Genomic DNA, 81,534 nt, shown 5'->3' with positions numbered 1-81,534 from the left:
ACAAATAAGGGAAACTGAGTCCGTCAATTTTCCAAAATACGGAATCATCAGCAAATAAACAGAGGGAGGTCTTCTGAGTCGGTGAGAAAGTCAAAGAGGAGGTCAATGTTGAGCTGCTTCAAAAGGCCTCCAAAGTTTGAAAAATTGAGACGGTGTTCAGGCAGGGAATGTTGCTGTAACATAGCGTTACGCACCTTTCTTGTTGGCATGGTTGGTCGCACTACCATGATCCCTAACAAGTGAGGTGTTTTTGTCGTCAATACACGTAAATCTATTGAATTTTTGCTGTGAAAGTTGAGTTAAGAAGAATAGCTGAAAAAGGTCCGCAGCTCTATTGTATTTCCATCCTCCATAACAGAAACCGCATGGATTCAAACCCTCTTTAATTTTGTCAATATTCAAAACTTTCTTTGACGGTTCTCTCCGCAAACTCCGTTATTGTTCAGAAAGGCCGGACTGGATGGCTTCCTCAGGCAGCAGCAAAACCCAGCAACCACGCGGCTTGTTTGCATACCCTCCCCTCATTTGTGGTATGCTTTCTTTAGAATGGATAGAACTGCTAAGCGAAATTGAACGGTAAATTGGGCGCTTGACAAATAATAATGACTAGATGATAATAATTATCAACAAAGAACTGCTACATAGTCATTATCTACCTGTTCCATTGACGCCGGCAGTTTCTAACAAATTCATACCACTTTTGAGGAGGAACCTTATTATGTCTCTGATTGGATCCGAAGTACTACCGTTTAAAGCAAACGCCTACCACAATGGCAAGTTCATCGAAGTTTCCGAAGCTGACTTCAAAGGCAAGTGGAGCGTAGTGTGCTTCTACCCGGCGGACTTCACCTTCGTATGCCCTACCGAGCTTGAGGATCTGCAAAATGAGTACGAAACGCTGAAGAGCCTGGGCGTTGAGGTTTACTCCGTTTCCACGGATACTCACTTTACACATAAAGCATGGCACGACACTTCCGAAGCGATCGGCAAAATCACGTACATCATGATCGGCGACCCTTCGCACACGATCTCCCGCAACTTCGAAGTGCTGAACGAAGAAGACGGTCTGGCAGACCGCGGTACGTTCATCATTGACCCGGACGGCGTAATTCAAACCGTTGAAATCAATGCCGGCGGTATCGGCCGTGACGCCAGTACGCTGGTGAACAAAATTAAAGCAGCTCAATACGTCCGCAAAAATCCGGGCGAAGTTTGCCCAGCTAAATGGCAAGAAGGCGGCGAGACACTGAAACCAAGTCTCGACCTCGTAGGTAAAATCTAAGGAGCGATTCGATATGGCACTGGATGCAGATATAAAAGCTCAGCTTAACCAATACCTCCAGATGATGGAGGGCAAGGTTGTGCTGAAAGTAAGTGCAGGAACGGATGCCGTATCAAAGGACATGCTGGCGCTGGTGGATGAACTCGCCAGCATGTCCCCCAACATTACGGTAGAACAGGCAGTCCTGCCTAGAACGCCGAGCTTTAGCGTAAATCGTGCGGATGAAGAAACCGGCGTCGTTTTTGCCGGCATTCCGCTTGGACATGAATTCACTTCGCTTGTCCTCGCGCTGCTGCAGGTCAGCGGGCGTGCTCCCAAAGTGGAGCAGAACGTCATCGACCAAATCAAGAGCATCAAAGGCGAATACCGCTTTGAAACGTACGTCAGCCTGACGTGCCATAACTGTCCGGACGTTGTGCAGGCGCTGAACACGATGAGTGTTCTGAACCCTGGCATTACACACACCATGATCGACGGTGCGGCGTTCAAAGACGAAGTCGAAAGCAAAGACATCATGGCTGTGCCTTCGGTTTATCTGAACGGCGAGTTCTTTAACAGCGGCCGAATGACGCTGGAAGAAATTTTGGCCAAGCTGGTTGATGCCCCCGATGCTTCGGCGTTCGCGGACAAAGAACCGTTTGACGTGCTTGTGGTCGGCGGCGGCCCGGCCGGAGCCAGTGCGGCGATTTATGCAGCGCGTAAAGGCATCCGTACCGGTATCGTAGCCGAACGTTTTGGCGGTCAAGTGTCGGACACCCTCGGGATTGAGAACTTCATCAGCGTGAAGTACACCGAAGGCCCCAAGCTGGTTGCCAGCCTTGAAGAGCACGTGAAAGAATACAACATCGATGTCATGAAGCTGCAGCGTGCAGCGCGGCTGGAGAAAAAAGACCTGATTGAGCTTGAGCTGGAGAACGGCGCGGTGCTGAAGAGCAAAACCGTTATCCTCTCGACAGGCGCACGCTGGCGTAATGTCGGCGTTCCTGGTGAAGCCGAGTTCAAGAACAAAGGTGTCGCCTACTGTCCGCACTGTGACGGCCCGCTGTTCGCAGGCCGCGATGTCGCGGTTATCGGCGGCGGCAACTCCGGAATCGAAGCGGCGATTGACCTGGCGGGAATCGTCCGGCACGTGACTGTGCTGGAATTCATGCCTGAGCTGAAAGCCGATGCCGTATTGCAGGACCGTCTCTACAGCCTTCCGAACGTCACCGTTTTGAAGAATGTACAGACCAAAGAAATTACCGGCACCGACAAGGTGGACGGAATCAGCTACATCGACCGTGCAACCGAAGAAGTTCATCATATTGAACTGCAAGGCGTATTCGTTCAAATCGGCCTTGTCCCCAACACCGACTGGTTAGGCGACACCGTTGAACGCACCCGTTTCGGCGAGATTGTGGTGGATAACCACGGTGCAACCAATGTTCCCGGCGTATTTGCGGCCGGCGACTGCACCAATAGTCCTTATAAGCAGATTATTATCTCGATGGGATCGGGCGCAAACGCCGCTTTGGGCGCCTTTGATTACCTGATTCGCAATTAACCGTTTAAGACGGTGACGCGGCTTCCCGCAACAAAAGCCGTCGGCTATCCTTCATGGACAGCCGGCGGTTTTTTTGCGTCTCCCTGCGCTCTTGAAAAAAATCTTCGCCAGCCCGATATATAAATAGCGGAAGCAGCTGCCTGCCAGCAATCCGATACATAAATGAAGGAGCGTTTACCCCAATGACCAAATCCAGCCGGAACACCAGACTCCTTACGCTGCTGCTCGCCGCGGTATTAGGAATAACTTCGCTTGCCCTGCCGACCGGAGCATCCGCGGCCAGCAAGTGGAACGTCTACAAAGAGGCGCAGCGCTTGGCTGCCAAAGGCAGCTACTCGGCGGCGATCGCCAAGTACCAATCCATCCTTCCCGAATTCGTCCGTGGGAAGGAATACGGTAATGCCGGACAGATCCACCGCCGCATCGGCGACGCTTACGTCAAACTGGGCAAATATGACGAGGCGGTCGAGAACTGGGATCAGGAAGCGTATTACTACGACAAGGCGGGCCAGACGCTGAGCAGCTATGCCGTCAAAGTCAAAGCGAATGCGCTGCGCAGTTCGGCCCAAATTTTTTACGAAAGCAAAGTCGTACCTGCCCCCAAACGTAAATTGTCCGTGCTCGAACCGGTTAACGGAGCATATATCGGCGCTTACGCCGAACGTGATCCTATCGCCCACCGGCCATTTTACACGGAAGGATTTCCGAAGCTGACCGGCAAAAAACACGCGGGTTACCTGGCTTATATGACGTATGGTACGCCGCTGTCTTCCCTCCGCACCTACATTCAGCGGGCCAAAGAAAGCGGCACGGCGCTTGAAATCGGGCTGCAGCCAAACGATATCAACAGCGTAAAAGACGACGCCTACCTCCAGCAGCTGGCCAAAGATGCCGGCGCGGCGGAAATTCCGATTTTTTTGCGGTTTGCTAATGAAATGAACGGCAAGTGGGTGCCTTGGTATACTACGCCTGAGCAGTTCATTCAGAAATTCCGTATCGTTGCAAATGCGTTCCACAAGTACGCTCCGGACAACGTTGCCATGGTCTGGGCACCAGGCAGTGAGCCGGAAAACACCATCCAATCTTATTACCCGGGCGATGCGTATGTGGATTGGGTGGGCGTGAGCCTGTATTCCATTTTTACGCCTACTGGAGATCCCCTTCAGCAGAACCAGGACCGCAGCAGCCATATCGGCAAGCTGGACAATATCTACAAGTGGTATGCGGACCGCAAGCCGATTATGATCACCGAAGGCGGCGTCTCCTACATGTATCCCGAGAAAATGCAGGACAAAACGGATTGGGCTGTCTACCGGACCCGTGAGCTGTACGCCAGCCTTCCGCTAATTTACCCGCAGGTCAAAGCGGTGTTCTGGTTTGACAGCAATTCCGCGAAGACGGAGCGGGTCAAATATTATCAGCTGTCCGCAAACGAAAAGCTCCTGAAGGCGTATAAGCAAGGAGTAGCCAGCGGCTATTATCTCAGCAATATCAGCGACAGCTCGAAGGTCAGCTACCGGAATGTCGCTGCCACGGCGGTGCCCGCCGAAAATGTCAGTCTGACCAGCTACGTGAAGTCATGGTCGCCTACGCTGTCCAAAGTGACTTACGAGATTGGCGGCAAAATCGTCGGCACCGCGTCGCAGGCCCCTTGGAAGGCGGACATCAACTTCGCTCCGTATCACGGCAAAACCTTGACGGTCACCCTTCGGGCTTACGGACCGGACGGCAAATTGGTTTTGACCCGCAAGCTGCCGGCCCGCGTCTCGAACTAATTTGCAGTTGCCTGCTTCGGGCATCCGGCACTTGCTCCAGGATCCCGGCATCCGCTCTGGGTATACGATGCCTGCACGGGAGCCCGGCATCTGCTCTGGTACTTGACGCCTGCCAGGGCCCCGCTCCTGCTCTAGGTACTTGGATGCCTGCCGGGGGCCCCGCTCCTGTCCTAGGTACTTGATGCCTGCCAAGGACATGCTCCTGCTTAAGGTACCGATCCCTTCACGGAACCCGGTCCCTGCTTTAAAACCCGCTGCCTGCACGAAAGGCAGCGGGTTTTGTTATATGCCTTGCTCGGAATTCCACTTTGTTTAGCGAATCCCCACTTTCTTTGTCGTCCGTGCAGGGAGATCCAATCGGATATCCAATACAGTAGGTAGACGAACCGAAACGGAGGAATCGAAATGGATATTTTGAAAACCAAAGATGCCGCAGAACTGTTGTCCGTGAGCCAAACGACCGTGAAACGCTGGGCCTCTGCTTTCCCTGATTTCTTCCCGAAAGACAAGTTCGGCCACTACATCTTCACCGAACAGGAGCTCGATTTGCTCCGCCATATCCAGAACCGGATCAATCAAGGCGATACGCTCGAGGGCATGGACCTACCCGTGGAGAAACCGGCGCAATCGAGCGAACCGGCTCTGTCTGCTCAAACGGCTCAAACGGGTCAGCCAGCTCAAGCGGGTCAACCTGCTCCCGGCGGCTTAGCTATGGATCACATCGCAGCCCGCATGGACCATCTCGAGCATGCACTGGAGCGCAAAGCCGACGAAGTCGTCTCGATTCAGCTGCTCCAGCAGCGCAAGGAACTGGAGGAGCTGCGGCAGCGGGTCGCCCAGCTGGCGGCGGCGCTTGAGACGGCAGCTCCGTTCGAAGCGGCGGCTGCATTCGAGTTGGGCGCTGCGGCTGACACAGTAGCTCCGTTCAAAACCGCGGCTGCCATGGCTGGGGCGCCTGCACCGGTGCGCGGACCGCGGGAAGCGATCCATCCGGCCGCTGCCTCCATGCTCCAAGCTGCACCGAAGCTCCAAGCTGCGCCGAAGAAACGCGGGCTATTGCGCTCTTTCTTTTCGTTTTTGTAGACGGGCTGTGCTTACACACCGATCCCGCCGCCACTTAAGGAGGACGGCTGTACACGGGGGTGATTATGGATTAGGGGCGATGAGACTTAGGCAGCTGGTACCGGATACTGAACGGATCCGGTAACTGCCACCGTGAGCCGTCTGTGTACAGACTTTATTACCAGACGGAAAATCGTAAGCCGCTGCCAAAGCAGCAAAGGGCATCAACGCCAGAAGATCCAGCGCGGATGCCCTTTTTGTTTTTTATTTTACCTGCGCCGACAGTTCTGTAAAAATAACGCCAAGCGCGTACGCCCCCGCATCCGGATAACCGATGCTTCTGTCGCCCACCGCACCTGCGCGTCCCATACGCGCGGCTATAGCTTCCGTCTTTTTGGCGCCGTTGGCGGCAGCCGCCGCGCCTTTGGCAAACGCGGTTTTGAAATCGTCACCGGCCCGGCCGCTTTCCACCCAGGAGTCCGCGCAAGGAACCAGCGCATCGATTAAGGTTTTGTCCCCAACTACGGCTCCCCGGCCAAAAGAACGCTCCCCGACGGATTGGATACCCGCCACAGCGGCCTGCATCATCTCGGCAAACTCTGGCACAGTGACCGCGGTTTTGTCCCCGGCCGCCCTGCCGGCCGACCGGAAGGCGGAACCCCAAATTGGTCCCGAAGCGCCGCCGCAGTGCTCCATAATCACCAGGGAGCAGGCATTCAGGAAGGTCCCAATATCCCCCGCACTGTGCGTGAGCAGCTCCTTCCATTCCCGTTTCAGCTGCCGGAAGCCCTTCGCAATGCTCATTCCAAAATCGCCGTCTCCGGCATGAGCGTCCAGCTCGCAAAACGGAACTTCATTTTTGATAATAATCTCGCTCATTTTGTCCAGCAGGTACACGACATTCTCTACCGTCAGCTTGCCGTCCTTGATTTCGGCATACGATTCAGGGGTTTCAGTTTCATAGGAGACATCTGCTCGGGCGGTTTCGTCCTCCGCGATCTCCGCATACGGGACGATTTCGTCCGGACCCGACACCTTAAAGGCGGGCGTGTCGCTTTCCCTGAACAGCAGCGTTTTTAATTCCTCGTCCAGTTTCATGAAGGTGACGGAAGCGCCGGCCATATCGATGCTGGTCATGTAATTTCCGACAAAGGTTTTGCAAATCGTAATGTTCCCTCTTGCCGCCAATTCCCGGGTCACCGCGTTGTTAAAAAGATACAGCTCCAGCAGCGGCGTTCCCCCAAACCCGTTGATGAGCACCGCAATTTCCGCCGACTGGGCGTCCCCTCCGCCGATGCCGAGGTCCGCGAGCAGCGCCTCCACCATCCGTGCCGCCAGCTGATCGGCCCTTGCAGCCGGTTCCCGGCTGATTCCCGGCTCGCCGTGGATGCCCACGCCATATTCCATCTCACCTTCGGCAATGTCGAAGGTTGGCGTTCCTTTGGCGGGAACTGTGCAGGACGTCAGCGCGAAGCCGATGCTGCGGACTTGGGACGCCGCTTTTTCGGCTGCCGCTTTTACCTCGGCCAGGCTCCGCCCTTCTTCCGCCGCCGCGCCGGCAATTTTGTGCACCAGCACGGTTCCCGCCACTCCCCGGCGTCCGACTGTATATAAGCTGTCTTTTACCGAAATATCGTCATCCACCCGGACATAATCGACTTCGATTCCGTCTTCCCCCGCCAAAAAAGCGGCATTCTTAAAATTCATCATATCCCCGCTGTAGTTCTTGATAATGAGGAGGGTTCCCTTGTTACTCGCAGTGGCCCGGATGGCCTGGTACACCTGGATTTGGGAGGGGGAAGCAAAAATATCCCCGCACACCGCCGCATCCAGCATCCCTTTCCCCACATAACCCGCATGCGCGGGTTCATGGCCGCTGCCGCCGCCGCTGATCAAGCTGACTTTGTCCGCGTTCAGCTCTTTTTTCTTGATGATCTTGTATTTGCTCACAAACTCAAGCTCCGGATGCGCCAAAACCATCCCTTTGCACATTTCAACAACCGCGGTTTCCGGCTGATTGATGATTTTTTTCATGCTTATGCCTCCCGTGCTGCTTTATATTGTTGACCGATCCGGTCTGCTGCCGCAATGGCGGCCGCCACCTGCTGTACAGTAACCGGGAACGGCATGGAGTGAATCGATTCCTCCGGAATGCAGGCTTTTTCCGCGACTTCAAGCAGTTCTTCTTCCGTAATCCGGTCTACTCCGATATCCGCCAGACAGACGGGCAGGCCCACCTCCAGGCAAAAATCCAGTACCTGATACAGCTCCTCCGCCGGCGCATTCTCCAGCACCAGCTGAGCGATCGTGCCAAAAGCAACTTTTTCCCCATGATAGTAGGAATGGGTGCCCTCCAGAATCGTTAATCCGTCGTGGATGGCGTGCGCTCCGGCCAAACCTGCGCTTTCAAAACCAAGACCGGATAACAAAATATTCGTCTCCACGATATTTTCCAGCGCCTGGGTTACCGCGTTGCAGTCGCAGGCAATTTTTGCTTGCAGGCCGTCTTTCAGCAGCATTTCATAACAAAGGGTGGCAAGCGCCAGCGCCGCATTTGTTCCCACCGCCGGAGCGCACATTCCTTCCCGGGTGCCCATAGGGAGACTTGCGTTGACTCTGGAATAAGATTTGGCGCTTGCTCTCGCTTCAAAATAAGTGGACAAAGCATCCCCCATCCCCGCCACAAGAAACCGGGTCGGCGCCTGGGCAATCACCGTCGTATCGACCAGCACCACGCTGGGGCTTTGCTTAAAATAGGCATAATCGTCAAACGCGCCTTCGGGGGTATACAGCACAGCCGAATGGCTGGTTGGCGCATCCGTGGCGGCAATTGTCGGGCAGATGATCAGCGCTTCTCCTTGGGCTACGCATTTGGCCGCGTCAATCGCCTTGCCGCCGCCGAGGCCGACCGTGCAGGTACAGCCTTTTTCCGCAGCAATGGCCTGCAGCCGGGCGACTTCCTGACGGGAACATTCCCCGGTAAAAGCGCTTTCTACAAAACTGATATTAAACTTCCGGGCAGTGGCATCCAGCTTCTCCTTCACCCGCTTCACGTCTTCCGGATGCGCAATCAACAAGGCGGAGGAACCAAATGAAGCGACAAAGTAACCGAGATTCAGCAGTTCGTCTTCCCCTTGAACATATTTTGTTGGACTGATGAACGCTTTTCGCATAACGTTAACGCCTCCCGTATATCACAAATTTTATTGAATTGCTTCAAGTATATAGCAGAAAACGGACCTTGAGAGTGGAAGATGATAGCCAATAATTATAATTTTGAATCGTAAATTTTTGCACTGTTGCTTGGAGAATGGTATCCTGATGCAGACAGGAAAAACAGGAAGGATACGGTCCAGCAGTACAATGCAAAGCTGACAATGGAGGTGTACGTCTGTTGATTCAGGAGTCCCTGCGTATCGGTAAGTTTTTGGATCTCAAGAAGTGGAAGCGTCTGCAAGATTCCTTGGCGACGGTGACGAAGCTGGCGATTCTAACGGTCGATTACAAAGGTATTCCCGTGACCAGCCACAGCAGCTGCCAGGCGTTTTGCCGGAGTGTACGAAAAGACCCGGAACTGCTGCCCTACTGCCAAAAATGCGATTCCCGCGGCGGCCTGGAAGCGGTTCGTTTAAACGCGCCTTACGTGTATTTATGCCATTTTAACATTATTGATATTGCGATACCGATCACGGTGGACGACAAGTACCTTGGTGCGGTGATGGCCGGCCAGGTCAAGCTGTCCGATCCCGAAAACGGCTCAGATCTGGAGCAGATCGTCCGCTCGAAGCACCCCTCGCTCCATTCGTTAAAGGAAAGCCAGCTGAAGGCCGCTTACGACGAAATTCCCACCATGACCTACGAGGAAGTCGTAAAAATCTCTAACATGCTTTTCCTTTTATGCAACTATATTATTGAAGAAGCGCTCAATAAAAATCTGCTTGTCGAAATGTTTGAGAAGGCCGCGGGTAAGGAGGAGGCATTACCTCTTTCCACTATTTTGCCCGGATATACCATTAAAAATATCGAGTCGATCAAAAAAGAAATGACCAACGCCATCGCGGATGCCTATCTGAAAAACACCGCAAACGACGACCCGGGCAGCCCTGCCCATCCGCTGTTTAAACCGGCTTTTGACTACATTCATCAACAAAAAAGTGAAGCTGTCACCTTGAAGCAGATGGCCGAGCTGTGCCACATCAGCCCCAGCTATTTCAGCCGGCGGTTCGCCCAAGAAACGGGCGAAAGCTTCACCGCTTACCTGGCCAAACTCAAGGTCAGATGGGCGAAGCAGCTGCTTGAAGTAACGGACATGCCCGTCTCCCAAATCAGCGATGAGCTTGGCTTCAACGAGCCGGGGTATTTTATCAAAACCTTCAAAAAATACGAAGGGCGGACCCCCGCGCTGTACCGGAAGATATATCGGGAGGGGGAATTTCCGGGGACGTAAGTAGGGAGCTTAAGTAGAGAAGCTTACGTAGAGAAGCTTACGTAGAGGGGCGTAAGTAGGGCTCTGTACGGCGTATTTCTGGCGGCTGCAATCATCACCGGCCAAAAGCGCTTGTCATTCCCTGTTCTTTTCCGGCAACCAAAAACTAGCATATTAGCATATAAGGAGAATACGAATGTCACTGGATCACTACATAATACGAGAACTATCTCATTTTGACCTGACTTCTGATTTATTACAGCATTTCAACCGGTACCAGGAGGTTCACCGCTGCTTAAGACAAGAAAACGGGGAATGGGTGCTTAAAGATATCGCTTTTACAGAACAATGGGATGAAGCGCTAAAAGAAGAAATTGTTCACGCAGACTTTACGGATTGCATAAACGCCGGCGGTGTAGTATGGGGGGTGTACGATAGTAACAATCATGTGATTGCGTTCGCCAGCCTCCTGCCTGAATTGTTTGGCAGCAGCAAGCAGTACTTGCAGTTGATGCAGATTCATGTCTCTTATGAGCATCGAAGCAAGGGGATCGGAAAAAAACTGTTTGAGCGATGCGCTGACAAAGCCAGAGCGATGGGAGCACGGAAACTGTATATCTCGGCACATTCGGCAGAGGAGTCCCAACTGTTTTATACAAAACTCGGATGTGTCGATGCCTTAGAGATTAATAAGAAGTTAGCCGAACACGAGCCTTGCGACCGTCAAATGGAATATATCCTTTAGTAGAGCAGGTGTCCGATACGATTTAAAAGTGGGTTAAAAGCACTGGTCGTCTCCTGCCCTTCTCGGCGGTGTGCAAAAACAAAGCATCCTGGCCCGGCAGAAACGGACCACATACAACAAGCGGCCTTAGTCCCATGGCATGTGGGATCAAGGCCGCTTTAATATTTTTACTAGGGGGACTGGTTTCTCGATGAGGCGTTATTCAGTCCCGCTTCACCAGAAGATTGTATTCGGGAGTACCTTTACTGCTTGATGTACCTGCTCTTCCTGCTTGCTCTTGGTTAATTTAATCCAAACCTTGGATACCGGAACCCCCGCCTTCATTAAGGTCTATAGCGTAGAATAATAGAGAAGATTTAGGCCGTTATACACGATATGCACCACGACTCCCGGCCAGATGGAACCTGTCTTGCGGAACAGGTATCCCACCAGGATGCCGACCATGAATGCGTCTAACAGGATAACGGTGAATCCATGAACAACGCCAAAGATTGCAGCGCTGCCGACCACCCCAGCCCATGGGCCATAACGGTTCAGTGCATTGGCAATGACGCCGCGGAATACAAATTCCTCGCTGAGCGGCGTGAGGATGGCCCCGGTGATAAGCAGAATAAACATGGAGAGCGGACCGCCTTGCGCTGCCGTCTGGAAGTCTGCCTGGGTATTGATCTCAGTAACAAAATGATAATAGATCCCTTCGATCACAAAACATCCCCCGAACGCAGCAATCCCGATGACGACCGCCACCAGCAGCCATTTCCGCTCCGTCCTCCGAAACCCGAAAGCACGTAAATTACGAATCCTCAGGGCGTAGGCTGCAAACAAAGCGATGAAGCCAATCAGACCATTGGCTGCACCTCCGATATTAATCCTCAAGATGGCCTGGTCATCAGGAATTTGAAGCATCCAGACACCAAGGAATACGACACCGATCATATAAAGGAACAGTGCAGTTAGGATCTCCGGCCAGCCGGGCCGGGTGTGAGGCATTTCAGATAGGGATGGGCTGCTCATTGCCAGTCCCCCGATCGTGACCAATTTTTACTCATGCTATTAACCTCCTGCTTTAATAGATTGAATGTAACCATTCTTTCCTCTTGCTCTCCTCTCATCGAAGCTCGAATGTGCTGCTCAGACCTATCCTACCAACCCCAGCGGAACGGAACTTAAACGAACCGATGAATTTTTGCTTAATTTTGTCCCCGCTGTTTAGGTTCTGTTAAGATAAATATGCTATTTTGAAAAAGGGTGAAAAAATGCCAAATCTATCCGCGATTAAAATCGCTATCGTTGACGACGAACCTTCCATAATCACCATGCTGCAAATGGTGCTTCGCCGCGAAGGCTTTCAACAACTGTACGGGGCTTCCACTTGTACCGAAGCTATCAGCCTGGTACAACGCGTGGTTCCCGATATTGTCCTGCTCGACATTATGCTTCCCGACGGCAGCGGACTGGAGCTCTGCTCCAAGATCCGCGAATACGGGAATCCTTATATACTGTTCCTGACAGCCAAGGCATCCGATCTCGATATTCTAAAAGGCTTCGCCATGGGCGGGGATGATTATATCACCAAGCCCTTCAACCCCCTGGAGGTAGCCGCAAGAATTCAGGCTCGCATACGCCGGTTGGAGCCGGAAACCCTGGCAGCCGGTTCTGCGAAGTATCCCGATGCGGGAATTTACCGGTTCGGCCGCTTCACCGTCAACGAGGCGGAGGGCGAACTGACCGTGGAGGGACAGCCTGTTCCTTGTCCTGCACAGGTTTTCCAGCTATTACTGCACTTCTGTAGGCATCCCGGAATCGTATTCTCCAAAACCCAGCTCTACGACAAGGTCTGGGGGATCAACGGACAGGGCGATGATTCGACCGTGATGGTGCATATCCGCCGCATACGGGAGCGGATCGAAATTGATCCCGGCGACCCGAAGCTGCTGCTTACGGTACGCGGACTCGGCTATAAGCTGGTGAAGGAGCCGGAGGAACGATGAAAATCCAGCAGCGCATGGCCTTCCATTTCACGTACCAGTTGATTTTCTATGCTCTGGCGATTGTGACCATTGCCTTGGCTGCCTGCATTATGTTCTTCCAGAACATGACCAGCAATGAGATCCGCCGGAACTTTCCTGTTGGCGTCCTGGAGCAGATTGCCCAAGAAGCCCAGTACAAAGACGGGAAGCTTCACATCTTTTCTCAGTGGAACAAGCTTATCCAAGAGAAAGGAATGTGGCTGCAGGTGGTTAGTGCGGAAGGAGACGTAGTCTACAGCATTAATACAACACCGTACCCTGCACTGCCTGCCTCCTACTCCACCGCTCAATTGCTCGATATCCAGGAGACACGGAGACTGGAGTCTTATGCTGTGCAGACGCAACTGAATTTTTCGTTCCAAGACCCGCTTCTATATGTACTCGGTTATCCAACACCTGACCTTGACCAGCTCACGGCGTGGTTCAACACTTACGGACAACAGGGCATGGTGAGGAGTGAAGCCGTTCCCCTCTTGGAACAGCAGCTTCGGGAGACTGGCAGTTATCTGCAAGTGATCGACCCTGAGAGTAACACCGTACAAGGCATTGGCGATCAAAAGTATGTACCAAAGGCATATCGGCCGCTGGATATTCTGGCCATTCAGCAATCTCCAGACAACTATGACGCGGGGATTGTGGCCCACCGGGACGAGCCGAGCGGAATGACCTGGATCGTCTATACGCCCCATGCAGCGGAACTCCCTCTAAAGCATCCTGTATTGGAAAATGTAACGCCGAGACTTATCTGGATTGCAGTGCTGACCCTGATCCTTGCGCTGTCGATCTCCATCTGGCATGGCTACCGCTACGGACGGCCCCTGATTCTGTTCGCAGGCTGGTTCGAACGCATGGGCGAAGGGCAATACGACGAGGTACTGACTGCCAAGGACAAACGTAAGGTATTCCGCCGCAATGGCACTATGCGAACCCGCAACAGGCTCTATCAGGAAGTCATTCAAGCCTTCTATCAAATGACTCATCAATTGGCTCAAATCGAGAGGGACCGCAAGAGGATGGAGAAGGAGCAGGCGGAGTGGATGTCAGGGATCTCTCATGATCTACGCACACCTCTGGCCACGATTCAAGGCTACGGATATATGCTGGAGAAGCTGCCTGAGCAATGGAGCCAAGAGGAAATGCGAATCATGGGCGCGACCATCCGGGAAAAAGGGGATTATATGCTTGAGCTGATCTCCGACTTCTCGCTGATCCATCAGCTCAAGCAGAGCGATTCTATCATGGTGCGCCGGGAGATCGATCTGACAGAGTTGGTACGCTGCTCCGTGTTAAAGTATGTCAATGACGCCACGATGTCTGAGTACCTGTTCCAATACACCGGAGAAGAGGATTCCCTGCTGATACAGGGAGATGTCACCTGGTTACAGCGGCTGATGGACAATTTGCTGTCTAATGCGGTCAAGCATAATCCCCCAGGCACAACCATTACCGTCACTCTTACCCAAGTCAACGGCCAAGCTTGCATACGGATACTTGATAATGGAAAAGGGATGGACGAGGAAACACTGCATCATTTGTTCAATCGCTACTACCGCGGAACCAATACCGAGGAATCCACAGACGGCTCCGGGCTCGGCATGAGCATCGCCAAGACCATCGTCGAAGCACACGGCGGCGACATCAAGGTCCAAGCGACAGTCGGGCAAGGCACGAAATTTGAGATTTTTTTGCCCTGCTGAGCAAACAAGGGTTCCAGTTCTGATGAGCTGGAGCCCTTGTTCCCGTTAAGGCTGAATACTAACCTTTGTCGCGTACCACTTTCCGGCTTTCAATACTAGCGTTAACTGGACTGGTTCTCTAAATCCAAAATCATCATTTTCGTATTTCTGAGTTACATATACTTTTGAACCTGTGAAGTAATGCAGTGGCAATACATAACCGATATGATGAGAGCTTGAATGATACTCAAAAGCATCTGTTGTCATTCTACGTTCGACAGGATTGATATGGTTGTACACTGAACGACTCATGTAATTCATATCAGGATTCTTCTGCATGGCTTGTTCTAATATGATTTTGGTATCATGCGATATCCATGCACCAAACGCGATGTAGGCTATAACAAATAAAAGAATGAATGAAAGGAGCAGATTTGACTGCTCTCCGGTGGAGTACCGGAAAGCAATCGCTGCATAAATGAAACCTCTTTTATTGTTGTCTAATGACGGGGGTAAGACCACTAAGAGGTTGAGTCGAAAAACAACGGCGCACCTAGACGTATTTGACCCAAAAGTTCGTCCCCAATCCGTCCTCTCGGAGGAAAAATCCACTCATTCCCTCTAAATTAGGCAGCCCATTACAAACAATAAAAAAAAGAAAATCCCTTATACAGCAAGGGATTTCAGGGTTTTGTATAATGCCGAGGACCGGGATCGAACCGGTACGGTAGTCACCTACCGCAGGATTTTAAGTCCTGTGCGTCTGCCAATTCCGCCACCCCGGCAGGAAATCGTTATTCACCGTGCTTTTCTCCGATTATACCTTTTCGTTACACTATACAGGATTCGGATCGGCAAGCACCATGTCTAACGCAGTCAGCTACGAAATATTCATAAATACCGACGAAGATGATAATAACATAAGACTTGTCCAAGAGTCAATAGCATTGCTGATTTCCCGGGCACTCGTACGGCACCGTTTTGTAGGCGGGTGCATATATTGATCGTGAAAACCAACGCTAACTGGGGGTCTAATCAATGAGTATTCAACCAATGGGATATAAGCATCAGATGCTGTATAAGGCGGACGCCAATACAACCGAAACAGTAAAGTCGATTCGAAACCGCTTGGAGCATGTTTGCATGCATCATCTCAATCAATATGTAAAAATCGAAACTTTGGACGGATATGTGGTTGTAGGCAGAATTGTAAGCTGCGACCATGGTCTGCTGTATGTTGCCGTTTCTAATCCTGGCGGTCAGCGGGGTTTTGGAAATCCGTATTCAAGTGATGAACTGATTTTAACCCTTGTTCTCTACGAACTCCTGGTGATTACGCTGCTTTATACTTAACTGCAACGCAACAGCACCGGAGCCTACGGTTTGTAGGCTCCGTTTTCTTATTCAAGTCCAGGCTTTTAGAACGTTTTAAGAACAATGACCAAGAGAATATAAAGCACCAAAATTACCGTAGTGGAAGTGTATCCGGCAAATCCGCAACCGCCGCTCATCCAAATCCCTCCTCTTCAATTTTCTAATGTATTTTATGCTGGGTTTTTATCTCTGCGTGTACTGACGCCTAGTGCGTTGTGTAAATATCCTGTTTTAGTCGCCCAAAAAGCATGACAAAAAGCGTCCCTGCTTCCGCATGAACGCAGCTTTTGCTCCTAATCATCTGCTTTCTATAGGTTCAACCGTTCAGCCAATGGCCGCCGTATCTTCTGTCTCCCGTATGTAAATCCGTTCTACCATTCAACACCGTATCTTCTGTCTCCCCTATGTAAATCCGTTCAGCCATTCAACACCGTATTTCTTTCTCCCCTATGTGAAGCGGTCTAGCCATTTCCGCCGCCGTATGATGCGCCTTCCGTATGTACAGCCGGGCATGATCCGCCTTCCATTGGTACGCCCGTTCAGCCAATGGCCGCCGTATGTACGCCGGTATGATCCGTGTTTCGTAGGTACGATCGGCCAAGCCATTTGTCCCTGGATCATTTGCCTTCCATATATACAACCGTTCAACCATTAGCCATCGTCCATCTTTTGCGGATGACCACCTAAAAATGCGGCAACCCAGGCAGGGTTACCGCATTTAAATAGGATGTGCTTGCTGCTGCGTTTAACGTTGCGGTTCTTTGTTGCGGTTTCTCATGCCGGCCAGACCGATCAGGCCAAGCAGACCCAGCCAGCCCCAGTCCATGTCGTTATCATTGTTGTTGTTCGCCGCGTTTGCACGGTAGTTGCCGTTGCGGGTCGTGCTAGTCGTGCGGTAGTTGCCGTTATTGCCATTGTTGGTGCCGTTATTGCCATAACCTGTCGTACCGTATGTTCCATTTGTTCCCGTTGTGTTCGTTGTACCGGTCATCCGGTTCATCGTGTTGTCACCGGCGCGGTTGATGGTATCAGCGCCACGGCCCAAGATCCCGCCGTCCTGATTCATCGTTCCCGTGTTGTTAGCTCCCATCCCGCCTGTGCTTGCTGCAAATCCGGCGCCCGCGATGCTCATCGACAGCAGGGTGCTGCACGCAAGACTAATCACCATTTTCTTCAAAACGTTTGGCCTCCCTTTTGTTTTGATTCCTGCGATGATAAGATTCCCCTGCGTCCTCCCTTTTATGCGGCAAAACTTCACGGCATACAAAAAAGCCGCCCAACCGGAGCGGCTCTAAATATGATCGATTACAAGCTGGTGATCAGAAAAACAATCAGTACAAAAATTCCTCCGGCAATGAGCCAGTCGCTGATTTCTCTCCAGATTCCCGGCATTTGTCCCGCCATCTGCTGCTTCTCTCTGTCCCTAAAGCGCATCCGGTCTGCTTCTTCGTCCATTACACTATAAAAAGGCTTCAAATCATACACAGAGCACCAACTCCCTCCATATGATAGCTACATTATATCACCAAAGAAAACGGTTACATATGAAAAACGGCACAGACATTCCTCTTCTCTTCCGTTCCAGTCAGGTGTATGCCGGAGCAAAAAAACGGGGACCCTACCTTCAAAGAAAGGTGGGGTATCATGGACATTCACAGCGACAGCTACGAGGTGGCCGGTCTGGACGAAGATGGGCGGGCGGTGGAAATTATCCGCAGCGCCGAAGCCCGGATTCGCGAGTTAACCGGCCAGCCCGTGACGCTAATCGCCTACGAGAAGACGGGCGAAGCTCAGCAGGGGTAAACGTCGACGATCTCGGACAGACCGATCCATCTCCATTCTTCCGCCCACTGCAGCTTAATTTCCCGCGAGTGGGCGTGAATGGAGGTCACGAACCCGCTTAAGCGTTCATCATCGAACGGGTCGAACAGCACTACCGTAATTTTGACGTGCTCCCTCAGCGACTGGGCCAGCAAACGTTCCATTTCTTCCAGCCTTTGCGGGTCCAGTACCGGCTTCACCCGGCGCGCTGTCTCCCGCTCGTCGCGGATAATCCGGCTTTTGTGTTCGGGCAGCATCATCCGGCTGCTTTCCCATAATCCGTTTCCCTCCAATTTTCTGCCCATTTGCTATTCTCCGTCCTTTCTTTGCATCTTGCGCGTCTGACACCTTACTGCTCCTGGGCTAGGTGCGGGTTCACTGGTCACTGCTCACTGAAAGCCCCGGTACCGTCCAGCCGGCCTTGTTCCATCCGGAGTCATCCAGTTGTATCATTCGGTTGGTATCATTCGGTTGGTATCATTCAGTTGGTATCATCCAGTTGAGTCACTCCAGCCAGTGTCCCTTGCCCCCGGATCGCCTGCTGACCGGCAGCTCTTCCGGCCGCTCCCAAGGTTCCAGCAGCGCCGCCCGTTCTACACGCATTCCCCGGCGCCAGGCGATGTACCGCCGCTCGGCCAGCTCCGACATCCCGGCAATCACATCCGGATACGTACGGCCCGACAGCCGCCGGAGTGTCTGCATATCCGGCATTCGCCGGTAATGCCCGGAATAGTGGTATAAAATGCGCAGCAGCTTGCGTGCCGTATCCCCCAGCATCTCCTTCTCCCCTTTCAGGAAAACAGGAACGTATGTTTGTATTATAACCACCTGTACAAGACATAATCAATGTCAATAATGCCCTGTTCCAGCACGGACTAGCACTCCTGCCAAGTCTATGCCGCCGGACCGGTGCTAGGCCAGCCCCCCTCTGCCGCACGACAAAAAGCCCCACCTGGGTGAGGCCCGTCTCCGCTCCGTATATGTAATTTTACGGCGTGGCGCTTGGTGCCAGCTCTTCTTCGTCAAGGCCAACGGCTGATCTTGCTTCTTTCAGCTTCGAAATGCCGTACAGCATGACAATATCGGCGTTTTTGTTCATTTCGTCAAACTGCTCGGCGGTTACATCCGCGGAGTCGACGCTGTCGGAAGCCTGGGCTTTCAGCTTGTAGGCCTCTTGAAAAGACGTTTTAGCCTCATCCATCAGCTGCTCCACATCGTCGGGCAGACCGCTGTCGACCTCCAGCTTGGCCGCTTTTTCCCGGATGTCGGCTGTAGCCGACTGGAAGCTGTCAATCGCTTTTTCCAGCTCCGTTTCATCGGCTTTGCCTTCCGTATAAGCTGCGATAGTGCCGTTAAACGACTCCAGCGCTTCCTTCCCGGCAACCTCCAATTCCGATACTTTATTGTAAAAATCCTGGACGCTCTCCTGTATCGCTTCCTGGGTATCCAGCTTCGCTCCGGAGTTTCCGCATCCCGCAAGCAGCACCGAAACAAGCAGCAGGGCCGCCGGCACTTTCATCTTCATCTCCATCCCTCCATAGTACAGAATAGAAGCGAATGGACAAAGATGCAACTGAAAAAAACAGGATTAGACAAGAAACGACAGCACCATTCCTATTTTTCTGCGGAAGCGTCATGATTTTGCACTGGGTGCTTACTTAAGTGTAAGATTCAGGGAATTTAGGGCATAACTTGAATCTGCCAAGTTACGCTTAAGGACTGCAGAAGCTGCCCCAAGATGTGCAGAAAAAAATTCGCATAAAGTAGGAACAAATGTTCTGTTTTGTGATATACTTAATTTATCCGCCCTCCTTGGGCTTTTCTTATGGAAACGTAATGCACAACGATCCGTAATGAGGTGATTGCCATGAATACATACTACCAAATGACAGAACTCGAACAATGGACAGAGGACTTGTTCCGGAGGCTGGGGGTCAGCGATCCTTCCCGGATTTCTATCGAGTATTTATCCGAACGCCTGAACATCTGGGTTCATTATCTGGATGTACCCAGCAAAGCCGTGGAAGCTGCAGCGGGAACATACAGCATGTTCCTGGACAGCCGTTTGTCTCCGGAGCGGCAGCGGCTTGATTTTTTGCATGAGCTGTGCCATCTGCTGCGGCATGCCGGGGACGGCACCCTGCTTCCCGGCCGGTATACCCCGGCGCAGGAGGACGAAGCGGACCGGTTTGTGCCGTACGCCGCCATTCCTTTTTCCTTGTTCTCGTCCCTGCCTGTTCCGGACAAGCGGACCGAAGCCATTGGCTATGTAGCGGAGACGTTTCAGGTGCCTGAAGAATTGGCGCTGCACCGGATCGACCAGATTCAGCGGCGGATTTTGCAGGGACAGCTGCTTGCCGTGGCGGAGTCTACCCGCGTAGCGGACAACCGGAACCTCTCTCCCCGAATGGCTTCCGGCGGCACCAGCTTCTACTCCTCCGTTCACAGAAAGGATTGATGCGAAAATGTGCGGACGTTATACCGTCACCGTAACGATGGAAGAACTCCTGCTGCGCTATATGACGGCAGATCCGTCGCTGCTTCCGTTTCTGCCGAAGTTCAATATCGCTCCCTCGCAGCAGGTGCCGGCGGTTATTCATGACGGGACGAAGAACCGGATCGGCCTTCTGAAATGGGGGCTTGTTCCTGCGTGGTCCAAAGACGAGCGTTCCGCTGCGGGAATGATTAACGCCCGCGCCGAGACCCTGATGACCAAGGCCGCCTTCAAGCGGCTGCTACCCACCCGGCGCTGCATCCTGCCGGCGGACGGTTTTTATGAATGGAAACAGGAGGAAGGCGGGAAACGGCCAATGCGGATCGTACTTCGGGAGGGCGGGATTTTTTCGTTGGCCGGCTTGTATGATATTTGGACAGACCCCGAAGGGCGCAAGATTTCCAGCTGCACCGTTATCACCACCTCCCCTAACGAGCTGATGTCCTCCATCCATCACCGGATGCCGGTCATTCTCCGTCCTGAGGACGAACAGTCCTGGCTGGACCGGACCAACCGCGACATTCCCCGGCTGCTGGAGATGCTGAAGCCGTTCGAGGACGGCAGACTGCGGGCTTACCCGGTTTCGCCTGCGGTAGGCAGTGTGAAAAACGATTCACCGGAGCTTATTCGAGAGATTGCCTTGTAAGCTCTGCGTTCTACAGACCCCGGCTCTGGCGCCTGAGGCCTCTACAGCCTTACGGTCCTACAGCCGTGCGGTCCTGCAGCTCATCAACCCTCCGATTCTGCGTGCTACGGCTCTCCAGTCCCGGAGCTCTACAACCCTGCGTTCTGCTGGATCTACAGCCATGCACCCCTGAGTCTCGGATTGCCGGGTTTGCAAAGAGCTAATAAGGATTAGTGAGCCGGACCTTTTAAATTCAGGAAAACTACGCCGGCAATAATCAGGATCAGGCCAACTACGGCCTGCCAGGACAGTACTTCCTTATATACCAGCACCCCGATCATCGCCGTCAGCGCCGTTCCCACTCCAGACCAGATCGCATAAGCGGTGCTGAGCGGCATCGCTTTGAGCGCATAGGACAGCGAATAGAAGGCGATGCCGTATCCGAGGATAACGCCCAGGCTCGGCCAGATCCGGGTGAAGCCATGAGTGCTTTTCAGCATCGTGCTGCCGAACACCTCCGATACAATTGATACCGCAAGAAACAAAAAACCTTTTAACATTTTTTCCTCTCCTATTCCTCATCTTTGATTCTATTTTCCTACTATTCGTTTTTTCTACTATTCGTTTTTTTCTATTATTCTATTCTTCTATTTCTCTATTTTTTCCGTCTCCCCACTTTCCATTTTTTCACTTCTCTAACTTTCTACTTTTCTGCACCCTCGCCTTCAGCTCTCTCCAGCCGGCGAAGTGTATCAAACAGCAGCCGGTAATACGGCTCGTTGTTTGGGGTGAAATCCTGAAGCGTCCAAATCTTCTGCGGATCTTCGAATCCGGGCGGCGCGCTTTCCAGAACCATACTTTCCACCGCGGTTATCCCTTCACGCTCCCCATGGAGCAAAGCCTGGATCTCCGTTAAATTAAACAGGAACAAACCCGACACCTCCGCCGTCTGAACCTCAAAGCTGCCCAGCTTCCGGTCGCACGGATACAAGTAGACATGGTTAAATTCTCGGTCTGTAATAGTCGCCGAGACCACCGTTTCATCCCGGGCAATGCCGCAGTAGATCAGCTCGTTCGGCGCTACCCGCAGTCCCAGCTCTTCCTCCAGCTCCCTGATTCCATCCGCCGGCGTTTCTCCCGCCAAGAGATGCCCGGCGCAGGACGTATCCAGCTTGCACGGGTACGTATCTTTATCCGGATGACGCAGCTGAAATACAATACTCCATTCTCCATGCTCCCCGTGAGTCACTACCCAGCAGTGGAACGTCTGGTGCAACCATCCTTCCGCATGCACCCGCTCCCTGCTTGCCGTCCCTACAACCTTCATCTGTTCATCCAGCACATCCAGCAGTTCTTCCTCTGCCATTCGCTCACTCCTTATCTAGGTCGGCTGATACGCTTATGCAGGTGTTTTTCTTACACACAACCTGGTACCTGTTCTGCTGTTGCTCAACAACGGACACTCCTATGTACTTCCTCCGTACTCTCGCTCTGGCTAAAGTTACGCTCCTATCGTAGCACAAAACGCCAAGTTCGGACCAACGGCCATAACCCATAAACCGCCTGCTGCCCGCGGCCTTCCATGCTTATCTCCTTCCGCACCTCAACCCTGAGTCCCCTACCCTACCCTAATCTACTCTACTCGGCTCTCTGCTCTCTACTCTCTACTCTCTACTCTCTATTCTACTCTCTCTCTACTCTGCTCTACTCTCCGAATATAACCTCCCTTCCAGTCCCGCTAAAAAAAGCCCCGCATCAGCGGGGCAACTTCAGCAATCACGAGGGATAAGATTAGCCTGCTACGGAACCAAACAATGCAGCTGCAGCCTCCCCGGCCGCTTTTGTTAACAAGTCTTCAAAATATCTCTTTAGCTGTACAGCTGACCCGGTTGGTGTTCAGGCACCGGCTGATAGATCTGCTGCATGGAACGCATCGCTGCATCGCTTGCTGGAATCACTGGGTAGAAGCCTTTGCGGGCCATGTACTGCCACACTTCAAAAGCCTGATGCGAGCACATCCGGAAGGCGTCCTCCAGGAAGGTGCGCAGCTGCGGAGTCGAGCATTCAAACGCTGCCCAGGCGTACTCCCGTCCGGCACGCTTCAGCGTCAGCAGGTAGGAGGTGGCAATCGAGCGGTCATCCAGCCGCTGGAGCTGGACCTCCGGCTGCAGCGGCGGATACTGCGGCATCGAAGGCATGGCCGCGGCGCCGGCTTGTGTCATGGAAGGAACGTTCAGCATATCGGGCGAATACTGGCGGTTCGCAAACTCGACTTTCATGTTATAGTCCTGCACATGCACAGCATAATGCCGGGCTACCATACTCCGCAGTTCGGGATCGGTTGCCTGGTTCAGAAACAGAGCCATACATTGGATGGAATTTGTACAGCTGAGCAGCAGTTCATTTAATTCGTGGGCTTCGTGCGATCCTAACATCATGTTGGTGCATCCCCTTTTCATCAATTAAATTACGGTCCATTTCTAACTTGCGCAGCCGTCCTGTTCTGTATTCTCCCTATCGTTGCGGCAACCGCTCTTGTGACATTTAACGTAAAAAAGGTTAATATACAGGGTAAATGCTGGAATAAAGGAGAGAGAACGCATGAAAAAAATGATTGCCGGTCTCGTAGCCGGCCTGTTTATCGGTTCAGCCGGGATGGCTGCCGCGGCAACCATCCCAAGCGTACAAGCCCAGCTCGTTAAATTCGCAATTTGGATCGACGGGGAAAAGCAAGTGCTCAAACACCAGCCGCTCCTGTATAACGGCACGACGTATCTGCCGGTTCGGGACATCAGCGAAATGCTTGGTCTCGGACTGACCTTCAATAACCAGGTCAAATCGATCTCACTGAAGACGCCAGGAGGTACGGCATCCCAGCCATCTACACCTGTCACCCCCCAGCCTCCAAGCAGCGGTACAGGCGGCGCTTCGTCGAATGACGGCGAATATGTGCAGGGCAAGGCTTTTACACTTGGCAGTTCCGTGCTGAAGCTCAACCGGGTTACGTACTCGACAGGCACCTATACTCCGGCAGGCTCTTTTGGCTTCCAGGCCCGCAGCGGCCAGAAATTTGCCATTATTAATTTTGATGTCCAGACACCGAACAAGCCTACGGGAAAAGCGTACTGGGGAGCAACCGATTTCATAACGGGAGTCTCCGTCAACGCGCAAAGCCTGACCGAATTAAACGCTTCAGGGGAAGCGCTGCGCATTCAGCCAGGCGTCAACAAAACCGTGGAAGCGTTTATCTCCATTCCGGAAGACATGGAGCTCACCTCCATCCAGTTCGGAGAGCCGGGCAGCGACCTTACCGCAGTAATTGACCTTCCTTAACGGGCTGAGGGCTGAGGCCTGATGCTTTAGGCTCTAGGCTTTTGGCTTTAGGCTCTAGGCTTTTGGCTTTTGGCTTTTGGCTTTTGGCTTTTGGCTTTTGGCTTTTGGCTTTTTTGCTTCATGCTTCATGCCTTTGCCTAATACCTAATGCTTCATTCCTGCGGCCAGCGCCTGCCAAGCAGTACAGCAAGCAGCCTGTCCGAGCCTCATCCTAAAAAAGCCGCCGGGCAAAATGCCCGGCGGCTCGATACTTCGGGGACTGTTCTTACACGAACAGCGAACGGGAAATGATAACCAGCAGAATGAACAGTACCAGAATCGCGCTTGTCGAAGTGAAGCCGTAGCCCGGGTAACCTCCGCCGTTTCCTCCGCCGTTTCCGCAACACTCACCCATGTGTAATTCCTCCTTCTGTTTTTGAATACATCATAGGGTATGCAGTCTTCGTGGCCCTGGATTGGGTGGATGCCCCAAATGGCGCCCGTATGGCGGAAAAGAAACCCATAATCCGCAGTTATCCCGACAATCAGATCTATCCTGTACTTACAAATTGGAGGACTCCAATTAAAACCATCAGCAGCATAACAACAGCTGCCGCTATCAGCAAAATCCTCACGGTCCTGCCGCCGCTTCCGGACACTTGACGTTCTTCCTCAAGCCGCTTGACCCGCTGCTCCAGCTCCTGAATCCGCTCTTCTTCGCGCATCGTCTCCCCCCTTTACCGGAAGCTTGCTTCACAAGCTCCGTATTTTAGGTTACCGCTGGCCCGCTTGTTATGGGAACCAAAGAATCAAAACGAACGAACACTGACCATTTCAGCCGAAAAAAAGTGCAAAATCTGCTCTTTGTGATGCAGGTCATGCTCCACGAACATTTCCTGCAAAAACCGCTCCAGCGTATACCCCCTGTCCCCTAATGGAACCTGAAACGTCTCTTCCGCAATCACGCGCAGCTTCGCGATGAGACGCCGGCGGACCGTCACCGCTTCGTCCAGAAGCTCTTGCGGAATCAAGGATCTGCCCCATGCCACCGAAGCTTCATTAAAAGCCTGCACATCCGGATGCTCTCCCAGCTGAACCGGTTCATGCTCCAGCAGCTGATGCACTACGTGTTCCTCCAGATGACGGTCCCAACCCGTAATGTGGCTGATTACATCGCATAAGGTCCATACCTCTGTAATCTTCCCGCACAGCACTTCATCCGGGCAGTCGCAAAGCGAGGAGGCGAAATCCGCGAAATCCTCCAGCTCTTCGAGCAAACGATGCTTGTTTCCCATTCCTTTTTCCTCCATTCAATCGAACATACGTTCCTTACATTCTACTTCAATCCAAGAAAAAGGAAAATATGCCGCTGTGCCTATATGCCTCTTACACAGCTGCGCGGGATGCAGCGGGTATAACAGATGCAGCCCTTCATTCCATATTATACAACGCCTGCATCCTAATTTGGAAATCACATCCATTGGCGCAAAAAACACCCCGCAAAACAGGCTGATCCAGCCTATCTGCGAGGTGCTTCTCTTGTTTGTTGCGTTATGTCCATTTTTTTCGAGAACCTATATCTTACTATTTGCCGTAACCGAGTTCTTTCAACTGTTCCAAAGCGGAATCCATATAATTTTTATAACTAAAGGTGCTTTCTAGGGTTTTGAGGAATTGATCGTACTGGTCCAAACCGCTTTTGCCGTATACGAATTTGATCATTTCCTCCTCCACGAAGCGGTTGGCATCCGCCGCATTGTACCCTGGCGGGCTTTGGACATAACCATCAAGCGTTTGAATTCTGGGCAAGTTTGCCTCAAATTCGATGTATTTGGCTTGAGCGGCAAACTTCGTTTTTAAATACTCCGTCTCCTCCCGCCCGGCAAATTGGTACAACCACGTAAACCCGGCCTCCTCTTTTCCTTTGTCCGTGATGACCACTTGTTCGCCGTTCAGCTTATAATGAACATCCTGCAGGCCGAATTGCACCAGGCGTCCGCCTTCCGGCGTTGCAAGGTAATTGATCAGCTCCAAAATCTTGTCGAGTTTCTCAGGCTCCTTCTCCAGCCGTTTCGGAATAGCCCACAAACCGCCGGTAGCCCCGATGTTGATGGAATTGGAATTCTGCGTTCCATCCGGTCCTTTTGGCGGATTCAGCTGAATCCATTCGGCTTTGGGATTGGCCCCTTTCCATACCGCCACCTGATCGTCTTTAACGATCTGCGCCCAGTCCAGGTTGATCATCCCCACTTTGCCTTGGAACGCCTTATCCTTCGCCATCGTCCCTTTGTTGCTCACGACCTCCGGATCAACCACTCCGGCATCCACAAACTTTTTAATCGCCGCCAGCGCCTCTTTCATTTTCGGGTGATACAGCGTATTCGTTACTTTACCGTCTTCCACAAACAGCTTGGAACCCTCAAAAATATTAGTAATGCCATAGGCGCCAAAAATAGGATCAAAGGTTTGAAAATTAGTACCCGTAATGCCGAAAGTGTCACTTTTTCCGTTTTGGTCCGGGTCCTGCTCCGTAAACGCCTTGGCTACGGCAAGCAATTCATCTACGGTTGCAGGCGGCTGAAGCTTTAAATTGTCGAGCCAGTCCTTGCGGATCCAATAAGTGTACGACACCGCCTGCCCCGCCTTCGGCAGCGCATATTGTTTTTCCGAAACGATCCCTTTCTTGATGACATCGTTGCCGGCAAATTTGGTGTAATCGGGCATTTTTTCAAGATATGGCGTCAAATCGAGCAGGCTGCCCGATTCCGCCAACTTCTGCAAATGAGGTTTACCTGTCACCATAAACAAGTCAGGCAGATTGTTGGAAGCGGCAAGCACATTGATTTTGTTTTCATAATCCGCCTGGTCCCCCACTAAGGTTTGCATCAAATCGATGCCCATTTTGGCATCAAGCTCTTTTTTTACAAAATCGTCGGCCGGCAAATTCGTTCCCCAGCTGACTTGGGATACTTTGATCTTAACGGAGCCGGACGCTTTAGCTCCTTCGGAGCCGTTGGCTTTTGTTTCCTCTTTTCCTCCACATGCACTTAGCAGCACTGTTGCCAAAACGACAACTAAAGATACGGACCAAATTCGGTTTCTTTTCATGGATCGTCCCACCTCTATAGTTATAAAATACCGCCACACGGTTTCAACCCACAGCGCTCGCTTAACCTTTCACTGCCCCCAGCAGCATGCCTTTTGTAAAATGCTTCTGGATGAAAGGATAAACGGCTATGATCGGGAGGCTGCCGGCAATGACCGCCGCCATCTGCATCGCGGCCGTAGGAACAGTAACTTCCGCCTGCAGTTCACTGGACTGCGTCAATAACAGCATATTTCGGATAACGACCTGAAGCGGATTCAAGTCCGTGTCCGTGATGTACAACACCGCTGAGAAAAACGAATTCCAGTGCCCGACCATATAAAACAAACCAACGGTCATCATAGAGGGCAGCGACAGCGGAACAGCCACCTGCCACAGGATGCGGAATTCCCTGGCTCCGTCCATCCGTGCGGATTCGAATAGTTCTTCCGGCAGCGTCTCAAGGAAACTTTTCAAAATGAGCACGTTAAACGTAGCGATCGCGCCCGGGATGATCAAGGCCCACAGCGTGTTGAGCATGCCCAGCGACTGGATGACAAGATAGGTTGGAATCAAACCGCCGCTGAACAGCATAGTGAATACCATGTACAGCAGAAAAAAAGTGCGTCCCGGCAAATTCCGACGGCTCAGCGGATAAGCGGCCAACGTGGTAAACAGCATATTGACGAGCGTACCGCCAACCGTAACGATTATAGTCACTACCATCGAGCGTCCCAATGCCGGGTCCGCAAAGATGCGTTCGTAAGCCTCAAAAGAAATTTTACGGGGCAATACGATAAAACCGCCGTTTTTAACCACCTCACTGTAGGGAGTCAGCGACATCGAGATCACATAAAGCAACGGAAATACTGCGGCTACGGCAACCAGCACCAAGATGACATATATAACGGCATTAAACCATTTATCCGACCGGCTGGTTACCATATGCTTCCCCCCCATTTTTTGGCCAGCTTGTTTGCCCCCAGCACCAGAACAAACCCGATGGCTGATTTAAACAGGCCGACGGTCGCGCCGAGGCTAAAATTCATTTGTTCCAGGCCGGTCCGGTACACCCAGGTATCGATAATATCGCCGACCTCATACACCCTCGGATGATAGAAAACAAAAACCTGTTCAAACCCCGCGTCCAAAATGCTCCCTATCCGAAGAATGAGCAGTAATATAATGACATTACGGATGCCGGGCAGCGTAATATGCCATATCATTTTTAGCCGGCTGGCTCCGTCCACTTTGGCGGCCTCAAACAGCGTCGGATCAATACCGCTGATTGCAGCCAGATAAATGATCGCCCCCCAACCGAGATCCTTCCAGATTTCCGTCAAAACCAGAATGCTGCGGAACCACTCCGTCCCGTTCAGAAACGGAATGGCGTTTCCTCCCGTCTCCGTAATCAATCGGTTAAGGAGGCCTGTAGTCTCCGACAAAAAGGCGATGGAGATGCCGTAAATGACGATCCAGGACAGAAAATGCGGCATGTAACTCAAGGTTTGAACCCAGCGTTTTAACCAGCCCACGCGGCATTCGAAAAAGACGATGGCCAAAATAATCGATGGCAATACCCCAAACACTAGCTTGTAAAGACTGATTAACAGCGTGTTGGTCAACAGTTGGGAGAAATAGGGGGATTCAAAGAACATCTTGAAGTGCTTGTTCCATGGATCCGCCCAAGGGCTTCCGAATATCCCCTCCGCAAAATTGTAATCCTTAAATGAAATCACAACCCCGTACATGGGCAGATATTTAAAAATAAAATACCAAATCAGACAGGGCAACAACATGAGATACAGCGCTCTCATTTTCCAAATCTCCGCCGATAGCCTGCGCAGCCGCAGTCCGGATAGGCCTCCGGCGGACTGGGGTGAATGTGCGGGCAAATTGACGTGCTGTTTCATACTCACCATCTTCCTCTCCGTTATATACTCCCATCATAACGAAGAGGGGTCAGGGCCGATATCGTCATTTCTCAGCAGTGTCATGCACATATTTCTGTTTTTAGCGGGATTCGCCTTCTATTGGTTTATCGCATGAGTTTCTCCATAAGGATCATGCACGGCTAGAGAGAACTTGACGGCATCTGCAATCGTCGTTTCGTCACCGGCGGTCCGGATCGTGACGGATCCGCCCGTCCCTTCTCCAAACCGGTATTTCCCGAGCCATACCCACTGGTTATCGTTTTTCATCTGGTTAACGGTCAAATCGGTTGCGCTTCCGTCTTGATGCGTAATTTCCACGGCTGCTTTGGAGGTCCGGTTCGGTGAAGCGTTCCAAAGCATGTAGACATTGTACTCCCCGGCCTGTGGCAGGTCAGGGGTCCATGTGGCCCGCTTTCCGGCCGCTTTTCCGTCATGCAAATAATCCTCTCCGTATCTGGAGGCCGAATACGTGCTGCTCTGCCAAAGACCGTCCACGGAAAAGCCGGGATCCCGGTTATCGACGATGATGTCAACCCGTTGATCCGCCGGTGTCTCCACCCGAACCTCCCCGGAAGGCGCCGATTCATTTCCGGACAAATCCACGGCGGTCAATTTATAGAAATAGGCTGTCTCGGCCTCCACCCCGTCCGTATCCAAATGACTGTCCCCCTGCAGCATATAAGCGATCTGGTTCGCTTGCCCGGGTACGAATGCGGGTTCGGTCGAGCGGTATAAATGATAACCCGCGATCGCTGTATCTCCCTGGGCATTCCAGGTCAGTTTTATTTTGGCGTAAGATAAGGCCTCTGCCTGAAAATCACGCGGCGTCTGCGGCGGGGTAACGTCCTTGGGCTCGGTCTTGGCAGTGATTTTGGAGGCTTTCGATAAATTACCGGCCAAATCTGCCGCCTGTACGAAATAGATATACTTAGTATTGGGCTCCAGGCCGGAAAAGCTGTAGGAAGTCCCATAAGTTTCAGCAAGGGTTTGACCCGCCGCATTGGTAATACGGTAACCGCGAATCCCTGATTCCGAGTCCACACCTGTGTCCCAGCTTAAATCCAGATACGTTGTTCCTTTGGCTTTAACCTCCAGACGCTTTGGCGGCTTTGGCGCCTTGTTGTCGTTAAATTCCGGAAGCTGAACAGGCTTGCCCGGTTCACCATACAAAATTCCGGTCCCGTTGGTACCGGCATACACCCGGCCGTGGACCTGCATGTCTCCCGCCATACTGTTCGGCTCATTGCCGGGGAAGGGATCGGAAACGCTCACCTTAACCCAAGTGGATCCCATATCATCGGACCGGTAAATGGCCTCGTCCGGAAAACCTGAGATTTTGCCGAATACAAATACCGCCGGATTTAACCGGCCTGGAGCCGCTTTCCCGAAGCTGAAAAGATAAGCCTGCTCCACATTGTTCACTCGCTCAAATCGGCCGCCGCCATCGCCCGACCGAAACAAGCCCAGGTCATTCAGGCTTATCCAAACCTCGCCCATAACTCCCGGAGCTGCCTGAACATTATGCCATGGGACTTGTTGGGCAGGTAAATTGGAAACCGGTTCAAAAGATCTCCCTCCATTTGCACTGCGAAAGAACTTCCCGTTTTTGTAGTCGTAAGCGTAGAAAACCCCATCCTTAACCTTGTCGGAAGCCAGCGGTTGATAATAACCGGCAAAAATATGATCTCCTGTGATCATGTCTGCCGGCAGTCCCGCGCTCTTGCTCCAGGAGTTGCCAAGGTCCTGCGTATAATATACCGAGCCTTTTTGCGGCATCCACACTACATTATTGGAGTAGGTAGCCGAAACCGCAGTTTTTCCACCCTGGACTCCCTTGAAGGGAAGGGTTGGAAACGCCGTATACGTGTTGCCGCCATCGGTTGAATACCCGCCGCCGCCCGGATCGCTCCTGCCGTCGCCGTTCCATCCATACGTGCCGACACGAACCACAAAACCAGGCCGGGATGCGGAAACGTCAATTCCCGTGCTGGTCAGCTCCTTGATGCCGCCGGACGACGTGAAGTAAGTGGACTCCGGAAAGCTCTCCAGCGAGCGATGGTCGAAGCCCCCGTTATCCGCAATCCCGCTGTGCAGGATCCGGTTACCGAGCGGAGGGCTCACGAGATTCGCCACATTGACTACCGTCTCAAGCCCCTTGGCGGGGTTGCTCCATTTGGAAGGGACTTCGTTGATGTCCTCCGTTCTCCACGCATAATACCAATCCGTCATCCAAACCCGGCCTGGATGAAAAGGGTCGAAAGCCAGAGCGGAGGTGGCCGACGACCAATGCCAGGAGGGCATCCATGGGACCAGCGAATTTCGGCTGACCGGCAATTTGGCCCAGTGGGCCCCGCCGTCGGTCGAGCGGTAAATCGGATTGCCGTGCGCGTCCTGCCGGCGGGCCGACAGCAGCGTGCCCGAATCCGCCGGGTCCACGGCGATCGAGCCGAACGGCTGGCCTTTGTCCTCTGTCGGCGTAATTTCCGACCATACTCCATTTTTAAATTTGTACAGTCCCTGTCCGTGCGCTACATATAAGGTTCCGTCCTTCGAAACGGCGGCGCGATTCGGTTTTTGGGGACTGCCGGGCAGCAGCGCCCAGGTTTCCCCCGCATCACGGCTAACATAGACACCGTAATTGTACGCACCCGCGTACAGGACGGAACTTCCCGTCCCCCCGCTGCCTGAAGACGGGTCAAACTGCACAAAACTGATTCCATAAGGCTGATTGTTCAGAGAAGGAAAGGATTCGACCCGTCCCCAGCTTCCATACTCAGCCGCCTTCCTGCTTCGGAACAAACCGTCATAACGGGAACCGAAATAAATGATGTCACTGTTATTCGGATCCACGGCCAACCTTTCTCCGGCCGCCCGGTTTTGTCCGTTGGACGACATTCTTACCCCTTTGCCTCTGGCATTCAGCCCGGTAGGAGACCAGGTTTCGCCCCGATCGGCCGACTTGTAAACGTCGCTGGGACTTGAGTAGTCGTACCTTCCCAAAGCGGCATAAACAACATCGGGGTTGGAAGGATCCAAGGCAAGGCTTTCTCCGCCGTACAAATTGGCATGTTGACGATCCGCTTCACCAATTAACTGCTTCCAGCTGCGGGTTTCTTCATTCCAACGAAAAATCCCGCCGACATCCGAACGTATGTAGACCAGATCCGGCTCCTGCGGATGAACTGCGATTCCGGTGATATAACCTCCTCCGCCGATCGGTACTTGCCCCCACGTATATTCCCCTTCTTCCGAATCCCCCTTGCCCGCCGCGGCGATAAGAGGCGGATCCATCAAACCGCCTGAACACCACATCAAAATCACCATAAACACCAGCAGCATCGTGATTCGTTTTGTTCCGTCGCTTCCCCGCATAAGCTGCGCCTCCTTTTCCTAAGGTGATGTAAAGCGCTTACAAAAAGCATGATATCAGACCCTATACCAGTCCATAATCAACAAATCTCTTTTACTGAATAAACGAATTACACTTTTAACCTGCCGATCGTGGTAAAGACGCAAAAACCGGGCTTATTGCCCGGCTTCCGCTCTTACGGTACCCCTAATTTCGGATTGCAGGGGAAGAATCCAACTTAATCAGGGGTTGTGGAGTTTATAGCTAAACGGTATTCACTCGGCCGCAGCCCCGTCCACCTTTTGAATATTTTAAAAAAATAACTGGGGTTGGCAAATCCGCATCTCTCGCCAATTTCGGCCACCGTCAGGTCCGTTTGCTCCAAATATCCTTTGGCCTCCTGAACCCGAACCTGCTGGAGGTAACCGATGAACGTCTGGCCGGTCTTCTTTTTAAACAGTCCGCTCAAATAATTCTCATCCATGTTCACTCTTTGGGCCATGGCCTGCAGCGAGATATCTTCGTCGAAATGCTCGATTACATAACGGATCACCCGGTTAATTTCTTTATGGTCCGTCTCCTCCAATGCCGGTCTGGTTTTTCCCTTGGAATACCGGATCATCCGCTCCGAGAGCAACTCGAGCATGGCTTGATGATTGGTACACAGCACCAGCTCCTCCCCCTCGGAAAGTAACGGCTTGCGGCTAATGCTGGCAAAAAGTCTGTCCAGCCGTTCAGCCGTTTTCTTTACTTGGACCATTGGCAGCAAATGGGTCTCCATGAAGGACCATAACTCATTGAGCTTTTCCGCGCATTCGTTGACCGCAGCCTTGGCAAACCGGTGCAGGATCTCTTGTTCCAGTTCCCAAGGAATGGCGGGGTATTCGTCCTGCCGGCCGATCTGATATCCGCTGTTGACCGTCGTACGGCACCCATAATAATAGCGGTCGAGCTCCCGCAGCATTTGGGCCCATTCCTCCGCGATATCGTCCGCCGTTTTATGCTCCAGATAGACCGTACGGCACAGCGCCGTAAATGTTGTCGTATCATTCAACCTTCGGGTTAAAGCGGAAGAAGCGGCGGCATCGCCGGGACAAATCAGCAAGGTGCTGACCCCCATCGCACTGTGGGCTATGACTCGGTATGAATCCGGCCTTTCGTCAGCCAGCATCTTCCCCGCTTGTTCGCAAGATAACCCCTTTTCACGCTCCAGCCAGGTCAGCAAGATAAGTTTGGACCCGATCTCATGCATGTTTAACTCGGCCAATTTCCCCGCTTCCATCGGGGATAGTTTTTTACCGCAGGCTTTCTTCCATAAGTAAGGGAGACGTTCCTCCAGATACTCCCACTTCAACTTCGCCTTTTCCTCGGCTTGCCGCTGAAGGCGGCCCTTCACCTTATTTAAAGCTTCCAGCAGCTTGTCGTCATCCATCGATAATTTCAAAATATAGCTGGAGGCCCCATACTCCAACGCCATTCTGGCATATTCAAACTCACCGGCACAGGTTAGCATAATAAATGCCGCTTCATTCCCCCGTTTTCTCGCCTGCTGAAGCAGCTGGATACCGTCCATATAGGGCATAAGCACATCGCTGATTACAATGTCCGGCGACAACGCCTCCATTTGCTCCAGAGCCTCCAAGCCATGGGCGGCTTCGGCCGCTATGGTGAAGCCGTGTTTTTCCCACGGAATCGTGTTTCGGATCGTTCTTCTCACAAATGGCTCATCTTCAACGAGCAGGATACTCCACATGTCGGGTTTCCTCCTTATCATAGGGTGAGGAGATCAGCAGCGGAATTTCCAGCACCGCAAGCATACCCGGGTTGGCGGGAGTCAGCTCCAGGCCAGCTTCTCCTTTGTACAGCAGGGCAAGGCGTTCCTTGAGATTGCTGATTCCGATTCCCCGCCGCCTTCCCGGGGGGTGTTCAGCTTCCGTTGCTGCGGGGCCTCGTCCATTGTCCAGAATTTCTACTCTCAATTTACTTGATTCCTTGGTGACCCGTATAAAAATGCGGCCGCCTTCGCGCATATGAATCAAACCGTGGTGCAGCGAGTTCTCCACCAGCGGCTGCAAGCTGAGCTTGGGAATTAACGCGTAATCCAGCCCTGCCTCCATCTCGATGTCCGACTGAAAGGTATGGTCATAACGGAAAGATTGGATATAAAGATAGGACTCCACCAGACGGATTTCCTCCTTCAAATGAACCAAATCCACCTCGGTATTCAGACCGCATTCCAGCAGCCTGCCGAGATTCTGGCAGATTTCGTAGGTTCCCGCATCCCCTTGGCTCCGCGCATTCCATTTGAGGGTGTTTAAGGTATTCAGCAAAAAGTGAGGATTCATTTGCGACATCAGGATTTGAAAGCGCAAAGCTTCTTTTTGGCGTTCCTCTGCCCGTAAAGTGGCAATCAGCTTGCGAATGTCGTCCGTCATCTGATTGAAGGATCTCGCCAGCTCCCGCGTCTCGCCTTTATATCTGGACTCCTGCAGATGAAGATGTGTATACTGATCCGCCATCTGCGTCATTTTGCGCTGTAACTGGCGCAGCGGCCGCAGAATAGAAGACACAATCGCATAGGTAACCAACATAAATACGATAACCGTCAACACGAAAGAAAAAATAACCTGCCGTTTCATGGGCCATACATTACCTGATAACGCTTCCAAGGGAAAGCGGTTTAACATGTACCAATTCATATTGGGCATATAAACCCCGTTATACATATATTGATCCTGAGAATCGGTGAAATACCGGCTCGGATTTTTTTTAAATGCGGGAAGCATCGTTTGCAAACGCTGCGCCTCTGATTCATCCGCTTCCAGCAGAATCGGCTTGCCCTGTCCGTCCAGCAAATAATAATTTTGCTTGATCAAAAATCCGCCCGTAATCGAATTCATCCAGGTTTTGATATCCAAGCTGATGCGGATATAACCGAAGGTATCCCCCTCAGGGGTTTGCAGTTTTCCGTAAAGGGAAAAAAGCTCGGAGGGCGGAACTGTACTCTCATACCTGTCTTCAGATGCATGGACCGTCCAGAAATAAGGTTCCTCCGCAGACAGAAGCCGCCGAAAGGCAGCTCCGTCAAAAAGCGAATCGGTTGCCTTTAAATTCCCGTTAGAATCTATCGCCGCACCCGTTCTTTCGGTCCCTTCCTCAAGGGAGGTATAAACATGCCCTGACGAATCGGCTAATGTAATATTAACCGGGATGACGGCATTCATGAGGCCTTGTTTAACGCTCAATAGGCGGTTTTGCAAAAAAAGCTGGCGGTCTTCCTCTTTCATATCTCCCTGCGTCCGAAGCATCCGGACTACCTCAGGGTCGCGTTCCAGTTGAAGCATCGATCCAAGAACACCAAGCCTGAGATTCTCCAGGCTATTTTTTAATGAATCCAGTTGCCCGATATTTTGCTCCGCAATATTGTCCTTCATCATCGTCTCCAGCCGGGCAATACTATGAATTTGCACGATGGTTGCCGGAATCAGCACGAAGAGCAAAATGGAGATAAACAAGCGATGTTTTAAACTGAGACGGTTAAATAAGGCCAAGTTCCAGTTCAAGTTCCAGTTCAAGCGCAACCCCCTCTCCCCTGTCTATATAGACTGAATTTAAGAAGGACAGGTGGAACGGAGCTGTCACTGCGGCCAATTTGGGACTTCCAGTTGCTGTTATTTTCGGAGTTCCTGAATGGTAGATGCGGTTAGCGGGAGAACTCCGAAGATAAAGGCGCTCGCGTTCACTCCTCCATCTCCAAATTGCCTCCGTACCGTCTCCTTTTTCCTGTCATTCAATAGTTCAGTCTATATAGTTATGACCTGCTGTGGTTAGCCCTAGTGTAGCACAGGCAGGGATTACGGGAGAAACGTATTTTTTATTTTACGGACGATAACAACGGATTTCATACACCCCTACGGCCGGATCCCCCCAGGTTGCCAGAATGTTAAGTCTTAATCTATCGGCGCAAACCGCCTCCTCCAATTTATGGCGGACTTTGCATTGAACATTCCCCTCCACGCGGACTACTTCCCTCCAGCCATCGCCTTCGCCATCGCCGTCGCCGTTCCAAACCTCGATACAGTAGTCCTTCGCCGTTTGAGGATCGCGGTAGAAAGGAGGATAGTTATGGTATTCACGCAACAGGTGGCCTGGAAAAGTCACCTCGATAATGCCGATGGTCTGCGCTTCTTTCCATTCCATCTCTATCCACGGTTGCTTGGAATCCGCAGGGTCGGAACGCCAAAGGTTCGTATAATCGTAGGGACGAGTGATTCCCGAAAGCACGTTTTCCGCCGGAAAGCAGCTTTGCGGCGGGGTTGCCCGGTAGCTGAGCGTGCCGCCGTCCCGATATCTTCGCATGCGGCCGCCGCCCATTTCGTAGGCGGAGGTATGCCCGGGAATAACGGTTCCCGCGATGTGCCACTCCACCGAAGGGCAGGACAGCAAATCAAGACGGATATACCCCCCCGGCCGCATAAGCATGGTTTCCTCAGGCGATAATTCCCACGGGATCCATTGTTTTTTCCCCGGCGGAACGACAAGCTCCGCTTGGGCGATCCTGGCCGATCCCCGGCTGCGATAATCCCATATATGTTCCACGTCTATAAGCTCTGCGGCTACGGTTTGTTCCTTGTCCGAGTTATTGGTTAAGCATACCGATAGGGAGCGGATTTTTTCCGGACCGACAGCAATCCATTGACCGCGCCGGTGATTCAGCGGTTCTTCCGTTCCCTGTCTTTCTTCCCTGCCACCCAGAATAAAACCCCCGGTCGTATCAAAACTGTCCGGCCCGGCCCCCTGCACCGGTTCCGAACTGCTGGCCGTCATGCGGGCCCGGCCTGCCAGATTCTCGGGATCACAGCCCCGGACATTCGGAAGAAAACATCCGTCCCGCAGTAATTGCTGCTGCACTTTGCCGATACAACGCTCCGTTACTTCCGCCACACCGATCCCTTGGCGCAGGGCAATGGCCGCTGCCGTCCCGGCAGCCTGCCCCATCAGAGCCGTGGTTGCCATAACCCGCACCGTTCCCAATGCGGCGTGGGTGACGCTAACGTTACGCCCTGCCATCATCAAATTGTCCACATCCTTGGCGAGCAAGATTCGCAGCGGTATGCCGTAAGGACCACAATAGCTTTTGACCGCGTATTCGGTCGTTTCTTTGTAGCCTTCCGCACTGGAAGGCTCCGCGCTCCCCGCTAACAGTCCCCCGGCCGTATGCAAGTCGATAAACCATCCGCCGTAAGCAATTTCATCCGGGAACACCGTTTTGCCGGCCGGATCGTGTTCGGTCATAAGATAACGTCCCATAACTCTCCGGCTTTCCCGTTTGCCCGGAACCTGGCCGATCCAGTCCAACGCCAGATGAGCGGCATGCTCCTTCAACAGCGGATCCCGATTCTTGATATAATCCCATATGCCCAGCGTATGACAAGTTAACTCATGCCTGATTTTTTCTTGGTCGTACACCGTATTCCAAGGCACGCCGATCTCGATCCACCAGTAACCCGATTCCAATTCATAAAAATGCCTTCCCTGACCGGCAAAAAAAGCGGGGTCTTCGTACCGCACCGCCCATTCCGGTGCTTTGAACGGAACCGGCCTGCCCATGTCCCGGGCCTTAAAATGAATAGAGCTGCCCATAGTGTCGCCGCTTGCGGCCAGCGGCGCGTGCGGTTCTTTAAATTCCTCTCTACTTTCGCTGCCCCATCTCCATTCACATCCGGCCGCATCGGCGACCACCCCATCTCCCGTGCAGTCCATGAAGATTTGGCCGCCGATCTTCAGTTCGGTCTCCGCTCCAGCCATCCTCGCCGTCAAGCTTCGAATCGTTTGCGATCCGTCCATATCCACCCCGGTTACCGAGGTGTTCAGATAAAACGTAAGATTTGGCGTGCTGACAGCCATATCATACAACGTCATATCCCAAACACTATTTGTCCATCCATTCTCCCGGATCGTCTCGTGATTGAGAGACCGTTCTGCGATCAACAGCTCGGAAATAATCCCCGTCTCCCGGGCATACGCATGGAAAGCCGCCGCACCATGCGGTGTGACGCGAATTTCAGATGAACTGTTGCCTCCGAACACGGGACGATCCCCAATCAGACATACCGTCGAACCCAGTCTTGCTGCCGCCACGGCCGCGCAAAATCCGGCCAAACCTCCGCCGCAAACCACAATATCGTAATGTTCCTGTTTGGTTTGTACCACAGATTTTCCTCCATCCTCACTTAAACGTCCATTCTTTCAATAAATTGTAGTCCATGAGGAAAAAAACATCCGTCAACAAATCTATTCAATCGAGTGAACAAATTTAGGTTAATCTTTGTATGACTTGCGTTACTCAGAGGGACGGATACCCTTTTGTTTCAAAAAACCCGGCCTTTCACTAGAGCCTGTACACAAACTTATGTCAGCCATAACCTAATCGAAATTAACGCCAAAAAAGCCTTGAACATGCTCGCTGTCTTGTCCATAGCGGGCTGCCAAGCGCTGATAATTCTTCATTTTATTAAAAAAGCATTCATACTTCAGATTTCATCCCAGATTCCCGCCTTTTGCAGCCGCCAGAGAAAGTAGGGGTACAAGTATACGGACACAGAATGCCTTATTTGCTGATTATTCCGTGTTTTGGCAAAGTGACGGACTCAGATGCACCTATTTACGCGGAGAAGCCATAGTTTGTATGTTTTCGGTTCGAATAACGGAACTGGAGTCCGCCAAGGCATGCCAAAGCCCCAGAATTTCAGAAATAACGGCCTCTGGGTCCGGAAAGCACCACGGTATCGCGTGCTGTGGTAATCCGCTGCGGGTGTGTCACAGGAGAGGATTCATTCCAAAGTGTTATGTATAATGGAGATCGATCTGACAATAAACAGGTGTAGATCCAGGGTTGATAGCATTTCGTAACCCATCACGGTATCGTTTGACTGACCCTGATTTCCTTAATTTATAGTTTGCATACACGCCCTAGCAAAAAGGGCAGTCCTGCTGTCATCTAAAATGACACAGGCTGCCCTTTTTCCATCAAATGTTCATGAATTTCCCGCCACCGGTGTAGACGGGTTTTGCTGCAATCGTTCCGCCGTTTACGGGCGGGGTGCTTTGCTCATTTCGACGCACATCAGCACAAAAGCTCCGGCGCCGTGCAGGTCGTTTTCGCTTGTGGGCCGGGCGATATAATGCGCATAATCGCCGATACCCGTCCCGATGCAAATGTTCCCGATAACGACGTGCCCGTTCTCGTCGAACTTCAGCGAATTGATTACGCCTTGGTATCCCTTCCAAGCTGCTTCTAGCGCTTCGGCGCCGAGGTAACCTTTCCGGACAGCCTTTGCGATCGCTTGGACATACAGCGCGGTACAGGAGGATTCGAGCCAATTGTCCGGCCGGTCTCCTTTGTCGACAACCTGATACCACTGCCCGCTGGCAGCATCCTGATATTTAGGCAGGGCGGTAAGCAGCTCCTGCAGAATGCGGACAAGCTCCGGTTTATCCCGGTGATCGTCCGGCAGATCATCCAGCATTTCCAGCAGCGCGACAGGATACCAGCCGATAGCCCGCCCCCAGAATTCCGGCGCAAGCCCCGTCTCCGGATCGGCCCACGTCGCTTGTTTGCTTTCATCCCAGCCGTGGTAGAACAGCCCGGTTGCTTCATCCTTACAGTGCCGTTCCATCAAAATCGCCTGACGGGCCAGCAGATCGTAATACTCGCTGTGCCCGAATTCCTTGGCGTAACGGACCGCAATCGGCCCGGCCATGTACAGTCCGTCCAGCCACATCTGATTCGGCAGATTGCCTTTGTGCCAGAAGCCGCCTTCCTTGTTGCTTTTCCAGGATAGAAACAGCGGAACTAGGCGGTCCAGTGCTTTTTTATACCGTTCGTCGCCCGACTGCTCGTAAAGGGTGTATAGCAGAATACCCGGCTGAATATCGTCTACTTCATCGGCCTTCATTTTTTCGATCGTGCCATCGGGCTGTACATGCGAATCCACCCAACGTTTGATGTATTGATAATATTTGTCCTTGCCGGTGACTCTCCAAAGCTTCTCCATCCCCGACAGAAATACGCCTTGATGATAGTGAAACCAGCCCGGCGGCAGCTGCTCCGGCTCGTATTTGGCCATCAGTGCTTCGCAGCCCGCTTCCGCCCAGTCGAGCGGCCCCCAGGTAGTGCTGTTTTCCTTAACTCTCGCCATTTCAGAAGATTGCATGATCAATTTTCTCCCTTCTGTGCGTTTCTTACGTTCATCGTAGCAGAGGAAGATGTACATTTTTTGCGCCAAACCCATTTTTCTTTGCATATCTTGCGCGAAACAGCTATCTTGTTGTTAAAGTGATCTGAGCAGCGGGAAGGGTGATCAGAGTGGCGGAGCTTTATTACGAAGACAGCCAAGGAAGCTTTATTGTGTCTTACCGGCGGGCGCTGCAGCATCATATGCCGGCAAGCCATTTTCATAATAACTACGAGATCTACTACCTCGTATCGGGCGGGCGGGAGTTTTTTATTCAGGACCGGACCATTGCGGTGCAGGAAGGCGACGTGATCATTATTCCGCCCAATATGCTGCACCGGACCACCAACGCGCCTTTGCCTGAGCATGAGCGGTTGATCGTCAATATCCATCAGCGGCATATCACGTCTTTAGACGAGCCGGAGCATGCCATTTGGGAACCGCTGCTGGAGCCGAAATACCGGATTATTAGAAGCTCTTTGCAGGAGCGGTTGTTGATCGAGGACATCGCCCGCCTTATGAAACAGGAAATGGAAGAACAAAAACCCGGGTTCGAGCTCTATGCCCGGACGCTGACGCTCCAGCTCCTGCTCCACTGCTGCCGCCATTTGCAGAACACACAAACGGAGCCCCCCGCATATCTCAGCCCGATGCATGAGCGCATTTCCGAGGTGGCCGGCTACATCAACCGGCACTACATGGAAGAGCTGTCGCTGCACCTTGTGGCGGAGCGGTTTTATATCAGCCCCTTTTATCTCAGCCGCTTTTTTAAGGAGGCGACAGGCTTTACCTTCGTGGAATATGTCAACAGCGTGCGGATCAAGGAAGCCAAAAAGCTGCTGGAGCATACCGGATTAAAAGTCGCGGCGATTGCGGCAAAAGTCGGTTTTGGCAGCGTCGCCCATTTTGGCAGAGTCTTTAAAGCCGTGACCGGCCATGCGCCGCTGCACTACCGGACAGGGAAATAGCTCTCTTTTGCATAATTATCTTAGAATCTTTAAGGCGATTAGCCCTTGCCCAGACAGACTGCACCCCTTCTATCTATCCTTCCCGGCGGGCCCGAGCCCAATATTCGCAAGCTGCATTCGTTGACATTCCTAGCAAATGCGGATATATTAAAACTCAAATGAGATTGATTATCAATATTAACTAGAAGGGGTCCGAACATGAAAAAAAAGGTCTTTTTACCCATCCTCCTTATGCTGGCAGTGCTGATGATCAGCGCCTGCGGCAACAACGCCGCAAGCTCAAATAAGGAAACCGCCGCTCCAGACAGCAGCCCGGCCGCAAGCACCAGTCCGGCAGCTAGTGAACCCGCAGCAAGCGAACCAGCGGCAGATGGAGCCCAAAATACAGCCGATTCCCGCACGATTACATACGAATCCGAATTGGGACCGGTCGAAGTGCCAGCTAATCCGCAGCGGATTGTCGCTTTGACCAATGCGCCAAACGTCCTCTCTCTCAATGGAACGCTGGTTGGCGTGGACGAGTGGACGAACAAAAACCCGCTTTTTACCGACAAGCTGTCCGGAGTTGAAGTGGTCTCCGAAGACAACCTTGAAAAGATCATCGAAGTTGAGCCTGACCTGATCATCGCCGACGCCAGCAGCAAAAACCTCGACAAACTGAAGGAAATCGCCCCGACCGTCGCCTACACCTGGGGGAAAAACGATTACCTTACCCAACAGATCGAAATCGGCAAGCTGCTGAACAAGGAACAGGAAGCAACAGCCTGGGTTGACGACTTCAAAAAACGTGCCGAGGAAGCCGGCAAAGAAATTAAAGCCAAAATCGGCGAAAACGCCACGGTATCGGTTATCGAAACCGACTCCAAAAACTTTTATGTCTTCGGCGACGCCTGGGCGCGCGGAACCGAAATTTTGTATCAGGGCATGGGACTGAATATGCCGGAAAAAGTAAAAGCCGACGCGCTGGGACCGGGATATTACACGCTTTCCCCTGAGGTGCTGAACGACTATGCAGGCGATTATATCGTTCTCAGCAGAAGCGCTTCGGGCGACAACTCTTTTATGCAGACGGACACCTGGAAGAAGATCCCTGCCGTCAAAAACGGTCACGTCATTGAAATCGATACGGAAGCTTCTTCGTACAGCGATCCAACAACCCTTGAGTATCTGCTGAAGATTTTTAAGGAACAACTGCTGAAGTAAACAACGATAATTTCGTGTAAAACGGGTGAAAAAGGCCGGGATGCCCCAGCGTGGAGGCTGCCCTGGTCTTTTTCGCGCCGTTTATGACCCAGAGAGGAGTCGCATTATGTACGAACGTCGGCGGCGCATTCCGTTAACCCTCAAAATCCTGTTTAGCCTGGCTGCGCTTGCGGCCATGTTCCTCCTCGCCATGCTGCTTGGCGCCAAAGATGTCACCTTCAGCGAGCTGTGGCTGGTCCTTACAAACAGCGGCACAAACGACAAAATCTTGATGCTGCGCGAGATTCGCTACCCGAGGGAGGTCGCTGCTGTTCTCGTGGGAGCGGCTTTGTCCGTCGCGGGGGCGATTATGCAGGGCTTGACCCGCAACCCGCTTGCGGATCCCGGGCTCCTGGGCCTTACCGCCGGTGCACGGGCAGCGCTTGCCGTTGCTGTCGCGATTCTTCCGGCAATGAATTATTTTGGCATTATGCTGGTCTGCTTTATCGGAGCCGCGCTGGGCATGCTGCTGGTTATCGGACTCGGAGCGATGAAAAAAGGCGGATTGTCTCCCCTGCGGATTGTACTTGCCGGTTCGGCGGTATCCGCGTTTTTGTATGCCGTGGCAGACGGTATCGGCCTGTTTACCAAAACGTCAAAAGACCTGACCATGTGGACGTCGGGTGGTTTGGTCGGCACAACTTGGGGGCAGGTTCAAGCCATCAGCCCGGTCGTAATTTTGGCGCTGCTGATTGCTGTCTTGATGTCCAAATCGCTGACGATTTTGAGTCTGAACGAGGAGGCGGCAGTTGGCCTCGGTCTTCGGAAGGAATATGTAAAAGCGCTGCTGTATCTCCTGATTGTCCTGCTTGCCGGCTCGGCCGTGGCGCTGATCGGGAATATGGCTTTTATCGGCCTGATGATTCCTCATATTGTCAGAGCAATGTTCGGCACGGATTACCGCTCTGTCATTCCAATGTCCGCGGTTTGGGGCGCCATCTTTATGCTGATGGCCGATACGCTTGGCAGAACGCTGAGCGCGCCGTATGAAACGCCGGTGGTGGCGATTATCGCGCTGCTGGGTCTTCCGTTTTTCCTGTTTGTTGTACGTAAAGGGGTGAGGGCATTATCATGACAGCTGCTAACCGGCAAAAAAACAAACTTGCCCTTGTCCTTACGGCCATTGTTCTGCTTACGCTGGCGACCATCATTGTCGGCATCAGCCTCGGTTCGAGCTCCCTTTCCTTGGGCCGGCTGGTCTCGACTTTGTTCGGGAATGGAACCAATAAGGAGAATCTTGTCCTGTTCTCCATCCGTCTCCCCCGCATTCTGGTGACACTGCTGGCCGGCATGGCGTTGGCGCTGTCCGGAGCGATTCTGCAGGGACTGACACGCAATGACCTGGCAGACCCCGGAATTATCGGCATAAACGCCGGCGCCGGGATGGCGATTTCCACGTTTTTTCTGTTTGTGCCGTTTGATCCAGAAACCTTTGCTTACGTGCTGCCGCTGGTTGCTTTTGGCGGAGCGATGCTGACCGCCCTGCTCATCTGTTTGTTCTCCTACTCCAGACAGTCCGGGCTGCAACCGGTCAAAATCCTGCTCGTCGGCATCGGCTTCGCCATGGCGCTGTCCGGCCTGATGATTGTGCTGATCTCTTCGGCCGACCGGCAAAAAGTCGATTTTATCTCCAAATGGCTGGCGGGAACGATTTGGGGTACGGATTGGCCGTTCATTCTGTCCCTGCTGCCTTGGCTCGTCATTTTGCTGCCCTATACGCTGTATAAATCGAATACGCTGAATCTGCTGGCTACGGACGAATCGGTTGCGATTGGCGCCGGCGTGTCGATTAACCGGGACCGGCTGCTGCTGCTCGCAGCGGCGGTTGCGCTTGCTGCGGCAGCGGTAGCCGTCACCGGAGGCATCGCGTTTGTCGGCCTGATGGCGCCTCATATCGCGAAGGCGATGGTCGGACGCCGGCACCAGCATTTTGTGCCTGTCGCCGTGCTGATGGGCGGCTGGCTGCTCTTGTTCGCCGATACGGCCGGCCGGCATCTGGTCGAGCCTGCCGGTATTCCGGCGGGGATTATGGTCGCGTTGATTGGCGGACCGTACTTTTTGTATCTTTTGTTGAAGAAATAGAGGTCAACACCCTTCAGAACGAAGATCGTCATAACTTTGGTTATGCGATGGTTCTGAGGGGTGTTTTTTTTGAGAGCAGGAATTGGAATTTAAAAATTTATCCAGTATTATAACTTGTGAGGGAGGCGGGAATTTGAAAAATAAGCTGAAGATTATTGTTAATTTATTATTAGCAGGGTCCATTGTTTTTGCTGCGGTTTGGATCGGTGAGAGCATCAAACAATCTAAGGAATCTTTATTGGCAGCGTCCAATTCTTTGAACCAAAAGGGATTATTGAACCGAGAAGAAGCAGCAAAATATATGAGTATGGACGAGGGTCAATTTTATATTTTATTAAATAATATTGAGATTGAAAACCAACGCGGAAATGAAAACTGGGATGAGCAAAAAAGAATCCGAACCATTACCATTCATGGTATAGATTACTTTGGCAGGGTAGAGCTGGATCGCTGGATTGATTATATGACCCGTTCGGGTTCGGAAATTTAACAAGTTTTTATAAAAATATAATATTAAAACAGCAAAAAACCCTCGCTGCGCAAGGGTTTTCGTCAAGTGGGCCCTACAGGACTCGAACCTGTGACCAATCGGTTATGAGCCGACCGCTCTAACCAACTGAGCTAAGGGCCCGGATAAAGAATATCCATTGTATGCATAACTGCTGCTTGAAGAATTGGTTGCGGGGGCAGGATTTGAACCTGCGGCCTTCGGGTTATGAGCCCGACGAGCTACCGGACTGCTCCACCCCGCGTCAGCATCTAAATGAAACAGCGACAATAAATAATATACATGATATCGTTGCCTAAAGTCAACGTTTTTAACCCTGGTAATCCTAATTTCCCCATCGGTCAAGGAAGAAACCGGACACCATACCGTCCTTTGCGCGAACGAAAGATCTCCACGAACTGCGGCTCCTGATAGCCGTAAATCCATCCGTCCTGCTCCAGCCGCCGGGCCAGGCAGCTTGCCTGAAATTTCGTCCGGAACAGCTTGGCAAAATAAATCCAATGCATGCCGCATTCTTCTCCTTTCCACAGCCTATGTCCTGCCCAGAGTTATCATACCCAGTTTCCCGCAAATTAGCCGAATACCGGCCCTTTGACTACAACTTAGCCATATGCGACTATTTTGAATCCGGACGGCTGAACGGTCTACACTAACGATTTTGTCATCATAATCTCCAGCGGCTCATTTTCGAGCAACAGGCATCCTACGTCCCAGTACCCCAACTTTCTATAAAAATGCTGGGCTTCTTCATTCGCCTGCGTCGAGGTCATTACCCGGCTAAAGCCCTTTTGCTGCATATGCCCCTCCCATAAATGGACCACCTGCCTGCCAGTCCCCTTGCCCCGATAAGGCTCATCAATCCAGAGCAAATTCATAAAAGGGGTATTGTCCCAAAAATAACCGTACCTCATCCAGCCCACCGCCGCTTCCTGCTCGTTTCTAAGGAGGTAGATTTCCTTTGCTTTAATTTTAGGCAGGATCAACTGCTCCGGTAGATGACGGTCCCGGCCTTTGAGATATCCGTAATCCGTCTCCGTGGCAAAATCAACTTTAAGTTGTGACATGCTCATCTCTCCCCTTCTCTCTCGTAAGTCCAATTCACTCATCTTCATGCCGTTGTTTCTACTATGACAACCATTGTACCAGCACCCTTAAAAAAAAGCCGCCAAAACGGCGGCTCTACTCTCCATCTATCCCAACAATCGCGTGACACCCATACGTCCTAAGACCGGATCGGCTCCTTCATGGCTTTCGGATCGTTCAGATCGAAGACCTTGTCTGGGTCGGTCTTCATCTCGAGCAGCATGTGGTTGCCCTGCTTCTCCCACGCCGCCAGCGCTTCCTCAACAGTCATGCGGCCTGCGCAGACCTCATTGAACAGCAGCCGGCCCGCATCGGAAATTTGCCCGATTCCCGGCATGGTGAGAAGCAGCCGGTTCAGCTCGGGATCGGCCGGCGGCACCGGCTTCATCGTATAAAACGGCTCCATCGACAGCCCCGGCTCCGCGGAAGAAATCGAGGAGGTACGGGAAGTCAGCTCATACCGGTTATGCGCTTTAATCCGGGCCACCTCGCGGCTGTTGACGAATTTGATCAGGTCCCAAGCGCCTTCCGGATTGCTGGCGTTTGCGCTGACCGACATCAAATTACCAATCCACGTGCCCTGTCCAACACCCGGCTGCTCGGGGAAAGACGGCATCGTGACAACATCCCACTCGAATGGCTTATAACCTTTAATATTACTGGCGTGGCGGTTTGCCTCAACCAGCTCATTAATATAATAGGATTCCGCCGTAACCATGGCCGCCCGGCCCTGCAGGAACAGGTCTCCTGCAATCGGACCCGAAGCGGCTGCCTGGGGGGTAATGGACGTCGAGGTTTGGGGAACGACGCCGTCCCGAACCAGCTTCGAATACGTGGTCCACACCTTTTTCCAGCTGTCGTTATTAACGGTCATAGCCGAAGCTTCTGAATCATACATGGCAAGCTGGAGCGGCATCATCCAGGACGACATATCCCAATACGGGTCGTTGGCATAGCGGCTCACCGATAAACCGTAGATCCGTTTGCTTTCGTCTTTGGCGGGTTTCGATACTTGTGCCGCCAAGGCAAGCACTTCATCCCAGGTCATGCCGCTGCGCGGGTACTCCACTCCGGCATCGTCAAACAGGCTTTGGTTGTAGTACAACGCGGAGGAGGAAAACGTTGGTGCAAGCGCGTAGAGACTGCCCTTCCCCAATTCCTTCACACCTTCCAGCATAGAAGGAGCCATGTCGCTCAAATCGTATCCATCCCGGTCAATCAGCGGCTGGAGCGGCCGGACGAGCTGCTGCTCTGTCAAATAGCCCAGCAGCGACGCATCGCCGACAATTACGTCGACCGGGCGGTCTCCTTCAATCAATTTCCGCATCCCCTCAAGCGGATCGGATGCGGCAGCCGCATCAGCGGATTGATAGCGAAGCTCGTTCTGGTCGACCGCCGGAACAATCTCCAGCTTCACATCCGGATGCTGAAGCTCGTACAGGTCGGTAAACTGCTGGCGGAAATACGTATCGTCTTCCCCGCTGTACAGCGTGCCGATCCGCAGCACCTGCGGTCCCTTGGCGGCCGGAGCGTTCTCCGCCCAGGCTGTGCTCAGCTGTTCGGCATGAAGCGGCAGCAGCAGCGAAATACACAGAACAGCGCCGAAACACCGCCCGAGCGTCCGCCGTATTTTGGCATAAGTAGTCATATGATCATAATCCTCCCGGAAAAAAGACATAATGGCAAAGGTTTCTTCTTCTCTAGCATTATAGACGTTTTTACGGGATGGCAGGTTACAGCCTGTTAAACTTCAGCAGACAATTTGTTTACCGGGAGGCATTCGGTTCTTCCGGATCTCCCTCCGATGGGATCGAACCAGGCTTGGCAGAAGGGGCGACAATGCCGTAATACAGAATCGTCGTCAGCTGCTCGGTCACTGCGTTCATGCTGCCCAGGCCTTGATATAAATCCGGACGGGAAACGAACTGCTTCATAAAATTCAGAAACGCCATGAGCAGATGAGGAGAAACGTCTTTGCGGATCTGTCCCATCTGCTGTCCCTTAAATATCATTTGTTCAAACTCCGGCATAATTTCCGTCCGCGTCAGACTAACAAACTTCTCCAGCAGGCCGGGAAAAAACAGCATCAAATCCTGCATAAACGCATCGGAAATTTCCAGCTCGAACGCACTTTTTGCATGACTGAACCGCTCCAGCGCATCCAGCGGATCCCGGGCATTGTCCATGACTTCCCGAAAGATCCGGAAGGTCTCTTCGATCAACGAATTGACTACCGCCTCGAGCAGTCCTTCTTTACTCTGAAAATAGTTATATATCGTCATTTTAGCAACGGGAACCTGCTCCGCGATTTGCTCCATACTCGTATTTACAATTCCCTGATTCAAAAACAGCTGGGTTCCCGTTTCGATAATCGCCTGCTTTTTGTTTCGCATCGGTTACATGAAATCCCTTCTCTTTAACGTCGCTACACCGCACGCAATGCCGGCGAGATATAGACCTAATGTAACGACGAGGCTGAGCGCTGTCAAGCCGCCTCCCTGCACGATATCGGCTGCATCAAACAGCCTGAACGGCGACAAATCCGCCAGCCGGTTCACCCACTCCCCGCCGGTGACCATATTTAAAATAAATGCGGCAAGCACAACGCCAAGCGAGGTAGACCAGGCCGCTCTTTCGGAACCAAACCAGGCCGTAAGAGCGTAACCGATACCGCTGAACGCAAGGCTGAGCAGATAGCCGGCCAGCAGCATCAGCCCTGTCCGCACCGGGCTCTCCAGGCCCATTGTTGTTAATCCCAGCACAATCACAATGGCGCTGCACACAAGAAACAGCAGTGTAGTCATTACCAAATGGGCAGCCGCCTTGGACAAAAAAATGTCGCTTCTGCGGTACGGCAGTGAAAACAGCAGCTCCCCGCTTCCGCGTTCCTTTTCTTTGACAATGGTTCCCGACGCCCAGGCGGCGGCAAAACACGAAAGCAGCAGCGTATAATACGGAAAAACCTGGCTGGCCGCGTATCCTTCATAGGTGGCGAAGCTGTTGGCGGTAAGGCCAAAGGCTTCGGTCATCAGAGGCGGTAGACTCTCAATCAGCTTGACGATTTCCGGGTTCCCGACAAAAGCGTCCGCTTTCCCAAGAAGAAGCCCAATCAACACCGCCAGCGACGTGAGCCCGATCCAAAATCCCTTGGCGTTCTGGCGCCATTCCTGCCTGATCAAATTGGCTTTCATTTCTGTTCTCCTCCGTCCTTGCGGTAATCATCCATAAACAGCTCTTCAATGGTAGGACGCCGGATCGTCAGATCGCGTACGGGAAGTCCGGCTAGCCGCTCCAGGACAGCTGGCAGACGGTCGCCAGTCCTTAGGTGATGCTGCATCCCGTCGAACGTGACCTGAGGATCCAAAGCAGCGAGGCCGTAAGCCTCGGTGCAGTCACCCTCCCGCTGGAATCTCACCGTGACGAGATGATCGCCTCCGGAGGACAGCTCGTCGATTTTTGACACCCGGTTCAGGCGGCCTTCCTTGATGAAGGCTACCCGGCCGCACACTTTTTCCACTTCGGACAGGACATGGGTTGAGAAAAAAACCGTCATCCCCCGCTGCTCGTTCCGCTCCTTCAGCATGTGGAAAAATTCGTTTTGAATCAGCGGATCAAGCCCCGAAGTCGGTTCATCCAGCACCAGCAGATCGGGATTGTGCAGCAGGCTCAAAATAATACCCAGCTTCTTACGGTTGCCAAGCGAATACAACTTGATCTTCCGGTCCGGGTCCCAGCCAAGCCGCTCCGCATAGCCGTTCACTTCTTCCCTGCTCAATTTCATCCCGTGGGCCGCAGCCGCAAATTCCAGCATGTCTCTGCCACTCATTCCGGGATACACTGCCAGCTCCGAAGGCAAATAACCGATTCTCCGCCTTAGCTCCGGCCGTTCACGGTCCAGCGGAACCCCAAGCACACGGATTCCCCCTTCATCGGGCGACAGCAGCTGCATAATCATGCGAATCGTTGTAGACTTTCCTGCTCCATTGGGTCCAATAAAACCAAAGATCTCTCCCTGGTTCACCTCCAGCTGCAGAGCAGTTACTCCTCTTGTTTTCCCGTAGCTTTTGGTTACGCCGGCCATCTCGATCATGTTCATAGCAAGGCCACCTTTTATACTTTATTGTATGATGTAGTCCAATAATCCTCCTATATTATTATTTTGTCAATGATTTTATATTTGTATGTTACTGACGAGTATAATTTTAATTTCACATTCCTTTTAGTAAGCAGGCTTGTGTTTGAAAATTAGACTTTACACATATATAACAGTATAAAAGAGCATTAAGAGTCGGCGGCCCCCCCGTCCTCTCACTCCAATGCATAAACGTTATCTTTTTTGATACATCTGCTAAACAAGCAACTCAACTTTCGCAGAGCGAAAATCAGCTTAGCTCCAGTCCTGGCGTGGAGTTAACCGCAATAAAATAATCGTCTTGAAAAAATAGAAAAACACCGCTTCGCCCGCGGCGAATGCACGCTCGGCGGGATTTACGGTGCGATGAAGTTAGCACCCTAGACTGGGTAGTTGCCTTGGCGCAACTCATAGATCGGCTGAACGATATTGCGCGACTCAGGTTGGGAAGCAAATGCCCCACCCTGATTCAAAGTCAACTCCAGCACTGGATCTCCGGTTTGCCCAGTGATCTCAAACCGTATCTGCCGCTTTCAGGCTGCGCTGCCGAGCTCAGTTTACACTGCCGAGCTCAGTTTACACTGCCGAGCTCAGGTTGCGCTGCTGATTTCATGTTGCACTGCTGATTTCATGTTGCGCTGCCGCTCTCAGGCTGCGCTGCCGAGCTCAGACTGCGCTGCCGGTCTCAGGCTGCACTGCCGAGCTCAGACTGCGCTGCCGGTCTCAAGCTGCGAATGTTGAGTTAATAAAAGCAGCGGCGGACCAAGACTTGATAAACCATGTCTTCGACTGCCGCTGTTGTCGTTGAACGAACTGGAACGAACCCTCTCCTGTCACAGACCCGCAGCGGATTACCACCGAACACGCTACGAAGGTCTTTCCGGACCCAGAGGACGTTATTTCTGAAATTCTTGGGCTTTTGGGTTGCCTTGCGGACTCCAGATCCGTTATTCGTATCGAAAACATCCAAACGATGGATCCTCCACGTAAATAAGTGAATATGAGTCCGTCTCTTTGCCAAAATACGGAATCATCAGCAAATAAGGTCCCCTGAGTCCGGAAGAAAGTCATAGGGGAGGACAATGTTGAGCTGCTTCAAAAGGCCTCCAGAGTTTGGAAATTGCTCACTCCAGGGTCTAAGCCATTTTCTAGCTGCGAAAGTTGAGTTAGCAAATGAGCATTGGAGAAGTCAGATTTAAGCTAAGGTTTCAGAACAAAAAAAAGAGCCCTTCTTATAAAGGCTCTTTCATCATTGATTTGTCTATGACTAAACCGTTTCATTTTCCCATATGCTGACTAGATCATTAATTTGAAGTGAGACAACCTTTAGTTCTCCGCCAAGGGCATACAGTTCCATCCCTCTACTGTCCAAATCAGGGAAAATCATATCTGAGATGATTGTTTTTCCTTTATTGCCGAAGACCTCAACACTAGACCAGTCCACGTAAATGCTGAGCTGTATCCGTTGATGCTCCGGGTTCATTGGCGCCTTGTGTTTTGCAGCAAAATCGGGATGGAACTCAATCGCGTTCGACTTCGTCCGATCCACAACTAACTCCTCATTCAAGACATGGTAACCGATAACTGTCTCCTGACCGGAAGACTTTCGCACCTTGAACCCAAACTCAACAGCAGTACCGAGTTCAAATTCAGCAATAATTTCTGCTTTTGCAAGATCAATATCAGATAATACGTTGCTGCCTGGCTTAATCGTCAAGTCCTGCAGGGACAAAACCGGTCTTCTGAGTTGGCTTAGCTCTCTTATGGGTGTTTGAATTAAACGAAGTCCTTCCGGATACGTCCTAAGCCGGATCTCACGGGGGATCGACATATGGCCGCGCCATTCCTTGGAAGGAATAGTAGAAGCATAACGCCAATTGTTCATCCAGCCGACCCAAATCTTTCGCCCGTCCTCCTCCGGAAGGCCATACCAGGTCACCGCTGCATAAAAGTCAGAGCCGTAATCTACCCATCTGATATCATCTACAGATTGCAGCTCTTCATCTAATGTAAAAGCTTTGCCGTCAAAGTCCCCTATAAAATACATCATGCCTGAACCGCCAGCCGGCGGCTCTGGATCTTTAAGATTCACACCGTTTCGGTCCCCGACGCTAAGCATCAGAATCCACTTTGTGATCTCAGGATGCTCATCTGCTTGAATTTGAAATACGTCAGGACACTCAAATACCCCTTGATGAATACCTGGAATCCCGGAACCGAATTCGCTTGCAAATGACCATTCCTTAAGATTGGGTGACGTATAAAATTCGACACGGTCTTTTACAGCAAGAACCATTACCCAAACGGACGATTCATTATGCCAAAATACTTTTGGATCTCGAAAATCCAGTGTTTTCTTCGGGAATAAAACCGGGTTGCCTTCATACTTTGTCCAGGTTCGGCCTTTGTCCCTGCTATAGGCAATGCTTTGCACCTGCGGCTTTCCGGGTTGAGCACAATTTCCGTCGTTGGTATAAATCGCAACCAGCCCTGATCCGTCCTTGTCGAAAAAACCGCTTGTATTGTTGATGTCCACCACTGCACTTCCCGAAAAGATTGCTCCATCCTCCCCGGGATAAATCGCTGGCGGAAGTTCCTCCCAATGCACCAAATCCTTGCTTACCGCATGCCCCCAATGCATGTTGGCAAAGTCGGGCCGGGTATCGTGAGGTGTAAATTGGTAGAACAGGTGATATTCCCCTTCATAGTAAACCATGCCATTCGGATCATTCATCCAATTTTTTTTAGGCGAATAATGTAGTTGAGGCCTGTATTTATTTTTAGAAAAAATGCCCTCTGACTGCTCTCTGCTGTTTAACTCATCCGATAAATATAATTTTTTTATGATTCACACGCTCCTTCCTCACTAACAAAATAATCCACAACAATGCATTTGTCAATTTATAATTTTACTTTTGCACAAAATTATCAGTGCATACTCATCGACTTTAGTTTACATTTGATTATTTCCATCATTACATTTAAACATCGCCGCTGCTGCCTAAGCTTCTTTAATCATCCTTTTTATTTCTGCAATCTAAATGATGATGCCCCTTCTGGGCAAAACACAAAAAAGCTCCGCAGCCTAACGGCGCGAAGCTTGGGGTAAAGCCTATATTGTTGGAGACAGCGTCTTCCCTCCTCCTTTCACAGCATCCGCAATAAACTTGCACAAGCCTTAAGCCGAAGGAGAGGTACGGGCTGACGCTTATTTACCGAAAGACGACGGATCTTCCCGCCAGGATTGCAGCAGCTTCACGTCGGATTCGGCGATTTTCCCTTGGGACAAAGCCACGTCGATCAGCGCGCTGTAGTTGGACAAGCTCTGCAGCGGAATGCCGGCTTCGGTAAACGCCTGGACGGCCCGGTCCAGCTCATAGCTGAAAATCGCCAGCACGCCCAGCGGCTCGCCGCCCGCTTCCCGCACCGCCTGCGCCGCTTTCAGCGAGCTGCCGCCGGTGGAGATCAGGTCCTCGATGACAATCACTTTTTGACCGGGCGCAATCAGGCCTTCGATCTGGTTCTGTTTGCCGTGGCCCTTCGCTTTGTCGCGGATGTAGGCCATCGGCAGCTGCAGCTTGTCCGCCACCCAGGCGGCATGCGGAATTCCCGCGGTCGCCGTTCCCGCCACCACTTCGGTATCGGGATATTCCTGGGCGATCAGCTCCGCAAACGCGTCAGCGATATATCCCCGGATCTCAGGATACGCCATCGTCAGCCGGTTGTCGCAGTAAATCGGGGACTTAATCCCCGACGTCCAGGTGAACGGCTCCTGCGGACGCAGGGCAACGGCTCCGATCTGCAGCAAATAGGCGGCTACCTGTTCTTTTCGGTTTAAAAGTGGACTCATGCCTGATTCATCTCCTCAATAATGGTTTCCGCTGCGGCTCGCGGATCGGATGCCGCTGTAATCGGCCGGCCGATCACCAGATAATGGCTGCCCTGCCGGATGGCCTGCGCAGGCGTCATCACCCGCACCTGATCCCCCGCGTCGCCACCCGCCGGGCGGATGCCCGGAGTAACGGTCTTGAAACCGGGACCGCAGGCTTCGGAGATCAGCGCCGCTTCCTGCGGCGAAGCAACTACGCCGTGCAAACCGGCCGACTGCGCCAGCCGGGCATAACGCACCACGGTATCCGGGACGCTGCCCGGAATGCCGATCTCGCCGTTCATGACCTCCTGGCTTGTGCTGGTCAGCTGGGTTACGGCAATAATCGACGGCAGCGGAAGACCCGCCGCGGCTGCGGCTTCCTGCGCCCCTTCGCGTGCCGCTTCCATCATGCGCTGCCCGCCGGCCGCGTGGACGTTGAACATATCGACGCCCAGCCGTGCCAGACTGCCCGCTCCGCCTTTAACCGTATTCGGGATATCGTGCATTTTTAAATCAAGGAACACCGAGTATCCGCGCGCTTTCAGTTCCCGGACAAAATCGGCCCCTGCGGCGTAAAACAGCTGCATGCCCACTTTCATCCAGCAGGGGATACCCTCCAGCTGTTTCACCAGGCTGGCGGCTTTTTCTGCGTTCGGATAATCCAGCGCAACCATCAGCCGCTGCGCCATGGCGTCCGGTCCCGCTGCATGTTGGCCGTTTGCTGTTTGACCGCTGGATCCTCCGGCGTTTCTCAGGCTTTCATTCATTGTTTTATCTCCTTATTCTGTCCCTGTCTCTGTGCGGTTCCGGCTTGCTTCCGCGCAGCGAAAACGGTCTGCGCTCCTGGCGAGACCGTTTCGTTCGCTGCGGTTATTCAAAATCTGCTAAAGGGTTACGGCTGAGCCGGACCGTCCTTATTGTCCGGCGATAACCGGCATGGAGCGGGAGGAGAAATTGATCGTCTCCAGCATCCGCAAGAGCGCAGTGACCGTATCAAGCGAGGTCATGCAGACGACGCCGTTCTCCACCGCCTCACGGCGGATGCGGAACCCGTCGCGCTCCGGCGTTTTGCCCTTTGTCAGTGTATTGAAGACGAAGTTCGCCTGGCCGCTGCGGATCATATCCAGAATGTTTGGCTCGCCTTCGCCAAGCTTCTTGACGTTCATTACGTTCAGGCCCGCGTCTTCAAGCGCCGCGGCGGTGCCGCCGGTAGCGATAATTTTGTAGCCGAGCTTGTGGAAACCCTTCATCAGCTCCACCGCTTCCGCCTTGTCTTTATCCGCTACCGTCACGATAATCGCGCCGGAAGCCGGTATTTTCATGCCTGCGCCGATCAGTCCCTTGTACAAGGCTTTGGCGTACAGAGCGTCGCGGCCCATAACTTCCCCGGTCGATTTCATTTCCGGTCCAAGCGTCGGCTCCACCCGGCGCAGCTTCGCAAAGGAGAAGACCGGCACTTTGACGGAGACATATTCGCTTTCCGGCCAAAGTCCTTCGGTGTACCCTTCCTCGGCCAGCTTGCCGCCAAGAATAACCTTGGTCGCCAGATGCGCCATCGGGATGCCCGTTACTTTGCTCAGGAACGGTACAGTCCGTGAAGAACGCGGATTCACTTCGATTACATACACTTCATTATGGTAGATGACGAATTGGATGTTAACCAGACCAACCGTCTTCAGCTCTTTGGCGATTTTGATCGTGATGTCGCAGATTTTCGCTTTTAGCTCTTCACTTACATGCTGCGGCGGGTAGACGGCGATCGAGTCGCCGGAGTGTACGCCCGCGCGTTCCACATGCTCCATGATGCCCGGGATCACAACCGTGTCGCCGTCGCAAATCGCGTCGACTTCCACTTCCTTGCCCAGCATGTAGCGGTCGATCAGGACCGGATGCTCCGGATTGATTTTGACCGCCTGCTCCATGTAGTTCAGCAGCTCGGCGTCGGAGTAGACAATCTCCATCGCGCGGCCGCCCAGGACGTAGGAAGGACGGACGAGCACCGGATAGCCCAGCGACTGCGCCGTTCCAACCGCTTCATCCACGGAAGTGACCGTGCTGCCTTTTGGCTGCGCGATTTCCAGACGGGAGAGCAGGCGCTCGAATTTTTTGCGGTCTTCCGCTTCGTCAATGCTGTCCAGGCTGGTGCCCAGAATTTTGACGCCCGCTTTGCTGAGCGGAGCGGCCAGGTTGATGGCGGTTTGACCGCCGAACTGGACGATGACGCCTACCGGCTGCTCCTGTTCAATGACATTCATGACGTCTTCGAAGAACAGCGGCTCAAAGTACAGCCGGTCGGAGGTATTAAAGTCCGTGGAGACTGTCTCCGGATTATTGTTGATGATAACCGCTTCATAACCGGCTTTTTGGATTGCCCATACCGCATGTACGGTGGAGTAGTCGAATTCGATTCCCTGCCCGATCCGGATCGGTCCGGAGCCCAGCACAACCACCTTCGGCTTGTCGGACGGAATCACTTCGTTTTCCGTCTCATAGGTCGAGTAGTAGTATGGCGTTGTCGCTTCAAACTCGGCCGCGCAGGTATCGACCATTTTAAAGACCGGACGAAGGCCCTGCGACAGGCGCCATTCGCGGACATCGTTTTCCTTCGTATGGCTGCGGCCCGGCTGTCCCTCGGCGCGCAGCTCGGCGATGGCCCGGTCGGTGAAGCCAAGCCGCTTCGCCTGGTACAGCGTCTCCGGCGTCAGCTCCGCTTCTTCGCGGACGCGGTCCTCGAAGCCGACCAGCCCTTCGATTTTATCGAGGAACCACCAGTCGATGCTCGTGATATCCTGTACCTCCTGCAGCGCGTATCCGCGGCGGAACGCTTCCGCAATCAGGAACAGGCGCTCGTCGTCGGCTTTTTCCAGCCGCTCTTTCAGCACGCTGTCTGACAGCTGCTCCGCACCCGGCAGCTTGAAGCGGTGGACGCCGATCTCCAGCGAGCGGACCGCCTTGTGGATCGACTCCTCGAAGGTCCGGCCGATCGCCATCACTTCGCCGGTCGCTTTCATCTGCGTGCCGAGCTTCCGGTTCGCGGACGTGAACTTGTCGAACGGCCAGCGCGGGATTTTGCTGACGATGTAATCCAGCGTCGGCTCGAAGCAGGCGTAGGTCTGGCCTGTTACCGGGTTGACGAGTTCGTCGAGCGTGTAGCCAAGCGCAATTTTAGCCGCCATTTTGGCGATCGGATAGCCGGTCGCTTTCGACGCAAGCGCCGAGGAGCGGCTGACCCGCGGATTCACTTCAATGACGTAGTACTGGTAGCTCTGCGGATCAAGCGCAAACTGCACGTTGCAGCCGCCTTCGATGTTCAGCGCGCGGATAATTTTCAGGGACGCGGAACGAAGCATTTGGTATTCCCGGTCCGATAACGTCTGGCTTGGCGCTACAACGATACTGTCGCCGGTATGTACGCCTACCGGATCGAAGTTCTCCATGTTGCAGACAACGATACAGTTATCGTTGGCGTCGCGCATGACTTCGTATTCAACTTCCTTCATGCCCGCGATGCTTTTTTCGACCAGACACTGCCCGATCGGGCTGTAGCGGATACCGGCTTTCACCGTCTCCACCAGCTCGGCTTCGCTGCCGCAGATGCCGCCGCCCGTTCCGCCCAGCGTGTAGGCCGGACGCACGATCACCGGGTAGCCGATTTCATTCGCAAACGTGACCGCTTCTTGAACGGTGGTGATGATGGTGCTTTCCGGCACCGGCTGCTCCAGTTCACGCATCAGCTCGCGGAACAGGTCGCGGTCCTCGGCTTTCTCGATGGAATGCAGCTGCGTACCCAGCAGCTTCACGTTCTCTTGCTCCAGCACGCCGGCCCGCGCTAGCTCCACAGCCATGTTCAGCCCGGTCTGGCCGCCCAGCGTCGGCAGCAGGCCGTCGGGGCGCTCCTGCCGGATGATGCCGGTCACGAATTCCAGTGTAATCGGTTCGATATATACTTTATCCGCCATATTGGTGTCCGTCATGATGGTGGCGGGATTGCTGTTGATCAGAACGACCTCGACGCCTTCTTCCTTCAGCGCCTGGCAGGCCTGGGTTCCCGCGTAATCGAACTCGGCCGCTTGACCGATAACGATCGGACCGGAGCCGATTACGAGGATTTTTTTCATCTGTTCGTTCTTAGGCATGATTTAGAGAGCTCCTTTCACGGCTGCAAACTGCTGCTGCGGGGACTGCGGCGGCGCGGCGATTCTGGCGTTCATGGCCAGCTGCGCCTGACGGGACATCGCCGGCAGCTGTGCTTTGTGCTCCGCGATCATCTGCAGAAAGCGGTCGAACAAGTAGCTGCTGTCATGCGGTCCCGGCGCCGCTTCCGGGTGATATTGAACCGAGAAAGCGGGATAACGCTTATGCTTCAGACCTTCCACCGTCTTGTCGTTGTTGTTGATATGGGTAACCTCCAGCTCCGTTCCGGCAATGGAGGATTCAGTAACTGTATAGCCGTGGTTCTGGGAAGTAATGTAGCAGCGGCCGCTCTCCAGTTCCTTGACGGGATGGTTCCCGCCGCGATGGCCGAATTTCAGTTTTTCCGTGTCTGCGCCGCAGGCCAGCGCAAACAGCTGGTGTCCAAGGCAGATGCCAAAAATCGGATACTCGCCAAGCAGTTCGGCGATGGTGCTAACCGCGTAAGGAACGTCTTTAGGGTCCCCGGGTCCGTTCGACAGCTGAATGCCGTCCGGATTCAAGCGGCGGATTTCGTCAGCCGTCACATCATGCGGCACCACAACCACGTCGCAGCCCCGGTTGTTCAGCTCGCGCAAAATCCCTGTCTTCGCACCGTAGTCGATCAGCACGATCCGCTCTTTTGTCCCCGGGCTGGAATAGATGCTGCTGGTCGATGTCCGCGCCACCTGATTGCGCAGCTCGGCGATGGTCGTATCGCCCATCATTTCCATCAGCTCTTCAACACGTTTGTTCGAGGTGGTCAAAATCGCCTTCATCGTCCCGTGGTGACGGATGATCCGGGTGAGCATCCGGGTGTCGATGTCGCTGATTCCCGGAATACCGTATTCCTTCAGCAGGTCGTCGACGCTGTATTCAGCCCGCCAGTTGCTCGGCACTGACTCGTGACGGCGGACAACAAAGCCGTGAACGAACGGCCGGACCGATTCGAAGTCGTCCCGTGTAATGCCGTAGTTTCCGATCAGCGGGTAAGTCATCGTCACGATTTGTCCGCAGTAGGAAGGGTCCGACAAAACCTCCTGATATCCCGTAATCCCTGTGTTGAATACGACCTCTCCCGTCATCTCGGCTTCCGCGCCGAATGCGGTACCTGTAAACAGCGTACCGTCCTGCAGCAGCAATCTTGCCTGCATTCGTCCCCACTCCTTCTGGTTTCTATAGTATCCCAATGTATTCAGCAGCCCTGCCGGAGTGCCCAGTCCGTTGTAAAATGCTTGTGTGAAACTAGCGGACTTCCTCCGTCAAAACGTCTTTGTCCTGCCATACTTGGCGGCCGTCCACCCAGGTGGCGACCGGCCAGCCTTTCAGCTTCCAGCCGGTAAACGGCGTGTTGCGTCCCTTGCTTGCAAAAGTCTCCGGATCGACCGCCTTCTCCCGCTCCAGGTCGATCAGCGTAAGATCCGCCGGCGCGCCGGCTTCAAGTCTGCCGCTGTTCAGCCGGAATACCCGGGCCGGATCGGCCGTCATCCGCTGCACCAGCAGAGCCAGGTCCCATTTGCCCGCGGCCACGAACTTCGTGTAGAGCAGCGGGAACGCCGTCTCGAAGCCGACGATGCCAAACGGTGCAAGCTGCATGCCCTTCGCTTTTTCCTCTTCACTGTGCGGCGCATGGTCCGTTACGATCATATCGAGCGTGCCGTCGAGCAGCCCTTCAATGCAGGCTTCCACGTCGCGGCGCGAGCGCAGCGGCGGGTTCATTTTCCAGTTGGCGTCGAGTCCAGGGATATCTTCTTCCGAGAGCAGCAGGTGGTGCGGGCAGACCTCCGCGGTTACCTTGATGCCAAGCGCCTTGCCTTGACGGATCAGCCGTACCGACTGCTCGGTGCTGACATGGCATACATGGTAATGAACGCCTGTCGCTTCGGCGAGCAGAATATCCCGGCCGACATGAATCGCTTCGGACTCGTTCGGAATGCCTTTTAGGCCATGTTTTACGGCAAAAGAACCCTCCGCCACCGGCGCTCCCTCCACCAGCGAGTTGTCCTCGCAGTGGGCGATTACCGGCATATCCAGCGCGGCGGCGCGCGCCATGGCGTCCTTCATCATCTGTGCGCTCTGCACGCCTACGCCGTCGTCGGTGAAGCCGATTGCTCCTGCCGATTTCAGCGCTGCAAAATCGGTCAGCTCCTGGCCCAGCTCGTTTTTGGTGATCGCCGCATACGGCAGCACCTTCACCAATCCCGCGGCGCGGGCTTTCTCCTTGACCAGCTCCACGATTTCCGGGCTGTCCGTTACCGGCTTCGTGTTCGGCATGCAGGCGATCGTAGTGAAGCCGCCTTGTGCTGCCGAACGGGCTCCCGTCTCGATGGTCTCCTTATGCTCGAACCCCGGCTCGCGCAGATGCACGTGCATGTCGATCAATCCGGGAATCAGCAGCCGTCCCGCGGCGTCCATACCGCCTTCCTGCGGTCCTGCAGCCGGATCCAGCACCTGCCGGATCACTCCCTCTTCGATCACGACGGTCTTCCGCTCAAGCTTCCCGTTTTCGTTCAGTACACTGGCATTTCGGATGATCTGTGTCATGGCTCTCCTTTTCCCCGCCGGCCTTTCGCCCCGGGCTCTCTCGTTATTATATAATAAAAATTCATGTTTGTGTATAAATATTAATGTCAGGTTGAAGGAACATTCATTTCCTGTCCTACCGTGCTTGTCCGCCTGGCACGCGAAGGTATAAAACCGGCTTTGTTCCGGCGCAGGTTAGAGCAGCGCCCGCTCCATTACCGCCATACGTACAGGCACACCGTTCGCCATTTGCTGGAAAATCCGCGACTGGCTGCACTCCACTACCGAGTCGTCGATTTCCACGCCCCGGTTGACTGGAGCCGGATGCATAATGATTGTATGCGGATGAAGGCGGGAGGCGCGTTCCTCGGTCAGGCCGAAGCGGGCCCGGTATTCCTCCGCCGATTTGAGCTTGCCGTCCGCATGCCGTTCAAGCTGTACGCGCAGCATCATGACGACGTCCGCATGCAGCGCTTCTTCTATTGAAACGTAAGGCGCGTATTCCGCAAGCTCCGGTGCGGCCAGATTGTCCGGCGCGCAGAACTTGACTTCGGCGCCCATCGTCCGCAGCGCCCACAGATTCGAACGGGCGACCCGGCTGTGCATAATGTCGCCGATGATGGATACCTTCAGGCCGCTCAGTTCGCCGAAGACGTTCCGCATCGTATACAGGTCCAGCAGCGCCTGGGTCGGATGCTCGTTATTGCCATCCCCCGCATTAATCAGCGGAATCCGCACCTTCCCGGCCAGCTGCTCCAGCACGCCCGCCGGCTTCAGCCGGACGACACCCGCGTCGATTCCCATCGACTCCAGCGTCCGCACTGTATCATAAATCGACTCGCCTTTTTCCACGCTGGAAGCGGCGGCGGCAAAGTTCATCACCTGGGCGCCCAGCCGTTTCTCAGCCATTTCAAACGAAAAGCGGGTCCGGGTGCTGTTTTCGAAAAACATGTTGGCGACGAATTTGCCCTCAAGAGCGGGCGTCAGCTTCACGTCTTGTCCGTCCCAATAAGCCGCCCGGTTCAGCAGCGATTCGATTTCGGACCGCTGCATGCCTTTCAGGCCCAGCAGACTGCGTTCTTTTACCTTGGTTGCCGTCATCATGATTATCGTTCCTCCCGGTTCGCGGTAATGGTGACTTCATCCGTCTCGTCGATCTCTTTCAGCGCGACTTCGATTTCCTCAAGCTTTGAGGTGGGAACATTTTTGCCGATGTAGTCCGGCCGGATCGGCAGCTCGCGGTGTCCGCGGTCGGCCAGCACGGCAAGCTGGATCATTTTCGGCCGGCCGCAGTCCATCAGCGCGTCCATCGCGGCCCGGATCGTCCGACCGGTGTACAGCACGTCGTCGAACAAAATCACTTTACTGTCGTGGATCGGCAGATCGCCGGGCGTAATGATCGGCGCCGGCGCCGTATCCCCTTCCGCTGCGGCCGCGCCGCGATCATCCCTGTACCGGCTGATGTCGAGCTCGCCGTAAGGCACGTCCACGCCTTCAATCTCCCGGATCCGCTCCGCAATCCGGCGCGCCAGGTATATGCCCCGGGTGCGGATGCCGATCAGCAGCAGGTCGTCGACGCCTTTGTTTTTCTCGAGGATCTCGTGGGCAATCCGGGACAGCGCCCGGCGAATGGCTGTTTCGTCCATGATGACATGTTTTTCGGTAGTCACTATCAATGCACTCCTTTTGTTGTCGGCCCTCATTCATGTCCCACAATGACGACAAAAAAAACTCCTTAGCCGCAGACGCCAAGGAGTTGTGTGTTAAGAGTCAGAGAAGCGCGCGCAGGACAAAGAGATCCCTAACCTTACGGAACTCCCCTGCATTCTTCAACGCGAACCTCGATTCACGATACCTTGCCAGCCTCACGGGACTGAATTAAAGGTGCATATTCAATTACATGGAATTATGACAGATCACCGGACAAATGTCAAACGAAAAAGGGTCCGGCTGCTGCCGGACCCTGCATGCTTACAGCTTGCCGGTGATAAACTGCGCTTCCCCGCGGCCGAAACTCCAATCCTCCGGACCGTTCTCTACGATGGAGACCATCAAGTCGTCCGGCGAGATGCCGCAACGCTCCTGCAGCCGCTCGGCCAGCAGCGCGTACAGCCGTTCTTTTTGCGCCCTCGTCTTCTCTTTTGTTGTTACGCTGACAATAACGAGGCCGCTGCTTCTGGTAAAACCGAGGCCGGTATCTTCAATCACCAGTTCTTCGGCCGGGTGCTGATGCACAATCTGGTAACGGTCATCCTGCGGTACGCCAAACGCCTCCACCATTGCTTCGTGCGCCGTATCCAGCAGCAGACGCAGTTCCCCTGAATCCCGTCCTTTGATCAGATCAAATCGCATTAATGGCACAGCGGAACTCCTTTCCCTGTTCCGATTGTCTCCAAGGATGCGCTCAGCTCAGATATACGCTGATGCCGTGTTCCTCGCAGAACCGCCGGTAATCTTCCGGCAGCTCCGCATTGGTAATCAGCCCGTCCACATCCTCAAGAGGAGCGTAAGTAAGCAGGGTGGACTTGCCCAATTTCGAGGAATCGACAAGCAGATAAATCTCCTGCGCTTTCCCCGCAATCGTTTTTTTAATTTCATATTCCAAGATGTCCGAATTGGTCAGGCCGTTGGCAATCGAGACGCCGGTAGCGGCCATAAACGCCTTATTAATATTAAACTTGTCCAGAATGTCCAGATCGTCGATTCCGACAAAAGACTTGGTGCTGCGCTTGTAATGGTTGCCGATTGTAATCAGCTTGACAAATTCAAGCTCCGCCGCGGCATTGATGACATCCAGGCTGTTTGTGAGAATCGTCAGACTCTCCAGCTCCGGCAGAAATTGCATCATATTGCGCGCCGTCGTTCCCGAATCGATAAATATCAGGTCATGATCCTGGACCAGCCGGGCGGCGGTTCGGCCAAGAGCCACCTTTTCATCCAGATTGGTGGTGTCTCTTCTTTCAAACGGAACGAGCTGCTGCGATATGGAGGTAACGCCGCCGTACACCTTCTGCACTCTTCCCTTTTCGAGAATGGTATCCACATCGCGGCGGATCGTATTCTTGGATACCTGGAAGCGCTCGCAGAGCTCATCCAAAGATACCGTTCCGACAGAATGAATGTATTCTTCCATCTGCTGCAGGCGTTTCTCTTTCATCGCTCCTACTCCTGTCCCCTAATTACCTTCGCAGAAAATATAACATATCATCAACAGTTCATCAACTTATTCTATAAATCGCCTCATTTATTAACCGTGCCCTGCAGAATTTCAAGCGCCGCAGCATGGGCATGTGGTGCGCCAAACACCGCGCGCACCGGCTCCAGCCACCCGAGCGGCTCCCCTGCAAGGGTTGAGCTTACGAGCCCGCGGGTTTCGCATAAAATTTTGCCTGCCGCATAATCCCAGGGCGCAAGCTTCGATACATACAGGCTTGTCTTGCCAAGCAGCAGATGAAGAAATTCAGTGCCCGCACAGCTCTGGATCCGGACGCCGCAGCTGTTCCAGGCCAGCTCCTGGACGTTCGCCGTATTATTAGCGAACATCTGCCAATTGACCGCAACCAGCCCTTCCTTCAGCGCTTCATCCCGCAGCGGCGGCAGCGGCTCGCCGTTGTATAAAACGCCTTGTTCGGGACCACCCCAAATCAGACGGTCGCGCACCACGTCGTAGATGAATCCGTATTTTCCGGCGCCATCTTCCACTACGGCCAGCATGACCGCAAAATTTTCTTTTTGCTTAATGTAGTTCATCGTGCCGTCGATCGGATCGAGAATCCAGACTCTGCCCTGCACGTCCTCTACGGTATCCCCGGTTCCTTCCTCGCCCAAAATACGGTCCTCCGGATGGAACTGCCGGATCCGCCCGACCAAAAACTGCTCCACTTTACGGTCCATATCGGTGACCAGGTCGAGTGCACCCTGTTTTTCCGTAATTTCCCGCACTTCTTCCAGGGAGGCGCGCAGCATCTCCCCCGCTTCTCTGATCCAATCCAGCACCGCCTGCGTATGAATAGGCTGCATAGTTTGTCTCTCCTTTCCTGTCCCGCGTTACCGGACCGGACTTTAGAGGAACGCCCCCAAAGCCAGCACGCATGCCAGTCCTGTTACTGACAGCACCGTCGTCAGCGTCGTCCAGGTACCGAAGGTTTCTTTCATTGTAAGCCCAAAATACTCTTTTATCATCCAAAATCCGGCATCGTTAACGTGGCAGGCCACCACACTGCCCGCTCCGGTCGCCAGCACCATCAGCGCCGGGTTGACATCACTCATGCCCAGCATCGGAGTCACAAGACCCGCGGTTGTCAGCGCGGCGACGGTGGCGGAGCCAAGGCATAGCCGCAGAATCGCTGCAATCAGCCAGGCGACAAGCAGCGGGGACATGTTGGATTCGGAGAACAGCCGGGAGACATAGTCGCCGATGCCGCCGTCGACCAGCACCTGCTTGAAGGCGCCGCCGCCGCCGATAATCAGCAGCATCATCGAAATCTGCGAGATAGCGCTTACCATTGTGGCGCTGATTTGGTTCATTTTAATCCCTCTGGCCAATCCCATCGTATAAACGGCTACCAGAAGGGAGATCAGCATCGCCGTTCCCGGCGCGCCGATAAATTCCAATACTTTCAGGGCGGCGGAGCCGGACGGCAGCACCATTTTGGCGATCGCGCCGATGCCCATAAAGATGACAGGCAGCATGGAGGTCAGCACACTGATGCCGAAGCCCGGCGTTTCGCTCAGGACAAAACTCTGCTGGCCGCCGGTGATGACGGCTGCGTTTGTTTCTTTTTCATAAACGCGCGGATACACCTTCATCAGTACTTTGTTGAACAAAGGACCCGCCACAATCGTGGTCGGAATCGCAATGATCATCCCGTACAGCAGCACTTGGCCCAGATCCGCGCCGTAAGCGGCGGAAATGGCGGTTGGGGCGGGATGCGGCGGCAGGAAGCCATGCGTGACGTTTAGTGCCGCAGCCATTGGAATGCCGAGATAAAGGAAGGAGACCTTCAGTTCCTTGGCAATTACAAAGATAATCGGAATCAGCAACACAAGGCCAACTTCAAAGAACAGGGCAATACCGACGATAAAAGAAGCAACAACCACGGCCCATTGAATCCGCTTACGGCCAAAACGTTCGATCAAGGTGACGGCGATCCGGTAACCGCCGCCGGCGTCGGAGACGAGCCGGCCCAGCATGGCGCCGAAACCAAAGACCAGCGCCAAATGGCCCAGCTGGCCTCCGATTCCGCTTTCAATGGTGGTCACAATGGTGGCCGGGTCCATACCCAGCAGCAGGGCAACAACAAAAGCGGTGATGACAAGCGAAACAAATGTATTCATTTTGAAGTTCATAATCAGCACAAGCAGCAGTACAACGCCGAGGAATACGATTAATATTGGCACAAGGCTTCCCCCTTAAATAGGATCCCGATTTATACCGATTGGCTATGGGCGGCTATCAATTGTTCAATTTCGGATACCGTTGGCATGGCTTCAGAGGAGCTGTGCTTGCTGACGACGATCGCGGCAGAAGCGCTGGCATACCTCAGGGCTTCCCCGATTTCTTTTCCGGTCATCAGCGCGTACAGAAAGGCTGCCGCATACGAATCCCCGGCTCCAAACGTCTTAAGCACCTTCGAGCGGTAAGCCAGCCCCCGGTGAACCTGCCCGTCTTTGGTATACGCATAAGAACCGTCAACCCCGTGCTTGATCACAATCAGCTCCGGACGGTGGCCAAACAGATAGGACGTCGTTTTTTCATTGTCGCCGCCTTCCCTGCCTTCCAATACGTCAAATTCGTCCCGGGTTCCGATAACCACGTCGGCCTGTTCCGCCATCAGCGCGTAATACACAGACGTTTCCTGCGGCGATTTCCAGGTGTACCCCCGGTAATCCAGTTCAAAAATCACCTTCACGCCGTTGCGGCGGGCGTACGTTATCGCCTGGAATACGGCTTCACGGGAAGGGCTTGCAGCAAGGGCTGTTCCGGAAATCAGCAGCGCGGAAGCGCTTGCGATATACGCCTCGCTGACCTCCTCGGGACGCAGGAACAAATCGGCCACATTATCGCGGTACATGAGGATGCTGCATTCCTCGGGACTTTTGATCTCCGTAAACGCCAGGCCCGCTTTGTGGCCTTCCGTGTCATTGATCATTTGCGAAACGTCAATGCCGCTATTTTGCATATACTGGCGGATGAACCGGCCGTGCTGGTCATCCGGGATTTTGCCGATAAATCCGACCTTCAGCCCCAGTTTGGATGCGCCGATCGCAATGTTCGCCGGCGAACCTCCCACGTATTTGGAGAACGTAAGCGTCTCCTCCATCGGCCGGTTATACTCCACGGCGTTCAGATCAATACACGCTCTGCCGAGCGTAATCAGATCCAGCGCCCGTTGTTCCCCACTTTTTAACATGTCCATCGCTCCCTATTGGTTTAATGCCCGGACTCCATGAAAGCGGAGCCCGGACCTGTGTCTCCGATTATCTCTTATGCTTTGCCCGCGGAACCGAACTCCCGCAGCTTGCTCCGGACGCTTTGCCGGATCGCTTCAGTCCCCGGTTCCAGAACAGACCGCGGGTGATACAAGCCGGGGTCGGCATCCAGCGTCCGCCGGACGGCCGCAGCCCACGCCTGTACGCATTCCGTGTTCACATTGATTTTGGCATGCCCCAAAACGATGGCCCGCCGGATTTGAGGCTCCGGTATTCCCGAAGCACCGTGCAGCACTAGCGGGATGCCCACCAGTTTGGCGATCTGCTCCATCTCGGCAAATCCCAACACCGGTTCGCCTTTGTACGGCCCGTGTACCGAACCGAGGGCGGCTGCCAGTGCGTCGATTCCGGTGTCCCGGACGAGCAGAGCGCACTCCTCAGGGTTCGCGTACCGGATTCCGCCGATTTGCCCGTCCTCCATGCCGCCCACCGTGCCGACTTCGCCTTCGACGGAAACGCCGCGTGTTCTGGCGTATGCCGTCACTTCGGCCGTCATCGCCGCGTTCCGGGCAATCGGCTCATGCGAGCCGTCGATCATGACGGAGCTGAATCCGGCGTCGATCGCTTTTTTACAGTTATCCGCGCTGATGCCGTGATCCAGATGGAGGGCAAACGGGACGGTAATCTTCATTTCCCGCGCCAATTCTTTCACCATGGCGGCAATCGTCCGGTAGCCTCCAAGAAACGGAACCAGCCGGTCCGTGGCAGCCAAAATCACCGGGGAGCGCTCCTCCTCCGCCGCCTGCAGGATAGCCTGCGCCCATTGCAGTCCGTTTAGATTAAATTGTCCGACCGCATACCCTCCTGCTTGGGCAGCCGGCAGCATTTCTTTTAGCGATACCAGTTGCAAGAGCTCACCCCCTTATCAGCTAGCTGTGTCATGATGTCAACGGGTTACTCGTTAAATGCAGGTGCCGCGTACCGGGCGGTGACGACTTTCTTGCGTGTGTAGAAGTCCACGCTGTCCTTCCCGTTTGCATGGAGTGTTCCATAGAAAGAAGACTTCCAGCCGGAGAAGGGGAAAAACGCCATCGGTGCCGGTACCCCGAGGTTAACGCCGAGCATGCCTGCATCAATATTTTCGCGGAAATACCGGATACTCGAAGCATTGTTGGTAAATATGCACGCGCCGTTCGCGAATTCAGACTGATTGGCGATCTCCACGGCTTCTTTCAGGTTTTTCACCCGGATAATCGACAGCACCGGCGCAAAAATTTCTTCCCTCCAGATCGTCATGTCTGTCGTCACATTTTCAAAAATGGTTGGACCTACGAAATAACCTTCTTCGCGGGAAGCCGCCGCCGGACGTCCGTCGCAGACAAGCGATGCGCCTTCTTCCAGCCCTTTTTCGATATACTGCAGGGTTCTTTGTTTGTTGTCCTCGCGGATCACCGGTCCAAGAAACACGCCGTCATCCAGGCCGTTGCCCATTTTGATGCCAGCGGTTTTTTGCTTCAGCAGCTCCAGAAAATCGTCGGCGATGCCTTCCTCCACCGTGACGACGGAGCAGGCCATGCAGCGTTCGCCGGCGGAACCGAAGGCGGATGCGATCACATTGGTTACCGTTTCCTCCAGGTCGGCGTCATTCAGGACGATCGTGTGATTTTTGGCTCCGGTTAACGCCTGTACCCGCTTCAGGTTTTCGCTGCCCCGTTTGTAGACGTATTCCCCAACCGGCTTGGAGCCGACAAACGACACCGCCTTCACTTCGGGATGATCCAGAATACCGTTCACCACATCATGGGCGCCGTATACGACATTGAATACGCCCTTCGGCAGTCCGGCTTCCGCAAACAATTCCGCCAGACGTTTGGTCAGCAGCGGCGTCCGTTCCGACGGCTTCAGCACAAAGGTGTTGCCGACTGCAATCGCCATCGGGAACATCCAGCAGGGAACCATCATCGGGAAGTTAAACGGAGCGATTCCGCCGACCACGCCGATCGGATAACGATAGTTAACCGCTTCCACGTCGGTGGCGATGCTGGCAAGCGAGTCACCCATCATCAGGCTTGGCGCCCCTGCGGCAAATTCGACATTCTCAATGCCCCGGCCGACCTCCCCCAGCGCTTCCGTCAAATTTTTGCCGTTCTCCAGGGTAATCAGCCGCGCCAGCTCTTCTTTGTGCTGAGTCAGCAGCTGCTGAAAATTGAACAGTATGCGCGCCCGCCGCGGTACGGCTACCCGCTGCCATTTCTGGAACGCCTCCGCCGCTACACTCACCGCGTAGTCGATATCTTCTTTGGTCGACAGCGGAACACGGGCAATGATCTCGTTGGTCGCCGGGTTGTATACGTTCTCATAACGCTCCGTCTTGCTCTCTACCCATTCGCCGTTAATGTAGTTCTTCAGTGTCTCCACTTGGATGGTTTGTGTCATCTGTCTGCCTCCTGTTTGGTGGTAGTTGATCTTGCCGGTCCGGTAAAAACCTCAACCAGCTTTTGTCATATAATTATTATGTTTTTATTAAGTTATGGTTATATGTTAGTGGTTATTTGGGTTTAAGTCAATACAATATCCCAAAATATTATCTTAATATCCAATCAACATTACCATTATTTTGTACTACTACCCAATACTTTCTCTTCAACGGAAAGGAAAATGCAGCTAACAGCCACCCAAGCAAATAAAGCATCAGTAGGATATACACCAGCTTCAAGACCTACCCAAAAGATGTTCAATATGATTCAAAGTCTAACTACATTCTGATCTAGCTCGGCTCATTCGTTAGCAAAACCCGGTTCTGCTGCAGACCTCAAGCCCGCCTCTATATTTCCCAGGCAATCATGCTTGCCGGGTGCTTAACAAGTGAATCTTCCCTGTCCCGATCTTTCCAGGCCACCCTCCAATTCCGACGCATCTCCAGTCGCAGAACTCCAACGCAAAAAAGGCCCCTCCGGCCAATGTCGGCTCGGAGAGACCTTTACCAAATCAATATCGATTTTAGAATTCGAATTCCACGTCGCTCAGGCGGCGTTTAATTTCGGAAATTACACGCAGCTCGTCTTCTTCACCAGCGGCCACAAAAGTGACGGAGAACCGGACAAATGCGCCGGCATCATCCCACGGCACGGTGGAGATCAGCTTTTCGCGAATCAGATATTGCGAAAAATCTTCGCCGGTTTCAAAACGGCGTCCGCCCTTGATGCCTTTTGGCGCCTCCACGTAGAGGAAAAAAGAGCCTTTTGGTTTCACGGCGTTGAAGCCCAGCTCATTCAGCGCATCGACCAGCAGGTTGTGGCGGCGCGAATATTTGGCGGCTATCGCTTCGGTGAATTCCGGATGTGCCAGACCGTAAGCGGCCGCTTTCTGAATGGCGATGAACTGGCCGGAATCGTTGTTGTCCTTTACGTCGCTGAATGCTTTGACCACCAGCGGGTTGCCGGCCACAAATCCGATTCTCCAGCCGGTCATATTGTAAGACTTCGACAGCGAATGCAGCTCGACGCCGACGTCTTTCGCTCCCGGCACGGACAGGAAGCTCAGCGGCTTCACTCCGTCATAAGTCAGCGCAGCGTAAGGGGCGTCATGCACTACAACAACATTGTGTTTCTTCGCCCACTCGACAACCTCGGCAAAAAACTCCGGCGTTGCGCTGGCGCCGGTCGGGTTATTCGGGTAGTTCAGGTACAGCAGCTTCGCGCGGCGGGCAATCTCCTCGGGAATGGCGTTCAAATCCGGCAAAAAGCCGTTTTCTTTCTTCAGTTCAACCGGATAGACTTCTCCGCCCAGATACTTTGTGTGTGTTCCAATGACCGGATAACCCGGCACCGTCATCAGGGTAATGTCGCCCGGGTTGATGAAGCAGGAAGGCAGCATGGCAATCGCCGGTTTGGAGCCGATGGAATGGACCACTTCGGTTACCGGGTCGATGCCTGCTACGCCAAATACGTCATTCAGATATTTGGCTGCCGCTTCCTTAAATTCCGCAATTCCGTTATCCGCATAACCGCGGTTTTCGGGCTTGGCAGCTTCTTCCGCAAGCTTGGCCACAATGCCGGCCGGAGCCATTTCGTCCGGTTCGCCAACACCCATATCAATCAATTCGATATCGGGAAAATCCTGTTTCGCCGATGCTTTGGCGCGTTTGATTTTCTCGAATTTATAAATGTTGGTATCCTTGCCGTAGTTCGCGCCGCCGATACGGTCCGCGAAGCTCGTCTGAATATACGTGTTCTGATACTGTTCAATACTCATGCTTGATCACTCATCTCCCGGATTTCATCAGATTTCTAATCTAAATATGACGCAAACCGGGGGTTTGCGCCATGGACTAACTATCCGATCATTTGTATTTATCGGCTGCGGAGCCGGAACAGCAGGTCTTCCATATCTTCAGGCAGCGGGGCGCTGAATTCCAGATAACTGCCGGTCCTGGGGTGTTCAAAACCAAGCACCGCCGCATGCAGTGCTTGTCCGCCTGCCATCGTAATTCCTTTGCTGCGTCCATAAACCGGATCCCCCACCAGGGGATGTCCAATAAATTTCATATGAACGCGGATCTGATGCGTGCGCCCGGTTTCCAGCTTCAATTCGAGCAGCGTCGAATCCCCGAACCGTTCCAGCACCGTAAAATGGGTGACGGCCCTCTTGCTGTTTTTTTCCGTTACCGTGTACAGCTTCCGGTCATGCGGATCGCGGCCGATCGGCGCGTCCACCGTTCCCTGGTCATGCGCGATGTTCCCGTGAACCACCGCCAGATACCGGCGGGTAACGCTGTGCGCCTTCAGCTGCGCCGCAAGGGAGGCATGCGCCGCGTCATTTTTGGCCGCCATAATCAGGCCCGAGGTGTCCTTGTCGATCCGGTGGACAATCCCCGGACGAATCTCCCCGTTAATGCCGGACAGATCAGTACAGTGGTACATTAGCGCATTGACCAGCGTACCGGACGGATGGCCCGCCGCGGGATGCACCACCATCCCCCTGGGTTTGTTGACGACGATGACATCGGCGTCTTCATAGGCAACCTCGAGCGGGATGTTCTCCGCTGCAAGGTCCTTGATCTCCGGCTCCGGAACGGTGACGGCAATGGCGTCGCCTTCCGCCAGCTTATAATTGGCTTTGACGGTTTTGCCGTTAACGGTGACATGGCCGTCCGCAATCCACAGCTGCACCTGGGAACGGGAAATCTCGCCATCCCATGCTTCGGTAATAAATTTATCGATCCGCTCCCGGACATGCTCCTCCGCAACGGTCCACTCCGCAGTTTCGCCGCCGGTCTCTTCCGGCTCGTACGGATTCGCTTCCTCGTTCAAATCAGTCATTCCCTTCCTTTTGCTCCTTCACTTCGGCAAGTGCGCCCCCGTCTCCGTCCTTCAAATCCCGCAGCGAATCCAGAATAATCAGTCCGACGCCAATGACTATACAGGAATCGGCCACGTTAAAAATCGGAAACGTGTAGCTGCCGAAATTAAATTGCAGAAAATCCACGACTTCTCCGGTCAGCGCACGGTCCAGAAAATTGCCGACCGCTCCGCCAAGCACCAGTCCAAGCGCCGTCGGCAGCAGCTTGCGTGAGTCCTTTGACTTGTTCAGGTACCAGACAATTCCGCATACCACAATCACCGTGATGACGATAAAAAACCAGCGTTTGCCTTCCAGGATACCAAAGGCGGCACCCGTATTGCGGTGCGAGGTAATGAGAAAGAAATCGCCGATCACCGGGATTTGTTCGCCCAGTTCCAGCCGGGTGGCGATCAAATATTTGGTCCCCTGGTCAATCAAAAACACGATAAGAGCAATCAGATAGTACACCACGAAAGTTAGTCACTCCGTTCTTATTGTTCCCGCCCGCACGGCTTCGCCATACCAGCCGCATACCGGAAGGCAGCCTGCGCGAAAGCGGCGCATCTAGGGCTTTATTCACACGCTTGTTCCATTGTAGCACAGCCCTAAAGAACCCGTCTATTGCGGTTAAACCATCTAAGTGCAGCCGATAAACTATTTTCCAGCGCTAAAAAAAGCTCCTGCGGCGCACCCTACCAGAGAGGAAAGCCGGCACAAAGCCGGCCGGCTACGAACGAAAGGGGTAATGAGGCATGAACCATCTGAGTTCCACCCAGCTTGCGGAGCTCCGTGAAACCCTGCTGCAGCGGAGACAGGAGGTGACAGACCGGATCACGAACACCGACCACTACGGTATGGGCGAATCGCTGCGGGACAACACCGGCGAGCTGTCTCCGATCGATAATCATCCCGGCGACCTGGGCACGGAAATGTTCGAAAAAGGCAAGGACCTGGCTTTGATGGAACGTGACCGGCTGGAGCTGGACGACATCAGCGCCGCGCTGGAGGCGATGGATGCCGGCACCTACGGTCTCGACGTCATTACGGGCGAACCGATACCGTTTGAGCGCCTGCAGGCCGTTCCCTACACCCGTTTTACAAAAGAAAACTCGCCCCGCCAAGCCCGGCCGAAAACCCGTCCGGTTGAAGAGGAATTTCTTGATCCTCCCTTCGGCCGGACCAGCCTGGATGACCGGGGCGATCAAAACGGCTTTGACGGAGAGGATTCCTGGCAGGCCGTCGCCGTTTACGGGAACTCGAACACCCCCGCTCTGGCGGAAGGCCGGGAAATCGGCGATTATAACCAGATGGAGATCGAGGACTACGAAGAACAGGTTGGTTTTGTCGAGCCTTATGAGAACTTTATCGCTACGGATATAACCGGCACAGAGGTCACCGTTGTCCGCGGACCGCATTATAAGCAGTACATGGACTCCGGGGAGGGCAGCTATCTGCTTGATCCGCTGTATGACGCCGAAGACGAGGTTTAACACAGCAGCGTTCCGGTTCCCTTAAGCCTGCAGAGCACCCGCGGTTAAAATGTCTTCAGCTCCAGCTGATGCTGTACAATCCGGACGATATCGGCAATGTAATCCCCGATAATCGGCAGATTTAAGGCTCCGAGGCCTTGCAGCACATAAATGATCGTCGCCGCAAAAAAAGTAAAGCCAACCGCAATCCCGACACCCCGCGCCGCACCGGAGAGCACATTAAGCCAGATGAGCCGCCATGGCGAATGCAGCAGCTCCGTATATTGGGCGATTCTGGACTTCTCCATCTGCTGTGTCAGCTTCAGTGTCAGACTGTACACAGCATTTAGCTGCTCCGTCGGGTCCGGTCCCGGTGAGTTGAAGCCGGGGACCGGACCTGCGGTCCCGCGGCGGCCTTGATCCGGCGGCTCCGCCGCATTGTTCCAGCCTTTTTCCCGCTGCTCTTCTTCCGCCCTATTCTCCGGCGCTGGCGTTTCGGCGCGGCCAGGCGCAGATTCTGCCCTGCCGGCGTTCACCCGGACGGACAACCGCTGCTTTTGCCCCTGCTGATCCTTGTCTTCCTCCACGGATAAGGCCCTCCTTCGGACCCGCCCCGCAAAAACAGCAAACGAGCCCGGCTTCCCGGCAAAGGCGGCAGCGCGCCATCCCTTGCCAAAAGCCTGGGGCTCGTTTAATTTTGCGGCCGAAATAATAGGCGGGCCTATATTTCCCGCATAAACGGGACAACCCCGTCTATACTTGTGCCGCTAGTATATGCCGCCCGGCAAGAAGTCATTCGTGCCGTTTAGCCGCCGATATGGATGCCGATGCTGCGGCCGCCAAGGTCGACGTTCTCGAATTCCCGTTCTCCGCCAAAATCCAGCGTCTGAATCAGCACGTTATCCCGCAGCACATGCTCGAACGCCGTAACGGCCGCCCGCAGCTCTTCGTCCAGCTTAAGCGTAAGCTCCACGCGCTTTTCAATCGGCAGATCCAGACGTTTGCGGTAGTCCTGCACGGCCCGCACAATCTCGCGGACCCAGCCTTCCTGCTCCAGCTCCGGCGTGATTTCCGTGTTCAGCGCGACGGTGATCCCGTAACCCGAAGCGGAAGCAAAACCCGGTTTCGCCTGCTTTTCGATCAGCAGCTCCTCGGCTGTAACCTGCAGCTCCTCGCCTTCAGGAGACGTCACCTGCAGGACGCCTTCCTGCACAACCTTCCGGGTTGCGCCGCTGTCCATCCCTTTCAGCAGGCCTTGGAGGAAGCCGACGTTTTTGCCGTATTTTTTGCCGGCCACCTTCAGGTTCAGCTTCAATGTAAAATCAACAAATCCGCTGTCGCTTGTCTCCAGCACAATTGACTTGATGTTGATCTCGTCTTTGACGATGTCCTCGTACGCTTCCACATGGAAGGTGCGGTCCATCGATACGATCAGCTCGGACAGCGGCTGGCGCGTCTTGATGCCGGACTCGTTCCGGACGTTGCGGGCGAGCTCGACGATCTGGCGGGCGCTCTCCATATCCTGCTCCAGCTCTTTGTCGATCAGCGTTTCGTCCGCCTTCGGATAGTCGGCCAGATGGACGCTTTCCCCGCCGCCCAGGTTAACGAAGATGTCTTCGGCAAGCATCGGCATAAACGGCGCCACGATTTTGGCTGTATTCAGCAGCACATAAGTCAACGTGCGGTAAGCGTCGAGCTTCTCTTCGCCCAGCCCGCTGCCCCAGAACCGGTCGCGCGAACGGCGGATATACCAGTTGCTCAGCTCGTCGATAAAGTTTTCAATCGCTTTGGACGAGTTGACGAAGTCGTTAACCGCAAGCCCTTTCTCCACCACAAGGATCAGACTGTTCAGCCGGGACAAAATCCAGCGGTCCAGCTTATGCTCCGACAGCTTAAACGGATGTTCGGATGGCTCATAACCATCAATGCCCGCATACAGCGTCAGGAACGCGTGTGTGTTAACCAGCGTATCAACCACTTTGGACTTGGATTCGCCGACAAGCGAACGCGAAAACCGCTTGTTGTTCCACGGCGCGCTGTCGGACAAAATCGCCCAGCGGAACGCATCCGTGCCGTATTCGTTCATGATGTCCCAAGGGTTGATGACATTGCCTTTGGACTTGGACATCTTTTGGCCGTTTTCGTCGAGGATGTGGCCGGTCGCGATTACCGCCTTGTATGGGGCCACGCCTTTGAACAGCGTCGATACCGCCAGCAGGCTGTAGAACCAGCCGCGGGTCTGGTCAATCCCTTCGCAGATCATATCCGCCGGGAACTGGTCGCTCAGCCGGTCTTCGTTCTCAAACGGATAATGGCTCTGCGCAAACGGCATCGAGCCGCTGTCGAACCAGACGTCGATGACTTCCGGGGTGCGGACCATCACGGCGCCTTCCTTGAACGGGCTGCGAAGCTTGATTTCGTCCACAAAAGGCTTGTGCAGCTCGATGTCCTCCGGCACAAAATCCACCGCCATGTCCCGCAGCTCCTGAATGCTGTGCGGCGCATATTCTTTACCGGTCTCCTGGCAGACCCATACGTTAAGCGGCGTTCCCCAATAACGGTTGCGGCTGATGTTCCAGTCTACCAGCTCGTCAAGGAATTTACCGAACCGGCCTTCCCGGACATGCCCCGGGTACCAGTCAATGCCGTTGTTGTTTTGGATCAGCTGGTCTTTGATGTCCGTTGTTGCGATGAACCAGCTGTCCGTCGCATAGTACAGCAGCGGGGTGTCGCAGCGCCAGCAGAACGGATAGCTGTGCTCGTATTTTTCTTTGCCGTACAAGAGGCCGCGTTCGGACAATGCTTTTACGATATCCAGATCGCAGTCTTTTACGAACCGTCCGGCAAAATCAGTAACTGTATCCGTGTATTTGCCCGAACCGTCGACCACGTTAACAAAAGTGATGCCGTTCTCCCGGCATGTCTTGTAGTCGTCTTCGCCATGCGCCGGGGCCATATGGACGATCCCTGTACCGCTTGCGTCCGTAACGAAGGAGGCGCCAACAACGACGTTGCTTTTCTCCGCCTGGATGAAGTTAAACGGCGGTGTATACGTTTTGCCAACCAGCTCGGAGCCCTTCAGCTCCGACAGCACGGTGTAGTCGCCTTTCATGACTTCTTCGGCCAGGTTTTTGGCCACGATGTAGACCCCGTCCGCCTGCTGCGCCCGCACATACGTCATGTCCGGGTTCACCGCCAGCGCCATATGCGCCGGAAGCGTCCAAGGCGTCGTCGTCCAAGCCAGCACGTATTCGCCGCTGTCGTCCAGCTTAAACTTGGCGGTCGCACTCAGATCCTTCACCGTCTTGTAGCCCTGCGCCACTTCGTGGGAGCTGAGGGTGGTCTGGCAGCTTGGGCAATACGGGCTGACGCGGTGGCCGCGGTACAGCAGCCCTTTTTCATGGACCGTCGCCAGGATGTTCCATACGCTTTCGATGTAGCTGTTGTTCAGCGTGATGTACGGATTATCCAGATCGGTCCAGTAACCGATGGCTTCCGTGAATTCCCGCCACTGCTTTTCGTAACCAAATACGCTGTCCTTACATTTTTGCACGAATTTCTCTACGCCGTATTCTTCGATTTCATGTTTGCCGGAGATTCCCAGCTGCTTCTCGACGCCCAGCTCGACCGGGAGACCGTGCGTATCCCAGCCCGCCTTACGGATGACGCGGTACCCGCGCATCGTCTGATACCGGCCGATAAAATCCTTGATCACCCGGCCAAGCACGTGGCCGATATGCGGCGCGCCGTTTGCCGTAGGCGGTCCTTCGTAAAAGACGTAATTCGGGCGTCCCTCCCGGTTCTCCATGGATTTACGGAACGTATTTTCGTCGCTCCATTTTTTCAGGATACGGACGTCTCTCGCCCGCGCCTGTTCTCTGACATCAACTTTTTGCATGTCCTGCTCCTCCTTTATCTTTGCTGCATGCCTTGTTCCGCTAACTTTGGGCAGAACCCTTGGCCTAAACGCAAAAAACGCCCCGCCCCCAAGGGGCGAGACGAACGCTCGCGATACCACCCTAATTCACCGTATGCACCGCCCAACACAAAAGGGCGCCGGATACGGCAACTCATGTCCGCGCCTATAAGGACGCGGGACCGGAATAACGTCCGGCGGACGGCTCGGCTTACGCACGCATTCCGGCGCTTCGGCTTCGCTTCTCGGGGAAGATCTTCGGGCAAGGGTTGAACGCCGGCTTTCAGCGGGTGCCGGCTCTCTGGGGATCATCGCCTTGTCGTACTGGTCCCGTCATAGAATTTCAGATCTGTAAACAAATTCAGCTAGATATAGTTATAGCCTCTTTGCTTTCGAATGTCAACCGCATCCGGGCAGGCGTCTTACGGTAAAAATGCTTTGGCGTCCCCGCAAAACGGCAGCGGTCCGGACGTTAAGCCGGCAGCTTTACGCCTTTTGCTGCCTCGCGTCAGATGAATTTCAATAAACCTCTTCCGCGGTTTCCCGGCTCTCCAGCGCATCCCAGTCATCCTGGGAAAGCAGTTCCAGCTGCGCTTCCACCAAGGTGCGGAAACGGGTCCGGTAGATGGACGCCTGCTTGCGGAGCTCTTCGATTTCCACGGCAATTTTGCGGGATTTGGACAGCGCTTCGCCGATAATGCGGTCGGCGTTTTTCTCCGCTTCCTTGATAATCAGCTGGCCTTCCTTCTTGGCGTTGTTCTTGACTTCATCAGCCGCTTCCTGAGCCACAATGATGGTCTTGGACAACGTCTCTTCGATATTCGTGAAGTGGTCCAGACGCTCCTGGATGGCCTGCAGCTGGGCGTGAAGTTCTTTGTTTTCGCGGATGACGCTTTCGTAATCTTTGATGACCTGGTCCAGGAATTCATTGACTTCGTCCTCGTCATAACCGCGGATTCGCCGGGCGAACTCCTTGTTATGTATGTCGAGCGGCGTTAATGGCATGCTGTGCACCTCCTGAATATTTCGAACCTCTTCGCCTGGTACGCCTGCAGTACTGTTTCTGTGCTGCTACTTCTGTGCGGCTCGGAACGTCATCGGTCAGCGCAGAAGAGATGTGTCCCTTACAGGCGGGCGTGGAACACACACTATACAGCCGTTGGCCACAGGGTGAGTCTGGCTGCGCCGCCTCGGCGCCGGACTCTGCTTCCGCTTATGAATCCTGCTCATGCGGACCGCCTTGCCCTGTTATGGAACCTTCCAGCCCCTATAGCTTGACGCATCTTTAAAGTATGGGGCTTTCGCCCGGCATTTCATGCGCTCCGCGCAGCCGTTCTATTGTATTGTATCGGCGGCCGGCTGAAAAAATGTTTGCCATGTTTGCCGGCTCTTGAGAATATCCTTTTCGACAGCCGGATTCGAATTCCTGCAAACCGGATCAGACAAATTTGCCGACACTTACCCGGTACCTGCCTTTTTTCGTCAGATCGCCTGCCTCCAGCACGCGAAACCGCCCGAAGCCTTGGACGGAAACAACATCGCCGGCTTTGAGCCCGGCGGACGGGTCTTCCTCCACCTTCCAGTTCACACGGACGCGGCCCGCTTTGATCGGAGCGAGGATCTTGCTCCGGCTGACCCGGCACACCTCGGAGGCGATGCCGTCCAGTCGGAGCGAAGCGACGGTGAATTCCATTTGCTCCAGCCGGGTCTCGGCGACGCGCAGCCCGGAGACGGGTAGAATCTCCGTCCGGACCGCCACCCGGTGCACCTGGTTCAGATGCAGCGCCAAATAATCGGCGATATCCGCAGCTACGACGGTATGGCAGCCGTCCTCCAGCACGTGGATATCGCCGATTTTTCCGCGTTTGATGCCAAGACCTAGCAGTGATCCCATATAATCGCCGTGTTCCAGCGGATGGTGCTTTGCTTCGACCGGCTCAATCTGCAGCACCCTGACGTTCATATCCGCGCTCTCCAGATCGGCATAGTCGGGGGCGACCAGCGCCCGCTGCCGCTCCGCCGATTCATGCCCGCCTTCCCATCTGACCGCTACGTCGGGTTCGCGGTTTACAAGCGTTTGCAGAATAAAACCCTGTCTTGGATCAAGAAAGTCAGTCAGCTTCGTCTCATGATAGCTGGCGGCATTCGAGACCCACTCCCAGGCCCGGTCTACAAACTCCCGCTCGTCGGGATGGAAATGTCCGTAAATTTCATTTTTCATAAGCCGGCCCTAAAAGAAATAAAACAGAATGGACAGCAGACCTCTTTGGGCGAACTGCAGAACGAGCAGCGCGATAAAAGGACTGATATCCAGCATGCCGAACAGCGGCGGAATAAACCGGCGGAACGGAGACAAATAAGGCTCCACCAGCTTGGCGAGCAGCTCCCCGATAAAGCTGTCGCGGGCATTAGGCAGCCAGGACATCAGCACATAAATAAAGATCATCCAGAAGTAGATGTTGAACAGCATCATAATTATATTTGCAACTTGAACCAAAACCCGTTCACCTCATCCTATTGTTGTAGTCCGGATCGTCTGCCAAAATTTCCGAGATAGACCCTTGAATTTCCACGGTGTCCGGGGTACATAAAAAAATGTTGCCGCCGATCTTGGAAATGCCGCCTCCCAGCGCATATACCGTTCCGCTCAAAAAGTCGATAATCCGCATTGCCTGTTCGCTCCGGATCCGCTGCAGGTTCACAACAACCGTGCGGTGGGAACGCAGATGGTCCGCAATTTCCTGCGCTTCATCGTAAGAACGCGGTTCGTTCAGCACCACTTTGACGTTCTTCTGCGAATGGATGCTGACCACGTTGCCGCCTCTCGGATTCTTGCGGGTCTCCATCGGAATCGGTTCAACCTCTTCCTCTTCACGGGAAGCGATCCGTTCCCGTTCCACGACCTCTTCTTCCTCCTGTAAGCCCAAAAAGCTCATAAACCGGTTCATGACGCCCATCACGTTCCCTCCTCATGGCCTACTAATACGGAACCCAGACGCACCCATGTCGCGCCTTCCTCGACTGC

At 53.6% G+C, this 81,534-nt stretch carries 72 protein-coding genes, 3 tRNA genes and 2 pseudogenes (1 of these 77 cut by a window edge); 19 read left to right on the top strand and 58 right to left on the bottom strand.

Annotation, left to right across the window (positions count from 1 at the left end):
* The first annotated feature begins 718 nt into the window (after positions 1–718).
* From ahpC to ACE6ED_RS10100, 4 genes and pseudogenes are all read left to right on the top strand, one after another.
* Positions 719–1,282 carry an alkyl hydroperoxide reductase subunit C gene (ahpC, locus tag ACE6ED_RS10115; protein ID WP_410826985.1) on the top strand — a complete coding sequence of 188 codons (564 nt, stop codon included), beginning with the start codon at positions 719–721 and terminating at the stop codon, positions 1,280–1,282.
* A 13-nt stretch (positions 1,283–1,295) separates the two neighbouring features.
* Complete coding sequence (gene ahpF, locus ACE6ED_RS10110) at positions 1,296–2,825, top strand: alkyl hydroperoxide reductase subunit F (protein WP_410826984.1); 1,530 nt, start codon at positions 1,296–1,298, stop codon at positions 2,823–2,825.
* A 182-nt stretch (positions 2,826–3,007) separates the two neighbouring features.
* Positions 3,008–4,600 carry a glycosyl hydrolase gene (locus ACE6ED_RS10105; protein WP_410826983.1) on the top strand — a complete coding sequence of 531 codons (1,593 nt, stop codon included), beginning with the start codon at positions 3,008–3,010 and terminating at the stop codon, positions 4,598–4,600.
* Between the two features lie 405 nt (positions 4,601–5,005).
* Positions 5,006–5,443: pseudogene (locus tag ACE6ED_RS10100) on the top strand (MerR family transcriptional regulator); the annotation flags it as partial.
* Positions 5,444–5,926: 483 nt separating this feature from the next.
* Here the strand turns inward: ACE6ED_RS10100 and dhaK are convergent.
* Both dhaK and ACE6ED_RS10090 read right to left on the bottom strand, forming a co-directional pair.
* Positions 5,927–7,696, bottom strand: a complete 1,770-nt coding sequence (dhaK, locus tag ACE6ED_RS10095) for a dihydroxyacetone kinase subunit DhaK (RefSeq protein WP_410826982.1) — start codon at positions 7,694–7,696, stop codon at positions 5,927–5,929.
* Positions 7,697–7,698: 2 nt separating this feature from the next.
* Positions 7,699–8,835: a glycerol dehydrogenase gene (locus tag ACE6ED_RS10090; protein WP_410826981.1), complete on the bottom strand. Its 1,137-nt coding sequence runs from the start codon at positions 8,833–8,835 to the stop codon at positions 7,699–7,701.
* Between the two features lie 221 nt (positions 8,836–9,056).
* Between ACE6ED_RS10090 and ACE6ED_RS10085 the strand changes: the two genes are divergently transcribed.
* Together ACE6ED_RS10085 and ACE6ED_RS10080 are read left to right on the top strand one after the other, a co-directional pair.
* A complete protein-coding gene (locus ACE6ED_RS10085) occupies positions 9,057–10,109 on the top strand; it encodes a PocR ligand-binding domain-containing protein (RefSeq protein ID WP_410826980.1) in 1,053 nt (350 codons plus the stop codon).
* A gap of 175 nt (positions 10,110–10,284) precedes the next feature.
* The gene (locus ACE6ED_RS10080) at positions 10,285–10,833 is read left to right on the top strand and encodes a GNAT family N-acetyltransferase (protein WP_410826979.1); all 549 of its coding nucleotides are present in this window, start codon (positions 10,285–10,287) and stop codon (positions 10,831–10,833) included.
* 330 nt (positions 10,834–11,163) lie between these two features.
* Here ACE6ED_RS10080 and ACE6ED_RS10075 read toward each other — a convergent pair whose 3' ends face one another.
* Positions 11,164–11,847: a CPBP family intramembrane glutamic endopeptidase gene (locus ACE6ED_RS10075; protein WP_410826978.1), complete on the bottom strand. Its 684-nt coding sequence runs from the start codon at positions 11,845–11,847 to the stop codon at positions 11,164–11,166.
* Between the two features lie 242 nt (positions 11,848–12,089).
* Here ACE6ED_RS10075 and ACE6ED_RS10070 point away from each other — a divergent pair, with 242 nt between their 5' ends.
* Both ACE6ED_RS10070 and ACE6ED_RS10065 read left to right on the top strand, forming a co-directional pair.
* Complete coding sequence (locus ACE6ED_RS10070) at positions 12,090–12,824, top strand: response regulator transcription factor (RefSeq protein ID WP_410826977.1); 735 nt, start codon at positions 12,090–12,092, stop codon at positions 12,822–12,824.
* On the top strand, positions 12,821–14,560 hold the full coding sequence (locus ACE6ED_RS10065) for a sensor histidine kinase (RefSeq protein ID WP_410826976.1): 1,740 nt from the start codon (positions 12,821–12,823) through the stop codon (positions 14,558–14,560). The genes ACE6ED_RS10070 and ACE6ED_RS10065 overlap by 4 nt, the downstream gene beginning before the upstream one ends.
* A 45-nt stretch (positions 14,561–14,605) precedes the next feature.
* Here ACE6ED_RS10065 and ACE6ED_RS10060 read toward each other — a convergent pair whose 3' ends face one another.
* Both ACE6ED_RS10060 and ACE6ED_RS10055 read right to left on the bottom strand, forming a co-directional pair.
* Positions 14,606–14,860, bottom strand: a complete 255-nt coding sequence (locus tag ACE6ED_RS10060; RefSeq protein WP_410826975.1) for a hypothetical protein — start codon at positions 14,858–14,860, stop codon at positions 14,606–14,608.
* 378 nt (positions 14,861–15,238) lie between these two features.
* Positions 15,239–15,324: transfer RNA gene (locus ACE6ED_RS10055), tRNA-Leu, on the bottom strand.
* Positions 15,325–15,577: 253 nt separating this feature from the next.
* On the opposite strand from ACE6ED_RS10055, the gene ACE6ED_RS10050 reads away from it, so the two are divergent.
* Positions 15,578–15,892 (top strand): hypothetical protein, encoded by a 315-nt coding sequence (locus ACE6ED_RS10050; RefSeq protein ID WP_410826974.1) that lies wholly within the window; start codon positions 15,578–15,580, stop codon positions 15,890–15,892.
* Positions 15,893–15,957: 65 nt separating this feature from the next.
* Here the strand turns inward: ACE6ED_RS10050 and ACE6ED_RS10045 are convergent, their stop codons facing one another.
* The 3 genes from ACE6ED_RS10045 to ACE6ED_RS10035 all read right to left on the bottom strand — a co-directional run bounded on the left by ACE6ED_RS10045 (position 15,958) and on the right by ACE6ED_RS10035 (position 17,398).
* The gene (locus ACE6ED_RS10045) at positions 15,958–16,050 is read right to left on the bottom strand and encodes a YjcZ family sporulation protein (protein ID WP_410826973.1); all 93 of its coding nucleotides are present in this window, start codon (positions 16,048–16,050) and stop codon (positions 15,958–15,960) included.
* Positions 16,051–16,658: 608 nt separating this feature from the next.
* Positions 16,659–17,081, bottom strand: a complete 423-nt coding sequence (locus ACE6ED_RS10040) for a WGxxGxxG family protein (protein ID WP_410826997.1) — start codon at positions 17,079–17,081, stop codon at positions 16,659–16,661.
* A gap of 137 nt (positions 17,082–17,218) precedes the next feature.
* Complete coding sequence (locus ACE6ED_RS10035) at positions 17,219–17,398, bottom strand: hypothetical protein (protein WP_410826972.1); 180 nt, start codon at positions 17,396–17,398, stop codon at positions 17,219–17,221.
* A 159-nt stretch (positions 17,399–17,557) separates the two neighbouring features.
* Here ACE6ED_RS10035 and ACE6ED_RS10030 point away from each other — a divergent pair, with 159 nt between their 5' ends.
* Positions 17,558–17,716 (top strand): hypothetical protein, encoded by a 159-nt coding sequence (locus ACE6ED_RS10030; protein WP_410826971.1) that lies wholly within the window; start codon positions 17,558–17,560, stop codon positions 17,714–17,716.
* Here the strand turns inward: ACE6ED_RS10030 and ACE6ED_RS10025 are convergent.
* The 3 genes from ACE6ED_RS10025 to ACE6ED_RS10015 all read right to left on the bottom strand — a co-directional run bounded on the left by ACE6ED_RS10025 (position 17,704) and on the right by ACE6ED_RS10015 (position 19,259).
* Positions 17,704–18,039 carry a YolD-like family protein gene (locus tag ACE6ED_RS10025; protein WP_410826970.1) on the bottom strand — a complete coding sequence of 112 codons (336 nt, stop codon included), beginning with the start codon at positions 18,037–18,039 and terminating at the stop codon, positions 17,704–17,706. The two genes, ACE6ED_RS10030 and ACE6ED_RS10025, sit on opposite strands and share 13 nt — an antisense overlap.
* Positions 18,040–18,238: 199 nt before the next feature.
* Positions 18,239–18,511 (bottom strand): hypothetical protein, encoded by a 273-nt coding sequence (locus ACE6ED_RS10020; protein WP_410826969.1) that lies wholly within the window; start codon positions 18,509–18,511, stop codon positions 18,239–18,241.
* 211 nt (positions 18,512–18,722) lie between these two features.
* The gene (locus ACE6ED_RS10015) at positions 18,723–19,259 is read right to left on the bottom strand and encodes a hypothetical protein (RefSeq protein ID WP_410826968.1); all 537 of its coding nucleotides are present in this window, start codon (positions 19,257–19,259) and stop codon (positions 18,723–18,725) included.
* A gap of 342 nt (positions 19,260–19,601) precedes the next feature.
* Between ACE6ED_RS10015 and ACE6ED_RS10010 the strand changes: the two genes are divergently transcribed.
* Positions 19,602–20,192 carry an ImmA/IrrE family metallo-endopeptidase gene (locus tag ACE6ED_RS10010; RefSeq protein ID WP_410826967.1) on the top strand — a complete coding sequence of 197 codons (591 nt, stop codon included), beginning with the start codon at positions 19,602–19,604 and terminating at the stop codon, positions 20,190–20,192.
* Between the two features lie 7 nt (positions 20,193–20,199).
* Positions 20,200–20,874 (top strand): SOS response-associated peptidase, encoded by a 675-nt coding sequence (locus ACE6ED_RS10005; RefSeq protein ID WP_410826966.1) that lies wholly within the window; start codon positions 20,200–20,202, stop codon positions 20,872–20,874.
* Between the two features lie 209 nt (positions 20,875–21,083).
* On the opposite strand, the gene ACE6ED_RS10000 is transcribed toward ACE6ED_RS10005, so the two are convergent.
* From ACE6ED_RS10000 to ACE6ED_RS09990, 3 genes are all read right to left on the bottom strand, one after another.
* Entirely contained in the window at positions 21,084–21,413 is a 330-nt protein-coding gene (locus ACE6ED_RS10000; protein ID WP_410826965.1) for a DMT family transporter, read from the bottom strand.
* A 143-nt stretch (positions 21,414–21,556) separates the two neighbouring features.
* On the bottom strand, positions 21,557–22,219 hold the full coding sequence (locus tag ACE6ED_RS09995; protein WP_410826964.1) for an NUDIX hydrolase: 663 nt from the start codon (positions 22,217–22,219) through the stop codon (positions 21,557–21,559).
* Positions 22,220–22,721: 502 nt separating this feature from the next.
* The gene (locus ACE6ED_RS09990; protein WP_410826963.1) at positions 22,722–23,291 is read right to left on the bottom strand and encodes a spore coat protein; all 570 of its coding nucleotides are present in this window, start codon (positions 23,289–23,291) and stop codon (positions 22,722–22,724) included.
* Positions 23,292–23,454: 163 nt separating this feature from the next.
* Here ACE6ED_RS09990 and ACE6ED_RS09985 point away from each other — a divergent pair, with 163 nt between their 5' ends.
* Positions 23,455–24,186, top strand: a complete 732-nt coding sequence (locus ACE6ED_RS09985; RefSeq protein ID WP_410826962.1) for a stalk domain-containing protein — start codon at positions 23,455–23,457, stop codon at positions 24,184–24,186.
* 265 nt (positions 24,187–24,451) lie between these two features.
* Here the strand turns inward: ACE6ED_RS09985 and ACE6ED_RS09980 are convergent, their stop codons facing one another.
* From ACE6ED_RS09980 to ACE6ED_RS09930, 11 genes are all read right to left on the bottom strand, one after another.
* Positions 24,452–24,580 (bottom strand): hypothetical protein, encoded by a 129-nt coding sequence (locus ACE6ED_RS09980; RefSeq protein WP_410826961.1) that lies wholly within the window; start codon positions 24,578–24,580, stop codon positions 24,452–24,454.
* A 136-nt stretch (positions 24,581–24,716) separates the two neighbouring features.
* Positions 24,717–24,890, bottom strand: a complete 174-nt coding sequence (locus ACE6ED_RS09975) for a hypothetical protein (RefSeq protein ID WP_410826960.1) — start codon at positions 24,888–24,890, stop codon at positions 24,717–24,719.
* 84 nt (positions 24,891–24,974) lie between these two features.
* Positions 24,975–25,460 (bottom strand): DinB family protein, encoded by a 486-nt coding sequence (locus ACE6ED_RS09970; RefSeq protein WP_410826959.1) that lies wholly within the window; start codon positions 25,458–25,460, stop codon positions 24,975–24,977.
* A 289-nt stretch (positions 25,461–25,749) separates the two neighbouring features.
* A complete protein-coding gene (locus ACE6ED_RS09965) occupies positions 25,750–27,273 on the bottom strand; it encodes an extracellular solute-binding protein (protein ID WP_410826958.1) in 1,524 nt (507 codons plus the stop codon).
* A gap of 61 nt (positions 27,274–27,334) precedes the next feature.
* Entirely contained in the window at positions 27,335–28,195 is an 861-nt protein-coding gene (locus ACE6ED_RS09960) for a carbohydrate ABC transporter permease (protein ID WP_410826957.1), read from the bottom strand.
* The gene (locus ACE6ED_RS09955) at positions 28,189–29,163 is read right to left on the bottom strand and encodes an ABC transporter permease (protein WP_410826956.1); all 975 of its coding nucleotides are present in this window, start codon (positions 29,161–29,163) and stop codon (positions 28,189–28,191) included. Before ACE6ED_RS09955 ends, ACE6ED_RS09960 begins: the two co-directional genes overlap by 7 nt.
* A gap of 117 nt (positions 29,164–29,280) precedes the next feature.
* Positions 29,281–32,556 (bottom strand): golvesin C-terminal-like domain-containing protein, encoded by a 3,276-nt coding sequence (locus ACE6ED_RS09950; protein WP_410826955.1) that lies wholly within the window; start codon positions 32,554–32,556, stop codon positions 29,281–29,283.
* A 215-nt stretch (positions 32,557–32,771) separates the two neighbouring features.
* On the bottom strand, positions 32,772–34,286 hold the full coding sequence (locus tag ACE6ED_RS09945; RefSeq protein ID WP_410826954.1) for a helix-turn-helix domain-containing protein: 1,515 nt from the start codon (positions 34,284–34,286) through the stop codon (positions 32,772–32,774).
* Positions 34,264–36,108, bottom strand: coding sequence for a sensor histidine kinase (locus ACE6ED_RS09940; RefSeq protein WP_410826953.1), 1,845 nt, complete (start codon positions 36,106–36,108; stop codon positions 34,264–34,266). Before ACE6ED_RS09940 ends, ACE6ED_RS09945 begins: the two co-directional genes overlap by 23 nt.
* Positions 36,109–36,412: 304 nt before the next feature.
* Entirely contained in the window at positions 36,413–38,746 is a 2,334-nt protein-coding gene (locus ACE6ED_RS09935; RefSeq protein WP_410826952.1) for an FAD-dependent oxidoreductase, read from the bottom strand.
* An 878-nt stretch (positions 38,747–39,624) separates the two neighbouring features.
* Positions 39,625–40,749, bottom strand: coding sequence for a glycoside hydrolase family 88/105 protein (locus ACE6ED_RS09930; RefSeq protein ID WP_410826951.1), 1,125 nt, complete (start codon positions 40,747–40,749; stop codon positions 39,625–39,627).
* Positions 40,750–40,892: 143 nt separating this feature from the next.
* On the opposite strand from ACE6ED_RS09930, the gene ACE6ED_RS09925 reads away from it, so the two are divergent.
* The 5 genes from ACE6ED_RS09925 to ACE6ED_RS09905 all read left to right on the top strand — a co-directional run bounded on the left by ACE6ED_RS09925 (position 40,893) and on the right by ACE6ED_RS09905 (position 45,552).
* Positions 40,893–41,738, top strand: coding sequence for an AraC family transcriptional regulator (locus ACE6ED_RS09925; RefSeq protein ID WP_410826950.1), 846 nt, complete (start codon positions 40,893–40,895; stop codon positions 41,736–41,738).
* A gap of 198 nt (positions 41,739–41,936) precedes the next feature.
* Positions 41,937–42,941: an ABC transporter substrate-binding protein gene (locus ACE6ED_RS09920; RefSeq protein ID WP_410826949.1), complete on the top strand. Its 1,005-nt coding sequence runs from the start codon at positions 41,937–41,939 to the stop codon at positions 42,939–42,941.
* Between the two features lie 106 nt (positions 42,942–43,047).
* The gene (locus ACE6ED_RS09915; RefSeq protein ID WP_410826948.1) at positions 43,048–44,055 is read left to right on the top strand and encodes a FecCD family ABC transporter permease; all 1,008 of its coding nucleotides are present in this window, start codon (positions 43,048–43,050) and stop codon (positions 44,053–44,055) included.
* Positions 44,052–45,062, top strand: a complete 1,011-nt coding sequence (locus ACE6ED_RS09910) for a FecCD family ABC transporter permease (protein WP_410826947.1) — start codon at positions 44,052–44,054, stop codon at positions 45,060–45,062. Before ACE6ED_RS09915 ends, ACE6ED_RS09910 begins: the two co-directional genes overlap by 4 nt.
* Before the next feature lie 133 nt (positions 45,063–45,195).
* Entirely contained in the window at positions 45,196–45,552 is a 357-nt protein-coding gene (locus ACE6ED_RS09905; RefSeq protein ID WP_410826946.1) for a hypothetical protein, read from the top strand.
* A gap of 67 nt (positions 45,553–45,619) precedes the next feature.
* Here the strand turns inward: ACE6ED_RS09905 and ACE6ED_RS09900 are convergent.
* From ACE6ED_RS09900 to lspA, 26 genes are all read right to left on the bottom strand, one after another.
* Positions 45,620–45,693 (bottom strand) — tRNA-Ile (locus ACE6ED_RS09900).
* A 44-nt stretch (positions 45,694–45,737) separates the two neighbouring features.
* A tRNA-Met gene (locus ACE6ED_RS09895) sits at positions 45,738–45,814 on the bottom strand.
* 97 nt (positions 45,815–45,911) lie between these two features.
* Positions 45,912–46,076 (bottom strand): hypothetical protein, encoded by a 165-nt coding sequence (locus ACE6ED_RS09890; protein ID WP_410826945.1) that lies wholly within the window; start codon positions 46,074–46,076, stop codon positions 45,912–45,914.
* Positions 46,077–46,214: 138 nt separating this feature from the next.
* Positions 46,215–46,634, bottom strand: a complete 420-nt coding sequence (locus tag ACE6ED_RS09885) for a GNAT family N-acetyltransferase (protein WP_410826944.1) — start codon at positions 46,632–46,634, stop codon at positions 46,215–46,217.
* A 158-nt stretch (positions 46,635–46,792) separates the two neighbouring features.
* A complete protein-coding gene (locus ACE6ED_RS09880) occupies positions 46,793–48,301 on the bottom strand; it encodes an ABC transporter substrate-binding protein (protein ID WP_410826943.1) in 1,509 nt (502 codons plus the stop codon).
* 118 nt (positions 48,302–48,419) lie between these two features.
* Entirely contained in the window at positions 48,420–49,046 is a 627-nt protein-coding gene (locus ACE6ED_RS09875; protein WP_410826942.1) for a TetR/AcrR family transcriptional regulator, read from the bottom strand.
* Between the two features lie 3 nt (positions 49,047–49,049).
* On the bottom strand, positions 49,050–49,844 hold the full coding sequence (locus ACE6ED_RS09870) for an ABC transporter permease (protein ID WP_410826941.1): 795 nt from the start codon (positions 49,842–49,844) through the stop codon (positions 49,050–49,052).
* Positions 49,841–50,749 (bottom strand): ABC transporter ATP-binding protein, encoded by a 909-nt coding sequence (locus tag ACE6ED_RS09865; RefSeq protein WP_410826940.1) that lies wholly within the window; start codon positions 50,747–50,749, stop codon positions 49,841–49,843. The genes ACE6ED_RS09870 and ACE6ED_RS09865 overlap by 4 nt, the downstream gene beginning before the upstream one ends.
* Positions 50,750–52,052: 1,303 nt before the next feature.
* Positions 52,053–53,630 (bottom strand): glycoside hydrolase family 32 protein, encoded by a 1,578-nt coding sequence (locus tag ACE6ED_RS09860; protein ID WP_410826996.1) that lies wholly within the window; start codon positions 53,628–53,630, stop codon positions 52,053–52,055.
* A gap of 363 nt (positions 53,631–53,993) precedes the next feature.
* Positions 53,994–54,635, bottom strand: a complete 642-nt coding sequence (gene pyrE / locus ACE6ED_RS09855; protein WP_410826939.1) for an orotate phosphoribosyltransferase — start codon at positions 54,633–54,635, stop codon at positions 53,994–53,996.
* Positions 54,632–55,345 (bottom strand): orotidine-5'-phosphate decarboxylase, encoded by a 714-nt coding sequence (gene pyrF, locus ACE6ED_RS09850; RefSeq protein ID WP_410826995.1) that lies wholly within the window; start codon positions 55,343–55,345, stop codon positions 54,632–54,634. The genes pyrE and pyrF overlap by 4 nt, the downstream gene beginning before the upstream one ends.
* Positions 55,346–55,570: 225 nt before the next feature.
* Positions 55,571–58,792, bottom strand: coding sequence for a carbamoyl-phosphate synthase large subunit (gene carB / locus ACE6ED_RS09845; protein WP_410826938.1), 3,222 nt, complete (start codon positions 58,790–58,792; stop codon positions 55,571–55,573).
* A 3-nt stretch (positions 58,793–58,795) separates the two neighbouring features.
* The gene (locus tag ACE6ED_RS09840; protein ID WP_410826937.1) at positions 58,796–59,980 is read right to left on the bottom strand and encodes a carbamoyl phosphate synthase small subunit; all 1,185 of its coding nucleotides are present in this window, start codon (positions 59,978–59,980) and stop codon (positions 58,796–58,798) included.
* Between the two features lie 91 nt (positions 59,981–60,071).
* The gene (locus ACE6ED_RS09835) at positions 60,072–61,370 is read right to left on the bottom strand and encodes a dihydroorotase (protein ID WP_410826936.1); all 1,299 of its coding nucleotides are present in this window, start codon (positions 61,368–61,370) and stop codon (positions 60,072–60,074) included.
* A gap of 174 nt (positions 61,371–61,544) precedes the next feature.
* A complete protein-coding gene (locus ACE6ED_RS09830) occupies positions 61,545–62,453 on the bottom strand; it encodes an aspartate carbamoyltransferase catalytic subunit (RefSeq protein ID WP_410826935.1) in 909 nt (302 codons plus the stop codon).
* A 2-nt stretch (positions 62,454–62,455) separates the two neighbouring features.
* A complete protein-coding gene (gene pyrR, locus ACE6ED_RS09825; RefSeq protein ID WP_410826934.1) occupies positions 62,456–63,019 on the bottom strand; it encodes a bifunctional pyr operon transcriptional regulator/uracil phosphoribosyltransferase PyrR in 564 nt (187 codons plus the stop codon).
* Positions 63,020–63,320: 301 nt separating this feature from the next.
* On the bottom strand, positions 63,321–63,710 hold the full coding sequence (locus ACE6ED_RS09820; protein ID WP_410826933.1) for a tautomerase family protein: 390 nt from the start codon (positions 63,708–63,710) through the stop codon (positions 63,321–63,323).
* A gap of 43 nt (positions 63,711–63,753) precedes the next feature.
* Positions 63,754–64,506, bottom strand: a complete 753-nt coding sequence (locus ACE6ED_RS09815) for a DeoR/GlpR family DNA-binding transcription regulator (RefSeq protein WP_410826932.1) — start codon at positions 64,504–64,506, stop codon at positions 63,754–63,756.
* An 83-nt stretch (positions 64,507–64,589) separates the two neighbouring features.
* Positions 64,590–65,369 carry an inositol monophosphatase family protein gene (locus ACE6ED_RS09810; protein ID WP_410826931.1) on the bottom strand — a complete coding sequence of 260 codons (780 nt, stop codon included), beginning with the start codon at positions 65,367–65,369 and terminating at the stop codon, positions 64,590–64,592.
* A gap of 42 nt (positions 65,370–65,411) precedes the next feature.
* Positions 65,412–66,749 (bottom strand): gluconate:H+ symporter, encoded by a 1,338-nt coding sequence (locus tag ACE6ED_RS09805; protein ID WP_410826930.1) that lies wholly within the window; start codon positions 66,747–66,749, stop codon positions 65,412–65,414.
* Between the two features lie 29 nt (positions 66,750–66,778).
* Positions 66,779–67,762 carry a 5-dehydro-2-deoxygluconokinase gene (gene iolC, locus ACE6ED_RS09800; RefSeq protein ID WP_410826929.1) on the bottom strand — a complete coding sequence of 328 codons (984 nt, stop codon included), beginning with the start codon at positions 67,760–67,762 and terminating at the stop codon, positions 66,779–66,781.
* A 74-nt stretch (positions 67,763–67,836) separates the two neighbouring features.
* Positions 67,837–68,691: a class II fructose-1,6-bisphosphate aldolase gene (gene fba / locus ACE6ED_RS09795; protein WP_410826928.1), complete on the bottom strand. Its 855-nt coding sequence runs from the start codon at positions 68,689–68,691 to the stop codon at positions 67,837–67,839.
* A 44-nt stretch (positions 68,692–68,735) separates the two neighbouring features.
* Complete coding sequence (gene iolA, locus ACE6ED_RS09790; protein ID WP_410826927.1) at positions 68,736–70,217, bottom strand: methylmalonate-semialdehyde dehydrogenase; 1,482 nt, start codon at positions 70,215–70,217, stop codon at positions 68,736–68,738.
* A gap of 564 nt (positions 70,218–70,781) precedes the next feature.
* A complete protein-coding gene (locus tag ACE6ED_RS09785) occupies positions 70,782–72,035 on the bottom strand; it encodes an LL-diaminopimelate aminotransferase (RefSeq protein WP_410826926.1) in 1,254 nt (417 codons plus the stop codon).
* Positions 72,036–72,133: 98 nt separating this feature from the next.
* Positions 72,134–73,102 (bottom strand): RluA family pseudouridine synthase, encoded by a 969-nt coding sequence (locus ACE6ED_RS09780; protein WP_410826925.1) that lies wholly within the window; start codon positions 73,100–73,102, stop codon positions 72,134–72,136.
* Positions 73,095–73,595 (bottom strand): signal peptidase II, encoded by a 501-nt coding sequence (gene lspA / locus ACE6ED_RS09775; RefSeq protein ID WP_410826924.1) that lies wholly within the window; start codon positions 73,593–73,595, stop codon positions 73,095–73,097. The genes ACE6ED_RS09780 and lspA overlap by 8 nt, the downstream gene beginning before the upstream one ends.
* A gap of 281 nt (positions 73,596–73,876) precedes the next feature.
* On the opposite strand from lspA, the gene ACE6ED_RS09770 reads away from it, so the two are divergent.
* Positions 73,877–74,614: a TraR/DksA C4-type zinc finger protein gene (locus ACE6ED_RS09770; RefSeq protein ID WP_410826923.1), complete on the top strand. Its 738-nt coding sequence runs from the start codon at positions 73,877–73,879 to the stop codon at positions 74,612–74,614.
* A 44-nt stretch (positions 74,615–74,658) separates the two neighbouring features.
* Here the strand turns inward: ACE6ED_RS09770 and ACE6ED_RS09765 are convergent.
* The 7 genes and pseudogenes from ACE6ED_RS09765 to ACE6ED_RS09735 all read right to left on the bottom strand — a co-directional run.
* Positions 74,659–74,907 (bottom strand): annotated as a pseudogene (locus tag ACE6ED_RS09765) (DUF5665 domain-containing protein); the annotation flags it as partial.
* Positions 74,908–75,398: 491 nt separating this feature from the next.
* A complete protein-coding gene (gene ileS, locus ACE6ED_RS09760; protein ID WP_410826922.1) occupies positions 75,399–78,491 on the bottom strand; it encodes an isoleucine--tRNA ligase in 3,093 nt (1,030 codons plus the stop codon).
* Positions 78,492–79,028: 537 nt separating this feature from the next.
* Complete coding sequence (locus ACE6ED_RS09755) at positions 79,029–79,514, bottom strand: DivIVA domain-containing protein (protein ID WP_410826921.1); 486 nt, start codon at positions 79,512–79,514, stop codon at positions 79,029–79,031.
* Between the two features lie 433 nt (positions 79,515–79,947).
* Positions 79,948–80,730 carry a YlmH family RNA-binding protein gene (locus ACE6ED_RS09750; protein ID WP_410826920.1) on the bottom strand — a complete coding sequence of 261 codons (783 nt, stop codon included), beginning with the start codon at positions 80,728–80,730 and terminating at the stop codon, positions 79,948–79,950.
* A gap of 9 nt (positions 80,731–80,739) precedes the next feature.
* Positions 80,740–80,982: a YggT family protein gene (locus ACE6ED_RS09745; protein WP_410826994.1), complete on the bottom strand. Its 243-nt coding sequence runs from the start codon at positions 80,980–80,982 to the stop codon at positions 80,740–80,742.
* Between the two features lie 31 nt (positions 80,983–81,013).
* The gene (locus ACE6ED_RS09740) at positions 81,014–81,466 is read right to left on the bottom strand and encodes a cell division protein SepF (protein WP_410826919.1); all 453 of its coding nucleotides are present in this window, start codon (positions 81,464–81,466) and stop codon (positions 81,014–81,016) included.
* A protein-coding gene (locus tag ACE6ED_RS09735) for a YggS family pyridoxal phosphate-dependent enzyme (protein WP_410826993.1) crosses the window boundary here: on the bottom strand, positions 81,466–81,534 show its 3' portion. Its footprint extends 624 nt past the window's final position; 69 of the gene's 693 nt are visible here — the last part of the coding sequence; the start codon falls outside the window, past its right edge; its stop codon occupies positions 81,466–81,468. Before ACE6ED_RS09735 ends, ACE6ED_RS09740 begins: the two co-directional genes overlap by 1 nt.

Source organism: Paenibacillus nanchangensis (assembly GCF_046543445.1).
Classification (GTDB): domain Bacteria; phylum Bacillota; class Bacilli; order Paenibacillales; family Paenibacillaceae; genus Paenibacillus_AQ; species Paenibacillus_AQ nanchangensis.
This window is presented reverse-complemented; position numbering and strand designations above follow the sequence as displayed.

Bases quoted from the DNA above. Each gene is read 5' to 3' on its own strand.
- iolC (WP_410826929.1), bottom strand. From the start codon at position 67,762: ATGTTAAAAAGTGGGGAACAACGGGCGCTGGATCTGATTACGCTCGGC.
- pyrE (WP_410826939.1), bottom strand. From the start codon at position 54,635: ATGAGTCCACTTTTAAACCGAAAAGAACAGGTAGCCGCCTATTTGCTG.
- dhaK (WP_410826982.1), bottom strand. From the start codon at position 7,696: ATGAAAAAAATCATCAATCAGCCGGAAACCGCGGTTGTTGAAATGTGC.
- ACE6ED_RS10090 (WP_410826981.1), bottom strand. From the start codon at position 8,835: ATGCGAAAAGCGTTCATCAGTCCAACAAAATATGTTCAAGGGGAAGAC.
- ACE6ED_RS09880 (WP_410826943.1), bottom strand. From the start codon at position 48,301: ATGACTACTTATGCCAAAATACGGCGGACGCTCGGGCGGTGTTTCGGC.
- ACE6ED_RS09945 (WP_410826954.1), bottom strand. From the start codon at position 34,286: ATGTGGAGTATCCTGCTCGTTGAAGATGAGCCATTTGTGAGAAGAACG.
- ACE6ED_RS09985 (WP_410826962.1), top strand. From the start codon at position 23,455: ATGAAAAAAATGATTGCCGGTCTCGTAGCCGGCCTGTTTATCGGTTCA.
- ACE6ED_RS09980 (WP_410826961.1), bottom strand. From the start codon at position 24,580: ATGGGTGAGTGTTGCGGAAACGGCGGAGGAAACGGCGGAGGTTACCCG.
- ACE6ED_RS10045 (WP_410826973.1), bottom strand. From the start codon at position 16,050: ATGAGCGGCGGTTGCGGATTTGCCGGATACACTTCCACTACGGTAATT.
- ACE6ED_RS09990 (WP_410826963.1), bottom strand. From the start codon at position 23,291: ATGATGTTAGGATCGCACGAAGCCCACGAATTAAATGAACTGCTGCTC.
- ACE6ED_RS09840 (WP_410826937.1), bottom strand. From the start codon at position 59,980: ATGCAGGCAAGATTGCTGCTGCAGGACGGTACGCTGTTTACAGGTACC.
- ACE6ED_RS09740 (WP_410826919.1), bottom strand. From the start codon at position 81,466: ATGGGCGTCATGAACCGGTTTATGAGCTTTTTGGGCTTACAGGAGGAA.
- ACE6ED_RS09970 (WP_410826959.1), bottom strand. From the start codon at position 25,460: ATGGGAAACAAGCATCGTTTGCTCGAAGAGCTGGAGGATTTCGCGGAT.
- ACE6ED_RS09770 (WP_410826923.1), top strand. From the start codon at position 73,877: ATGAACCATCTGAGTTCCACCCAGCTTGCGGAGCTCCGTGAAACCCTG.
- ACE6ED_RS09910 (WP_410826947.1), top strand. From the start codon at position 44,052: ATGACAGCTGCTAACCGGCAAAAAAACAAACTTGCCCTTGTCCTTACG.
- ACE6ED_RS09885 (WP_410826944.1), bottom strand. From the start codon at position 46,634: ATGTCACAACTTAAAGTTGATTTTGCCACGGAGACGGATTACGGATAT.
- ACE6ED_RS09810 (WP_410826931.1), bottom strand. From the start codon at position 65,369: ATGCAGCCTATTCATACGCAGGCGGTGCTGGATTGGATCAGAGAAGCG.
- ACE6ED_RS10025 (WP_410826970.1), bottom strand. From the start codon at position 18,039: ATGGGCAGAAAATTGGAGGGAAACGGATTATGGGAAAGCAGCCGGATG.
- ACE6ED_RS09975 (WP_410826960.1), bottom strand. From the start codon at position 24,890: ATGCGCGAAGAAGAGCGGATTCAGGAGCTGGAGCAGCGGGTCAAGCGG.
- ACE6ED_RS10000 (WP_410826965.1), bottom strand. From the start codon at position 21,413: ATGTTAAAAGGTTTTTTGTTTCTTGCGGTATCAATTGTATCGGAGGTG.
- ACE6ED_RS10030 (WP_410826971.1), top strand. From the start codon at position 17,558: ATGGACATTCACAGCGACAGCTACGAGGTGGCCGGTCTGGACGAAGAT.
- ileS (WP_410826922.1), bottom strand. From the start codon at position 78,491: ATGCAAAAAGTTGATGTCAGAGAACAGGCGCGGGCGAGAGACGTCCGT.
- ACE6ED_RS09830 (WP_410826935.1), bottom strand. From the start codon at position 62,453: ATGATGACGGCAACCAAGGTAAAAGAACGCAGTCTGCTGGGCCTGAAA.
- ACE6ED_RS09930 (WP_410826951.1), bottom strand. From the start codon at position 40,749: ATGCAATCTTCTGAAATGGCGAGAGTTAAGGAAAACAGCACTACCTGG.
- ahpC (WP_410826985.1), top strand. From the start codon at position 719: ATGTCTCTGATTGGATCCGAAGTACTACCGTTTAAAGCAAACGCCTAC.
- iolA (WP_410826927.1), bottom strand. From the start codon at position 70,217: ATGACACAAACCATCCAAGTGGAGACACTGAAGAACTACATTAACGGC.
- ACE6ED_RS10080 (WP_410826979.1), top strand. From the start codon at position 10,285: ATGTCACTGGATCACTACATAATACGAGAACTATCTCATTTTGACCTG.
- ACE6ED_RS09960 (WP_410826957.1), bottom strand. From the start codon at position 28,195: ATGGTAACCAGCCGGTCGGATAAATGGTTTAATGCCGTTATATATGTC.
- ACE6ED_RS10010 (WP_410826967.1), top strand. From the start codon at position 19,602: ATGAATACATACTACCAAATGACAGAACTCGAACAATGGACAGAGGAC.
- ACE6ED_RS09915 (WP_410826948.1), top strand. From the start codon at position 43,048: ATGTACGAACGTCGGCGGCGCATTCCGTTAACCCTCAAAATCCTGTTT.
- ACE6ED_RS10015 (WP_410826968.1), bottom strand. From the start codon at position 19,259: ATGAAGATGAAAGTGCCGGCGGCCCTGCTGCTTGTTTCGGTGCTGCTT.
- ACE6ED_RS09745 (WP_410826994.1), bottom strand. From the start codon at position 80,982: ATGATGCTGTTCAACATCTACTTCTGGATGATCTTTATTTATGTGCTG.
- ACE6ED_RS10065 (WP_410826976.1), top strand. From the start codon at position 12,821: ATGAAAATCCAGCAGCGCATGGCCTTCCATTTCACGTACCAGTTGATT.
- ACE6ED_RS09875 (WP_410826942.1), bottom strand. From the start codon at position 49,046: ATGCGAAACAAAAAGCAGGCGATTATCGAAACGGGAACCCAGCTGTTT.
- pyrF (WP_410826995.1), bottom strand. From the start codon at position 55,345: ATGGCGCAGCGGCTGATGGTTGCGCTGGATTATCCGAACGCAGAAAAA.
- ACE6ED_RS09965 (WP_410826958.1), bottom strand. From the start codon at position 27,273: ATGAAAAGAAACCGAATTTGGTCCGTATCTTTAGTTGTCGTTTTGGCA.
- ACE6ED_RS10075 (WP_410826978.1), bottom strand. From the start codon at position 11,847: ATGAGCAGCCCATCCCTATCTGAAATGCCTCACACCCGGCCCGGCTGG.
- ACE6ED_RS09920 (WP_410826949.1), top strand. From the start codon at position 41,937: ATGAAAAAAAAGGTCTTTTTACCCATCCTCCTTATGCTGGCAGTGCTG.
- ACE6ED_RS10060 (WP_410826975.1), bottom strand. From the start codon at position 14,860: ATGAATTACATGAGTCGTTCAGTGTACAACCATATCAATCCTGTCGAA.
- ACE6ED_RS10040 (WP_410826997.1), bottom strand. From the start codon at position 17,081: ATGGTGATTAGTCTTGCGTGCAGCACCCTGCTGTCGATGAGCATCGCG.
- ACE6ED_RS09995 (WP_410826964.1), bottom strand. From the start codon at position 22,219: ATGGCAGAGGAAGAACTGCTGGATGTGCTGGATGAACAGATGAAGGTT.
- ACE6ED_RS09780 (WP_410826925.1), bottom strand. From the start codon at position 73,102: ATGACTGATTTGAACGAGGAAGCGAATCCGTACGAGCCGGAAGAGACC.
- ACE6ED_RS09785 (WP_410826926.1), bottom strand. From the start codon at position 72,035: ATGAGTATTGAACAGTATCAGAACACGTATATTCAGACGAGCTTCGCG.
- ACE6ED_RS10020 (WP_410826969.1), bottom strand. From the start codon at position 18,511: ATGCTGGGGGATACGGCACGCAAGCTGCTGCGCATTTTATACCACTAT.
- ACE6ED_RS09870 (WP_410826941.1), bottom strand. From the start codon at position 49,844: ATGAAAGCCAATTTGATCAGGCAGGAATGGCGCCAGAACGCCAAGGGA.
- ACE6ED_RS10050 (WP_410826974.1), top strand. From the start codon at position 15,578: ATGAGTATTCAACCAATGGGATATAAGCATCAGATGCTGTATAAGGCG.
- ACE6ED_RS09815 (WP_410826932.1), bottom strand. From the start codon at position 64,506: ATGAAAGAGAAACGCCTGCAGCAGATGGAAGAATACATTCATTCTGTC.
- ACE6ED_RS10105 (WP_410826983.1), top strand. From the start codon at position 3,008: ATGACCAAATCCAGCCGGAACACCAGACTCCTTACGCTGCTGCTCGCC.
- ahpF (WP_410826984.1), top strand. From the start codon at position 1,296: ATGGCACTGGATGCAGATATAAAAGCTCAGCTTAACCAATACCTCCAG.
- ACE6ED_RS10070 (WP_410826977.1), top strand. From the start codon at position 12,090: ATGCCAAATCTATCCGCGATTAAAATCGCTATCGTTGACGACGAACCT.
- ACE6ED_RS09755 (WP_410826921.1), bottom strand. From the start codon at position 79,514: ATGCCATTAACGCCGCTCGACATACATAACAAGGAGTTCGCCCGGCGA.
- ACE6ED_RS09950 (WP_410826955.1), bottom strand. From the start codon at position 32,556: ATGCGGGGAAGCGACGGAACAAAACGAATCACGATGCTGCTGGTGTTT.
- ACE6ED_RS09835 (WP_410826936.1), bottom strand. From the start codon at position 61,370: ATGACACAGATCATCCGAAATGCCAGTGTACTGAACGAAAACGGGAAG.
- ACE6ED_RS09750 (WP_410826920.1), bottom strand. From the start codon at position 80,730: ATGAAAAATGAAATTTACGGACATTTCCATCCCGACGAGCGGGAGTTT.
- ACE6ED_RS09955 (WP_410826956.1), bottom strand. From the start codon at position 29,163: ATGAAACAGCACGTCAATTTGCCCGCACATTCACCCCAGTCCGCCGGA.
- carB (WP_410826938.1), bottom strand. From the start codon at position 58,792: ATGCCTAAGAACGAACAGATGAAAAAAATCCTCGTAATCGGCTCCGGT.
- ACE6ED_RS09865 (WP_410826940.1), bottom strand. From the start codon at position 50,749: ATGAACATGATCGAGATGGCCGGCGTAACCAAAAGCTACGGGAAAACA.
- ACE6ED_RS09890 (WP_410826945.1), bottom strand. From the start codon at position 46,076: ATGCATTGGATTTATTTTGCCAAGCTGTTCCGGACGAAATTTCAGGCA.
- ACE6ED_RS10005 (WP_410826966.1), top strand. From the start codon at position 20,200: ATGTGCGGACGTTATACCGTCACCGTAACGATGGAAGAACTCCTGCTG.